This is a genomic window from Pseudomonas sp. TWR1-1-4 (genome assembly GCF_049897165.1).
GTDB classification, from domain to species: Bacteria; Pseudomonadota; Gammaproteobacteria; order Pseudomonadales; family Pseudomonadaceae; genus Aquipseudomonas; species Aquipseudomonas canadensis.
The window spans coordinates 509345-624687 of record NZ_JAFCVS010000001.1; the positions used below are offsets into that span (position 1 = coordinate 509345).

100 protein-coding genes (2 of these 100 running past the window's edge) are annotated in these 115343 nt (G+C 61.2%); 56 read left to right on the top strand and 44 right to left on the bottom strand.

Going from position 1 to position 115343, the window contains the following annotated elements:
• A protein-coding gene (locus tag ACP7C6_RS02420) for a hypothetical protein (RefSeq protein WP_426108214.1) crosses the window boundary here: on the top strand, positions 1–848 show its end. Its footprint begins 1183 nt before the window's first position; 848 of the gene's 2031 nt are visible here — the last part of the coding sequence; the start codon falls outside the window, past its left edge; the stop codon is at positions 846–848.
• Positions 849–979: 131 nt separating this feature from the next.
• Positions 980–1903, top strand: a complete 924-nt coding sequence (gene pbpG, locus ACP7C6_RS02425; RefSeq protein WP_028616939.1) for a D-alanyl-D-alanine endopeptidase — start codon at positions 980–982, stop codon at positions 1901–1903.
• A 36-nt stretch (positions 1904–1939) separates the two neighbouring features.
• On the opposite strand, the gene ACP7C6_RS02430 is transcribed toward pbpG, so the two are convergent.
• Positions 1940–2602 carry a C39 family peptidase gene (locus ACP7C6_RS02430; RefSeq protein WP_050587865.1) on the bottom strand — a complete coding sequence of 221 codons (663 nt, stop codon included), beginning with the start codon at positions 2600–2602 and terminating at the stop codon, positions 1940–1942.
• Between the two features lie 209 nt (positions 2603–2811).
• Between ACP7C6_RS02430 and ACP7C6_RS02435 the strand changes: the two genes are divergently transcribed.
• The gene (locus tag ACP7C6_RS02435; protein WP_016978011.1) at positions 2812–2973 is read left to right on the top strand and encodes a hypothetical protein; all 162 of its coding nucleotides are present in this window, start codon (positions 2812–2814) and stop codon (positions 2971–2973) included.
• On the opposite strand, the gene ACP7C6_RS02440 is transcribed toward ACP7C6_RS02435, so the two are convergent.
• Positions 2970–3380 carry a hypothetical protein gene (locus ACP7C6_RS02440; RefSeq protein ID WP_236321018.1) on the bottom strand — a complete coding sequence of 137 codons (411 nt, stop codon included), beginning with the start codon at positions 3378–3380 and terminating at the stop codon, positions 2970–2972. The genes ACP7C6_RS02435 and ACP7C6_RS02440 overlap by 4 nt on opposite strands.
• A 198-nt stretch (positions 3381–3578) precedes the next feature.
• Here ACP7C6_RS02440 and ACP7C6_RS02445 point away from each other — a divergent pair, with 198 nt between their 5' ends.
• The 3 genes from ACP7C6_RS02445 to ACP7C6_RS02455 are packed head-to-tail and all read left to right on the top strand — an operon-like array spanning position 3579 to position 9361.
• Positions 3579–6800, top strand: coding sequence for an efflux RND transporter permease subunit (locus tag ACP7C6_RS02445; protein ID WP_028616942.1), 3222 nt, complete (start codon positions 3579–3581; stop codon positions 6798–6800).
• Complete coding sequence (locus tag ACP7C6_RS02450) at positions 6790–7959, top strand: efflux RND transporter periplasmic adaptor subunit (RefSeq protein WP_028616943.1); 1170 nt, start codon at positions 6790–6792, stop codon at positions 7957–7959. Before ACP7C6_RS02445 ends, ACP7C6_RS02450 begins: the two co-directional genes overlap by 11 nt.
• Positions 7943–9361, top strand: coding sequence for an efflux transporter outer membrane subunit (locus ACP7C6_RS02455; RefSeq protein WP_028616944.1), 1419 nt, complete (start codon positions 7943–7945; stop codon positions 9359–9361). Before ACP7C6_RS02450 ends, ACP7C6_RS02455 begins: the two co-directional genes overlap by 17 nt.
• A gap of 34 nt (positions 9362–9395) precedes the next feature.
• Here the strand turns inward: ACP7C6_RS02455 and ACP7C6_RS02460 are convergent, their stop codons facing one another.
• Positions 9396–10664 carry a Zn-dependent hydrolase gene (locus ACP7C6_RS02460; protein WP_122683977.1) on the bottom strand — a complete coding sequence of 423 codons (1269 nt, stop codon included), beginning with the start codon at positions 10662–10664 and terminating at the stop codon, positions 9396–9398.
• Positions 10665–10843: 179 nt separating this feature from the next.
• The gene (locus ACP7C6_RS02465) at positions 10844–12331 is read right to left on the bottom strand and encodes an NCS1 family nucleobase:cation symporter-1 (RefSeq protein ID WP_068937227.1); all 1488 of its coding nucleotides are present in this window, start codon (positions 12329–12331) and stop codon (positions 10844–10846) included.
• A gap of 591 nt (positions 12332–12922) precedes the next feature.
• Between ACP7C6_RS02465 and hydA the strand changes: the two genes are divergently transcribed.
• The 3 genes from hydA (at position 12923) to preA (ending at position 17181) form a co-directional block, all read left to right on the top strand.
• Complete coding sequence (gene hydA, locus ACP7C6_RS02470; protein ID WP_028616947.1) at positions 12923–14362, top strand: dihydropyrimidinase; 1440 nt, start codon at positions 12923–12925, stop codon at positions 14360–14362.
• 177 nt (positions 14363–14539) lie between these two features.
• Positions 14540–15907 carry an NAD(P)-dependent oxidoreductase gene (locus ACP7C6_RS02475; RefSeq protein WP_028616948.1) on the top strand — a complete coding sequence of 456 codons (1368 nt, stop codon included), beginning with the start codon at positions 14540–14542 and terminating at the stop codon, positions 15905–15907.
• Positions 15907–17181: an NAD-dependent dihydropyrimidine dehydrogenase subunit PreA gene (gene preA, locus ACP7C6_RS02480; RefSeq protein WP_016978002.1), complete on the top strand. Its 1275-nt coding sequence runs from the start codon at positions 15907–15909 to the stop codon at positions 17179–17181. Before ACP7C6_RS02475 ends, preA begins: the two co-directional genes overlap by 1 nt.
• A 79-nt stretch (positions 17182–17260) precedes the next feature.
• Here the strand turns inward: preA and ACP7C6_RS02485 are convergent, their stop codons facing one another.
• Positions 17261–17881 carry a TetR/AcrR family transcriptional regulator gene (locus ACP7C6_RS02485; protein WP_028616949.1) on the bottom strand — a complete coding sequence of 207 codons (621 nt, stop codon included), beginning with the start codon at positions 17879–17881 and terminating at the stop codon, positions 17261–17263.
• Between the two features lie 143 nt (positions 17882–18024).
• Between ACP7C6_RS02485 and ACP7C6_RS02490 the strand changes: the two genes are divergently transcribed.
• The 10 genes from ACP7C6_RS02490 to ACP7C6_RS02535 all read left to right on the top strand — a co-directional run bounded on the left by ACP7C6_RS02490 (position 18025) and on the right by ACP7C6_RS02535 (position 26869).
• Positions 18025–18468: a GNAT family N-acetyltransferase gene (locus ACP7C6_RS02490; protein WP_068937225.1), complete on the top strand. Its 444-nt coding sequence runs from the start codon at positions 18025–18027 to the stop codon at positions 18466–18468.
• 18 nt (positions 18469–18486) lie between these two features.
• On the top strand, positions 18487–18852 hold the full coding sequence (gene copC, locus ACP7C6_RS02495) for a copper homeostasis periplasmic binding protein CopC (RefSeq protein WP_028616951.1): 366 nt from the start codon (positions 18487–18489) through the stop codon (positions 18850–18852).
• A 3-nt stretch (positions 18853–18855) separates the two neighbouring features.
• On the top strand, positions 18856–19713 hold the full coding sequence (gene copD / locus ACP7C6_RS02500) for a copper homeostasis membrane protein CopD (protein ID WP_028616952.1): 858 nt from the start codon (positions 18856–18858) through the stop codon (positions 19711–19713).
• 245 nt (positions 19714–19958) lie between these two features.
• Positions 19959–21221 carry an OprD family porin gene (locus tag ACP7C6_RS02505; protein WP_028616953.1) on the top strand — a complete coding sequence of 421 codons (1263 nt, stop codon included), beginning with the start codon at positions 19959–19961 and terminating at the stop codon, positions 21219–21221.
• Between the two features lie 197 nt (positions 21222–21418).
• Positions 21419–22243 (top strand): NAD-dependent epimerase/dehydratase family protein, encoded by an 825-nt coding sequence (locus ACP7C6_RS02510; RefSeq protein WP_028616954.1) that lies wholly within the window; start codon positions 21419–21421, stop codon positions 22241–22243.
• A gap of 2 nt (positions 22244–22245) precedes the next feature.
• Entirely contained in the window at positions 22246–23121 is an 876-nt protein-coding gene (locus ACP7C6_RS02515; protein ID WP_305381698.1) for an SMP-30/gluconolactonase/LRE family protein, read from the top strand.
• A gap of 51 nt (positions 23122–23172) precedes the next feature.
• On the top strand, positions 23173–24135 hold the full coding sequence (locus ACP7C6_RS02520) for a TRAP transporter substrate-binding protein (RefSeq protein ID WP_028616956.1): 963 nt from the start codon (positions 23173–23175) through the stop codon (positions 24133–24135).
• Positions 24136–24199: 64 nt separating this feature from the next.
• The gene (locus tag ACP7C6_RS02525; RefSeq protein WP_028616957.1) at positions 24200–24727 is read left to right on the top strand and encodes a TRAP transporter small permease; all 528 of its coding nucleotides are present in this window, start codon (positions 24200–24202) and stop codon (positions 24725–24727) included.
• Position 24728: 1 nt separating this feature from the next.
• Positions 24729–26009 carry a TRAP transporter large permease gene (locus ACP7C6_RS02530; RefSeq protein WP_028616958.1) on the top strand — a complete coding sequence of 427 codons (1281 nt, stop codon included), beginning with the start codon at positions 24729–24731 and terminating at the stop codon, positions 26007–26009.
• A complete protein-coding gene (locus tag ACP7C6_RS02535) occupies positions 26009–26869 on the top strand; it encodes an aldose 1-epimerase (protein WP_426108215.1) in 861 nt (286 codons plus the stop codon). Before ACP7C6_RS02530 ends, ACP7C6_RS02535 begins: the two co-directional genes overlap by 1 nt.
• A 91-nt stretch (positions 26870–26960) precedes the next feature.
• On the opposite strand, the gene ACP7C6_RS02540 is transcribed toward ACP7C6_RS02535, so the two are convergent.
• From ACP7C6_RS02540 to pedF, 10 genes are all read right to left on the bottom strand, one after another.
• Positions 26961–28106, bottom strand: coding sequence for an HlyD family secretion protein (locus tag ACP7C6_RS02540; protein ID WP_028616960.1), 1146 nt, complete (start codon positions 28104–28106; stop codon positions 26961–26963).
• The gene (locus ACP7C6_RS02545) at positions 28103–29749 is read right to left on the bottom strand and encodes an MFS transporter (RefSeq protein ID WP_028616961.1); all 1647 of its coding nucleotides are present in this window, start codon (positions 29747–29749) and stop codon (positions 28103–28105) included. The genes ACP7C6_RS02540 and ACP7C6_RS02545 overlap by 4 nt, the downstream gene beginning before the upstream one ends.
• 878 nt (positions 29750–30627) lie before the next feature.
• Complete coding sequence (locus ACP7C6_RS02550) at positions 30628–32091, bottom strand: DASS family sodium-coupled anion symporter (RefSeq protein WP_028616962.1); 1464 nt, start codon at positions 32089–32091, stop codon at positions 30628–30630.
• A gap of 65 nt (positions 32092–32156) precedes the next feature.
• Positions 32157–33527 carry an ATP-binding response regulator gene (locus ACP7C6_RS02555; protein ID WP_028616963.1) on the bottom strand — a complete coding sequence of 457 codons (1371 nt, stop codon included), beginning with the start codon at positions 33525–33527 and terminating at the stop codon, positions 32157–32159.
• A complete protein-coding gene (gene ercA, locus ACP7C6_RS02560; protein ID WP_122683992.1) occupies positions 33511–34674 on the bottom strand; it encodes an alcohol dehydrogenase-like regulatory protein ErcA in 1164 nt (387 codons plus the stop codon). The genes ACP7C6_RS02555 and ercA overlap by 17 nt, the downstream gene beginning before the upstream one ends.
• Positions 34675–34778: 104 nt before the next feature.
• On the bottom strand, positions 34779–34850 hold the full coding sequence (gene pqqA, locus ACP7C6_RS02565; protein ID WP_010209364.1) for a pyrroloquinoline quinone precursor peptide PqqA: 72 nt from the start codon (positions 34848–34850) through the stop codon (positions 34779–34781).
• A 234-nt stretch (positions 34851–35084) separates the two neighbouring features.
• On the bottom strand, positions 35085–36605 hold the full coding sequence (exaC, locus tag ACP7C6_RS02570; RefSeq protein ID WP_028616965.1) for an acetaldehyde dehydrogenase ExaC: 1521 nt from the start codon (positions 36603–36605) through the stop codon (positions 35085–35087).
• Between the two features lie 14 nt (positions 36606–36619).
• On the bottom strand, positions 36620–37558 hold the full coding sequence (locus tag ACP7C6_RS02575) for a quinoprotein relay system zinc metallohydrolase 1 (protein ID WP_426108216.1): 939 nt from the start codon (positions 37556–37558) through the stop codon (positions 36620–36622).
• Positions 37555–38298: a quinoprotein dehydrogenase-associated SoxYZ-like carrier gene (locus ACP7C6_RS02580; protein WP_426108217.1), complete on the bottom strand. Its 744-nt coding sequence runs from the start codon at positions 38296–38298 to the stop codon at positions 37555–37557. Before ACP7C6_RS02580 ends, ACP7C6_RS02575 begins: the two co-directional genes overlap by 4 nt.
• 3 nt (positions 38299–38301) lie before the next feature.
• Complete coding sequence (gene pedF / locus ACP7C6_RS02585) at positions 38302–38763, bottom strand: cytochrome c-550 PedF (protein WP_028616968.1); 462 nt, start codon at positions 38761–38763, stop codon at positions 38302–38304.
• 254 nt (positions 38764–39017) lie between these two features.
• Between pedF and exaA the strand changes: the two genes are divergently transcribed.
• Complete coding sequence (gene exaA, locus ACP7C6_RS02590; RefSeq protein WP_073860018.1) at positions 39018–40916, top strand: quinoprotein ethanol dehydrogenase; 1899 nt, start codon at positions 39018–39020, stop codon at positions 40914–40916.
• Positions 40917–41014: 98 nt separating this feature from the next.
• Positions 41015–41662 carry a pentapeptide repeat-containing protein gene (locus tag ACP7C6_RS02595; protein ID WP_426108218.1) on the top strand — a complete coding sequence of 216 codons (648 nt, stop codon included), beginning with the start codon at positions 41015–41017 and terminating at the stop codon, positions 41660–41662.
• 82 nt (positions 41663–41744) lie between these two features.
• On the opposite strand, the gene ACP7C6_RS02600 is transcribed toward ACP7C6_RS02595, so the two are convergent.
• Positions 41745–42371, bottom strand: a complete 627-nt coding sequence (locus ACP7C6_RS02600; protein ID WP_028616971.1) for a response regulator — start codon at positions 42369–42371, stop codon at positions 41745–41747.
• A 153-nt stretch (positions 42372–42524) separates the two neighbouring features.
• Between ACP7C6_RS02600 and ACP7C6_RS02605 the strand changes: the two genes are divergently transcribed.
• Together ACP7C6_RS02605 and ACP7C6_RS02610 are read left to right on the top strand one after the other, a co-directional pair.
• Positions 42525–43064: a PQQ-dependent catabolism-associated CXXCW motif protein gene (locus tag ACP7C6_RS02605; protein ID WP_236318189.1), complete on the top strand. Its 540-nt coding sequence runs from the start codon at positions 42525–42527 to the stop codon at positions 43062–43064.
• 27 nt (positions 43065–43091) lie between these two features.
• Entirely contained in the window at positions 43092–43757 is a 666-nt protein-coding gene (locus ACP7C6_RS02610) for a response regulator transcription factor (protein ID WP_028616973.1), read from the top strand.
• Positions 43758–43849: 92 nt separating this feature from the next.
• On the opposite strand, the gene ACP7C6_RS02615 is transcribed toward ACP7C6_RS02610, so the two are convergent.
• From ACP7C6_RS02615 to ACP7C6_RS02635, 5 genes are all read right to left on the bottom strand, one after another.
• Positions 43850–45802 (bottom strand): PAS domain-containing hybrid sensor histidine kinase/response regulator, encoded by a 1953-nt coding sequence (locus ACP7C6_RS02615; RefSeq protein ID WP_068937215.1) that lies wholly within the window; start codon positions 45800–45802, stop codon positions 43850–43852.
• Positions 45744–46889, bottom strand: a complete 1146-nt coding sequence (gene nosP, locus ACP7C6_RS02620; RefSeq protein ID WP_236318187.1) for a nitric oxide-sensing protein NosP — start codon at positions 46887–46889, stop codon at positions 45744–45746. Before nosP ends, ACP7C6_RS02615 begins: the two co-directional genes overlap by 59 nt.
• 198 nt (positions 46890–47087) lie before the next feature.
• Positions 47088–47900 (bottom strand): sulfite exporter TauE/SafE family protein, encoded by an 813-nt coding sequence (locus tag ACP7C6_RS02625; RefSeq protein WP_122684008.1) that lies wholly within the window; start codon positions 47898–47900, stop codon positions 47088–47090.
• Positions 47901–49145 (bottom strand): NAD(P)/FAD-dependent oxidoreductase, encoded by a 1245-nt coding sequence (locus ACP7C6_RS02630; protein WP_311893040.1) that lies wholly within the window; start codon positions 49143–49145, stop codon positions 47901–47903. It abuts the gene before it with no gap.
• Between the two features lie 50 nt (positions 49146–49195).
• The gene (locus ACP7C6_RS02635; protein WP_005789341.1) at positions 49196–49531 is read right to left on the bottom strand and encodes an ArsR/SmtB family transcription factor; all 336 of its coding nucleotides are present in this window, start codon (positions 49529–49531) and stop codon (positions 49196–49198) included.
• Between the two features lie 94 nt (positions 49532–49625).
• On the opposite strand from ACP7C6_RS02635, the gene ACP7C6_RS02640 reads away from it, so the two are divergent.
• On the top strand, positions 49626–50489 hold the full coding sequence (locus tag ACP7C6_RS02640) for an MBL fold metallo-hydrolase (RefSeq protein ID WP_068937211.1): 864 nt from the start codon (positions 49626–49628) through the stop codon (positions 50487–50489).
• Here the strand turns inward: ACP7C6_RS02640 and bkdR are convergent.
• Entirely contained in the window at positions 50486–50971 is a 486-nt protein-coding gene (gene bkdR / locus ACP7C6_RS02645; RefSeq protein WP_010209335.1) for a Bkd operon transcriptional regulator BkdR, read from the bottom strand. The genes ACP7C6_RS02640 and bkdR overlap by 4 nt on opposite strands.
• Before the next feature lie 195 nt (positions 50972–51166).
• Between bkdR and ACP7C6_RS02650 the strand changes: the two genes are divergently transcribed.
• The 5 genes from ACP7C6_RS02650 to ACP7C6_RS02670 all read left to right on the top strand — a co-directional run bounded on the left by ACP7C6_RS02650 (position 51167) and on the right by ACP7C6_RS02670 (position 57273).
• Complete coding sequence (locus ACP7C6_RS02650; RefSeq protein ID WP_028616979.1) at positions 51167–52402, top strand: 3-methyl-2-oxobutanoate dehydrogenase (2-methylpropanoyl-transferring) subunit alpha; 1236 nt, start codon at positions 51167–51169, stop codon at positions 52400–52402.
• 1 nt (position 52403) lies between these two features.
• A complete protein-coding gene (locus ACP7C6_RS02655) occupies positions 52404–53462 on the top strand; it encodes an alpha-ketoacid dehydrogenase subunit beta (protein ID WP_016978112.1) in 1059 nt (352 codons plus the stop codon).
• A complete protein-coding gene (locus tag ACP7C6_RS02660) occupies positions 53463–54722 on the top strand; it encodes a dihydrolipoamide acetyltransferase family protein (RefSeq protein ID WP_068937210.1) in 1260 nt (419 codons plus the stop codon).
• A gap of 3 nt (positions 54723–54725) precedes the next feature.
• Positions 54726–56105, top strand: coding sequence for a dihydrolipoyl dehydrogenase (lpdA, locus tag ACP7C6_RS02665; protein WP_426108219.1), 1380 nt, complete (start codon positions 54726–54728; stop codon positions 56103–56105).
• A 148-nt stretch (positions 56106–56253) separates the two neighbouring features.
• On the top strand, positions 56254–57273 hold the full coding sequence (locus tag ACP7C6_RS02670; RefSeq protein WP_028616982.1) for a branched-chain amino acid aminotransferase: 1020 nt from the start codon (positions 56254–56256) through the stop codon (positions 57271–57273).
• A gap of 98 nt (positions 57274–57371) precedes the next feature.
• On the opposite strand, the gene ACP7C6_RS02675 is transcribed toward ACP7C6_RS02670, so the two are convergent.
• A complete protein-coding gene (locus ACP7C6_RS02675; RefSeq protein ID WP_426108220.1) occupies positions 57372–58268 on the bottom strand; it encodes a GNAT family acetyltransferase in 897 nt (298 codons plus the stop codon).
• A gap of 267 nt (positions 58269–58535) precedes the next feature.
• Here ACP7C6_RS02675 and ctlX point away from each other — a divergent pair, with 267 nt between their 5' ends.
• The 7 genes from ctlX (at position 58536) to ACP7C6_RS02710 (ending at position 64431) form a co-directional block, all read left to right on the top strand.
• Positions 58536–59462, top strand: a complete 927-nt coding sequence (gene ctlX / locus ACP7C6_RS02680; protein WP_426108221.1) for a citrulline utilization hydrolase CtlX — start codon at positions 58536–58538, stop codon at positions 59460–59462.
• Between the two features lie 16 nt (positions 59463–59478).
• Complete coding sequence (locus ACP7C6_RS02685; RefSeq protein WP_028616985.1) at positions 59479–60525, top strand: ornithine cyclodeaminase; 1047 nt, start codon at positions 59479–59481, stop codon at positions 60523–60525.
• 245 nt (positions 60526–60770) lie between these two features.
• Positions 60771–61550: an ABC transporter substrate-binding protein gene (locus tag ACP7C6_RS02690; protein ID WP_426108222.1), complete on the top strand. Its 780-nt coding sequence runs from the start codon at positions 60771–60773 to the stop codon at positions 61548–61550.
• Between the two features lie 132 nt (positions 61551–61682).
• Entirely contained in the window at positions 61683–62384 is a 702-nt protein-coding gene (locus ACP7C6_RS02695; protein ID WP_028616987.1) for an ABC transporter permease, read from the top strand.
• A complete protein-coding gene (locus ACP7C6_RS02700) occupies positions 62381–63094 on the top strand; it encodes an ABC transporter permease (protein WP_028616988.1) in 714 nt (237 codons plus the stop codon). Before ACP7C6_RS02695 ends, ACP7C6_RS02700 begins: the two co-directional genes overlap by 4 nt.
• A gap of 3 nt (positions 63095–63097) precedes the next feature.
• Entirely contained in the window at positions 63098–63928 is an 831-nt protein-coding gene (locus tag ACP7C6_RS02705) for an ABC transporter ATP-binding protein (RefSeq protein ID WP_028616989.1), read from the top strand.
• 5 nt (positions 63929–63933) lie between these two features.
• A complete protein-coding gene (locus tag ACP7C6_RS02710) occupies positions 63934–64431 on the top strand; it encodes an Lrp/AsnC family transcriptional regulator (RefSeq protein WP_016974875.1) in 498 nt (165 codons plus the stop codon).
• A 74-nt stretch (positions 64432–64505) separates the two neighbouring features.
• Here ACP7C6_RS02710 and ACP7C6_RS02715 read toward each other — a convergent pair whose 3' ends face one another.
• From ACP7C6_RS02715 to ACP7C6_RS02730, 4 genes are all read right to left on the bottom strand, one after another.
• Positions 64506–65360, bottom strand: coding sequence for a TIGR03915 family putative DNA repair protein (locus ACP7C6_RS02715; protein WP_426108223.1), 855 nt, complete (start codon positions 65358–65360; stop codon positions 64506–64508).
• Positions 65357–66577 (bottom strand): putative DNA modification/repair radical SAM protein, encoded by a 1221-nt coding sequence (locus tag ACP7C6_RS02720; protein WP_016974873.1) that lies wholly within the window; start codon positions 66575–66577, stop codon positions 65357–65359. The genes ACP7C6_RS02715 and ACP7C6_RS02720 overlap by 4 nt, the downstream gene beginning before the upstream one ends.
• Positions 66578–66643: 66 nt before the next feature.
• On the bottom strand, positions 66644–67981 hold the full coding sequence (locus ACP7C6_RS02725; RefSeq protein WP_028616991.1) for a lysine N(6)-hydroxylase/L-ornithine N(5)-oxygenase family protein: 1338 nt from the start codon (positions 67979–67981) through the stop codon (positions 66644–66646).
• A 119-nt stretch (positions 67982–68100) separates the two neighbouring features.
• On the bottom strand, positions 68101–68583 hold the full coding sequence (locus ACP7C6_RS02730) for a sigma-70 family RNA polymerase sigma factor (protein WP_028616992.1): 483 nt from the start codon (positions 68581–68583) through the stop codon (positions 68101–68103).
• A 255-nt stretch (positions 68584–68838) separates the two neighbouring features.
• Here ACP7C6_RS02730 and ACP7C6_RS02735 point away from each other — a divergent pair, with 255 nt between their 5' ends.
• The 14 genes from ACP7C6_RS02735 to ACP7C6_RS02800 all read left to right on the top strand — a co-directional run bounded on the left by ACP7C6_RS02735 (position 68839) and on the right by ACP7C6_RS02800 (position 84756).
• A complete protein-coding gene (locus tag ACP7C6_RS02735; protein ID WP_426108224.1) occupies positions 68839–70008 on the top strand; it encodes an efflux RND transporter periplasmic adaptor subunit in 1170 nt (389 codons plus the stop codon).
• A 1-nt stretch (position 70009) separates the two neighbouring features.
• Positions 70010–71980, top strand: a complete 1971-nt coding sequence (locus ACP7C6_RS02740) for a MacB family efflux pump subunit (protein ID WP_028616994.1) — start codon at positions 70010–70012, stop codon at positions 71978–71980.
• Positions 71973–73376: an efflux transporter outer membrane subunit gene (locus ACP7C6_RS02745; protein ID WP_068937201.1), complete on the top strand. Its 1404-nt coding sequence runs from the start codon at positions 71973–71975 to the stop codon at positions 73374–73376. The genes ACP7C6_RS02740 and ACP7C6_RS02745 overlap by 8 nt, the downstream gene beginning before the upstream one ends.
• 103 nt (positions 73377–73479) lie before the next feature.
• On the top strand, positions 73480–74223 hold the full coding sequence (locus tag ACP7C6_RS02750) for an alpha/beta fold hydrolase (RefSeq protein ID WP_426108225.1): 744 nt from the start codon (positions 73480–73482) through the stop codon (positions 74221–74223).
• Between the two features lie 107 nt (positions 74224–74330).
• Entirely contained in the window at positions 74331–75101 is a 771-nt protein-coding gene (locus ACP7C6_RS02755) for a FadR/GntR family transcriptional regulator (RefSeq protein ID WP_068937199.1), read from the top strand.
• A 224-nt stretch (positions 75102–75325) separates the two neighbouring features.
• Positions 75326–76528 carry an ABC transporter substrate-binding protein gene (locus ACP7C6_RS02760; protein ID WP_028616997.1) on the top strand — a complete coding sequence of 401 codons (1203 nt, stop codon included), beginning with the start codon at positions 75326–75328 and terminating at the stop codon, positions 76526–76528.
• Positions 76529–76585: 57 nt separating this feature from the next.
• Complete coding sequence (locus tag ACP7C6_RS02765) at positions 76586–77446, top strand: branched-chain amino acid ABC transporter permease (protein WP_426108226.1); 861 nt, start codon at positions 76586–76588, stop codon at positions 77444–77446.
• A 1-nt stretch (position 77447) separates the two neighbouring features.
• Positions 77448–78458 (top strand): branched-chain amino acid ABC transporter permease, encoded by a 1011-nt coding sequence (locus ACP7C6_RS02770; RefSeq protein ID WP_028616998.1) that lies wholly within the window; start codon positions 77448–77450, stop codon positions 78456–78458.
• Positions 78455–79204, top strand: a complete 750-nt coding sequence (locus tag ACP7C6_RS02775; protein ID WP_028616999.1) for an ABC transporter ATP-binding protein — start codon at positions 78455–78457, stop codon at positions 79202–79204. The genes ACP7C6_RS02770 and ACP7C6_RS02775 overlap by 4 nt, the downstream gene beginning before the upstream one ends.
• The gene (locus ACP7C6_RS02780) at positions 79204–79899 is read left to right on the top strand and encodes an ABC transporter ATP-binding protein (RefSeq protein ID WP_028617000.1); all 696 of its coding nucleotides are present in this window, start codon (positions 79204–79206) and stop codon (positions 79897–79899) included. Before ACP7C6_RS02775 ends, ACP7C6_RS02780 begins: the two co-directional genes overlap by 1 nt.
• A 13-nt stretch (positions 79900–79912) precedes the next feature.
• Positions 79913–81181, top strand: coding sequence for a Zn-dependent hydrolase (locus ACP7C6_RS02785; protein ID WP_028617001.1), 1269 nt, complete (start codon positions 79913–79915; stop codon positions 81179–81181).
• Positions 81178–82581: an amidase gene (locus tag ACP7C6_RS02790; RefSeq protein WP_068937198.1), complete on the top strand. Its 1404-nt coding sequence runs from the start codon at positions 81178–81180 to the stop codon at positions 82579–82581. The genes ACP7C6_RS02785 and ACP7C6_RS02790 overlap by 4 nt, the downstream gene beginning before the upstream one ends.
• 248 nt (positions 82582–82829) lie before the next feature.
• Entirely contained in the window at positions 82830–83693 is an 864-nt protein-coding gene (locus ACP7C6_RS02795) for a LysR family transcriptional regulator (protein WP_122684030.1), read from the top strand.
• 58 nt (positions 83694–83751) lie between these two features.
• A complete protein-coding gene (locus ACP7C6_RS02800) occupies positions 83752–84756 on the top strand; it encodes a LacI family DNA-binding transcriptional regulator (protein WP_028617004.1) in 1005 nt (334 codons plus the stop codon).
• Here ACP7C6_RS02800 and ACP7C6_RS02805 read toward each other — a convergent pair.
• The 6 genes from ACP7C6_RS02805 to ACP7C6_RS02830 all read right to left on the bottom strand — a co-directional run bounded on the left by ACP7C6_RS02805 (position 84753) and on the right by ACP7C6_RS02830 (position 91575).
• Positions 84753–85478 (bottom strand): SDR family oxidoreductase, encoded by a 726-nt coding sequence (locus tag ACP7C6_RS02805; RefSeq protein ID WP_122684032.1) that lies wholly within the window; start codon positions 85476–85478, stop codon positions 84753–84755. The two genes, ACP7C6_RS02800 and ACP7C6_RS02805, sit on opposite strands and share 4 nt — an antisense overlap.
• Complete coding sequence (locus ACP7C6_RS02810) at positions 85479–87011, bottom strand: FGGY-family carbohydrate kinase (protein ID WP_426108227.1); 1533 nt, start codon at positions 87009–87011, stop codon at positions 85479–85481.
• Between the two features lie 2 nt (positions 87012–87013).
• Positions 87014–88093 (bottom strand): alcohol dehydrogenase catalytic domain-containing protein, encoded by a 1080-nt coding sequence (locus tag ACP7C6_RS02815; RefSeq protein ID WP_068937194.1) that lies wholly within the window; start codon positions 88091–88093, stop codon positions 87014–87016.
• A 28-nt stretch (positions 88094–88121) separates the two neighbouring features.
• Positions 88122–89114 carry an ABC transporter permease gene (locus tag ACP7C6_RS02820; RefSeq protein ID WP_311893071.1) on the bottom strand — a complete coding sequence of 331 codons (993 nt, stop codon included), beginning with the start codon at positions 89112–89114 and terminating at the stop codon, positions 88122–88124.
• The gene (locus ACP7C6_RS02825; RefSeq protein ID WP_426108228.1) at positions 89080–90588 is read right to left on the bottom strand and encodes a sugar ABC transporter ATP-binding protein; all 1509 of its coding nucleotides are present in this window, start codon (positions 90586–90588) and stop codon (positions 89080–89082) included. The genes ACP7C6_RS02820 and ACP7C6_RS02825 overlap by 35 nt, the downstream gene beginning before the upstream one ends.
• A gap of 63 nt (positions 90589–90651) precedes the next feature.
• Complete coding sequence (locus tag ACP7C6_RS02830; protein ID WP_426108229.1) at positions 90652–91575, bottom strand: substrate-binding domain-containing protein; 924 nt, start codon at positions 91573–91575, stop codon at positions 90652–90654.
• Positions 91576–91871: 296 nt separating this feature from the next.
• On the opposite strand from ACP7C6_RS02830, the gene ACP7C6_RS02835 reads away from it, so the two are divergent.
• Both ACP7C6_RS02835 and ACP7C6_RS02840 read left to right on the top strand, forming a co-directional pair.
• Positions 91872–92549, top strand: coding sequence for a sterol desaturase family protein (locus tag ACP7C6_RS02835; RefSeq protein WP_028617011.1), 678 nt, complete (start codon positions 91872–91874; stop codon positions 92547–92549).
• Positions 92546–93646 (top strand): SMP-30/gluconolactonase/LRE family protein, encoded by a 1101-nt coding sequence (locus ACP7C6_RS02840; protein ID WP_068937192.1) that lies wholly within the window; start codon positions 92546–92548, stop codon positions 93644–93646. The genes ACP7C6_RS02835 and ACP7C6_RS02840 overlap by 4 nt, the downstream gene beginning before the upstream one ends.
• A 49-nt stretch (positions 93647–93695) precedes the next feature.
• Here ACP7C6_RS02840 and ACP7C6_RS02845 read toward each other — a convergent pair whose 3' ends face one another.
• The 4 genes from ACP7C6_RS02845 to ACP7C6_RS02860 form a co-directional block, all read right to left on the bottom strand.
• Positions 93696–95138, bottom strand: a complete 1443-nt coding sequence (locus ACP7C6_RS02845) for a PPC domain-containing protein (protein WP_308907725.1) — start codon at positions 95136–95138, stop codon at positions 93696–93698.
• Positions 95139–95239: 101 nt separating this feature from the next.
• Positions 95240–96301, bottom strand: coding sequence for a lipocalin-like domain-containing protein (locus tag ACP7C6_RS02850; RefSeq protein ID WP_426108230.1), 1062 nt, complete (start codon positions 96299–96301; stop codon positions 95240–95242).
• The gene (locus tag ACP7C6_RS02855) at positions 96291–98753 is read right to left on the bottom strand and encodes an ABC transporter permease (RefSeq protein WP_308907727.1); all 2463 of its coding nucleotides are present in this window, start codon (positions 98751–98753) and stop codon (positions 96291–96293) included. The genes ACP7C6_RS02850 and ACP7C6_RS02855 overlap by 11 nt, the downstream gene beginning before the upstream one ends.
• Position 98754: 1 nt before the next feature.
• Positions 98755–99423, bottom strand: a complete 669-nt coding sequence (locus tag ACP7C6_RS02860) for an ABC transporter ATP-binding protein (protein WP_028617016.1) — start codon at positions 99421–99423, stop codon at positions 98755–98757.
• 274 nt (positions 99424–99697) lie between these two features.
• On the opposite strand from ACP7C6_RS02860, the gene ACP7C6_RS02865 reads away from it, so the two are divergent.
• From ACP7C6_RS02865 to ACP7C6_RS02875, 3 genes are all read left to right on the top strand, one after another.
• Positions 99698–100372 (top strand): histidine phosphatase family protein, encoded by a 675-nt coding sequence (locus tag ACP7C6_RS02865; protein WP_028617017.1) that lies wholly within the window; start codon positions 99698–99700, stop codon positions 100370–100372.
• Positions 100373–100549: 177 nt separating this feature from the next.
• Positions 100550–102205, top strand: a complete 1656-nt coding sequence (arnT, locus tag ACP7C6_RS02870; RefSeq protein WP_426108231.1) for a lipid IV(A) 4-amino-4-deoxy-L-arabinosyltransferase — start codon at positions 100550–100552, stop codon at positions 102203–102205.
• On the top strand, positions 102205–103725 hold the full coding sequence (locus ACP7C6_RS02875) for an ArnT family glycosyltransferase (RefSeq protein ID WP_426108232.1): 1521 nt from the start codon (positions 102205–102207) through the stop codon (positions 103723–103725). The genes arnT and ACP7C6_RS02875 overlap by 1 nt, the downstream gene beginning before the upstream one ends.
• Positions 103726–103734: 9 nt before the next feature.
• Here the strand turns inward: ACP7C6_RS02875 and ACP7C6_RS02880 are convergent, their stop codons facing one another.
• From ACP7C6_RS02880 to ACP7C6_RS02905, 6 genes are all read right to left on the bottom strand, one after another.
• Entirely contained in the window at positions 103735–104448 is a 714-nt protein-coding gene (locus ACP7C6_RS02880; protein WP_426108233.1) for an AAA family ATPase, read from the bottom strand.
• Entirely contained in the window at positions 104448–105191 is a 744-nt protein-coding gene (locus ACP7C6_RS02885) for an ABC transporter permease (protein WP_426108234.1), read from the bottom strand. Before ACP7C6_RS02885 ends, ACP7C6_RS02880 begins: the two co-directional genes overlap by 1 nt.
• 8 nt (positions 105192–105199) lie before the next feature.
• Positions 105200–106393: a YcaO-like family protein gene (locus ACP7C6_RS02890; protein WP_426108235.1), complete on the bottom strand. Its 1194-nt coding sequence runs from the start codon at positions 106391–106393 to the stop codon at positions 105200–105202.
• Positions 106380–107186 (bottom strand): SagB/ThcOx family dehydrogenase, encoded by an 807-nt coding sequence (locus ACP7C6_RS02895; RefSeq protein ID WP_426108236.1) that lies wholly within the window; start codon positions 107184–107186, stop codon positions 106380–106382. Before ACP7C6_RS02895 ends, ACP7C6_RS02890 begins: the two co-directional genes overlap by 14 nt.
• Complete coding sequence (locus ACP7C6_RS02900; RefSeq protein WP_426108237.1) at positions 107183–108040, bottom strand: McbB family protein; 858 nt, start codon at positions 108038–108040, stop codon at positions 107183–107185. Before ACP7C6_RS02900 ends, ACP7C6_RS02895 begins: the two co-directional genes overlap by 4 nt.
• A 947-nt stretch (positions 108041–108987) precedes the next feature.
• Positions 108988–109917 carry an ATP-binding cassette domain-containing protein gene (locus ACP7C6_RS02905; RefSeq protein WP_426108238.1) on the bottom strand — a complete coding sequence of 310 codons (930 nt, stop codon included), beginning with the start codon at positions 109915–109917 and terminating at the stop codon, positions 108988–108990.
• Between the two features lie 557 nt (positions 109918–110474).
• Between ACP7C6_RS02905 and ACP7C6_RS02910 the strand changes: the two genes are divergently transcribed.
• The gene (locus ACP7C6_RS02910; RefSeq protein WP_028617021.1) at positions 110475–110783 is read left to right on the top strand and encodes a DUF6124 family protein; all 309 of its coding nucleotides are present in this window, start codon (positions 110475–110477) and stop codon (positions 110781–110783) included.
• 463 nt (positions 110784–111246) lie between these two features.
• On the opposite strand, the gene ACP7C6_RS02915 is transcribed toward ACP7C6_RS02910, so the two are convergent.
• Positions 111247–115343 carry the 3' portion of an amino acid adenylation domain-containing protein gene (locus ACP7C6_RS02915; protein ID WP_426108239.1) on the bottom strand. Its footprint extends 2113 nt past the window's final position, so 4097 of the gene's 6210 nt are visible here — the last part of the coding sequence; its start codon lies off the right edge, out of view; the stop codon is at positions 111247–111249.

A 115343-nucleotide genomic window follows, 5' to 3' on the forward strand; every position in this document is an offset into this window, starting at 1 on the left:
TTACCCTGCGAATCAAGGCTGGCGCCCCACTCGGCATTCAGGAAGCCCTTGCGTCCCAGAAACTGTTCTACGGAGCGGGTTTCATGATGCTGCCAATGCCCCTCACCTTCCATCCCTGGCAAGTCATTCTGCTTGTTTATGCCGCGGCGGCCGTCACAGCGCTTTCGGCATGGCGGCGACATAGCGACAAGCCGGTGTATGACTTGCTCTTCTGCACCTCGCTGATGGGACTTGGACTGTTCACCTACTACCAGGGGCGTTCACACATTTTCTGCCTGATGATGGTGCTATGGCCCGCACTGGTAACAGGTGCGGTGCTGACAGACTTGATCCTGCGATCAATCCGCAAACGCTCTACATCTGCCCTATCCAACGTGCTGGCTGTCCCGTTTCTTGTCTTCGTGAGCCTCGGCACGGTGACCCTGGCCTTTTCAAGTCGCAACCTTGTAACAACTGGCATCAACACGCTCTCCGACTTTCACACGCCCAGGGACTCTGTGGTAGCGAACGAACTGGCGTTTCTACGCGCAACCTACAAGGGGCGTAACTGCTTGATCCTGGCACAACGACAGGCTATCTATCATGCGCAACTGCAAACCTCCTCGCCTTTGCCTGGGCCCGGCATGATCGAAACCTTGCTGCAGAGCGACCTCGACGCGCTCATGGCTGGGGCACTCGCGACCCCTCTACCGTGCATTTACCTAGGCATAGGCCCCTCTTCGCAAACCCTAGCGAAGATCGATGACGCGGCGCTCATCTCGCACTATCCGGTCAATGCAAAAAATGACCTTGGAACGCTTCTGTTACTTGAGCCCCCCAAGGTGGGTTCAAAATCGGTACAACCCTAACCAATCATCGGCTTACGGCCTTTATTTAAAGGCCTCTATCGCTTTCTGATCCATACTCCTAAAATGTAACGGCATTTGTCATACAACCCGTTCCAGAACGGTATTTCCTTACTTTTAGCGAGTTCATCCGCGTGAAAATTCGTCTTTCTATTGTCAGCCTATTTTTTGCTTTCACAGGCACCTTCGCGCACGCCGCCGAAACCACCCAGGCCCCGCGTGATACGTCCAAGCTGCAAATCGCTTCTGGCAGCGCCATGTTGGTCGACCTGCAGACCAACAAGGTCATTTATTCCAGCAACCCGGACGTGGTGGTGCCCATCGCTTCGGTGAGCAAATTAATGACTGGCCTGATCGTGCTCGAAGCCAAGCAGAATATGGATGAGTACATCGATATCAACATCACCGACACGCCGGAAATGAAAGGCGTGTTCTCGCGCGTGAAGATCGGCAGCCAGATGCCGCGCAAGGAAATGCTGCTGATCGCTCTGATGTCCTCGGAAAACCGCGCCGCCGCGAGCCTGGCCCACCACTACCCGGGTGGCTATGCAGCCTTCATCGCCGCGATGAACGCCAAGGCCAAGGCGTTGGGCATGACCAGCACTCATTATGTAGAACCCACTGGCCTTTCGATCCACAACGTGTCCACTGCCCGCGACCTGAGCAAACTGCTGGCCGCCGCGCGTCACTACCCGCTGCTGAGCCAATTGAGCACCACCAAGGAAAAGACCGTGTCGTTCCGCAAGCCCAACTACACCCTGGGCTTCTCCAACACTGACCACCTGATCAACCGCGCCAATTGGGACATCAAGCTGACCAAGACCGGTTTCACCAACCAGGCCGGCCACTGCCTGGTGCTGGTGACCAGCATGGGCAACCGCCCGGTATCGTTGGTGATCCTGGATGCCTTCGGTAAATTCACCCACTTTGCCGATGCCAGCCGTATCCGCAATTGGGTCGAGACCGGCAAGAGCGGTTCGGTGCCGGATGTGGCGTTGCGCTACAAGGCCGACAAGAACCTGAAGAATCGTCCTAACGCTGCGGAAGCCCGTCGCTAAACGATATAAAAAACGGCGCTTCGATAGCGCCGTTTTTTATTTGCGTTCCGCCAACACCTTCAGTGCCTGCGCCGCCGCCCGCTCCTGCCCGGCCTGGGCCGTCGCATTCGCCGAGTCGCGCCAACGTTGTGCATCTACATTCGCCGGCAACTGGCTCGGGCGCTGAGTGAGGATTGCCCAACTGCCGGCGCTTTTCCATTTGGACTCAAAGTCGCTGAAGCTCATCAACAAACGTCGATCCATGCCAGAGCGCAACAACACCGTACTTTTCTGCTGATTGAACCCCACTACGACCACGTAGTGCGCGTCCGACCACAGCCCGCCACCGATCCGCGCCATCACTGGATAACCCGCTGCCACCTGTGCCAGCACCGCTGTCAGCTTGGCGTCCAGCGGGTACACCATCAGCCCGTACTCGCGCGCCAGCACCTGCATGTTGCGCTCAAGGTCCGCTTCGCCGCCCGGCAAATGCAGCGGTTTATCCAATAGCCCCGGTGTCATGACAATGCCTTGTTGCGACAGCATGCTGGCTAAAGACGTAGGACCGCCCTGATAAGCCTCGCTGCGAAAGGTCGGCACGCCATTGAGCTCGACGCGCTCCGGCAGGCCCGCCAGTCTCGACGGAGTGGAGGAACACGCCGCAAGGCCCAAGGCACACGCGAGGAACAAGGATGTTTTCAGGTTCGACCGTAACCGCAATTTTCTACTCTCTTGATCAACTGCCGGTAAGGGCCCTGATCATAGGACGCTCTGCCACGCGGGTATAGCCCGCAGGCTTAGTAAAGGACGCGGATAGAGCAAAGAAGTTGGACAGACACGACCATTGGTCAATAGCAGGCAACCGTCAGCTAGCTAGACTGTCCATTGAGAAGACTGTGTGTGCCCCCTGGGGGCGAAAGGAGGCCGGAATGAGCCTTGCAACAACGATTGTCCTGTTGATATGCGGTTGGCTGGCGGTAGCCGGCGCCATGTTGTGGGGGGTGTTGCGCATCACCCGTCGGCACCATCACCCCCACGTCAAACCCGCTGCACCCGCCAAACCCCATAAGGTCGCGGTACATCACGCCTAGCCAGGCATGCAATTGAAGTCCTGAGTCGCCGCGACCTCCTTGCCGTGACCATCCATCAAGGATGCGCGCACGGTGGTGCCCAAGCTCGACTCCACCAGGGTGTAGTGCTCACCCGCCTTGAAATCCTTGTATTCGACCCGACCCTGGCAGTCCTGCTGGTTGTCGTCGCCTGGCTCCTCCTCAAACAGCGTCACATCCAGGCGATGATCCCCCGGCGTCACCTCGAAGAAACGTCCGTCATCCACGCGCTTGCCGTCCACGCGTTCGGCCATCAGGTCGTTAGGGGCTTCTTCTTTCAAACCGATCCACGCTTCGCTCGGGTCGGCCTTGGGAATCGGGCCGGCGCACGCCGACAACAACAGCACAGCAGCGAGGGCCGGGATCAATAACAAGGGTTTGAGTGACATGGCAGGGCTCCAAAGAAGGACGATGTGTCCGATGGGTTACAAGCTTGGGGAGCCACCCTTTGTAGAACAAATGAATACAGATGAAACGATCTTCAGCCCCTTCCTAAATGTTCCTTCACCTGGCTGAAAGGTGCGTGTTAGGTGGGTCGGGCAAGACTGCCGGGGTTTGCAATCCTGCTCCCTCCGGAGGTTTCACGCATGCTCGGGCTGGTAAAGACCGCACTGCAAAAGCCGTACACGTTTATCGTGTTGGCCATATTCATCTGCATCATTGGGCCGATGGCGGCCCTGCGTACCCCCACTGACGTTTTTCCGGACATTGGCATTCCCGTGGTCGCCGTAGTCTGGCAGTACAACGGTCTGTCGCCGGACGCCATGGCTGGCCGGGTGATCTACACCTATGAACGCTCCCTGAGCACCACGGTTAACGACATCGAGCATATCGAGTCGCAATCCTTGCCCGGCATGGGCATTGTCAAAATTTTCTTCCAACCCGGCGTGGATATCCGCACCGCCAACGCCCAGGTGACGGCGGTATCACAAACCGTGCTCAAGCAGATGCCACCGGGCATCACGCCGCCGCTGATCCTCAACTACAGCGCCTCCACGGTGCCGATTTTGCAGATGGCGTTCTCCAGCCCCAGCCTCTCGGAAGCCAAGATCCGCGACCTGGTGCAGAACAACATTCGCCTGCCCCTGAGCGCCCTGCCCGGCCTGGCCATGCCCACACCGATGGGCGGCAAGCAACGCCAGATCACCCTGGACCTCGACCCGCAGGCGCTGGCCGCCAAAGGTTTATCGGCCCAAGACGTCGGCAATGCCTTGGCGCTGCAGAACCAGATCATCCCGGTGGGCACCGCCAAACTCGGCCCCAACGAATACACCATCTTGCTCAACAACAGCCCCAAAGCCATCGACGAGCTGAATGACCTGCCGATCAAAACGGTCGACGGAGCCTTGATCACCATCGGCCAGGTCGCCCACGTGCGTGACGGCTCGCCGCCGCAGACCAACATCGTGCGCGTCGACGGCCACCGCGCAGTCCTCATGCCAGCATTGAAAAACGGCAGCATCTCCACCCTGTCGATCATCGACGGCATCCGCCAGATGCTGCCGCGCATCAACGAAACCCTGCCGCCGTCGCTGAAGACCTCGCTGCTGGGGGATGCCTCGGTGTTCGTGAAACAGTCAGTGGGCAGCGTGGCCCAGGAAGGCATCATCGCCGCGCTGTTGACCAGTGCGATGATCCTGCTGTTCCTCGGCAGCTGGCGTTCCACGATCATTATTGCCGCCTCGATTCCCCTGGCCGTGCTGTCGGCCATCGCACTGCTGGCGGTCAGCGGGCAAACCCTCAACGTGATGACCCTCGGCGGGCTGGCGTTGGCGGTGGGGATCCTGGTGGACGACGCCACGGTGACCATCGAAAACATCAACTGGCACCTGGAACAAGGCAAGGCGGTGAAGACCGCGATTCTCGACGGCGCCGCACAGATCGTCGGCCCGGCGTTCGTCTCGCTGCTGTGTATTTGCATCGTTTTCGTGCCGATGTTCTTGCTGCAAGGCATCGCCGGTTATCTGTTCCGGCCGATGGCCCTGGCGGTGATCTTTGCCATGGCCAGTTCTTTCATTCTGTCGCGTACGCTGGTGCCGACGCTGGCAATGTTCCTGCTCAAGCCGCACGCCCCGGAGCAAGGTGCAGGGCACCATCCAGAAGATGAATTCATCAATCATCACGAGGGTGAGCAGCATCAGAAACAGCGCAATGCCGTGCTGCAATCGGTGCTGAATTTCCAACAGGGTTTCGAGCGGCATTTCTCGAACATCCGCGACACCTATCACGGCCTGCTGACCTTGGCCCTGGGCAATCGCAAGCGTTTTATCGTCGGTTTCCTGGCCTGTGTGCTGGCATCGTTCCTGCTGCTGCCAAGCCTTGGCCAGGACTTCTTCCCGGCCACCGACGCGGGCGCCTTGGCCCTGCACGTGCGCCTGCCACTGGGCACGCGCATCGAAGAAAGCGCTGCCGCCTTCGACCGTATCGAGGCGCGGATTCGTGAAGTGATTCCCGCCGAAGAACTCGACACCATCGTCGACAACATCGGCATCCCGCTCAGCGGCATCGACATGGCCTACAGCAGCAGCGGCACCATCGGCCCGCAGGACGGCGATATCCAGGTCACGCTGAAAAAAGACCACGCGCCCACCGCCGACTACGTAAAGAAATTGCGTGAAGCCCTGCCAGAAAGTTTCCCCGGCAGCCATTTCGCATTCCTGCCGGCAGACATCAGCAGCCAGATCCTCAACTTCGGCGCCCCGGCCCCTCTGGACGTGAAAATCTCCGGGCGCAGCGATGAAGAAAACCGCGCCTATGCGGTGGAACTGGAACGGCGCCTGCAACACGTACCGGGCATCGCCGACCTGCGCATCCAGCAGTCCACCGGCTACCCGTCCTTGCAGGTCAACGTCGACCGCCTGCGCGCCAATGGCCTGGGCATCACCGAGCGTGACGTGACCAACAGCATGGTCGCCTCCCTCGCCGGCAGCTCACAAGTGGCACCGACCTTCTGGCTCAACCCGGCCAACGGCGTGTCCTACTCCATCGTCGCCGCCACCCCGCAATACCGCCTCGACAGCCTGCCTTCGCTGGAAGCGCTGCCGGTGACCGGCGCCGACGGCCAGTCGCAGATCCTCGGCGGCGTGGCCACCATCTCCCGCGTGCAAAGCCCGGCGGTGGTGACCCACTACAACATCGAACCGACCCTGGACCTGTACGCCAACGTGCAAGGCCGCGATCTCGGCGGCGTGGCCCGTGATGTGCAGAAAGTGCTGGATGACACCGCCTCGATGCGCCCCAAAGGCGCAGTGATCAGCCTGCACGGACAGATCGATGCGCTGCATGAAGCCTTCAGCGGCTTGAGCCTTGGCCTGCTCGGTGCGGTAGTGCTGATCTACCTGCTGATCGTGGTCAATTTCCAGTCTTGGGTCGATCCGTTCGTGATCATCACCGCCTTGCCTGCGGCGCTGGCAGGGATCGTGTGGATGCTGTTCCTCAGCGGCACCTCGTTGTCGGTGCCCGCCTTGACCGGCGCGATCCTATGCATGGGCGTGGCCACGGCCAACTCGATCCTGGTGGTGAGCTTCTGCCGCGAACGCCTGGCCGAACATGGCGATGCGCTAAAGGCCGCGCTGGAAGCCGGCTACACGCGCTTCCGCCCGGTGTGCATGACCGCCCTGGCGATGATCATCGGCATGTTGCCCCTGGCGATTTCCGAGGAGCAGAACGCCCCCCTCGGCCGTGCGGTGATCGGTGGCTTGATCCTCGCCACCACCGCCACCCTGTTGTTTGTCCCCGTGGTCTTCAGCCTGGTCCACGGCCGTCACCCTACTCGCGCCACTGCTGGAGAAACGCCTCATGTCGTCTGATCACAAACCCTCGCGCAAGCGTCTGATGCTCATGGGTGTCGGCGGCCTGACCCTGGCCGCCCTGTTGGTCGCCAACGGCCTGCATGCCCGCACGCTGCACGAACAATCGGTCACCGCCTGGACCGAAACCGCCGCCATCCCGCAGGTGATGGTGTTCCAACCGCAGCAGAATGTCGCCGGCGATACCCTACGCTTGCCGGCGCACCTCGAAGCCTGGAGCAAGGCGCCGATTCACGCCCGCGTCAGCGGCTACCTCAAGGACTGGAAGGCCGACATCGGCACCCAGGTCAAAGCCGGGCAAATCCTCGCCGAGATCGACAGCCCTGACCTGGACCAGCAACTGGCGCAAACCCACGCCCGGCTGGTACAGGAACAGGCCAACGCACGCCTGGCCGAAACCACCGCCACCCGCTGGCAAAACCTGCTCGCCAGCCATTCGGTATCGCGCCAGGAGGCCGATGAAAAAACCTCCAATGCCGCCGCCGCAAAAGCCAACGCCGAAGCCGCCGCTGCCGACTATGCGCGGCTGTCCGCGCTGGAAAACTACAAGACAATCCGCGCGCCATTCGCGGGCACCATCACCGCGCGCAACACCGATATCGGCCAGTTGATCAAGGCCGACACCGACAGTGATCCGGAACTGTTCAACATCGCCGACACTCACCAACTGCGCCTGTATGTGCCTGTGCCGCAGAACTACGCGGCGGTCATCCACCCAGGCCTCGAAGCCGAACTGACCGTGCCCGAGCACCCCGGCGAACACTTCAAGGCGCACCTGATCGGTGATTCCACCGCCATCGACCGCCGTTCCGGCACCTTGCTCGCGCAGTTCGTGGCCGACAACCCCAACGGCGAATTGCTGCCCGGTGATTACGCCGAAGCCACCCTGCCGATACCGGCGGATACCCATGGCGTGAGCATCCCGGCCAGTGCATTGATCTTCCGTGCCCAAGGCACGCAAGTGGCGGTGTTGGATGCGCGCAATCATGTGCACCTGCAGGACATTCACATCGGCCTCGACCTGGGCGAACGCCTGGTCATCGACCAAGGCCTGAAACCCGCCGACCGTGTGGTCGACAACCCGCCGGACGCCCTGCGTGAAGGCGACCCGGTACAACTGGCCGATGCCGCGGGAGGTGCGCATGCGCCTAAGGCTTAAACCCCTCGCAGCGCTGATGCTGCTGGCGTTGCAGGGCTGCTCGATGGCGCCGACCTACAAGGTGCCGAGCGTTGATTTGCCGGCCGGCTACCGCGAACAGACCAGCGATGGCCCCTGGCACAGCGCGCAACCGTCCGATCAACTGGCCCCCGAATGGTGGACGCTCTACCACGATTCGCGCCTGAATGACCTGCAACAGCAACTGCTCAAGGCCAACCCGGATTTGACGGCGGCGCTGGCGCACTTCGACGCATCCCAGGCCTATGCCAGCCAATTGCATGCGGGGTTGTTCCCGCAGATCACCGCCAGTGCGCAGCCGTTGCGCCAGCGCCAATCGGACTCGCGGCCACTGCGGGGCGATACGCAGCCGTCGGTGTACAACAGCAATACGGCAGGGTTTTCACTGAGCTACGACCTGGACCTGTGGGGCAAAATCCGCAACCAGGTCGCGGCCGGCGATGCCCAAGCGCAGGCGTCCGGCGATGATTTGGCGGTGGCGCGCTTGAGCCTGCAACATCAGTTGGCGACGTTGTACGTGCAGCTCAACGGGTTGGATGCGCAGGCGCGGATTCTCAACCGTTCACTGGAGGATTTCGGCCAGGCGTTGCAGCTGACCCGTAGCCGGTATGAGGGGCAGATTGCTTCGGAGCTGGACCTCACGCGCGCGCAGAATCAACTGGCCGAGGCCAAGGCGCAATGGGATGAAGTACGCGGGCAGCGCAATCTGACCGAGCACGCCATAGGAGAGCTGGTGGGTGTGGCAGCCAGCGATTTTTCGTTACCGCCGGGCCCGCAATTGATCGCCTTGCCGGGGATACCCTCGCAATTGCCTAGCCACCTGCTGCAACGTCGTCCGGATATTGCAGCGGCCGAGCGACGAGTGTTTGCCGCCAACGCCAACATCGGCGTGGCCAAGGCGGCGTGGTATCCAGATTTCAGTTTGACGGGGTTGATTGGCGGGCAGACTCAGGGGGTCGGCAACCTGCTGTCCGCGGGCAATCGCTATTGGGCATTGGGGCCGTTGGTCAATTTGCCGATCTTCGATGGCGGTCGTCTAAGCGCCAACGAACGCCAGGCCAAGGCCGAGTTTGAAGAGGCGTCGGCGCAGTACCGCAGCCAGGTGCTGAAAGCCGTGCGCGAAGTCGAGGACAACCTGGCGCAACTGCGGGATCTGCAGCAGGAAGCACAGGATGAACAAGCGGCAGCGGATGCAGCGCAGCACACGCAAGCACTGGCGATGAACAGCTATCAGGCGGGGGCCGTGAGTTATCTGGATGTGGTGACGGCGCAGACGGCGGCGTTACAGGCGCAGCGGACATTGCAGGCGGTGCAGACGCGGCAGTTGCAGGCGAGTGTCGGGCTGGTGACTGCGCTGGGTGGCGGCTGGCGACCCTCTTCCTGACACTGTCCATTCTCCGTAGGAGGGCAGTGATGGCTTAGGCGGCGAGCTTGCCACAGGCGATTGCCGCCGACGCCGCGACCATTGCCCTGAGCAACACCGCACAGCCCGCCGCCAGATCATCCGGCGCGGCATTCTCGATTTCGTTATGGCTGATGCCACCTTCACAGGGCACAAAAATCATCCCCGCCGGCCCCAGCTCTGCGACAAAAATCGCGTCATGCCCTGCCCCGCTGACGATGTCCATGTTCGACAAACCCAGGCTATTTGCGGCATCGCGTACCGCATCCACACAGCCTTTGTCGAAGTACAACGGCGGGAAGTCAGCCGTGGGTTCCATTTCGAAACTCAGCCCATGTTTGGCGCAGGTGTCTTCAATGACCTGGCGCACTTGGGCAATCATCGAATCCAATCGCGCCGGTTCCAGGTGGCGGAAGTCCAGGGTCATGCGCACCTCACCCGGAATTACGTTGCGCGAGCCGGGATACGCCTGCAGGCAACCCACCGTGCCACACGCATGAGGCTGATGACCCAGCGCCGCCGCATTCACTGCCGCCACTACGGCCGCCGCGCCCACCAGGGCATCCTTGCGCAGGTGCATCGGCGTCGGCCCCGCATGAGCCTCAACGCCGCTCAGCTTCAGGTCGAACCACTTCTGCCCGAGGGCGCCAAGCACCACACCGATGGTTTTCTTCTCGTCCTCAAGAATCGGGCCTTGCTCGATGTGTGCTTCGAAATACGCACCCACCTTATGCCCACTGACCGGCCGCGAGCCCGCATAGCCAATCGCATTCAATGCATCGCCGACACTGACGCCGTCCACATCGACCTTGGCCAGTGTGTCCGCCAGGGTGAACTTCTCGGCGAACACGCCGGAGCCCATCATGCACGGCGGGAAGCGCGAGCCTTCCTCGTTGGTCCACACCACCACTTCCAGCGGCGCCTCGGTTTCCACCTTGAGGTCATTGAGCGTACGCAGCACTTCCACACCCGCCAGCACGCCAAAGCAACCGTCAAACTTGCCACCGGTGGGCTGGGTGTCGATGTGGCTGCCAGTCATCACCGGTGGCAGGTTCGGATCGCGCCCCGGACGACGGGCGAAAATGTTGCCGATGCCGTCGACGGTCACGGTGCAGCCGGCCTCTTCGCACCACTGCACGAACAGGTCGCGGGCCTTGCGGTCAAGGTCGGTAAGGGCCAGGCGACAGACGCCGCCCTTGGGGGTGGCGCCGAGCTTGGCCAGGTCCATCAGCGACTGCCACAGGCGGTCGCGGTTGATTTGCAGGACGTCGAGGGCAGCGTTCATGGGTGATCTCCTCAAGCTACATTTCTTATGGATTGACTCAATTCCATCAATGGAATGCGGTCATACATGTGGGAGCGGGCTTGCTCGCGAAGAGGCCGTGTCAGTCGCTGCAAATGTCGCCTGAAAGACCGCATTCGCGAGCAAGCCCGCTCCCACATGTGGTTTGCATTTCAAATTATCTACAGTGGTGTTTTCACCGCGACCGGGCTGGCCCCGCGTTTGGCATTCAGGCCGTAATACAGCAAGCCACCCAACGCCGAACCGGTAAACCAGCCATAGCTGTAGAACCAACTGAACGCATCGCTGCCCAGCGACAGCAAGGTCAGCACCACCGGCACGCCAAAGGCGATGAAGCCGCTCCAGTTCCACGCCGGGTAGATGTCGTCGCGGTATAGGCCGGCCAGATCAAGCTGCTGTTTGCGGGTGATGAAGTAGTCCACCACCATGATCCCGGCAATGGGCCCCAGCAGGCTTGAATAGCCCAGCAACCAGTTCGAATACACGGTTTCCAGGCTCACGTCGGACACGATCAGGCCGAGCTTTTTCAGCAGCTCATGGCCCATCAGCGCCAGCCCCACCAGGCCGGTCAGGATCACTGCCGTGGTGCGGTTGATCAGCTTGGGCGCGATGTTCTGGAAGTCATTGGTGGGCGACACAATGTTCGCCGCCGTGTTGGTAGACAAAGTCGCGACGATGATCAATGCCATCGCCACAGCCACCCACACCGGGCTCTGGATATGCCCGATCAGGGTCACCGGGTCGGACACGCTGACGCCCACCAGTTTCACCGAGGCGGCGGTCATGATCACGCCGAGGGCGGCGAACAGGAACATGGTCAGCGGCAGGCCGAAGATCTGCCCGAGGATCTGGTCCTTCTGGCTTTTGGCGTAGCGGCTGAAGTCCGGGATATTCAGCGATAGGGTGGCCCAGAAGCCCACCATCGCGGTGAGGCCGGCCATGAAGTAACCGGTGAGGCTCGCGCCCTCTGGGCGTTTCGGCGGGATCGCCATCAACTCACTGATCGACACATTGGGCATCGCCCACACCAGCAAGCCAATGCCCACCGCCACCAGCAACGGCGCCGACAAGGTTTCCAGGCGCTTGATCGATTCGGCACCGCGCAGCACCACCCACAAATTCAGGCACCAGAAAATCATGAAGCCGATCACTTCACCCGTGCCGCCAAGGGACTTCCAACCCTCGAAAATCGAGCCGAGGAACAGGTGGATCGCCAGCCCACCAAACATCGTCTGGATACCAAACCAGCCACAGGCCACCAGCGCGCGGATCAGGCACGGCACGTTGGAACCCAGGATGCCGAACGACGAGCGCAGCAGCACCGGAAACGGAATGCCGTACTTGGTGCCGGGGAAGGCGTTAAGCGTGAGCGGGATCAACACCACGATGTTTGCCAGCAGGATCGCCATCAGCGCCTCGCCTACCGATAAGCCGAAATACGCGGTGAGCACCCCGCCCAAGGTGTAGGTCGGCACGCAGATCGACATGCCGACCCACAGCGCGGTGATGTGCCACTTGTTCCAGGTGCGTTCGTGCACCTTGGTCGGTGCCATGTCGTGGTTGTAGCGCGGGCTGTCGAGGACGTCGGGGCCGGCGTCGAGTTCGTACAGGCCGTTGCGTTCAATGACTTGCGATCTGTTCTGTTGCATGGCCGCTCCACGGTTTTTTCGAATTATTTTTGCTCACCTGCACGGTGTGTGCCGGTGGCCGGAGTACCTCGTAAACAACATGACATCACGGGCCCGGCCAGCCGCCACTGCACTCAATAACCGTGCCGACAACCGATACCGCACCCACACCGCGTATATAACTGGCTGATGTTAATCAGCTTTCCGATTGAGCCTTCGGTACTTGCCGCGTTACTCAGGCTAGATAACGTGGAAGTTGCCCGAACGATCAGGACTCAATCTGGTGCAACACAATTATTTTTATTCACTGCCTTCGTCAAGAGGCATGTCTCAAGCGTCTGATTTGCAATAAGAAATGTTGATCAATTTAAGAACCTGTCAAGTGCGTCAAAATGGTGAGAGAGCGCTACATTTTGGTGATTTCAAATTTTTTGCCTTATTAATCAATGAATTAAACACGGTATAAGCTTATAAAAAATCTTCTTGCCCAATCGAAAAACTCGGGCTAGTTTCTATTCCTGTCACCGATGACAGGAATTAACCGACCATCGGTAAGCAGCATTACAACACTTAGAACTGGCACAAGCCGGTCAAGCCTGTGAGGAACTCGACATGTCGCTGTTGATCCGTGGCGCCACCGTTATTACCCATGATGAAAGTTACCGCGCCGACGTGTTATGCGCAGGCGGTCTAATTCGCGCCATTGGCACGAACCTGGATATTCCCGCCGGCACTGAGATACTCGATGGCAGCGGCCAATACTTGATGCCCGGCGGCATCGATCCCCATACCCATATGCAACTGCCCTTCATGGGCACCGTGGCCAGTGAAGACTTTTTCAGTGGCACGGCGGCAGGCCTGGCGGGCGGCACCACGTCGATCATCGACTTCGTAATTCCCAACCCACAGCAATCCTTGCTGGAAGCCTTCCACCAGTGGCGCGGCTGGGCGGAAAAATCCGCGTCCGACTATGGCTTCCATGTGGCGATCACTTGGTGGAGCGAGCAGGTGCGCGAGGAAATGGCCGAGCTGGTCAGCCACCACGGCATCAACAGCTTCAAGCATTTCATGGCCTACAAGAACGCGATCATGGCGGCGGACGACACCCTGGTCGCCAGCTTCGAGCGCTGCCTGGAACTGGGCGCAGTGCCCACGGTGCATGCCGAGAACGGCGAGTTGGTGTATCACCTGCAACGCAAGCTGATGGCCCAGGGCATCACCGGGCCGGAAGCGCACCCGCTGTCGCGTCCTTCGCAAGTCGAAGGCGAAGCCGCCAGCCGCGCCATCCGCATCGCCGAGACCATCGGCACGCCGCTTTACCTGGTGCATGTGTCCACCAAAGAAGCGCTGGACGAAATCACCTACGCCCGTGGCAAGGGCCAGCCAGTCTACGGCGAAGTCCTCGCCGGCCACCTGCTGCTGGACGACAGCGTCTACCAGCACCCCGACTGGCAAACCGCCGCCGGCTATGTAATGAGCCCGCCGTTCCGCCCGCGCGGGCATCAGGAGGCGCTGTGGCACGGCCTGCAATCCGGCAACCTGCACACCACCGCCACCGATCACTGCTGCTTCTGCGCCGAGCAAAAAGCCGCCGGCCGTGACGACTTCAGCAAGATCCCCAACGGCACCGCCGGTATCGAAGACCGCATGGCGCTGCTGTGGGACGAAGGCGTCAACACCGGGCGTCTGTCCATGCAGGAGTTCGTCGCACTGACTTCCACCAACACCGCGAAGATTTTCAACCTCTACCCGCGCAAAGGCGCGATTCGCGTGGGTGCGGATGCGGACTTGGTGCTGTGGGACCCAGAGGGCACGCGAACCATTTCCGCCAAGACCCACCATCAGCAAGTCGACTTCAACATCTTCGAAGGCAAGACCGTGCGCGGCGTGCCGAGCCACACCATCAGCCAGGGCAAGCTGGTCTGGGCCGATGGCGACCTGCGCGCCGAGCGCGGTGCCGGGCGGTATGTGGAGCGGCCGACGTATCCGCCGGTGTTCGAGCAGTTGAGCAAGCGGGCGGAGCGTTCCAGGCCCACTGCAGTGAAACGCTAAAAGCGGCCTTCGGCCTATCGCGGGCAAGTCGAATCGTCGCACCGCCGGCTCCCACATTTGAACGATGTGAACCCGATCCCATGTGGGAGCTGGCTTGCCTGCGATAAAGCCAGCAACGGCAACACAAAAACCAATGCCCATCAGAGGCAGCACCTCAATAACCGTGAGGCCACCACCGTGATCCAGACCCTGACCCACCTCCCCCATCCCGTTGAGGATGGCGCCACCCTCGCCAGCCACTTCACCGACCTGGCACCGCCCCTCAATGCGCGCCAGGCGCAACTGGAAGCGTCGCGCTGCTTGTATTGCTACGACGCACCGTGCGTGAACGCGTGCCCCAGCGAGATCGATATCCCCTCGTTTATCCGCAATATCCACACCGAAAACGTGCAAGGCGCGGCGCAGAAAATCCTCTCGGCCAATATCCTCGGCGGCAGTTGCGCGCGGGTCTGCCCCACGGAGATTTTGTGCCAGCAGGCCTGCGTGCGTAACAACGCCGAAGAGTGCGCACCGGTGCTGATCGGCCTGCTGCAACGTTATGCCGTCGACAATGCCCACTTCACCGAGCATCCCTTCCACCGCGCCGCGTCCACCGGCAAGCGCATCGCCGTGGTCGGTGCCGGCCCCGCTGGCCTGGCTTGCGCCCACCGCAGTGCGTTGCACGGTCATGACGTGGTGATTTTTGAAGCGCGGGAAAAAGCCGGCGGCCTGAATGAATACGGGATCGCCAAGTACAAGCTGGTGGATGACTTCGCACAAAAGGAGCTGGATTTCCTGCTGCAGATCGGTGGCATCGAGATTCGCCACGGCCAGCGCCTGGGTGACAACCTCACGCTCAGTGAACTGCACCAGCAATTCGACTCAGTGTTCCTCGGCCTCGGCTTGGCCGCCAGCAAACAACTCGGCCTGCCCCATGAAGACGCCCCCGGCCTGCTCGCCGCCACCGACTACATTCGCGAGCTGCGCCAGGCCGATGACCTGACCCAACTGCCCCTGGCCGACCGCTGCATCGTGCTCGGCGCCGGCAACACCGCCATCGACATGGCCGTGCAGATGGCCCGTCTCGGTGCGCGCGATGTGAACCTCGTCTACCGGCGTGGCTTGGCGGACATGGGCGCCACTCATCACGAACAGGACATCGCCAAGGCCAACCAGGTCCGCCTGCTGACCTGGGCCCAGCCGGAGGCCGTGCTGCTGGACGATCAGGGCCATGTGCGTGGCATGCGCTTCTTGCGCACACGCATGGAAAACGGCCGTTTGCACTCGACCGGCGAAACCTTCGAACTGGCGGCCGATGCGATCTTCAAGGCCATCGGCCAGGGCTTCGACAGCGAGGCACTGCATGATCCGCTGGCCCAGCAACTGCAGCGTGTCGGTGAACGGATCTTTGTCGATGAGCAGCTGCGCACCAGCATTCCCGGGGTGTACGCGGGCGGCGATTGCGTCAGCCTCGGCCAGGACCTCACCGTGCAAGCCGTGCAACACGGCAAGCTGGCCGCCGAGGCCATCCATGCCCAACTCATGCTGAATGTGGAGGCTGCGTAATGGCCGATCTCTCGATTGTATTTGCCGGTATCAAAGCCCCTAACCCGTTCTGGCTGGCCTCCGCGCCGCCTACCGACAAGGCCTACAACGTGGTGCGCGCCTTCGAAGCCGGTTGGGGCGGCGTGGTGTGGAAAACCCTGGGCGAAGATCCGGCGGCGGTCAACGTGTCGTCGCGTTACTCGGCGCATTACGGCGCCAACCGTGAAGTGCTGGGCATCAACAATATCGAGCTGATCACCGACCGCTCGCTGGAGATCAACCTGCGGGAAATCACCCAGGTGAAAAAGGATTGGCCCGACCGCGCGCTGATCGTGTCGCTGATGGTGCCGTGCGTCGAGGAATCCTGGAAAAACATCCTGCCGCTAGTGGAAGCCACGGGTTGCGACGGCATCGAACTGAACTTCGGTTGCCCCCACGGCATGCCGGAGCGCGGCATGGGCGCGGCGGTGGGCCAGGTGCCGGAATATGTGGAACAGGTGACGCGCTGGTGCAAGACGTATTGCTCGCTGCCGGTGATCGTCAAGCTCACGCCGAATATCACCGACATCCGCGTGGCGGCGCGGGCAGCGTATCGCGGCGGCGCGGATGCGGTGTCGCTGATCAACACCATCAACTCCATCACCAGCGTCGACCTGGAACGCATGGTCGCGCTGCCCGTCGTCGGCACGCAAAGCACCCACGGCGGTTATTGCGGCTCGGCGGTCAAGCCGATCGCGCTGAACATGGTCGCCGAAATCGCCCGCGACCCGCAGACCCAAGGCCTGCCGATCTGCGGCATTGGCGGCATCGGCAATTGGCGTGACGCGGCGGAGTTTGTCGCCCTGGGCTGCGGTGCGGTGCAGGTGTGCACGGCGGCGATGCTGCATGGGTTTCGGATTGTGGAGGAGATGAAGGACGGGCTGTCACGATGGATGGACAGTCAGGGATACAAAAGCCTGCAGGATTTTTCCGGGCGGGCGGTGGGAAATACGACGGATTGGAAGTACCTGGACATCAACTATCAGGTGATTGCGAAGATCGATCAGGAGGCGTGCATTGGCTGTGGGCGTTGCCATATTGCCTGTGAGGACACCTCGCACCAGGCCATCTCCAGTTTGAAACAGGCGGATGGCACACATAAATACGAGGTGATCGATGACGAGTGCGTGGGCTGCAACCTGTGCCAGATCACCTGCCCGGTGGCGGACTGTATCGAGATGGTGCCGATGGACACGGGCAAGCCATTTTTGAATTGGACGCAGGATCCGAGGAACCCATACAGGGAGGCTGTGTAACCCGAAATATTGTGGTGAGCGAGCTTGCCTCGCGCGGGGCAAGCCCGCTCACCACAAAAATGGGATCAGCTCACCGATATCAAGGCTCCAATCCAATCCCCCGCAAAATCACACCTGTCACCGTCTGTATCGCTCTCTCGAACTGCATATCCGACAACGGCTGGTGCTCATTCAAGATCTTCACCTGATGATCAAAGTCGGCATAGTGCTGGGTCGAGGCCCAGATCATGTATAGCAGGCTCGACGGCTCCACCGGCAGGATGCGTTTGTCTTCCACCCACTGGCGAATTTTCGCTTCCTTCATCTTGGCCCAGTCGTACAGGCTCTCATCCAGCGCCTCACCGAGCGTCGGCGCGCCGTGGATGATTTCATTGGCCCAGACTTTTGAACCATACGGCCGCGTGCGCGAGCGCTGCATCTTGGCGCGGATGTAGCTGCTGAGCACCACCCGTGGATCGTCGAAGGTCTCGAAACTCAGGGCATCCTGCTTCCATACTTCCAGCAGGTCGAACAGTACCGCGCTGTACAGCTCGCTCTTGGTGGTGAAGTAGTAATGCAGGTTGGAGCGCGGCAATTGCGCTTCTTCGGCGATATCCGCCATGGCGGTGCTGCCGTAGCCTTTTTCGGCGAAGATTTTCTCCGCCGCCAGCAGAATTTTCTCGACGTTGACCCGACGAATTCCGATCTTGTGATTGCCCATAAGGGCTCCCTGACAACAACTTGGCTTAAAGACTACCATCGGCTCTAGATCGCGGCGACAGGCCATAATGAAACTTCTGACGCGAACCTTTCCCCTGCAAATCGGATTGGTTAGGATCGCGGTCCCCATGAAGGATCATTGCAATGACTATTCGACCTCGCGTGGCCACCGACGACCCCATGCTGGGCGCACTCTGGGAGCGCTCGGTGCGGGCCACCCATGACTTCCTCCCCGAGGATGACATTCAACGTCTGCTACCCCTGGTGCGCGACACCTACCTGCCCATGCCCGCACTGGATGTGTGGGTGTATGAGGACCAGAACGGCATCGCCGGCTTCATCGGCACTGGCGGGCACAACGTGGAAATGCTGTTTATCGAGCCCGACCGCCGTGGCCAGGGCATCGGCCGCCAATTGCTGGACCACGCCCGCGCCCGTCACGACGCCCTCACGGTGGACGTGAACGAACAAAACCCTCAGGCCGTGGGTTTCTACCTGCATTATGGTTTTATCCAGGTCGCGCGCTCGCCGCTGGATGGCGAAGGCAAGCCCTTTCCCTTGCTGCACATGGCTCTACCGACTCCCTGACCTTGAAGGTATTGAACAATGTTGATCAAGAAAAGCCTCACCACCGTCGCCCTGCTCGCCTCCCTGCTGGGCGCCTCCGCTGCATTTGCCCACGCGCACCTCAAGAGCGCTGAACCGGCGGCCGACAGCAGCGTCAGCGCGCCTAAAGACCTGCGCCTGACCTTCAGCGAAGGCGTCGAGGCCACCTTCACCAAAGTGTCCCTGAGCAAGGACGGCACCGAAGTCGCCATCAAGGGCCTGGAAACACCGGACGCCGACAAAAAAATCCTGGTCGTCACTCCGGCCGCACCCTTGGCGGCCGGTCACTACAAAGTGGTGTGGAACGCGGTCTCGGTCGACACTCATAAGAGCAACGGTGAATACAGCTTCAAGGTCGGCCAATAACCCATGGCAACGCTGCTGGTGCTGTGCCGTTTCCTGCACTTCATCGTCGTGCTGCTGATGTTCGGGGCTTGTGCATTCAGGCCCTGGCTGCTCGGCGCTGAAGCGCAACCGGCGCTGGACCGGCAACTTGAGCGCATCACCCGCGGGCTGGCCTGGCTGGCATTATTCTCTGGCGTGGCCTGGCTGCTGTTGATTACCGCCAGCATGGCGGGCAGCTGGGACGCGGCGCTGCAACCGGCCACCGTGCAGTTGGTGCTGGGCAAGACCTTCTTTGGCCAGGTGTGGGTGTGGCACCTGTTGCTGAACCTGTTGCTGGTGATCGTGCTGGCCAAACCCTGGCGGATGCTGCGCCTGCCGGTCATTGCGCTGCTGCTGGCGACCTTGGCGCCAGTGGGCCATGGCGCCATGCTCGATGGGCTCAGCGGCCAGTTGCTGATCCTCAATCAGGTGGTGCACCTGGTGTGCGTCGGTGCATGGCTCGGCGGCTTGCTGTTGCTGGTGTTGATCCTCAGGCAATCGCCAACCCTGGTACTTGAGCCGATCCTGCGGCGGTTCAGCGGCGTGGGTTATGGGCTGGTCGCCGGGTTGCTGGTGACCGGCTTGATCAACGTGCGCGTACTGACCGGGCAATTCTGGCCCACGCCGTTGTTCAACGGGTTCGCGCTGATCCTGTTGATCAAAGTATTTCTGGTGCTGGGCATGCTGGCGTTGGCGCTGCTGAACCGGCTGCGTATCGAGCGCTGTGAACAACGCCTGGGCAGTTTGAACTCCAGTGTGATGCTGGAGTGGCTGCTGGGTGTTGCAGCGGTGGCCGCCGTCTCGCTGTTGGGTACCCTTCCGCCGATGGTCATGGCTGCCTGAATCCCGCGTTGCAACTCACTCAACTGTAGGAGCCCGGCTTGCCGGCGATGGGGGCCGCAAGCCTTGCACCAACACCGATACCGCCATCACCGACAAGCCGGGCTCCTGCGGGGTAGTGGCTAGCGCGCCAAGTCATCGTATAACCACAGCTTGACAGCCCTCGAAATTCTCGCAAATATTGCCCCTCCTGTTGTACGACAACGTATGACAAATAATAAAAACAACAATATAAAGGGAGCGTCACTGTGAGTTCACTCGCCCGCAATTCCTCGGTTCGCCTGAGTTTTATCAGTCTCGGCAGCCTCGTATTCACCCTGCCCCTCGTCGCCTCGGCCGAAGGCTTTGTCGACGATGCCAAGGCCACGCTTAATCTGCGCAACGCCTACTTCAACCGCAACTTCACCAACCCGACCAACCCCCAGGGCAAGGCCGAAGAGTGGACGCAGAACTTCATCCTTGATGCCAAGTCCGGCTTCACCCAAGGCACCGTGGGTTTCGGGATTGATGTCCTGGGCCTGTACTCGCAAAAACTCGACGGCGGCAAAGGCACGGGTGGCACGCAGTTATTGCCGATCCACGATGACGGGCGCCCCGCCGACAACTTCGGCCGCCTGGGCGTGGCCCTGAAAACCAAGCTGTCGAAGACTGAACTGAAGGTCGGTGAGTGGATGCCGGTGCTGCCGATCCTGCGCTCCGATGACGGCCGCTCGCTGCCGCAGACCTTCCGTGGTGGCCAGGTCACGTCCAATGAAATCGCCGGCCTGACGCTCTACGGCGGGCAGTTTCGCGGTAACAGCCCGCGCAATGACGCGAGCATGGAAGACCTGTTCATGAACGGCAAAGCCGCGTTCACCTCCGACCGCTTCAACTTCGGCGGCGGCGAATACAGCTTCAACGACAAACGCACCCAGGTGGGCGTGTGGTACGCCGAACTCACCGACATCTACCAGCAGCAGTATTTCAACCTGACCCACAGCCAACCCGTGGGCGACTGGACCCTGGGCGCCAACCTCGGGTTTTTCACCGGTAAGGAAGACGGCAGCGCCCTGGCTGGCGACCTCGACAACAAGACCGCCTTCGCTCTGCTCTCGGCCAAGTACAACGGCAACACCTTCTATGTGGGCCTGCAGAAACTCACGGGGGATAGCGTGTGGATGCGCGTCAACGGCACCAGTGGCGGCACCCTGGCCAACGACAGCTACAACGCCAGCTACGATAACGCCAAGGAAAAGTCCTGGCAGGTGCGTCATGATTTCAACTTCGTGGTGCTGGGCATTCCGGGGCTGACCATGATGAACCGCTATATCAGCGGCAGTAACGTGCACACCGGGGCCATCACCGATGGCAAGGAATGGGGGCGCGAGTCGGAACTGGCTTACACGGTGCAAAGCGGTGCGCTGAAGGACCTGAATGTGCGCTGGCGCAACTCGACCATGCGTCGGGATTTCAGCAATAACGAGTTTGATGAAAATCGGCTGTTTATCAGCTATCCGATTTCACTGTTGTAACCCGCCCAATGTAGGAGCTGGCTTGCCTGCGATGGCGGCGCATCAGCAATGTAGATGTCAACTGACCGTCCGCAATGCCAGGCAAGCCAGTTCCCACAATTGTATTTTGGCGTCAGCAAGAACGTTGACAACCTAGGGAATCCCTAACGATACTTCGGCATAGTCATACGACAACCTACAACAACAATGGAACCCTCATGACCACCACCACAACCACCCCCGTTCCATTCAATCGCCTGCTGCTCACCGGTGCCGCTGGCGGCCTGGGTAAAGTCTTGCGCGAGCGCCTGCGCCCTTACGCTCAGGTACTGCGCCTGTCGGATATCGCCAACATGGCTCCGGCTGCCGACGCGTGCGAAGAAGTGCAACCCTGCGACCTCGCCGACAAACAAGCCGTGCACCACTTGGTGGAAGGCGTTGACGCGATCCTGCACTTCGGCGGCGTATCGGTGGAACGCTCGTTCGAAGAAGTGCTCGGCGCGAACATCAGCGGCATTTTCCATATCTATGAAGCCGCGCGCCGCCACGGTGTGAAGCGCGTGATTTTCGCCAGCTCCAACCACGTGATCGGTTTCTACAAGCAAGGTGAAACACTCGACGCCCACTCCCCGCGCCGCCCGGACAGCTACTACGGCCTGTCCAAGTCCTACGGCGAAGACATGGCCAGTTTCTACTTCGATCGCTACGGCATCGAGACCGTCAGCATCCGTATCGGCTCGTCGTTCCCGGAACCACAGAACCGCCGCATGATGCACACCTGGTTGAGCTTCGACGACCTGACTCAATTGCTTGAGCGCGCGCTGTACACCCCCAACGTCGGGCACACGGTGGTCTACGGTATGTCGGACAACCTCGACACCTGGTGGGACAACCGCTACGCCGCCCACCTGGGCTTTGCCCCCAAAGACAGCTCCGAAGTGTTCCGCGCCCAGGTCGAAACCCAGCCACCGGTGGCCGCCGATGACCCGGCCAAGGTCTACCAGGGCGGTGCGTTCTGCGCGGCCGGTCCTTTCGGGGACTGACCATGAACGCTGAACTGATCGTCGATGCCCGCAATGCCGTAGGCGAATGCCCGGTGTGGGTGCCCGAGGAAAACGCCCTTTACTGGGTGGATATCCCCAAGGGCGGCCTGCAACGCTGGAGCGCCGCCTCTGGTCATGTTGCCGCCTGGACAGCCCCGCAGATGCTTGCCTGCATCGCCCGCAGCGAGGCGGGCAACTGGGTCGCTGGCATGGAAACCGGGTTCTTCCAGCTCACCCCGCACAACGACGGCAGCCTTGATACCACGCCTCTGGCGGCTGTAGAGCACCCACGCCAGGACATGCGCCTGAACGACGGCCGGTGTGATCGCCAGGGCCGTTTCTGGGCCGGCAGCATGGTGTTGAACATGGGTTTGAATGCGGCCGAGGGCACCCTCTATCGCTACGCAGCAGGTGCGGCGCCCCATGCGCAGTTGAACGGTTTCATCACGTTGAACGGACTGGCCTTCAGTCCTGACGGCCGCACGATGTACGCCTCGGACTCACACCCGCTGGTGCAGCAAATCTGGGCGTTCGACTACGACATCGACACCGGCACGCCGTCCAACCGCCGCGTGTTCGTGGACATGCACAAGCACCTCGGCCGCCCTGACGGCGCAGCTGTGGATGCCGATGGCTGCTACTGGATCTGCGCCAACGACGCCGGGCTGATCCACCGTTTTACCCCGGATGGTCGCCTCGATCGCTCCCTCACCGTACCGGTGAAAAAACCCACCATGTGCGCCTTTGGCGGCAGTCGCCTGGATACCCTGTTTGTCACCTCGATCCGCGATGACCAGAGCGAACAGTCACTGTCCGGCGGCGTGTTCGCCCTTAACCCCGGCGTAGTCGGATTGCCGGAGCCCACCTTCACCCTCTAGCTGCATCGCTGTGCCTTGAATACAACAATAACAAGACAGGAATGAACCCCCATGGACTTCAAACGCACCTTGCTCGCCGCTGCATTCTTCACCCTCAGCAGCGCCGCCCACGCGCTGGAAATCAAATTCGCCGATATCCATCCCGCCGGCTACCCCACCGTCGTTGCCGAAGAGAACATGGGCAAGGCCCTGACCAAGGAAAGCAATGGCGAACTGACCTTCAAGTATTTCCCGGGCGGTGTCCTCGGGTCCGAAAAAGAAGTGGTCGAACAGGCTCAGGTCGGCGCTATCCAGATGACGCGCGTCAGCCTCGGCATTGTCGGCCCGGTGGTGCCGGATGTGAACGTGTTCAACCTGCCGTTCGTGTTCCGCGACCAAGCGCACATGCGCAAGGTCATCGACGGCGAGATCGGCGACGAGATCCTCGCCAAAATCACCGATTCCGAATTCGGCCTGGTCGCCCTGGCCTGGATGGACGGCGGCACGCGCAACCTCTACACCAAGAAACCGGTGCGCAAGATCGAAGACCTCAAGGGCATGAAAATCCGCGTACAGGGCAACCCCTTGTTCATCGAAGCCTTCAATGAAATGGGGGCCAACGGCATCGCCATGGACACCGGCGAAATCTTCAGCGCCCTGCAGACCGGCGTAATCGACGGCGCGGAAAACAACCCGCCCACCCTGCTGGAGCACAACCATTTCCAGAACGCCAAGTATTACACCCTCACCGAGCACCTGATTTTGCCCGAGCCCATCGTGATGTCGAAAATCACCTGGAACAAGCTCACGCCCGCGCAACAGGACATGGTGAAAAAAGCCGCCAAGGCCGCCCAGGCTGACGAGCGCGTGTTGTGGGACGCCAAGTCCGCCAGCAGTGAGACCAAGCTCAAGGCCGCCGGTGTCGAGTTCATCACCGTCGACAAAAAACCCTTCTATGACGCCACCGCGCCGGTTCGCGCCAAGTACGGTGCGGCCTACGCCGACATCATCAAGCGTATCGACGCCGTTCAGTAACGCCCTCCTTCTCTAGCAAGGCCAGGCGCGGTCGGCATCGACGCGCCTGGTTACGGTGAACGCCATGAAGAATTTACTGCTGCGCATCAACGACCGCATCTACATGACCTGCATCTGGGTCGCCGGCCTCTCGGTATTGGGAGTCGCGCTGATCATCCCTTGGGGCATCTTCGCCCGCTACGTCCTCGGCACCGGCTCCAGTTGGCCGGAGCCCACCGCCATCCTGTTGATGCTGGTGTTCACCTTTATCGGCGCCGCCGCCAGTTACCGCGCCGGCGCGCATATGTCGGTGGCTATGGTCACTGACCGCCTGCCGCCCCGTCAGCGCCAGATCATCGGCGTCGTCTCGCAATTGCTGATGGGCACCATCTGCCTGTTCATGGCCATTTGGGGCACCAAACTGTGCCTGTCCACCTGGAACCAGTTCATGAGTGCCATCCCTACCCTGCGTGTGGGCATCACTTATATGCCGATCCCGATCGGCGGGCTGCTGACCCTGATCTTTGTCGTGGAAAAACTCTTGCTCGGTGACCAGAGCAACCGTCGGGTCGTGCGCTTCGACCTGGTTGAAGAAAGCGAAGGGGCCGCTTGATATGGACGCATTGATTCTGTTGGGCAGCTTTATCGCCTTGATCCTGATCGGCATGCCTGTGGCGTACGCCCTGGGGTTGTCGGCGCTGATCGGCGCGTGGTGGATCGACATCCCGTTCCAGGCCCTGATGATTCAGGTGGCCGGCGGGGTGAACAAGTTTTCGCTGATGGCGATTCCGTTCTTTGTGCTGGCCGGGGCGATCATGGCCGAGGGCGGCATGTCGCGGCGGTTGGTGGCATTTGCCGGCGTACTGGTGGGTTTTGTACGCGGCGGCCTGTCGTTGGTGAACATCATGGCCTCGACGTTTTTTGGCGCAATTTCCGGCTCGTCGGTGGCGGACACCGCCTCGGTCGGCTCGGTGCTCATCCCGGAAATGGAACGCCGTGGCTACCCACGTGAATTCGCCACGGCCGTGACCGTCAGCGGTTCGGTGCAGGCTCTTTTAACCCCGCCCAGCCATAACTCGGTGCTCTACTCCCTGGCGGCCGGCGGTACGGTGTCGATTGCCTCGTTGTTCATGGCCGGTGTGGTACCTGGCTTGCTGATGAGCGCGTGCCTGATGGTGCTGTGCCTGATCTTCGCGAAAAAGCGCAACTACCCCAAGGGTGAAGTCATTCCGCTCAAGCAGGCGCTGAAAATCTGCGCCGATGCGCTCTGGGGCCTGATGGCCATGGTGATCATCCTGGGCGGCATCCTCTCGGGGATTTTCACCGCCACCGAATCCGCCGCGATTGCGGTGCTGTGGGCGTTTTTCGTGACCATGTTCATCTACCGCGACTACAAATGGAGCGAGTTGCCCAAGCTGATGCACCGCACGGTGCGCACCATTTCCATCGTGATGATCCTGATCGCCTTCGCCGCCAGCTTCGGCTACATCATGACCCTGATGCAGATCCCGGCAAAAATCACCACGATGTTCCTGACCCTATCGGACAACCGCTACGTGATCCTGATGTGCATCAACGCCATGCTGCTGTTGCTCGGCACGGTGATGGACATGGCGCCGCTGATCTTGATCCTCACGCCGATCCTGCTGCCGGTGGTGCTGGGTATCGGCGTCGATCCGGTGCACTTCGGCATGATCATGCTGGTCAACCTCGGTATCGGCCTGATCACGCCGCCGGTGGGTGCGGTGCTGTTCGTCGGCGCGGCGGTGGGCAAGGTCAGCATCGAGAAAACCGTGAAGGCGCTGCTGCCGTTTTATGCCGTGCTGTTTCTGGTACTGATGGCCGTGACTTACATTCCTGCGCTGTCGTTGTGGCTGCCAAGCGTGGTGCTCTGATGCTGATTGAACTGCAAGACAACCTGACCCACCTTACCCTCGCGCCGGCCACGGGAGGCAGCATCGTCAACTGGACGGTGCTCGCCACCGGCCAGCCGCTTTTGCGGCACAGCGATGCGCACGCGATCAACACCGGGTTGCCAGGCAAACTGGGGTGCTATCCCTTGGCGCCCTGGTCCAACCGGATTGCCAAAGGGGGTTTCGACAACCCCGGCGGTTGGCTGGCGCTGGCGCCCAATAGCTTGACCGATCCACTGCCGATCCATGGCTCGGCCTGGCAACAGGCATGGCAGGTGATCAGCCAATCAGCGAATGAGGTGGTGTTGGAAGTGGTGTGCGACACGCCGTTCGCTTACCGCGCCGAGCAACGGTTTCGGTTAGAGGAGGGTGAACTGAGTATCAGGTTGCAGGTGACCCATCTGGCGGAAAAACCCGCCTGGCATGGGTTGGGATTGCATCCCTATCTGCCGCGCAGGCCGGGTACTCGGCTACAGGCCAAGGCATCGCAGGTGTGGATGAGTGACACATCGAAATTGCCCACGGGGCTGGCGCCCGTGCCGCCGGATTGGAACTTCCAGGTGTTGAAGCACTTGCCCGAGGGCCCGGTCGACAACGGTTTTTGCCACTGGGACGGCCATTGCCGGATCGAGCAACCAGAACTGGGCTACACCCTGGAATGCCAGGCCACGGGGAGTGATTACTTCCTGTTGTACTGCCCGCCGGGGCTGGGGTTCTTTTGCATCGAGCCGGTAAGTCATCCGGTGAATGCCCATCACCTGCCAGGGCGGCCTGGGCTGAAGCTGTTGGAGCAAGGCCAGTCAACTCACCTCACTTTCAACCTGGAATACCGCACCCTGTAGGAACCCGGCTTGGCGGCGATGGGGCCCTCAAAATCATCACCAGACTTTCGGACGCTATCGCCGGCAAGCCGGCTTCTACAGAGAGGGTGTGTCAGGGCGGGCTGTTTTTCAGGCGGCCGGCAGTGTCGATACTGACGACCACCGACAACCCCGGCCGCAACCGCTCGCTCTCGGCCTGGTCCGGGTCCACCATGATCCGCACCGGCACGCGCTGGGCGATCTTGACGAAGTTGCCGGTGGCATTGTCCGCCTGCAACAGGCTGAACTCCGAGCCCGTGGCCGGGGAAATATGCTGCACCGTGCCGCGGAATTTGCGGTGGTTCAGCGCATCCACCGTGAAAGTCACCGGCTGGCCGACCTGCACGTTATTCATCTGGGTTTCCTTCATGTTGGCGATCACCCACAACTGCGGCGGCACCAGCGCCATCAACTGTGCGCCGGAGTTGACGTAGGCCCCAAGCCGCACGCCGATCTGCCCCAACTGGCCGTCGCGGGGCGCGGTGATGCGGGTATTGGACAGGTCGATGCGCGCCAGCTCCACCGCCGCCTCGGCACTGGCCACGGCCGCTTCCAGGGAACCGCGGTTGACGATCACCGTCTGCAGGTCCTGCCGGGCGATTTCCAGGCTGGCCTGGGCTTGCGCCACAGCGGCGATGGTCTGCGCGTTAGCGGCGCGGGTTACGTCCAGCTCGCGCTTGGACACCGAGCCATCGCTGATCAGCTCTTCGTTGCGGCGCAAATCGGCGGTGCTCTTGCGCGCCTGCGCCTGGCTGTCCGCCAAGGCTGCCTGACGCAACTTGATGGTGGCTTCGGCGCTGTTGCGCTGTTGCACCACATTCGCCAACGACGCCTGCTGCACCGCCAACTGCGCCAGCGCCTGGTCCAGGCGCTGCTTGTAGATGCGGTCGTCGAGGCGCACCAGCAGGTCGCCGGCCTTCACGTGCTGGAAATCCTGCACCGGCACCTCGAACACATAGCCGCTGAGCTGCGGCCCGATGATCGTGACCTGTCCCCGCACCAGCGCGTTCTCGGTGGTTTCCACCGCACTGCTGAACGGCGGCAATTGCCAGGCGTACAGCACAATCAGCACGCCGACGATGGCGATTGCGGCAAAGCCCAGGGACGAGATGATCCGCACCCGTAACGGGCGCAGCTCGGTGGGCACCGCGCCGGGTGGGGTACTGCCCTCCGGGGTGGAGGCGATGGCAGTGGTCGTGGAGGTCGAAGGTTCGGTCATGAAGGTGCGCCGCTGGGTTGAACGGGAGTGGCTGCTGCTCGGGTGGTACTCATCAGCCACAGACTGCGGATAAAGATCCAGATCATGGTGAGTATCGCGATGATCGCGATCAACATGAAGACATCGTTGTAGGCCATCACGTTCGCCTCACGGGTCGCCGCCGTGGCCAGGCTGCGAATGCCCATCAGGTTGCGCAACTCGGGGTCAGCGACAATGCCGCCGTAGGCCGATCCGCCGCTCTGCACCCGCGCGGCCACACGCGGGTCGAGCAAGGTCAGGTGTTCGACGATCATGCTGGAGTGATACTTCTCGCGCACGATCTGGAACGTCCCCAGCAACGCCGCGCCAATCAGGCCGCCGAGGTTCTGGCAGATGCCGAACATCACCGAAAAACTCACCAGGTTGCGCGGGTTGGTCAGCACGTTCTTGGTGCCCAACACCATGGTCGGGCCGAGGAAGAACGTGCCGCCGAAGCCTAGCAGGAACTGGCTGATGTACAGGTTCTGTGGGCGGGTGAGATTACTGGAAAAACTGTCCATCACCGAGCCGGTAGCCATCAGCGCCAGGGAAATCACCAGCGGCATCAACAGGTGCGCCGGGTTGATGGTCAACGCACTGACCACCAGCCCGGCAATCGCCCCGGCGAGCATCACCACGTACAGGGTGTGCATCTGCTGGTAGCTCATGTTCAACATCTGCATGAACCCCACCGCGCCGGTGGACTGCTCGGACAGCACCATGCGAATCAGGATCACCGCCAGCGCCAGGCGAATCATCACGCCACTGCCCAGCCAGCGTGTCATCAGCATCGGGTTCGCACGGTTATGCTCGATGGCCAGGCCGGCCATGATCAGCACCAGGGAACAGGCCGAGGCAATGCCGATCCACGGGGCTTCCAGCCACCAGTCGATGCGGCCCAGGGACAACACCGCGCAAAGCAAGGCGACGCCGGTGGCGAGGATCGCGAAGGTGAGGAAGTCGAGCTTTTCAAAGGTCTTGAAGCGGTCGCCGGGCGGGAGTTTAAGTAGGAAGACGCAACCCAGGCAGATCAGCGCCATGCCCAGCTCGAACAGGTACAGGCCGCGCCATTCGGCGATTTGCAGCAGGTCTTCGGAGAACAGGCGTGCCAAGGGTAACGCGAGTTGCGCGGTGCCCAAGCCCAGCACCAGCGCCTTTAAGCGCCACTTGGCCGGGAACGCCTGGATCATGTAGTACAAGCCCAACGAACTCAGCGCCGCGCCGACCATCCCATGGGCTGCGCGCACGGCGATGGCCGAGTTGAGGTCGTTGACGAACAAGTGGCCGAAGGTGACCAGCGCGTACAGCACCAGGAACACTTCGGTGAAGGCGCGCAGGCCGAACTGTTGGCGGAACTTCACCAGCAGCAGGTTCATACAGACGTTGGTCATGACGTAGGCGGCGGGGAGCCAGGCCATTTCGGCGGTGGTCGCGCCTAGGGCGCCTTGCAGGTATTGCAGGTTGGCGATGACCAGCGCGTTACCCAAGCCCCCGGTGATTGCCACCAGCACGCCGACCAGCGCGAACAGCCAACGCTTGTGCGTGGGGTGCAGCGGGGTGGACGGTGAACCTGGGAGGCTTGGGCGCTCGTGGGGTTCCCAGGTGTGGGGGGTGTATTTGTTCATTCGGTGACCTAGATGGACCGACCCGGGGGAGTCGGTAAAGCTTACTCAGAGAGTAGTAAACCTGAGGGGAGTTCATCTTGTCATGTGGGGGAGTGGGTGGTGTGCATATCCGTTGCTGCGGTAACGGCCGCTTATGGTTCCGCTCTTACAGCGGGTCACTTTTGGAAGAGCGCCAAAAGTAACCAAAAACGCTTCGCCCCAACACTCGGCACCTCGCCTAGGCTCGGTGTGCCCGTAATCCGACAGTGATTTGGGGGGCCGCCGCCACGCGCCATCCATGGCGCGGGGCGGCTAAACCGGCATCCCTGCCGGTTTACCCCCCAAATCCCTGTCGAATTCCGGCCAGCGTGTTTGACGGGGCGCCTAAGATCAAGATCAAAAGCAAAAGCACAGCGGCCTGACAGCCGGCTTGAGTGGTGTGAAGCAAAGGCAAAGGCAGTCCACTGTAGGAGCTGGCTTGCCGGCGATGGTCGTTAACGATGACGTGGGGTGTCTGGATGAACGCGGCGTTCTCACGTTTTTCGCCGGCAAGCCGGCTCCTACAAGGGACCGCGTATCTACGATGCGAAGCGAGTCGCTCTTGATCTTGATTTTGATCTTAGGCGCCCCGTCAAACACGCTGGCCGAACGCAGGCTTGAATCCGTGGGTAACCCGGCAGGACGCCGGGTTAGCCGCGCTGGGCCAAGGATGGCCCATCGCGGCGGCCCACGGATTCAAGCCGGAGTGAGGGCACACCGAGCCTAAGCGAGGTGCCGAGTGTTGGGGCAAGAGCGCTTTGGTTACTTTCGCGCTTTTCGAAAGTGACCCGCTGTAAGAGCGGAACCCTAAGCAGCCGTTACCCAAATAACGGATATACACCCAACCCAACCCAACCCCATCAAACCCACCCCAGCCAACTCCAGTAAGTCACCGCAAACACCACCATCAACAAATAACCCACAAGCGTCACCAAAACCCCCACCTTGGCAAACTGCCGCGCCGTAAACGTCCCCGTCCCCAGACACACCATATTCTGCGGCGCATTGATCGGCAGAATAAACCCATAACTCATCACAAACCCCAACAGCATCGTCATCCCCAGCCGACTGAACTCCCCCGGCAACGTCTGCAATACCGCAATCAAAATCGGCAGCAGTGCCGAGGTCAACGCCGTGGCACTGGCAAACCCCAAATGAATCACGATCAAAAACGCCCCCAGAATCGCAAACACCCCCAGCGGCCCCACCTGATCCAACCCCGTGTGAGCCACCACCGCAGCCCCCAACCACTGCCCCGCCTGGGTGGTCAACAGCGCCGTCCCCAGGCTGATACCGACCCCGAACACAATCACCGTGCCCCACGGAATACGCGACTGCACATCCTTCCAGGTCATCACGCCGATACCCGGCAGCAACAGCAACACCAACCCCGCGTACGTGGTCGAGGTGGTATCAAAACTGTGCAAACGCCCTTCCGTGGCCCAGGCCAGCAGCAACATTACCGACACCGTCAACAGGCGCTTCTGCGGCCCGGTCATCGGCCCGATGTCCACCAGTGACTGCGCCACCGCTTCTTTGCCACCGGGAATGCTGTCGGTCTCCGGCGGCAGCAATTTGAGCACCAGGAACAGCAACACCGCCGACATGATCAACGCCCACGGCGCCCCCGCGATCAGCCAGTCGATCCACGACACGCGCTGGCCGAGCATCTTGTCCATGAAGCCGACGGTCAGCAGATTCTGCGCGGCGGCGGTCTGGATGCCGACGTTCCAGATGCTGGTGCCCTGGGCCACCACAATCATGATGCCGGCAGCGATGTTCGAGCGTTTGTCCACGCCGAACGCGGCGATCACGCCCATCATGATCGGCACCACGCAGGCACTGCGCGCGGTGGCGCTGGGCACCACCAGGCTGAGCAAAATAGTCACCGCAATCGCCCCGAGCAGGATGCGCCGGGTGCTGGTGCCGACGCGGCTCAAGGTGACCAGGGCGATGCGTCGGTCCAGGCCGGTGTGGGTCATGGCGGCGGCGATAAACAATGCGCCCGCCACCAGCGCCAGCGCCGGGTTGGAGAAGCCGGTCAGCGCCATACTGATGGCCGGGCTGGTGCCAATCAAATGAGTGGGGTCTTGCAGCGACGGCGCCGTGCCAAGCAAAAAGGCCATCAGCGACGTGATCATGATCGCGCTGGCTTCATAGGACACCGCTTCGGTAATCCATACCACCACGGCAAACGCGAGGATTGCCAGCATGCGGTGCCCGGCCACCGGCAAGTCGGCGGGCAGCGGCAACAGCAGCACCCCGGCCATCACCAGCACGGCGACCACCAGGCCCAGGGGTAATTTGTAGGATGCCGCGCTCATGGGGGTGCTCCAAGGCTCTAAATCAGGCCTTGAGCATGGGACAAAACCACCTGCGGCGTGTTGACCTAGGCCAATAACTGACTCAACACCGCCCGCAACTTGCCGGGTTTGACCGGTTTATTCAGCAACGGTGCTTCCAGGCGACGCAAAGCACGGCGGCATTGGTCTGTGCGATCGGCCGTGATAATGACCGCCGGGATGTTGCAGGCAAAGTGCTCGCGCAACTGCTTGACCACCGCACAACCCACCACCCCATGGTCCAGGTGGTAATCCGCCAAAATCAACTCCGGCGCCCTGCCCTGCAAGGCCAGCAACGCACCGGCCTGGTCGGTGGCGGTGACCACTTCACAGCCCCATTGCCCGAGCAGCGCACGCATGCTTTCGAGGATGCTCACCTCGTTGTCGATCACCAGCAAACGCCGCCCCGGCAGCGGGTTGCCGGTGGTCGGTTGCACCGGCAATTGGCTGATCGGCAACGGCATCTCATCACTCAACGGCACTTCGATGCTGAACATCGAGCCCCGCCCCGGCCAGGAACGCACGGCGATGGGATACCCGAGGATCTCGGCGATCCGCTCGACAATCGCCAACCCCAGCCCCACGCCCTTGCGGTCGGCAGCGCGGCCGACATCGAGCTGGTTGAATTCCAGGAAGATTGACTGCAACCGGTCCGCCGCAATCCCACGCCCGGTGTCCCACACTTCCAGGCGTAAACAATGGCCGCGCCTGCGGGCACCCAACAGGATGCAGCCTTCGTCGGTGTAGCGGCAGGCATTGCTGAGGAAATTGCGCAGGATCCGCGTCAGTAGCCGCAGGTCGGTGCTGATCGCATAACGCCCGGTGTGCACCCGCAGGTTCAGCCCCGCCGCCTGGGCCACTGATTGAAACTCCGAGACCAGCGGCGCGAACAGTTCGTCGAGCCGATACAGCGCCACGTCCGGCTTGACCGCCGCCTGGTCGAGCCGCGAGATATCCAGTAAATCGGTGAGCAAATCCTCGGCGCCTTCCAGCGCCTGGTGCGTACGTTCAACCAGCACCTGCTCGACGCTGGGCAACTGGCGCTCACGCAGGGTAGCGATCAACAGCCGCGCGGCATTCAGCGGTTGCAGCAGGTCATGGCTGGCGGCGGCCAGGTACTTGTCCTTGCTGCGATTGGCGGCCTGGGCGGCGTCGCGGGCGTCGCGCAGGTCCTGTTCGATTTGTTCGCGTTGGGCAATCTGTTGCTGCAGGTTGTGGTTGGCCTCCAGCAACTCGTCGGTGCGCGCAGCGACGCGTTGTTCCAGCTCATCGTTGAGACGGATATAGCGCTTGCGCTCGGCCTCCAACTCATCCAGCCGCGCGGTGAGTTCCGGGTAATGGCTCTTGCGCGCCGACTGGTCGCTCAGCCCCAACAGCCCCGCGAGCGCGCGCTGCTGGTCGTCAGAGAGCTTCGCCATAGACGACCTCTACATCACGCTGGCTCGACTCCCTCGGGTTAGTGAGGATGCACGGGTCGCCCATCGCATGCTGGGACAGGAACGGAATATCCGCCACGCGCACCCCATGCAGGCCAAGGGTTTCGTGGAAGCCAATGGCATGTTTCAGCGCGATCAGGTGCTCCACCAGCCGTCCGCAGATCTGCCGGTGATTTAGGCCGCGACAGTCGATGCCAAAGGTCTCGGCGATCACCTTGAAGCGCTCCGGTGCCGAGCTGTAGTTGAACGCCACCACATGTTCGACCAGCACCGCGTTGCACAGGCCGTGGGGCAGATCGAGAAAGCCGCCGAGGCTGTGAGACATGGCGTGCACCGCACCGAGAATCGCGTTGGAGAACGCCAGCCCGGCCTGCATGCTGCCGAGCATGATTTTCTCGCGCAGGGCAATGTCCGTAGGGTTGGCGATCATCTGCACCAGGTTGCCGTTGATCAGGCGCATCGCTTCCAGCGCATGGGGGTCGGTGAGCGGACCATGGCCGGTGGAGACGAACGCCTCGATGGCATGCACCAGCGCGTCGATGCCGGTGCAGGCGGACAGGAACGGGTCCATGCTGGCGGTGGTTTCCGGGTCGATCAACGACACATCCGGCACCACCGCCTTGCTGACGATGGAGAACTTCATGCGTTCCTGCTGGTTGGATATGATCACGAACTGCGAGACATCCGCCGAGGTGCCGGCGGTGGTGGGGATCAGGATCAGCGGCGGGCTGGGCACGCGAATGGTATCGACGCCCTCGAACTCAAGAATGCTGCGCCCGTGGGCCACCACGATGCCGATGGCCTTGCCACAGTCCATGGGGCTGCCGCCGCCGATGGCGACGATCACGTCGCAATGGTTTTCGCGGTACACCTCGGCGCCAGTCATGACTTCTTCGACGCGGGGGTTGGGTGAAACGGTGCTGTACAGGCAATAGTCGATGCCGATGGCTTGCAGGCTGGCCTCCACATCGGCCACCCAACCGGCGGCGATCACGCCAGGATCACTGACCACCAGCACTTTGCGCGCACCGAAGGTCTTGGCGTAGTTGCCGACGTTGTGCCGGCAGCCGGCACCAAAGATGATTTCAGGCGAGACGAATTTACGCAGCTGGCTCAGGGTCTGGCTCATTGGAAAGCCTGTTCTTATTATTTTGGAAGAATGCGCTCCACACTAACCGATCCGGCCGCGAATGCAATCAGACCAAAGAGGCATCCTTCCTGGCGCACCCGCGATCAGCGGCTAGCGAAGTACATGGTGACTTCGAAGCCAATACGCAGGTCGGTAAACGCAGGTTTGGTCCACATGGGGGCAGTCCTCTTGTTGTGCCGGAGGGTTCCGGTATAGGCATTAATGCATGTGAGGTTGAGAGGGCGAATACTACTTTCGAAGTAGCGAAGACACTGCATTAGTCGCGAATGTACAGAAGTCAAAATGTGGGAGCGGGCTTGCTCGCGAATGGGGTGTGTCAGCCACATATAGGTTGACTGATCCACCGCTTTCGCGAGCAAGCCCGCTCCCACAGTTTTGACCGCGTTGAATCAGAAGAAGCCCAGCGGATTGATGTCGTAGCTCACCAGCAGGTTCTTGGTCTGCTGGTAATGGTCGAGCATCATCTTGTGGTTTTCACGACCGACACCGGATTTTTTGTACCCACCAAACGCCGCATGCGCCGGGTACAGGTGATAACAGTTGGTCCATACGCGCCCGGCCTTGATCGCCCGGCCCATGCGGTACGCACGGTTGATGTCGCGAGTCCACAGGCCGGCGCCCAGGCCGAACTCGCTGTCATTGGCAATCGCCAAGGCTTCGGCTTCGTCCTTGAAGGTGGTCACGCCCACCACCGGCCCGAAGATTTCCTCCTGGAACACGCGCATCTTGTTGTGGCCCTTGAGCAGGGTCGGCTGGATGTAATAGCCGCTAGACAGGTCGCCCTCCAGACGCTCGGCCGCGCCACCGGCCAACAGCACTGCGCCCTCTTCCTGGGCGATCTTCAAGTAAGAGAGGATCTTGTCGAATTGCTGCTCGGACGCCTGGGCGCCGACCATGGTCTCGGTGTCGAGCGGGTTGCCGCGCTTGATCTTGACGATCTTTTTCATCACCTCGGCCATGAACGCATCGTAGATCGACTCCTGCACCAGCGCGCGTGATGGGCAGGTGCACACTTCGCCCTGGTTGAAGAACGCCAGTACCAGGCCTTCGGCGGCTTTTTCGATGAATTGCGGCTCGGCCTGCATGATGTCTTCAAAGAAGATATTCGGCGACTTGCCACCCAGCTCCACGGTGGACGGAATGATGTTCTCGGCGGCCGCGTGCATGATGTGCGCGCCCACCGGAGTGGAGCCGGTGAAGGCGATCTTGGCGATGCGCTTGCTGGTGGCCAGCGCCTCCCCGGCTTCGCGGCCAAAGCCTTGTACGATGTTGAGCACGCCAGGCGGCAGCAGGTCACCGATCAGCTCGGCGAACACCATGATCGACAACGGCGTCTGCTCGGCCGGTTTGAGCACGATGCAATTACCGGCAGCCAACGCAGGCGCAAGTTTCCAGGCCGCCATCAGCAGCGGGAAGTTCCACGGGATGATCTGCCCGACCACGCCCAAGGGCTCATGGAAGTGATAGGCCGCGGTGTGCTCGTTGATCTCGGCGGCACCGCCCTCCTGGGCCCGGATGCACCCGGCGAAGTAGCGGAAGTGGTCAGCGGCCAGAGGCACGTCGGCGTTGAGGGTTTCGCGCACCGCCTTGCCGTTGTCCCAGGTTTCGGCCACCGCCAGCACTTCGAGGTGTTGCTCGATGCGGTCAGCGATTTTCAGCAACACCAGAGCGCGATCCTGAGCCGAGGTCTTGCCCCAGGCATCGGCGGCGGCATGGGCGGCATCGAGGGCCTTGTCGATATCGGCGGCGCTGGAACGCGGGAATTCGGCAATCACTTCGCCAGTTACCGGCGAAGTATTGGTGAAGTACTCACCCTTGATCGGCGCGACAAACTCACCGCCGATGTAATTGCCGTAGCGCGGCTTGAAGCTGACGATGGCGCCGGGGGTGCCAGGTTGGGCGTAGATCATGGTGAGGCCTCTGCTTATTGTTGGGTGTTGATGGGCTGCATCTGGGTGCGTTCGTAGTGGGGGTACAGGTGGGTCACGCTGCGGATCAGCTCATAGCGACTGAGGCTGATCGCGGCGAATCGCTCCGGGATCGGGCTACGGAGCAGCTCAGGCATGTCACTGCCCTGGGCCGCACCGTCGCGTAGCAACTGGTCGAGCCAAGTGAGGTAGTCGTGCATCTGCTCGAAGGGTTTGGCGTCGGTCGCGATGGGGCCGTGGCCAGGTACGACCAGCGTCCAGGGCAAACCTTGCAGGGTGGCGATATCCGCCAGCCAGATCAGCAGCCCCGGTGAATGAGGCGTGGTGAGCGCACGTTGGTAGAACACCAGGTCACCGGCAAACAGCACGCCGGTCTTCTGGTCGAAGATCGCCAGGTCGGCACCGGTATGGCCGCGCAGCTGCAGCAGTTGCAGGTCGTGGCTGCCGAAGCTTTTCACGCCGGGTTGCAGGGTCTGGTTGGGCATTACCACTTCGGTGCCGCGCATCCAATCACCGACCATGCGATAAAGGTTCTCGGCCATGCTGTCGCCCTGCTCATGCAATAGCTCGGTGGTGCCAGCCAGGGCGCCGATTGGCACGTCCTTGAAGGCTTGGTTGCCCAGGGCGTGGTCGGGGTGATGGTGAGTCAGCAGCACCTGGATCACCGGTTTGTCGGTGATACCGGCGATGGCCTGGCGCAGGGCTTCGCCGTAGCGTTTGGACGGCCCGGTGTCGATCACTACGACGCCAGGTTCAGTGACGATGAAGCCAACGTTGACAATGTTGCCACCGTTGTCCTTGGCAAAGTTGTCGGTGCTGCCTTCCAGCACCCAGGTGTTATCGGCAATCAAACGCGGCTTGAGGCCGTAGTCCAGCTCGGCCAGCACCGGCAGGCTGAGCATGAGCAGCCACAGCAGAATCCAGCGCTGGGTCATGGGATGGCCGCCTCGAACTGGCTGCCGCTGGTGTCGCGCAGGGTCAGGCGTGTGGGCCCGGCGCCTTCGACGTCGAAGGCCAGGTTGGGGTTTTCACTGACCGCAGGGAACAGCTCCAGCCGCGCCAACAGCTGGTTATTCACACCGTGCAGTTCGGCCTGGTTGATGAAGAACTCGGGAATGCCGCTGACCATGCCGTTATCCATCGGATGCGCGACTTGCAGCTTCAGGCGGCTGAACGCGGCACGCGGGTAACGCCCGCCGAGCACTTCGCCAAGGTGGTCTTCCCAACCGGGCTGGGTGCGCACCACGCTGGGCGCCGTGCAACCACCGCCGGCGGCATCGATCAGGGTCGAGCCGACATGCCAAAGGCCATCCTTGGTCAATACCGCCGCGCGCAAGGGCGTGGCCTGTTCGATGCGAATCCGGATCGACAGCCACGGCAGCACGCGCTCCACCGGCTGGAAGTCGACGATCTGCGGCAACGGATTCAACTCGGCCCAGGCGAGGATTTTCACCACCTCCCCCTCGAACGCACGGGCGTCGATTTCCAACGGCACCTGGCGTGCATCCTCAGCGAACGGTGGCGCCAAGAGTTTCACCCGCTCGTCGAACACAAACGGCGCGTTGTCGAGAAAACGCTGGTGATAGTAGGCCCACATCACCGAGGGCACCGGGTCGACAGGCGCGCCCCAGGCCAGCATTGGCAAACAGAATACCCACCACCCGCGCAGGCGCATGGCTTACTCCTCGACGTGCACGCTGTCGAGGTAGGTACGCACCGCCCACAGGGCTTCCTGGCTCAAATAATCCGCCATTTTCGGCATGTATACCCGGCCATCGCGCACCGCGCCATGGCGCACACGCTCCACGAACCACTCATCCCCGGCGTCACCGGCATCGAGCATGCGCAGGTCGGGGGCGATGCCACCGGACTTGGCTTCCAGGCCATGGCACGCCGCGCAGTTCTGGTTGTACGCCGAGGCCCCCACTTCGACGGCCTTGTCGTGTTCGGCAGTGGTGCGATACGGGTTGGTGGCGGCCCAGCCATCGGCGTCCAACGGCACACCGGCCTCCTTGATCGGGGTAAGGCCTTTGGTTTCCACGGCGGTGGGCGTCACGTTGCCGTGCGCCCAAACTGAACCGGCACTGAGCGCGCCGGCAATCAGGCAGGCGGTGATCAAGGCGTTGCGTTTTGTTGTCATTGTTTTTTCCCTCAGGATTGCACGCAAAACCTCTTCGCAGAGGCTATGGCAACCATCTTAGGAAGCCCCCGCCGGCGCCCGTATGCTGCTTTGGTGGGCGGGCTCTCATCCGTTGGTAGCAGGCCTTGTGGGGCACTGCTAAATCAGAGGCGGTTCGGGAAATTGTCCCGGCAACACCGGGACTTTTTCCGTATTCGTCAACGCAGCCAGGCAGCAACCTGTGCAGGCCAAAACCTCCACTGGGAACTGCAACCATGACAATAAGATCGCTACCCGCCCGCTCACCTATAAGCCTTGCCGTGCAAGCCTTTGTGCTGGTGGGCAGCCTGTCCCTCAGTGCTGCGAGCTTTGCAGCCGCCGAACCTGCCGTCGCCAAGCAAACCCGTAATGTCACCTGGGAAGACATCGCCAACGATCACCTGACCACCAAGGACGTGCTGCAATACGGCATGGGCACCAATGCCCAACGCTGGAGCCCCCTGGCGCAGGTCAACGACAAGAACGTGTTCAAGCTCACGCCGGCCTGGTCCTACTCGTTCGGCGACGAGAAGCAGCGCGGTCAGGAATCCCAGGCCATCGTCAGTGACGGCGTGGTTTACGTCACCGGCTCCTATTCCCGCGTGTTCGCCCTCGATGCGAAGACCGGCAAACGCCTGTGGACCTACAACCATCGCCTGCCCGACAACATTCGCCCGTGCTGCGACGTGGTCAACCGCGGCGCCGCGATCTTCGGCGACAAGATCTACTTTGGCACCCTGGACGCGCGCCTGATCGCCCTCGACAAGAACACCGGCAAAGTGGTGTGGAACAAAAAATTCGGTGATCACGCCGCCGGCTACACCATGACCGGCGCCCCGGTGCTGATCAAAGACAAGGTCAGTGGCAAGGTGCTGCTGATCCACGGTAGCTCCGGCGATGAATTCGGCGTGGTCGGCCAGCTGTATGCGCGCGACCCCGACACCGGTGAAGAAGTCTGGATGCGTCCGTTCGTGGAAGGCCACATGGGCCGCTTGAACGGCAAGGACAGCACCCCGACCGGCGACGTGAAGGCGCCGTCGTGGCCGGATGACCCGACCACCGAAACCGGCAAGGTCGAGGCCTGGAGCCACGGCGGTGGCGCCCCTTGGCAGAGCGCGAGCTTCGATGCCGAGACCAACACCATCATCGTCGGTGCCGGCAACCCCGGCCCGTGGAACACCTGGGCGCGCACCTCCAAGGACGGCAACCCCCACGACTTCGACAGCCTCTACACCTCGGGCCAGGTCGGCGTCGACCCAAGCACCGGCGAAGTAAAGTGGTTCTACCAGCACACGCCGAACGATGCCTGGGACTTCTCCGGTAACAACGAACTGGTGCTGTTCGACTACAAGGACAAGGACGGCAAAGTGGTCAAGGCCACCGGCCATGCCGACCGTAACGGCTTCTTCTATGTGGTGGACCGCAACAACGGCAAGCTGCAGAACGCCTTCCCGTTCGTCGACAACATCACCTGGGCCAGCCACATCGACCTGAAGACCGGCCGCCCCGTGGAAAACGAAGGCCAGCGTCCGGCCAAGCCGTTACCGGGTGAAACCAAGGGCAAGCCGGTGGAAGTCTCGCCGCCGTTCCTGGGTGGCAAGAACTGGAACCCCATGGCCTACAGCCAGGACACCGGCCTGTTCTATATCCCTGGCAACCAGTGGAAAGAGGAATACTGGACCGAAGAGGTCAACTACAAGAAGGGCTCGGCGTACCTGGGCATGGGTTTCCGCATCAAGCGCATGTATGACGACCACGTCGGCACCTTGCGGGCGATGAACCCGACCACCGGCAAGGTGGTGTGGGAGCACAAGGAACACCTGCCCTTGTGGGCCGGCGTGCTGGCGACCAAGGGCAACCTGGTGTTCACCGGCACCGGCGATGGTTTCTTCAAGGCCTTCGATGCGAAAACCGGCAAGGAGCTGTGGAAGTTCCAGACCGGCAGCGGCATCGTCTCGCCGCCGATCACTTGGGAACAGGATGGCGAGCAGTACATCGGCGTCACCGTCGGCTACGGCGGTGCGGTGCCGCTGTGGGGCGGCGACATGGCCGAGCTGACCAAGCCGGTGGCACAGGGTGGGTCGTTCTGGGTGTTCAAGATTCCGAGTTGGGATCAGAAAACCGCTCAGAAATAACCCCCACTGAGTATGCCGGGGTCACCCTTTGTGGTGAGCGGGCTTGCCCCGCTCACCACAACAAGCCCGCTCACCACAGGATCCCCAGAGGTCTCGCGATGAAATATCTGCCCTTATTAGTCCTGCTATCCCTCCCCCTGGCCCACGCCGATGACGGCGACGACGCCCCCCTGGTCATCAACGGCTGTACCATTGCCGAGCACAGCCAATGCCCCGGCGCCAACCTCAAGGGCGCCAACCTGCGCAACCAGAACCTGAGCGGCATGAACCTGGCCGGTGCCGATCTGCGCGATGCCGACTTGCGCCACGCCAACCTTGACCTGGCCAACCTGGAAAAGGCCCAGCTGCAAGGCGCCAACCTGACCCGCGCCAGCCTGCAACAAGCCAACCTGCGCCTGGCCGACTTTACCGGCGCCACGCTGATGGCCGTGCAAGGCTGGGGGATGTTTGCCCAGGGCGCGCAATTTGAAAACGCCAACCTGAGCGCCGCCTACCTGCAGTTTGCACGGCTGTCGGGGGCAAAAATGCACAAGGCCAACCTGCGTGCGGCCGACCTGGAAATGACTTGGCTGAGCAAGGCTGACCTGCAAGGCGCAGACCTCAGCGACGCCAACCTGCAAGAAGCCAAGTTTGGTGAAAGCAACCTGGAAAAAGCCACCCTCAGCGGCAGCCGCCAGCATTATGCGAACTTTCAGGACGCGAATATGGAAGGCTGCAAGGACTGCCCCACCACTTGGGACCGCTAGACATACCTCAGGCTTGCCGGCATTTACATCGCCATTGAGGACGCCATCGCCGGCAAGCCGGCTCCTACAGTGAAGATTCGCGTTAACCCGCCACCCGCACCACGCCCATGTCGATGCCCAGGTGCACCAGTTCGGCATGGGAACTCACCTGCAACTTGCTTTTGAGCAAGGTCAGGTGGTTGGACACGGTCTTGCTGCTGATACTCAGCTGGGCCGCAATCGAACGAGCTGGGGTGCCCTTGGCGAGCATCAGGAAAATCTCCAACTCGCGTTGGGTCATGCTTTGGAGGCGGCGATCGGTGGGGTGGTACGCCAGCTGGGTGGCCAGGTCCTGTTCGATATAGGTGTGGCCGTCAAGGATGCGCTCAACCGCTTCAAGCATCACCGCAGGCGAAGCGCGCTTGGTGAGATATCCCGAAGCCCCCGCGTCCAAAGCCTGGCGCACCAGGGGCAGCTCGGCATGCTGGCTGAAAAACAGCACGCGCAATTGCGGCAGGCGCTGACGCAGGCGCCGGGTGGTTTCCAGGCCACTGATACCTGGCAGACCAAAGCCGATGATCACCAGGTTAGGCACCGCCTCATGCACCCGCGCCAGGGCCTCTTCGCCACTGGCCGCTTCACGCACCTCCATACCCGTCAGGCCGCTGCGCAACAGGCCGGCATAGCCCAGGCGGACCACGGCGTGATCGTCGACCAACAGGATGTTCATAGCGCCTCCAATGGCAGTGCGTGCTGTGCATGCTAGAACCCAATGGCCTGCGCCGACCTACTACTTTGGTACTGGTTTTCCTGTCTATCGTCGCATTCCCAAGGCAGCGGGACTCGCGTGTAATGGGCGCATAACGATAAGGATTGACCCGCCATGCTGCCCGTTCGACTGCCCCTTGCGGCACTGTTGTGCCTGTCCATCAGCCACGTACAGGCCGACACCCCATTGTTTTCCGCCGAAGGCTACCGCACCAGCCTGTACCGAAGCCCTACGCCCGATGATCTGCCCGGCGCAACCATCGTCGACACCCCAGCCCTGCAAACCCTGCTCAACCAGACGCCCGCACCGGTACTCATCGATGTGTACCGCCGCCAATGGCTGCAAGGCCGCTTCATCGAAGACCAGCCCCACGCCAACCTGCCCGGCAGCCACTGGCTGGCCAATACCGGCGACGGCGACCTCACGCCGGAATGGCAGGGCTACTTCGTGCGGCATCTGTACAAGTTCACCGACGGCCAGCTGGCACGCCCGCTGGTGTTCTACTGCCGATCCGATTGCTGGCTGAGTTGGAACGCGGTAAAACGAGCCGCCAGCCTGGGCTATACCTCTGTGTATTGGTATCGCGATGGCTTGGACGCATGGGAAGCGGCAAAACTGCCAGTGATGGCTGCGACACCCGAACCCTTTGAATAAAAAACCACAACAAGAAGGTGAACGGCCATGTACAAAATTCTGATTGCCGACGATCACCCGCTGTTTCGCGAGGCGATTCATAACGTCATCAGCGACGGTTTCCCTGGCAGCGACGTGATGGAAACCGCCGACCTGGACAGCGCCCTCGCCCTGACCCAGGAACACGACGACCTTGACCTGATCCTGCTGGACTTGAACATGCCCGGCATGCACGGCCTCAACGGGTTGATCAACCTGCGCAACGAGTCACCGACCATCCCGGTGGTGATCGTCTCGGCCGAGCAGGACAAGCAAATCGTGCTGCAAGCCATCACCTACGGCGCCGTGGGTTTCATTACCAAGTCGTCACCGCGCCTGCAAATGACCGAGGCAATCCAGCAGATTCTCAACGGCAACGTGTACTTGCCGCCCGACATCATCCGCACCCAGAAAAACACCGGGCAACGGCGCATGCACGACAGCCCGGGGTTTGCCCCGGAGCTGCTGCAGGCCCTCACGCGCAAACAGTTGCTGGTGCTGGAACGCATGACCAAAGGCGAGTCGAACAAGCAGATCGCCTATACCCTGGAGATTGCCGAGACCACGGTGAAGGCCCATGTTTCGGCAATTTTGCGCAAGTTGAATGTGCATAATCGGGTACAGGCGATCTTGAGCGCGGGAGATATCGACTTCGGTTCGTACCTGCGCCGCTGACTTTATTGCCCCGTGTAGGAGCCGGCTTGCCGGCGATGAGGCCTTTAAGCCTGGCATCGCCTTCGAGGACGCCATCGCCGGCAAACCGGCTCCTACAGTTGGGCGTGTTGGCCGAGCAAATGGCTCATCGCGGTTTTCAACTTCATCGGCCTTACCGGCTTATGCATCAACGTATGCCCCAGCTCGCGGATCTGCAGCTTCAACTCGTTGCTGTAGTTGGCCGTGATCATCAACGCCGGCACCGCACGGCCTCGTCGAGCGTTGATCCGCGCCACTGCGTCCACGCCGTTCTGGTCGTCGTCGAGGTGATAATCGGCAATCAACAGGTCTGCCTCTGCATGGTAGTTGTCCACCTGCCGGGCCAGGTCCTGTTCCGACAGCGCGGTGATCACCCGGCAACCCCAGCCTTCGAGCAAGGTGCGCATGCCGGCGCAGATCGCCGCGTCGTTATCCAGCACCCACACCCGCGCGCCTTGCAGGCGTTCGAGCATCGGCTCGCTCATGCACGGGGCCGGCAATGACTTGGGTGCAGTGGCGCTCAACGGCACCTCGACCGAAAACATCGAGCCCTTGCCTGGCCAGGATTTGACGCTGATACGGTGGCCGAGGATGCCGGCGATCTTTTCCACGATGGCCAGGCCCAGGCCCAACCCGCGATCCTGGTCAGGGCGCTGCACATCGCCGCGCTTGAACTCCTGGAAAATTTCCTCCAGTCGGTCTTCGGTAATGCCCATGCCGCTGTCCCACACCTGGATCAACAGGCGCTGATGCTGGCGCCTGCACCCCAACACCACGCGACCGTTATAGGTGTAGCGAAGGGCATTGCTCAGCAGATTGCGCAGGATCCGCGCCAGCAACTGGATATCGCTGCGCACCAGCGCCGAACACCCGACAAAGTGCAGTTCGAGCCCTTCGGCACGGGCCAGTTCGGTGTACTCGGCAGCCAGGTTTTCCAGCAGTTCACTCAGGGCAAACGGCGCGATATCCGCCTTGATCACCCCAGCATCCAGCTTGGAAATATCGACCAACGTACCCAGCAGGTTTTCCACGTCTTCCAGAGAGTTGCTCACATTGCGCACCAGGGTTTCGCTGGGGCGCTCCAGCAAGGCACTGGTGAACAACCGCGCCGCGTTCAGTGGTTGCAGCAGGTCATGGCTGACGGCGGCAAGGAATTTGGTCTTGGACAGGTTGGCCTGCTCGGCCTCCAGCTTGGCTTCGCGCAGCCTTGTTTCCATGCGGCGGCGTTCGTCGATTTCCTTCAATAACTGGTCATTGAGCGAGGTGAGTTCCGACGTGCGCTGCGCCACGCGCTGCTCCAGGTGCTGATAGGCCTGGTGCAAGGCCTCGGCGGTGCGGCGGCGTTCGGTGATGTCGCGGATCAACACGAAGATCCCCACCACCTCGCCACTGGCCAACAGGTTCGGCACATAGGAGCGCAGCATGTAGCGCTCCTGGTTGTTGATGTTGGTTTCGGCAAATTCGAAGGTCACGCTCTCCCCCGCCAACGCGCGGGCGACGTAGGCGTCCAGGCGCTGGCAATGTTGCTCACTGTGCACTTCGCGCAGGCTCTGGCCGAGCATCATGCCGCGCGGCCAGCAGTACCATTCCTCATAGACTTTATTGGTGAATTCGTAGACCAGATCAGCATTCAAGTAGCCGATCAGCGCCGGCACGTTGTCGGTGATCAGGCGGATCCAGCGTTCGCTTTCCTGGGCCTTCTGCGCGGCGGCCTGCTCGCCGCGCAGGGTTTCGGCGCGTAGCCGGGCATTGATCAGCAGGTGGTTGCTGGCCTTGAGTTCGGCCATTGCCTGGTTCAGCGCGTCGGTGCGCTCGCGCACTTGCTCGGCCAGCACCACCGAATGCTGGAAGGTGGTGTAGGGGTTGTTGCCCTGGGTCATGCCGGACTCGATGCGCTCGATCAGCGCCGCGTTGATCCGCGCCAGCTTGTGGTTGTCCTGTTGCAGCCGGGCCAGTTGAGCGGAAAGGTCAGCGCCGGCCTCGGGCAATGGCGACCCCGGTGAAGGTCTGGTTGATGTGCATGCCATTGAACTGTTCTCCGTAGGTGTTGAAGCCCATCACCCGCTGGTCGCGCAAATACCGGCCGATCTGTTCCAGGTTGCCGGTGTCTTCCAGTTCCAGGCGGCGCAGGAAGCAATCGCAGCCGATGGTCAGCAACAGGTCGCCAAGGCGCGCTTGCAGGCCGTCGAACAGGGTTTCCAGATTGGGCAGGATCGGGCCAGGCTTCATGACGGTGAGCACGATGCCGTTTTCCACCGCGCAGTAGAAACTCAGGCTGAGGTCGGCGTGTACTTGCTGGATCGAGCGCACGTAGTACTGATCGTGAATGCGCACCGCCAGCGGGTGGGCGGCGAAGACGCGATGGTCGAGGTCGGCCACTGCCACGCCGATATGCCGTGCGTACTCTTCGGCAGCGGGCTCGGCGTTGAGTTCGAAGACGCGGCGTGACGGGCTGTCGGCGCCGGTGACCACCAGCTTTTCCGTGCGCGGCAGGATGTGGTGCGTGGTGAACACCTCGAAATCCAACCAGGTATTGACCAGCACCACCACCGCCGCGCCACTGTGGAATACACCGTTGAAATACACGTGGGTGTGGGTGAGGAAGTTGTCGTCACCGGCCGAGCCGCCGAAGTGCGGGATATCCCCGAGGGCCGCACTGAGCGCGGCCAATACCATTTCTTCGCGGCTGGACAGGCCGTCAAGCAAGGTCAGGGCAAACGTGTTGCCCTTGATCGGCGCCAGGGTATTGCTACGGCAACCGCCCACCAGTCGCTCGACCATGTCCTGGGCGTTGATCAGGTTGAAATGCTCCACCTGGTCGATGAGTTCGGTGGCGATGGAAAAGTGCGCGTGGTTGAAGCCGACTGCCGTGATGCAGTTGCGACCGTAGCCTTGGGGGGTGATCTCACCGGCGCTGGTGCAGCCGACCACTCGCACATTGCCGAAGCACTGTTGCAAGGCCTGGCCCAGGACCTGTAGATCGTAGGACGCCGAGCAGAAAAACAGCACGAAACCCAGGTACGGATGCAGCAGTTGCCGCGCCAGTTCCTCGGCGGCCTGCCCGGCATCCGTGGCCTGGGACATGGCGCTGACTACGCCTTCACTGTTGTGCATCGTTGACTCCCCCTCTGAAGCATCAGTGTACGAAGGGCCTGGGAATGGACCTATGCTACTTGGGTACTGGGTGGGGGATTCAATGGGATGAATTGCCACTGCCTCTGCAGGGGCCGGCTTGCGCCAATCCGGCACCTGCAAAGTGAGGGGGACCAGGTGAGGACTGCCGGCAAATTCGATTTAGTCCAGGTCCGGCACTTAGGACGTAAGACCGGCCTTGACCAACATGCCAACGGCCACCAGTACACACAGGCTGGCAAACCCCATCTGCAAGGTGCGCGCAGGAATCACCGAACACAGGCGTCGACCGGCCAGCATGCCGACGATGCTCGCACCGATAAACACCCAGCCCACCGATTCGATGCGTACACCGGCATGGAACGCGCCGGCCACACCGACCAAGGAGAGCAGGCTGATCACCATCAAGGAGGTGGCGACGATGCCGCGCATCTGCACATCGGTGAGTTGCTTGAACGCCGGCACGATCAGGAAGCCACCGCCCACACCGAGCAGGCCGGATACCGCACCGGTCACCGCGCCGAGGGCGGCCAGGGTCGCGCTGCATTTGGCGGTCCAGGCGAAGCGCCCGGTCTGCTGATCGAGCATGCAGTTCTTCTGACCCCAGGACGCCGTGCCATGGCCACTCGGCCCGTCCTCACGTTTTTCACGCTGCAACATGCGCCAGGCCACCAACACCATCAAGCCACTGAACAGCCCCATCAGCAACGCTTCCGGCAGTTGATGGGCGAGAAACACACCCACCGGCGAGAACAACGCACCGAGCAAGGCGATCAACAACGCAGCGCGGTAACGCACCAGGCCATGCCGCAAACCATCGACCGCTCCCACCGCCGCCGCCGCACCAACCGCAAGCAACGACACCGGCGCGGCCTGGGTCATGCTCAAGCCCAAACCAAGCACCAGCGCCGGCACCCCAAGGATGCCGCCGCCCGCGCCGGTCAGGCCCATGACCAGGCCCATCAATAACCCCAACACACTCGCCAGCAGCATTCAGTCCACCTTGCTCAGTCGGGTCAGCCACTCGCGGCCCTTGAGCATGCCATTCCAGTAGAACCACGGCAGCAAGGTGGCCTTGAGGAACCACATCGAACGCCGCGCCTGGGTCGGGTCCAGGGGAAAGGTCGGCAGCAGCTTGCCGCCGTAGCCGAACTCTGCCAACACCACCTTGCCCTTCTCCACCGTCAATGGGCAGGAACCATAGCCATCGTATTTGAGCGGCAGCGGCGCCTGTTTGCGCAGGGCCAGCAGGTTTTCGGCGACCACCACGATCTGCTTGCGCACCGCCGCCGCGGTCTTGGCGTTGGTGGTGCCGCACACGTCACCCAGGCCGAAGATGTGTGGATAACGCAGGTGTTGCAGGCTCTGCGGGTTCACCTCGCACCAGCCGGCGGCGTCGGACAGCGGGCTTTGGCAGATGAAGTCCGGAGAAACCTGCGGTGGGACCACGTGCAGCAGGTCGAAGGATTTTTCTTCAACGCGGGCATTGCCTTCGGCGTCCTTCACTTCGAACCAGGCCTTACGCGCTGGGCCGTCGACTTTCACCAGGTTGGCGTTGAACGCAAGGCGGGCGTTGTACTTCTCCACGTATGTCATCAACGGCGGCACGAAGGTCGCCACGCCGAACAGCGCGGCACCGGCCAGGTTGAATTCGACGTCGATGTTTTTCAGTACGCCCTGTCTGAGCCAGTGATCGCAGGACAAATACATGGCCTTTTGCGGCGCGCCTGCGCATTTGATCGGCATGGCTGGCTGGGTGAAGATCGCCTTGCCGCCCTTGAGTTGCTGCACCAGTTGCCAGGTGTAAGCGGCGTGCTGGTAGCTGTAGTTGGACGTGACGCCATGCTTGCCGAGGGTGTCTTGCAGGCCTTCGATCTTCTCCCAGGCCAGGCGCAGGCCGGGGCAGACGATCAGGTTTTGCCAGCTGACACGCTGGCCGCTGTCGAGGATCAGGGTCTGCTCGTCGGGCAGTACTTCGGTGACGGCGGCTTGCACCCAGGTAACGCCGTTGGGCAATACATCAGCCAGCGGGCGGCGGGTCTTTTTCAGGTCATAGGCGCCGCCACCCACCAGGGTCCAGGCGGGCTGGTAGCAATGCTGGTCGCTCGGTTCGATCAGGATGATATTCAGGTGCGGGTCGCGCTTGAGCAGGCTGGCCAGCAGGCCAATGCCCGCCGAGCCGCCGCCGATGACTACGATGTCGCCACTGATGGTTGGGCCCCAGTGTTGGTCGGTCATGGTCTATCGCCTTTGTCATACATGCACACAAGGGTCGCTGCCGGATGGCGTCACGCCCAGCTTTTTATGACCGCGCCGCAGTACAAGCCGGACAGGGTCTTCATTACTTGAATCACTTCGTGGCTGGCCAACCCGTAGAAGATGTATTTACCTTCCCGACGGGTGGCGACCAACCCTTCGTCACGCAGGATGCCCAACTGTTGAGACAGCGTGGGCTGGCGCACGCCGGTCAGGGCTTCCAGTTCGCCGACATTGCGCTCGCCCTGGGTCAACTGGCACAGGATCAACAAACGATCCTCATTGGCCAGTGCCTTGAGCAAGGAGCAGGCCTTGGACGCCGATGCGCGCAACTGGGCGACTTCGCCCTCACTCAGAGTAGATTCCATTTGCCTCGGGTCCTTTTTGTCACTTAAGCTCAAAACATTATGTGAAAACGTAAACTGATTGTAACTACTTTTTTCTTCATCCGGGACAACCGCCATGCCAGCGCTGATCCAAGCCTTTCTGGACGAGGCATCGTCGACCTACACCTACGTGGTATATGAAACCGATGGCGGCCCCTGTGCCATCGTCGATTCGGTGCTCAACTACGACCCGGCCTCGGGGCGCACCGACACCGCCCAGGCCGACAAGGTCATCCGCTTTGTGCGCGAGCATGGGCTGCAGGTGCAATGGCTGCTGGAAACCCACGCCCACGCTGATCACTTGTCTGCCGCGCCATACCTGCGCCGCACGCTGGGTGGCAAGATCGCCATCGGGCAGTCGATCAGCAAAGTGCAGGGCGTGTTCAAGAACCTGTTCAACCTGGAGCCGGAATTTCGCGTGGATGGCTCGCAGTTCGATCACCTGTTTGCGCCGGATGAGGTGTTTCACATCGGCACGATCAAGGCCCAGGCCCTGCATGTGCCAGGGCATACCCCGGCGGACATGGCCTATCTGATCGACGACCGACTGATCCTGGTGGGTGACACGCTGTTCATGCCGGATGTCGGCACGGCGCGCTGTGATTTCCCTGGCGGCGATGCGCGGCAGTTGTATGCGTCGATGCGCAAGTTGCTGGGCTTTCCCCTGGAAACCGAGTTGTACGTCTGCCACGACTACCCGCCTGAAGGCCGTGAGGCAAAGTGCCGGACCACGGTAGCCGAGCAGCGTGCGGGGAATATCCATGTGCATGATGGCGTGGATGAAGCCACGTTTGTCGAGATGCGCACCACGCGCGACGCAGGGCTGGGGATGCCGACGCTGTTGCTGCCGGCGATCCAGGTGAATGTGCGGGCGGGGAATATGCCGCCGGCGGAGGACAATGGTGTGGTGTACCTGAAGATTCCGGTCAACCACCTCTAACCCAGGTTGATGCCGTTGGCCGGTAGCGGCAATGCGGTTTTGTAGCGCACCTGTTTCAGGGCGAAGCTGGAGCGGATGTTGGCGACGCCCGGCACCTTGGTCAAAAAGTCCATCATGAAACGCTCCAGCGACTGGATTGTCGGCACCAGCACCCGGATCAGATAGTCCGGGTCACCGGCCATCAGGTAACACTCCATCACTTCTGGCCGATCCGAGATCGCGCCTTCGAACTGCTGCAACGCCAACTCATTCTGCTTTTCCAGGCTGACGTGGATGAACACATTGACGTGCAGCCCCAATAGATCGGCGTCGAGCAGCGTGACTTGGTCACGGATCAAGCCCAGCTCTTCCATCGCCTTCACCCGGTTGAAACACGGCGTGGGCGACAGGTTCACCGAGCGGGCCAGGTCGGCGTTGGTGATGCGGGCGTTCTCCTGCAGGGCGTTGAGAATCCCAATATCGGTACGGTCCAGTTTGCGCATGAGACAAAATCACCTGTTTATTATGTTTATGCAGTTTTTTTATCCGCAAATGATCCCGAGCGCAATGAAACACAGATAAATATTCTTCTACGCCCCGCCTATGATTGTTGTAGGACAAGATTTCTCCTATCCGGAGACTGACTGTCAGCTAGCGCGCCCACTACAAGAAATTCACAAGATAGAGCGTAGAAAGCCATGACCCAGCAGTATGAACCACTGCGCCTGCACGTCCCTGAACCCTCGGGACGCCCAGGCTGCAAGACCGACTTCACGTACCTGCGCCTGACCGACGCCGGTCTAGTGCGCAAACCCGCCATCGACGTAGAACCCGCCGACACCGCCGACTTGGCCAAGGGCTTGATCCGCGTGCTCGACGACCAGGGCCAGGCCTTGGGGCCATGGGCCGAAGGTGTTCCCGTCGAGATCATGCGCCGCGGCATGCGCGCCATGCTCAAGACGCGGATCTTCGACAACCGCATGGTGGTCGCCCAACGTCAGAAAAAAATGTCGTTCTACATGCAGAGCCTCGGCGAAGAAGCTATCGGCAGTGCCCAGGCCCTGGCCTTGAACATCGACGACATGTGCTTCCCCACCTACCGCCAGCAAAGCATCCTGATGGCCCGCGAAGTGCCACTGGTGGACCTGATCTGCCAACTGCTGTCCAACGAGCGCGACCCGCTCAAGGGCCGTCAGTTGCCGATCATGTATTCAGTGAAAGACGCTGGCTTCTTCACGATTTCCGGCAACCTCGCCACCCAGTTCGTACAAGGCGTGGGCTGGGGCATGGCCTCGGCGATCAAGGGCGACACCAAAATCGCTTCCGCCTGGATCGGCGACGGTGCCACCGCCGAATCGGACTTCCACACCGCCCTCACCTTCGCCCACGTGTACCGTGCGCCGGTGATCCTTAACGTGGTCAACAACCAGTGGGCCATCTCCACCTTCCAGGCCATCGCCGGCGGCGAAGCCACCACCTTTGCCGGACGCGGCGTGGGTTGTGGCATCGCCTCCCTGCGTGTGGACGGCAACGACTTCATCGCGGTGTACGCTGCTTCCGCCTGGGCTGCCGAGCGTGCGCGCCGCAACCTTGGTCCTACGCTGATCGAGTGGGTCACGTATCGAGCCGGCCCGCACTCCACTTCTGATGATCCGTCGAAATATCGCCCAGCCGACGACTGGAGCCACTTCCCCCTGGGCGACCCGATTGCCCGCCTCAAGCAGCACCTGATCAAGATTGGCCAGTGGTCCGAAGAGGAACACGCGGCGGTCAGTGCAGAACTTGAAGCCGAAGTGGTCAAGGCACAGAAAGAAGCCGAACAGTACGGCACCCTCGCCGGCGGCCAGATTCCAAGCGCCGCGACCATGTTCGAAGACGTCTACAAAGAGATGCCGGAGCATTTGAAGCGCCAGCGTCAAGAGTTGGGGATCTGACATGAACGATCACAACAACAGTATTGAAGTGGAAACCGCCATGACCACCACCACCATGACCATGATCCAGGCCCTGCGCTCGGCCATGGATGTGATGCTCGAACGAGACGACAACGTGGTGGTGTTTGGCCAGGACGTCGGTTATTTCGGCGGCGTGTTCCGCTGCACCGAAGGGTTGCAGACCAAATACGGCAGCTCGCGGGTATTTGATGCACCGATCTCCGAGAGCGGCATTATCGGCGTGGCCGTGGGCATGGGCGCCTATGGCCTGCGCCCGGTGGCCGAGATCCAGTTCGCCGACTACGTCTACCCCGCCACCGACCAGATCATCTCCGAAGCGGCGCGCCTGCGTTATCGCTCGGCCGGCCAGTTCACCGCGCCACTGACCATGCGCATGCCGTGCGGCGGTGGCATCTACGGCGGCCAGACCCACAGCCAGAGTATCGAAGCGGTGTTCACCCAGGTTTGCGGGTTGCGCACGGTGATGCCGTCGAACCCCTATGACGCCAAGGGCCTGCTGATCGCCTCCATCGAGAACGATGACCCGGTGATTTTCCTTGAGCCAAAACGCCTGTACAACGGCCCATTCGATGGCCATCACGACCGCCCGGTAACCCCGTGGTCGAAACACCCGCAAGCCCAGGTGCCGGACGGTTACTACACCGTGCCGCTGGACGTGGCCGCCATCGTGCGTCCGGGCTCGGCCGTTACCGTGCTGACCTATGGCACCACCGTGTATGTGTCGCAAGTTGCCGCCGAAGAAACCGGCATCGACGCCGAGGTCATCGACCTGCGCAGCCTGTGGCCGCTGGACCTGGAAACCATCGTCAAATCCGTGAAGAAGACCGGCCGTTGCGTAGTGGTGCATGAAGCCACCCGCACCTGCGGCTTTGGTGCCGAGTTGGTGTCACTGGTGCAAGAACACTGCTTCCACCACCTGGAAGCGCCGATCGAACGCGTCACCGGTTGGGACACCCCCTACCCGCACGCGCAAGAGTGGGCGTATTTCCCAGGGCCGTCCCGAGTGGGCGCGGCGTTGAAACGGGTCATGGAGGTCTGAATGGGCACGCACGTTATCAAGATGCCGGACATTGGCGAAGGCATCGCGGAAGTTGAACTGTCGGTGTGGCATGTAAAGGTCGGTGACATGGTCGTGGAAGACCAGGTGCTGGCGGATGTAATGACCGACAAGGCGATGGTGGACATTCCCTCGCCCGTGCACGGCAAGGTGATTTCCCTCGGCGGCGAGCCGGGTGAAGTCATGGCCGTGGGCAGTATTCTGATCAGTATCGAAGTGGAAGGTGCGGGCAATGCCAAGGAAGCACCCGCCGTGAAGGAGACGCCTAAGGCCGCGCCGGTGGCTGAAGCCAAGCCTGCGCCGGTAGTGGTTGAAAGCAAACCTGCACCGGTAGTTGCGGCCCAAGCGCCTGTGGCACGTGAAGCTGACGAACGCCCATTGGCGTCCCCTGCTGTGCGCAAGCATGCGCTGGATGCAGGTATCCAACTGCGCCTGGTCCAGGGCACTGGCCCGGCAGGCCGGATCCTGCACGAAGACCTCGACGCCTACCTCCAACAAGGTACGGCGAAGGCATCAACGGCTGCCAACCCTTACGCCGAACGCCACACCGAAGAGCAGATCCCGGTGATCGGCATGCGCCGCAAGATCGCCCAGCGCATGCAGGACGCCACCCGTCGTGCCGCGCATTTCAGCTATGTGGAAGAGATCGACGTCACCGCCCTCGACGAGTTGCGCGTGCACCTCAACGAGAAGCACGGTGCCACACGCGGCAAGCTGACCCTGCTGCCATTCATCGTGCGCGCCATGGTGGTGGCACTGCGTGACTTCCCGCAGATCAACGCGCGTTACGACGACGAGGCCCAGGTCATCACCCGCCTCGGCGCCGTGCACGTGGGCGTCGCCACCCAGAGCGATGTTGGCTTGATGGTGCCGGTGGTGCGTCACGCCGAAGCCCGCAGCCTGTGGGGCAATGCCGAAGAAATCGCACGTTTGGCCACGGCTGCGCGCAATGGCAAGGCCAGCCGTGACGAGCTGTCGGGCTCGACTATCACCCTGACCAGCCTGGGAGCCTTGGGCGGCATCGTCAGCACACCGGTGCTGAACCTGCCGGAAGTGGCGATTGTTGGCGTCAACCGCATCGTGGAACGGCCGATGGTGATCAAGGGCCAGATCGTGGTGCGCAAGATGATGAACCTCTCCAGTTCCTTCGATCACCGCGTGGTCGATGGCATGGACGCGGCGCAATTCATCCAGGCCATTCGCGGCCTGCTCGAACAACCCGCCAGCCTGTTCCTGGAGTAAGGCATGACGCAGACATTGAGTACCACGCTGCTGATCATCGGCGGCGGCCCTGGCGGTTATGTGGCAGCGATCCGTGCCGGGCAACTGGGCATTCCGACCATCCTGGTGGAAGGCCAGGCGCTGGGCGGCACGTGCCTGAATATCGGCTGCATCCCATCCAAGGCCTTGATCCACGTGGCCGAGCAGTTCCAGCAAACCATCCACCACAGCCAGGGTTCGCAATTGGGCATCGAAGTGGATGTGCCGACCCTGGACATCCGCAAAAGCGTGGAATGGAAAGACGGCATTGTTGACCGCCTGACCACCGGCGTCGCCGCCTTGCTGAAGAAACACAAAGTGCAAGTGATCCACGGCTGGGCCAAGGTGGTGGACGGCAAGACCGTCGACGTCGGCGACCAGCGCATCCATTGCGAACACTTGCTGCTGGCCACCGGCTCGAAAAGCGTCAACCTGCCGATGCTGCCGATTGGCGGGCCGATCATTTCGTCCACCGAAGCCCTTGCGCCGAAAAGCGTGCCCAAGCGCCTGATCGTGGTCGGTGGCGGTTACATCGGCCTGGAACTGGGCATCGCTTACCGCAAGCTCGGCGCCGACGTGAGTGTGGTCGAAGCACAGGATCGCATCCTGCCGGCCTATGACGCTGAGCTAACGCAGCCGGTGAACGAATCCCTCAAGCAACTGGGCGTGAAGCTGTACCTCAAGCACAGCGTCACGGGTTTTGCCGATGGCAGCCTGCAAGTACGCGACCCGAATGGCGACACCCTGTCGCTGGCAACCGATCAGGTGCTGGTTGCCGTTGGTCGCAAACCCAACACCCAGGGTTGGAACCTTGAGGGGCTGAACCTGGAGATGAACGGCGCGGCGATCAAGATCGACAGCCGCTGCCAGACCAGCATGCGCAACGTGTATGCCATCGGCGACCTGAGCGGCGAGCCGATGCTCGCGCACCGAGCGATGGCCCAGGGTGAAATGGTCGCCGAACTGATCAGTGGTCAATCCCGCGAATTCAACCCGGCCGCGATCCCGGCGGTGTGCTTTACCGACCCGGAACTGGTGGTGGTCGGCAAGACCCCCGATGAAGCCAAGGCCGCTGGCCTGGAGTGCATCGTGTCGAGCTTCCCGTTCGCGGCCAATGGCCGGGCGATGACCCTGGAGTCCAAAACCGGCTTCGTGCGGGTAGTGGCGCGGCGTGACAACCACCTGATCGTCGGCTGGCAGGCCGTGGGGGTTGGTGTCTCGGAACTGTCCACCGCCTTTGGCCTGAGCCTGGAGATGGGTTCGCGCCTGGAAGACGTGGCCGGCACCATCCACGCCCATCCGACGCTCGGTGAAGCCGTGCAGGAGGCCGCGTTAAGGGCCCTGGGCCACGCGTTGCACCTGTAAACACAACCCCGGTAGGAGCCGGCTTGCCGGCGATGGCGTTTTCAAGGTCACCCTCGCCGGCAAGCCGGCTCCTACAAACCCGCCGCAGAATGAAGTATTGTTGCGCCCATCCAGAAAAAAACCGACTTGACCAACGATAGAGGGTGTCATGGGTAACGAAAGCATCAATTGGGACAAGCTGGGTTTTGACTACATCAAGACCGACAAGCGGTTTCTCCAGGTTTGGAAAAACGGCGAATGGCAAGAAGGCACCCTGACCGACGACAACGTGCTGCACATCAGCGAGGGCTCCACCGCCCTGCACTACGGCCAGCAATGCTTTGAAGGCCTCAAGGCCTATCGCTGCAAGGACGGTTCGATCAACCTGTTCCGCCCGGACCAGAACGCCGCCCGCATGCAACGCAGCTGCGCCCGTCTGCTGATGCCGCATGTGCCGACCGACGTGTTCATCGATGCCTGCAAACAAGTGGTCAAGGCCAACGAGCACTTCATCCCGCCGTACGGCAGCGGCGGCGCGCTGTACCTGCGCCCGTTCGTGATCGGCACCGGTGACAACATCGGCGTACGTACCGCGCCGGAGTTCATCTTCTCCGTGTTCTGCATCCCGGTCGGCGCCTACTTCAAAGGCGGCCTGGTGCCGCACAACTTCCAGATTTCCACCTTCGACCGCGCCGCGCCACAAGGCACCGGTGCCGCCAAGGTCGGTGGCAACTACGCCGCCAGCCTGATGCCAGGTTCCGAAGCAAAGAAATCCGGTTTTGCCGATGCGATCTACCTGGACCCGATGACCCATTCGAAAATCGAAGAAGTCGGCTCGGCCAACTTCTTCGGGATCACCCACGACAACCAGTTCATTACGCCGAAGTCGCCTTCGGTGCTGCCAGGCATCACCCGCCTGTCGCTGATCGAACTGGCCAAGACCCGCCTGGGCCTGGACGTGATCGAGGGCGAAGTGTTCATCGACAAGCTGGACCAGTTCAAGGAAGCCGGCGCCTGCGGTACGGCTGCGGTGATCTCGCCAATCGGCGGCATCCAGTACAACGGCAAGTTGCACGTGTTCCACAGCGAGACCGAAGTCGGCCCGATCACCCAGAAGCTCTACAAAGAGCTGACCGGTGTGCAGACCGGTGACGTTGAAGCGCCGGAAGGCTGGATCGTCAAGGTCTAACCCATAAACCCTGTAGGAGCCGGCTTGCCGGCGATGGCTGCCTTGAATGCTGCGATCAATTCAAGGGCCTCATCGCCGGCAAGCCGGCTCCTACAGGTTTACGCGCCGCTCTTGGGGATGTTTTCGGCAATCTTCTTGCCCATGCTGATCCTCGGCTCCACCCCATACCCCAACGCCTCGTAGAACCCCACCACCGCTTCATTCCCGCCGTTGATCTGCAGGTTGATCTTCATGCAGCCCAGTGCCGTCAATGCCTGTTCCGCATACCGCACCAGCGACGACCCCAAGCCATGCCGCCGATAGTCGGCGTGCACCGCCACCGAATACAGCCAGCCGCGATGTCCGTCATAGCCGGCCAGAATCGTCCCGATCACGGTTTTTTTGTCCATCGCGACGAAAAACAGCCCGTCGTTGACCGCCAACTTTTTATCAATCGCCAGCGTCGGCAGGTTATGCGCCGTGTCATAGCCAAATGCTTCCTGCCATAACGCTACCACCTGCGCCCGGTGCGGGCGGTCGCGGTACGGCCCGATAGGGTGGCGGGACAGCAGCGCTTTTTCCATCACCAGCGTACGCTCGTTGCCGTGGTAGACGTCGCGCACAGTATGGAACCCCAGCTTGGCGTAGAACGGCTCGGCCGTCAGCGAAGACGGCACGCTCAGCACCGTCACTCCGGCTTCGCGGGCGCGTAGCTCAATCTCGATCATCAACAGCCGACCAATGCCCTGCCCTTGCAGCGACGGGTTGACGAACACCGAGCGCACCACATTGCCGTCGAGGGCCGCAGTGGCGACGATTACCCGTTCCTGAACCGCCACCAGCACCACGCGACGCTTGAGCAGTTCCAGCACCGCCTCCGGCGTGAAGTTAGCGGCAACCCGCGCGATCACATCCGCCGGATAGTCCCGCGCATTGCTGCTGTGCAGGGCCGCCAGAATGACTTGGCTGATCCCCTCGGCATCGGCGGTTTGGGCCGTACGAACAGCGGTAGACATGCATTCTCCTTCCTGGCTCGGGTTTCACGAACGCCCTCATACTAATGTAGGAGCTGGCTTGCCAGCGATAGCGGTCTGTCAGACCCAGCGCTATCGCCGGCAAGCCGGCTCCTACAGATTGATCGCATTCCAACCCCTACAGCCGATTCGGCTGTGCCATTACCCTTTTCAGCTTTCCCGGCTGAGCCGCCCTCAGGTTTCAGCCGGGATTCATCCCGCACAAGCCACACAATATTCCCACAGCTCACCCCATGGACCCGTGCACCCATGCAAACCACCAATACTGTCTTGATGATTCGCCCGGCGCGCTATGCCTTCAACCCGGACACCGCGATCAACAACCGCTTCCAACGCCGCCCCCTCGACCCGCTCAGTGCACAGCAGAAAGCGCTGGAAGAATTCGACGGCTATGTCGATACCCTGCGCCAGCACGGCGTGGAAGTACTGGTGGTGCAGGACACCCCGGCACCTCACACTCCCGACTCGATCTTCCCCAACAACTGGTGGAGCAGCCACGCCGACGGCAGCCTGGTGCTGTACCCGATGGAAGGCCAGAACCGACGACTGGAACGCAACAAAGGCGTGCTGCAAGTGTTGGAACAACGATTTACGGTCAAGGACACCATCGACCTCAGCCACCTGGAACAGCAGAACATCTTCCTCGAAGGCACCGGCAGCATGGTGCTCGACCGCCAGCACCGCATCAGCTACGCCTGCCACTCCGGGCGCACCCACCACGACGCGCTACGCCAGTTCGCCGAACGCCTCGACTACCAGCTCTGCGTATTTCACGCCGTCGACCGCCATCACGCGCCGATCTACCACAGCAACGTGATGATGAGCGTCGGCCGCGACCTCTCGGTGGTGTGCCTGCAAGCCCTGCCCGACGCCAGCGAACGCCAGGCCCTGGAACGCTCACTGCGCGACACCGGCAAAGACATCCTCGCCCTCGACTTCGACCAATTGGAAGCCTTCGCCGGCAACATGCTCGAAGTACATGACCGCGACGGCCAGCCGCTGCTGGTGATGTCGGCCAGCGCCTGGGGCGCCCTGCAACCCGCCCAGCGCCAGCACGTGGAGCGCCATACGCGCCCGGTGGTGGTGAACATCGACAACATCGAACGCATCGGCGGCGGCAGTGCCCGCTGCATGCTGGCGGAAGTGCACCTGCCCGCCCGCGCCACCGTCCAATAACTCAAGGAGTCTTGCCATGACCCGCTATATCGACGTCAACGATCTCTGCTACCTGGTCTCGCAAAAAGGCCTGCAAACCTGCATCACCGAGATGGCCGAGTACATCCGTGCCGACTACCTGCGCTGGCAGGATTTCGAAAAATGCGCGCGCCTGGCCAACCACTCGCCGGACGGCGTGATCGAGCTGATGCCAGTCTCTGACGCGTCGTTGTACGCGTTCAAATACGTCAACGGCCACCCGAAAAACACCCTGGCCGGCATGCTCACCGTAATGGCCTTCGGCGCCTTGGGGGATGTAGACACTGGCCTGCCCGTGCTGCTGGCGGAAATGACCCTGACCACCGCAATTCGCACTGCTGCCACCTCGGCGCTGGTCGCCCGCTACCTGGCCCGCGACAACAGCCGTAGCATGGCGCTGATCGGCAACGGCTCCCAGAGCGAATTCCAGGCCCTGGCCTTCCACGCCATGCTCGGCATCAATGAGATCCGCCTGTTCGATATCGACGCCAAAGCCACCGCCAAGCTGGCGGCCAACCTCAAGGCGTTCCCGGCGATCAAGGTGATCCTGGCCGCCAGCGTCGCCGAGGCGGTCAAAGGCGCCGACATCGTCACCACCGTCACGGCCGACAAGGCCTACGCCACCATCCTGACGGACGAGATGATCGAGCCCGGCATGCACCTCAACGCCGTCGGCGGCGACTGCCCCGGCAAGACTGAACTGGACCGACGTATCGTCGAGCGCGCCCGAGTGATCGTCGAGTACGAACCGCAAAGCCGTATCGAAGGCGAAATCCAGCACATGCCGGAAGATTCGCCGGTCACCGAACTGTGGCAAGTGATCAACGGCCAGCAGCCCGGCCGCGAAAATGCGCGCCAGGTCACTCTGTTCGATTCGGTAGGTTTTGCCATTGAAGACTATTCGGCCCTGCGCTATGTGCTGGACGTGGCCAAGGCACTGGATGTAGGCAGCGACCTGGAGCTGGTGCCGGACCTGGCCGACCCGAAAGACCTGTTCGCACGCCTGGCCCAACAACCACGCGTACAGCAGAAAAAGCGCGCCTGAAAACGCTCTGGCCTGCCGCTTTGCGTCGAGGGCGGGCCAGATTCACCTTGGTTAAAAGCCGATTCAGCGGGTGCCTCAGCCGATTCCGCTGCATTGCACGTTTTAACAGCGTAATTCGCGCTTTGTGGGAGGGGTAAACGACACAAAAAACGCACCACCATGAAGCATTCTCTCCCTCCAACAAAAACTATTTGTTTCAATTTAAAGACTGCCCTGACATCAATTACAAAATATAGGGACTCCACATGACTCCACTGCGATCACTCTTCGCCGCGTTGCTGTTGCCACTCTGCGCCACCGCCGCCCACGCCCAGGACTGGAAAGAAATCCGCTTCGGCGTATTCCCCGAGTACCCCCCCTTCGAATCCGTCGCCGCCGACGGCAGCCTGCAAGGCTTCGATATTGAGTTGGGCAACGCGATCTGTGCCAAGCTGGAAGTGAAATGCACCTGGGTGCACAACGAATTCGACGGCATGATCCCGGCCCTGCGCGCACGCAAGTTCGATGCGATCATGTCCTCCATGGCCGTGACCCCGGCCCGCGAAAAGATCATCGACTTCAGTGACCGCCTGTTCCTCAGCCCGACCTCCGTGATCACGTGCAAGAGCGCCGACTTCGGCGACACGCCGGAATCTCTGAAGGGCAAGCAAGTCGGCGTGCTGCAAGGCTCGCTGCAAGAGGCGTATGCGCGTGCGCACCTGGCCAAGCTCGGCGCGCAGATCAAGGCGTATCAGTCCCAAGACCAGAACTACGCCGACCTGCAGAACGGCCGACTCGACGCGACCCTGACCGACAAGCTCGAAGCCCAGCTCAACTTCCTGTCCAAGCCCGAAGGCGCCGACTTCAAGACCGGCCCGGCCTTCAAGGACCCGACACTGCCGCTGGATATTGCCATGGGGCTGCGCAAGAACGATCAGGAGCTGCGTGCGTTGATCAACAAGGGCATCGCCGCCGTCCAGGCCGATGGCACCTACGCACAGATCCAGAAGAAGTACTTCGGCGACCAGGACATCTACAACGAGTGATGCCAACGGCTGATCCCTGTAGGAGCCGGCTTGCCGGCGATGGCGGCCTGAAGCATTGCGCTGAACCCAAGGGCCTCATCGCCGGCAAGCCGGCTCCAACAAGGTTGTCTGCGCCCTTAAGAGACTCTCCCCATGAACGAATTCCTCAACCTGCACGGCTACGGCCCGATGCTGGCCCAAGGCGCCTGGATGACCCTCAAACTGTCATTCCTTGCCTTGGCCCTCAGCCTTGCCCTGGGCCTGATTGCCGCCGGCGCCAAGCTTTCCAGCGCCAAATGGCTGCGCGTGCCGGCCACGCTCTACACCACCTTGATTCGCAGCGTGCCGGACCTGGTGCTGATCCTGCTGATCTTCTACAGCCTGCAACTGTGGCTCAACGACCTGAGCGAAGTGTTCGGCTGGGATTACTTTGAAATCGACCCGTTTACCGCGGGCGTCGTCACCCTGGGTTTTATCTACGGCGCGTATTTCACCGAGAACTTCCGGGGCGCGATCCTCAGCGTGCCAGTCGGCCAGTTGGAAGCCGCGACCGCCTACGGCCTGAGCCGCTGGCAGCGCTTTCACCTGGTGCTGTTCCCGCAACTGATGCGCTTTGCCCTGCCGGGCCTGGGCAATAACTGGCTGGTGCTGCTCAAGTCCACAGCGCTGGTGTCGATCATCGGCCTGTCGGACCTGGTCAAGGCCGCACAGAACGCCGGCAAGACGACCAACGAGCCACTGTATTTCCTGATCCTCGCGGGCCTGGTGTACCTGGTGATCACCACCCTCTCCAACCGCATCTTCAAGCGCCTCGAACGGCGCTACAACCTCGGAATCAAGGGGATGGCGCGATGATCGAACTGTTCCAGCAATATGGCCTGGCCTATCTGTTCAGCGATGGCACAGGATTGTCCGGCGTAGCGATGACGTTGTGGTTGTTCATCATCTCTGTCGTGTTCGGTTTTTTCCTATCGATACCGTTGGCACTCGCGCGGGTTTCCGAGCACGTCTGGCTGCGCTGGCCGGTGGAGGTCTACACCTACCTGTTTCGCGGCACGCCGTTATATATCCAGTTGCTGATTTGCTACACCGGGCTGTACAGCCTGGAAGTGGTGCAGGACAACGCCCTGCTCAACCAGTTTTTCCGCAACGCGCTGAACTGCACGCTGCTGGCCTTTGTGCTCAACACCTGCGCCTACACCGTGGAAATCTTCGCCGGAGCGATCCGCAATATTCCCCATGGTGAAATCGAAGCGGCCCGCGCGTATGGCCTGCACGGCTGGCGTCTCAACCTGTTCGTGGTGGTGCCCGCCGCACTGCGCCGCGCATTGCCGGCCTACAGCAACGAAATGATCCTGATGCTGCACGCCACCTCCCTGGCGTTTACCGCCACCGTGGCTGACATCCTCAAGGTGGCCCGCGACGCCAATGCCGAAACGTTCCTGACGTTCCAGGCATTCGGCATCGCTGCCCTGCTCTACATGCTGCTGTCCTTTGCACTGGTGGGCCTGTTCCGACTGGCCGAACGTCGCTGGATGCGTTTTCTTGTTCCTACCCGAGGCTAACCCATGAATCAGTCCGCGCAGGCCCTGGCCGCTTATCCCGTTGATGAACCCGTTGTCAAACCCGCCACCGCCGCCATCAAGCTGCAAGTCGAAGGCATCCACAAACGCTACGGCGAACATGAAGTGCTCAAGGGTGTTTCCCTGAATGCGCGCCATGGCGACGTGATCAGCCTGATCGGCGCCAGCGGGTCCGGCAAAAGCACAATGCTGCGCTGCATCAATTTCCTCGAACAGCCGGACGCCGGGGTGATCACCCTGGACGGCATCAGCATCGAAATGCGCCAGGGCCGCGCCGGCACCCGTGCGCCGCATCAAGATCAGTTGCAGAACCTGCGCACGCGCCTGGCCATGGTGTTCCAGCACTTCAACCTGTGGAGCCACATGACCGTGCTGGAAAACATCACCATGGCCCCGCGCCGGGTGTTGGGCGTCAGCGCCGCCGAGGCGGAAAAACGCGCACGGATGTATTTGGACAAGGTCGGCCTGCCGGGCCGCGTGGCGGATCAATACCCGGCGTTCCTCTCCGGCGGCCAACAACAGCGCGTGGCGATTGCACGGGCGTTGGCGATGGAGCCGGAGATCATCCTGTTCGATGAACCGACTTCCGCGCTGGACCCCGAACTTGTAGGAGAAGTCCTCAAAGTCATACAGACGTTGGCCGAGGAAGGTCGTACCATGCTGATGGTCACCCACGAAATGGGCTTTGCCCGCCAGGTGTCCAGCCAAGTGCTGTTCTTGCACCAGGGCCGGGTCGAGGAACACGGCGACGCCAGGATCCTCGACCACCCCAACAGCGAACGCTTGCAGCAATTTCTTTCCAACCGTTTGAAGTGAAACCCATGGATACCAAGGCCAACGGACCCCATTCCTCCCCCGCGCTGGACCGCATCGATGAAGCCATCATCGAAGTCCTACGCCACCAGGGGCGTATCACCTACGAAAAGCTCTCGTCGCTGGTGCACCTCACGCCCAGGCCCTGCCTGGAACGGGTGCGCAAGCTGGAGCGGCGCGGCGTGATCCGTGGGTATGGGGCGATCATTGATGTGCAGATGGTGTCGCCAGGGTTGTCGTTGCTGGTGCTGGTGGCCTTGTCGAACCAGAGCGGGCGCTCGGCGCAGAAGGCTTTCGAAGCCTGTGTGAAGGCTTGCCCGCAGGTGTTCGAATGCCAGTTGATCAGCGGCCCGTTTGACTACAGCCTGCGCATGCGCTGCCGGGACATGGAGCATTACCGGGTGCTGACCGAGACCTGGTTGAACAATGACGAGTTGCACATTGATAAATTGGTGGCGCATCCGGAGTTGGCGGTGGTCAAGAACACCGCCACCGAACTGGCCTGAACACACCTCTCCATCTAATGACTGTCTTGCTCGCGAAGAATCCAAGAACACCGCGTTAATCCAGAATGAACGCGTTATCGTTGGCGATCTTCGCGAGCAAGCTCGCTCCTACAGATTTTCTTGCCAGGCTTGACCCCAATCATCTTCGCCTGCCCATCCTTCTGCTTCCCCGTCCGCGCCTCACTGATCAACCCCGGTATCAACTTGCCCTCCGGCAGGTTCTTCCAGAACCGGCTGGGTAAGTGCCCTTCCATCACCTTGGGGTTCAACCGCGCCGGATTGAAGATGTGGCTGTAGTAGGTCAGCCACATCGCACTGTGGGGGTCCTCGACATTCTGCGCCAATTGCCGCCAGGCCTCGGGACACTCGCGCTGATGGATCAACTGCTCACCGTCGTAATACACCCCGTCCAACGGCGTGGCGATCATCCAGCGATGCCGCCCCATGCGCCCGATGAAATGCTGGCTGGCCGATTTCAGGATGTCGTGGGCAGGCTCATGCCAGGCTACGTACTCGGGCAATTGCGGCCCGGCCTCGGCGGGTAACGCGATAAACCGCACAAACGCATGCAGGTGGTGCGCCTCACGACTGACCTGCTTGATCCGCCGCTGCAACTCACTGCCCAGCTTGTCCCCCGCCAGCATGGCGGTACGGTCGCCGTGGCTGACCCGCCACAACACTTCGTACAGCAGGCTCCAGCGCTGGTCGCCGTGGTAACAGGCGGCCGACTCCAACAGTTCCAGCAGGGCCTTGGGCACCCGCGTCTGGAAAGGCCCAGGCGCTTCGGGAATCGACTGGTCGGTGGCAAACAGGTCGGCCACCTCCGCCTCGCCCCAGCTTACCTGGCTGGGGTCGACCTGATGGCTGAGCAACCAGCGCGCCTGGTCGCGCCAGGTGCTGAACAGGTTGTCGCATTCCAGGCTGATCATCCCCACAACCCCATCTGCTGCGGTTGCGGGCGGTCGCGCAATTGTTCGCGCAGCAGCACGCTGGTGCTGTCGGCCTGTTGCGGGTGGTAGTCACTGGTGATGAAAAACGGCTTGGCCTTGGCCAGTACGCAGCGCATGCGCGCCAGGTCTTCGAAGCGGATCTTGCGTTCACGGCGCAGGTCCACCAGGCGCTGGGTGGTGCGCAGGCCGATGCCTGGGATACGCGCGATCAAGGTCGGCTCGGCGCGGTTCAGGTCCAGGGGGAACACCTCACGGTTTTCCAGGGCCCAGGCCAACTTGGGGTCGATATCCAGCGCCAGGTGGCCGGGACCTTTGAACAGTTCATTGGCGTTGAACCCATAGCTGCGCAGCAGGAAATCGGCCTGGTACAAGCGATGCTCACGCATTAACGGAGGCGCGGCCAGGGGCACGCTTTTCGGGCTGTTGGGGATGGGGCTGAACGCCGAGTAATACACGCGGCGCAGCTTGAAGTTGCCGTACAACGCCTCGGCACCGTGGAGGATGGTGCTGTCATCGGTGTCATCCGCGCCGACGATCAGTTGCGTGCTCTGCCCGGCCGGAGCAAAACGCGGCGCGCGCGGCTCGTTGCGGACCGTCTGCTCGCCGGTGTAGATGGTCTGCATGGCCTGCTTGATCGACACGATCTTTTTTTCCGGCGCCAGGGTCTGCAGGCTGGCCTCGGTCGGCAATTCGATGTTCACGCTCAGGCGATCGGCATACTTTCCGGCTTCGGCGATCAGCGCCGGGTCGGCATCGGGAATGGTCTTGAGGTGGATATAGCCGCGAAAGTCATGCTCTTCGCGCAGCAATTTGGCGACCCGCACCAACTGCTCCATGGTGTAGTCGGACGAACGGATGATGCCGGAACTGAGAAACAGCCCGCTGACGCAATTGCGTCGGTAGAAATCCAGGGTCAGGGTGACCACCTCCTCCGGGCTGAAACGCGCGCGGGGCACGTCGCTGGAGCGGCGGTTGACGCAGTACTGGCAGTCGTAAAGACAGAAGTTGGTGAGCAACACCTTGAGCAGCGACACACATCGCCCGTCCGGCGTATAACTGTGGCAGATGCCCATGCCATCGGTAGACCCCAGCCCCGCCTTGCCTTCGGAGCTGCGCTTGGGTGCGCCACTGCTGGCGCAGGACGCATCGTACTTGGCGGCGTCGGCGAGAATGCTGAGTTTTTCGATCAACTGCATGGAGGGCTACCGATACTGGTTTTTTGTACAGTATCAGCCAGCCCTCCAGGTCACAAGTGCAGCCTGTCAGCTCGCGGTGGCGAGCAACAGGTCCTGCACCGAACGCCCTTTGCCGCGCCCACGGTCCAGCGCATACAACGACGCCGCAATCTCATCCGCGCGAATCGGCAGCACCGACAGCAAGGTATCGCTCAAGCCGTGGCTGGCCTGGCTGAACCCTTGGATGTAGATACCGGCGTTGCAACGCTCGTCAGTGACGATGCGGTAGTCGCGCGCCACGTCGAAGTCGCCCAGGTAGGCTTCCAGCGGCGCCAGCAGCGCGCGGTGTGTCTGGCGCTCGTAGCCAGTGGCCAGGATCACCGCGTCGTAATGGTTGACGCTGGTGTCGCCGTTGGCGTTGTTGCGCAGCACCAATTCAATGCCCAGCGGGCCTGGGGTGGCCTTCTCGACCACGGTCATGGTGCGGAACGCCTGGCGGGCGATGCCGGAGACTTTCTGGCGGTAGAAGATGCCGTAGATACGCTCGATCAGGTCCAGGTCCACCACCGAATAGTTGGTGTTCTGGTACTCGGCGACCAAACGCTCACGCTCGGCGCCCTCTTGCTGGAACACCAGGTCGGTGAAGGCCGGCGAGAACACTTCGTTGACGAACGGGCTGTCATCCGCCGGCTTGAGCGCCGAACCACGCAGAATCATGTCGACCTGCACCGACGGGAAGCTGTCGTTCAGGTCGATGAAGGCTTCCGCCGCGCTCTGGCCACCGCCGATGATGGCGATGCGCATGGCCTTGCCCTCGACACACGGCTGGCTGGCCATGCGCTCCAGGTACTGGGAATGATGGAACACCCGGCTGTCACCCTTGAGCGCCTTGAACGCTTCAGGAATGCGCGGCGTGCCGCCGGCGCTGACCACCACCGAACGGGTGGTGCGCACATGTTGCTCACCGAGCGCATCGCGGGAAATCACGCGCAGCGCTTCAACCTGCTGCTGGTGCAGGATCGGCTCGATGGCCAGCACTTCCTCGCCATAGCGCGCCTGGGCCTGGAACTGCCCGGCGACCCAGCGCAGGTAGTCGTTGTACTCCATGCGGCACGGGTAGAAGGTGCCCAGGTTGATGAAGTCGACCAGACGATCGTGGGCTTTCAGGTAGTTGACGAAGGAATACGGGCTGGTGGGGTTGCGCAGGGTCACCAGGTCCTTGAGGAATGAAATCTGCAGCTCGCTCTGGGTCACCAGGGTATTGCCGTGCCAGCGGTAGTCGGCCTGTTTGTCGAGAAACAGCACGTCCAGTTTGCCCTGGGCCTTTTCGCGCTCCTGCAGGGCGATGGCCAGCGCCAGGTTCGAAGGGCCGAAACCGATACCGATCAGGTCGTGAACCGCGGGCGAAGCAATTGCCTGTGTCATTCCAGTGTCCTCTGGATAAGCCCCTTGGCGGTGGGGCGGGAATACCTTCAAGACCTGAACAACAGGTCGTGTGTTGATAGGAAACGAGGACAGTGAAATAAAATTTAACTGATCATTGATCAGTGCGCTTCCCACTCGCGCATCCGCACCCGGCAGTGCTTCATGGCGTTGACGATGTGTTTCTCCACCAAGGCGCGAGAAATGCACAGGCGTTCGGCGATTTGCAGGTGGGTCAGGCCTTCGAGCTTGCGCAGCAGGAAGCTGTCGCGACAGGCCTGTGGCAGCTCGGCCAGGGCGCGTTCGAGCAGTTCCAGGCGTTGGCCGTGGTCGTGGTTAGTGTGCGGCGAGCTGCTGGCGAAGCGTTCTTCGGCATCCAGCACATCCAGGGGTTCGACCTGGCGCAAGGCATTGCGCCGATGGCCGTCGATCACCAGGTTGAGCGCCGTGCGGTACAAAAAGGCACGGGGTTGTTCGATGGGCGTGTCGCTGGAACGCTCCAGCACCCGGACATAAGCGTCATGCACCACATCCTCGGCCACCTGACGGTTGCCCAGCTTGGCGTTGAGGAAACACACCAGCTCGCGATAGTAGTTTTCCAACATGACTCCCGACCGCCGGGTGGCGGCATTAGGTCCTTGGGTGCAAATAAAGACAGCATTCAGGTGATGGCAGTTTGAGTGCGTGCAATTTATAGTAATTCTCATCTACTTTTAAAGCAGACTTGCATCAACGGACGATTTTTTTCTTCAAGGGAGCTGTAACTGCTTATGTAACCGCCTAAATCCCCGCGCAATTCTCTCGTTTACTTGTCAGCTCCCCGCAACTGCGGTCCGAACTTTCCTGGCTGGAACCAAAGCATGAAACGCCCTCGACCTGCCCGACGCGCCTTGCTTGTTATCGCGTGCCTGATCCCCATTTTCGCCATCGCGGCCTGGCAAGTGCTGCCGCCGGGGCGTGACACCCTCACCACCGTCACCGTCACCCGCGGCAGTATCGAAAACAGCGTGACCGCCCTCGGCACCCTGCAGCCGCGCCGTTATGTGGACGTGGGGGCCCAGGCCTCCGGACAGATCCGCAAGATCCACGTCGAGGCAGGCGACCAGGTCCAGGAAGGCCAGTTACTGGTGGAGATCGACCCCTCCACGCAAAAAGCCAAGCTGGACGCCAGCCGCTACGCCATCGAAAACCTCAAGGCCCAGTTGCAGGAACAAAAGGCCCAGCACGAACTGGCACGCCAGAAGTACCAGCGCCAGCAACGCCTGGCCGCCGGCAACGCCACCCGTGAAGAAGACGTGCAAACCGCCAAGGCAGAACTGAGCGCCACCCAGGCGCGGGTCGACATGTTCCAGGCGCAGATCCAGCAAGCCCAGGCCAGCTTGCGCAGTGACGAAGCTGAATTGGGCTACACGCGCATCTACGCGCCCATGACCGGCACCGTGGTCGCGGTGGACGCGCGGGTCGGCCAGACCCTAAACGCCCAGCAGCAGACGCCGCTGATCCTGCGCATCGCCAAATTGTCACCGATGACCGTGTGGGCTGAGGTCTCGGAAGCCGATATCGGCCACGTCAAGCCGGGCATGACCGCGTATTTCACCACGTTGAGCGGCGGCAACCGGCGCTGGACCAGCACCGTGCGGCAGATCCTGCCGATTCCGCCCAAGCCATTGAATGAAACCCAAGGCAGCGGCAGCCCCAACAGCACCAGCAAAAGCGGCAGCGGCCGCGTGGTGCTGTACACCGTGCTGCTGGACGTGGACAACAGCGACAACGCGTTGATGGCCGAAATGACCACTCAGGTATTTTTCGTCGCCAGCCAGGTCAGGGACGCCCTCACCGCGCCGGTCGCCGCGTTATCGGGCACGGCGAACCCCAACGAGCAGATCGCCCAGGTCGTGGGCAAGAATGGTCGAATCGAGCAGCGCCAGGTGCAGGTAGGCATCAGCGACCGCCTGCGCGTCCAGGTGCTCGACGGTTTGAGCGAAGGCGATCACCTGCTGATCGGCCCGGCCGACGGCAACGGGGGTTGAGTTGACCACGCCCCTGATCGAACTCAAGAACATCCGCAAGTCCTACGGCGGCGGCGACAGCCCGCAGGTCGACGTGTTGCGCGGCATCGACCTGTCGATCCATGCCGGGGAATTTGTCGCCATCGTCGGTGCCTCGGGCTCCGGCAAGTCCACGTTGATGAATATCCTTGGCTGTCTCGACCGTCCAAGCACAGGCGACTACCTGTTCGCCGGGGAAAACGTCGCCCATCTGGACAGCGACGAACTCGCCTGGCTGCGCCGCGAAGCCTTTGGCTTCGTGTTCCAGGGCTACCACCTGATCCCGTCGGGCTCGGCCCAGGAAAACGTCGAGATGCCGGCGATCTACGCCGGTATCAGCGCCGCCGAACGCCATGCCCGCGCCAACGCCCTGCTCACGCGGTTGGGCCTGGCCGAGCGCACCGGCAATCGTCCGCACCAGCTTTCCGGCGGCCAGCAACAGCGGGTGTCCATTGCCCGTGCGTTGATGAACGGTGGGCATATCATCCTCGCTGACGAACCCACTGGCGCCCTCGACAGCCACAGTGGCGCCGAGGTCATGACCCTGCTCGATGAGCTTGCCAGCCAGGGCCACGTGGTGATCCTGATCACCCACGACCGCGAAGTGGCGGCGCGGGCCAATCGCATCATCGAGATTCGCGATGGCTTGATCATCAGCGACTCGGCCGACGGCAGCGACGTTGCGCCAGTATTAGCGAACGGCGCCTTGCAAGCCGTGGACCTGCGCCAACGCCTGGCCGACGGTGCCGAACACAATGGCGCGTGGAAAGCCGAGCTGGTGGACGCGGTGCAAGCCGCCTGGCGGGTGATGTGGATCAATCGCTTCCGCACCGCGCTGACCCTGTTGGGGATCATCATCGGCGTGGCGTCGGTGGTGGTGATGCTGGCCGTGGGGGAAGGCAGCAAGCGGCAAGTCATGGCGCAGATGGGCGCATTCGGCTCCAACATCATCTACCTCAGCGGCACGTCGCCCAACCCGCGTACACCGCTGGGCATCGTCACCCTCAATGACGTCCACGCGCTGGCGGCCCTGCCCCAGGTGAAACACATCATGCCGGTCAACGGCAGCGAAGTCGGGGTGCGTTACGGCAACGTGGACTACATGGCCTACGTGGGCGGCAATGACACCAACTTCCCGGAGATTTTCAACTGGCCGGTGGTCGAGGGCAGTTACTTCACGGCCGCCGACGAGCGTGCCGCCGCCACCGTGGCGGTGATCGGTCATCGCGTGCGCGAGAAGCTGTTCAAGGGCGAGGTCAACCCACTCGGCCAGTACATCCTGATTGAAAACGTGCCGTTCCAGGTGATCGGAGTGCTGGCGGAAAAAGGCGCCGCCTCCGGCAACAAGGACAGTGACGACCGTGTCGCCATCCCTTACACCGCCGCCAGTGTGCGCCTGTTTGGCAGCTACAACCCTGAGTATGTGGTGATCGCGGCGGCGGATGCGCGCAAGGTCCACGAAGCCGAAGTGGCCATCGACCAGTTGATGAAAAAGCTGCACAACGGCAAGCGTGACTATGAGCTGACCAACAACGCAGCGATGATCCAGGCCGAGGCCCGTACGCAGAACACGCTGTCATTGATGCTCGGTTCCATTGCGGCGATATCTTTGCTGGTGGGCGGGATCGGCGTGATGAATATCATGCTGATGACCGTACGCGAGCGCACCCGTGAAATCGGTATCCGCATGGCCACCGGCGCACGCCAACGCGACATCCTGCGCCAGTTCCTCACCGAGGCGGTGATGCTCTCGGTGGTCGGCGGCTTGTGCGGCATCGCCCTGGCGTTGTTGGTTGGCGGCGTGTTGGTGCTGGCCAAGGTGGCGGTGCAGTTCTCCCTTTTGGCGGTGTTTGGCGCCTTTGGTTGCGCACTCGTCACCGGTGTCGTATTCGGCTTCATGCCGGCCCGTAAAGCTGCCCGGCTCGATCCGGTTAAGGCGTTGACCAGTGAATAAACAGTCCTTTTACCTTCCTGCCTTGTGCGTGTTACTCAGCGCCTGCACCGGCAACCCGCCCGCGCTCGACAGCGGGATTGCAGCGCCTGCCGCCTGGCAATTTGCCGAACGCGACGCCGCCCAGGTCACCAACCAGCAATGGTGGACGCAGTTCGGTAGCCCACAACTGAACCGGCTGGTCGAACAGGCCCGGCGAGACAGTTTCGACGTGGCCGCCGCCACCGCGCGCGTGCGCCAGGCCCAAGCCAGCGCAGTGATCGCCGGTGCGCCGCTGTTGCCGGAAGTGAAGCTCAACCTCACCACCAGCCGCCAGAAGTTGTTACGTGGCCCGGGTGGACCGGACCTTGACGCTTCGCAAAGCGATGACGCCGTCGACAACTTTGGCGCCAACCTCACCGCCAGCTACGAAGTGGACTTCTGGGGTGGCCGCGCCGCCGCCCGCGACAGCGCCCTGCATACCCTGCGCGCCAGCGAGTTTGACCAGGCCACCGTAGAGCTGACCTTGCTCAGCAGCGTGGCCGACCGCTACGCACAAACCCTGGCCGCGCAGCAGCGCCAGCAGATTGCAGAACTGAACCTGGCCAATGCGCGCAGCGTGCTCGACCTGGTGCAGACCCGCTATGACGCCGGCTCCGCCACCGCCCTGGAACTGGCCCAGCAAAAAAGCCTGGTGGCCAGCCAGCAACGTCAATTGCCGCTGATTCAGCAACTGACCGAAGAGTCGCGGATCACGCTGGCCGCCCTTCTCGGCCAACCCGTCCAAGCCCTGGACCTTGGCAGCGAACCGTTTCAAGCCTTGACCTGGCCTGCCATCGGCGCCGGCATGCCCAGTCAATTGCTCAGCCGCCGTCCCGATATCGCCAAGGCCGAGGCGCAATTGGCGGCAGCACAGGCCGACGTCACCGTGGCCCGCGCGGCCATGCTGCCCGCCATCACCCTCGGCGCGACCCTGGGCTCCGACGCCTACAAGGCCGTGGATATCCTGCGCAGCCCCTACTACACGCTGACCGCTGGGCTGGTGGCGCCGATCTTCAACAACGGTCGTTTAAGTGCTGAACGCGACAAGGCCCGCGCGCGCCAGGATGAACTGCTGCAAACCTATCGCGGTGCGATCATCAACGGCTTTGCCGACGTGGAAAAATCCCTCAGCAGCATCACCCGTCTCGACCAGCAGCGCGAATGGCAAAGCGAAGAACTGCAACAGGCCCAGACCGCCTTCCAGATCGCTGAAAGCCGCTACCAGGCAGGCGCCGAAGACCTGCTCACGGTACTGGAAACCCAGCGCACGCTGTACGCGGCCCAGGACCAGAACGTGCAACTGCGACTGTCGCGCCTGCAGGCCAGTATCGCGTTGTACAAAGCCCTGGGCGGCGGCTGGCAGACGCAGATCCGATAAACAAAACTCCGCTTTCGCACACCAACTGTCTTCTCGCCCTACATTCTTGAGCAAAGGTCCTTGGTAAAAACACCGAACTCACACGGTTGCCCAGGACCTCTTGATGACTGTCGCAAAATACCTGACATGCGCCTGTCTCTGGGTGACTGCAAGCGCTGCCCAAGAACTGATTCCTCCCACCGCCATTGACTGGTTGCTGGATTGCCCCCTGCGCACCGCTGAACGCCTGGACCCCGAAGTGCTGCAACGCACTCAATGCGGCGTCGTGAGCGTGCCGCGCAATTACGCTGCGCCCCGGCAAGGCAACCTGCGCCTCCACCTGACCCGCGTCGGCGCCCGAGACCCGCTGAATCGCGAAGGCGTGGTGTTTGTCCTGGCCAGCGATGCGCCCCAAAGGAACCAGGGCGGCACGTTTGTCATTCACCTGACCAGCCTCTGGGGCTCTTACTCCAACCCAGCGTATCGCACACTGGTCAACCGCTACGACGTCATCGAACTCAGCCCCCGCGACCTCGGCAACGACAATGGAGTCGAACAAGCCGCCCGAGACCTGGAGTTTGTCCGCACTCAACTGGGCGACGCCCAACTGCTCTACCTGGGCAATGCCGATGCGGCCCGCCTGGGCAACCGTTACGCGGCCCTGTTTCCCGAACGGGTGGCGCGCATGGTACTGGTCAATGCAAAGCAACCCGAATCGGCGACACCCAAGGTCGAACAACTGCGCCTGAAAGAAACAGCCCAACAGGACGCCAGCAGCTGCATCAACCGCTGGATGGGCGACTTTCTGGTGTTCGGCAAGCAACCACCGTCGTCCACGCGCTGCCTCGATTCAGGCAACGGGGAGTAACCATCCGATTGCGACCTGTTGCCATCGAAAACGACACCCGCCGTTGACGCTGCATCCCGATCGTTATTAAGTGCTATTAATCCGCATTAATACGATAAATCGAACCTATGCTAAGCCGCCCGCTACGACGCAAACGCCAGAAGCTGTCCGATGTGATTGTCGAGTCGGTCAAGCGCTCCATCGTCACCGACGCCTTGAAGCCCGGCGACCGCCTGCCCACCGAACGCGAACTGATGGAAAGCTTCCAGTGCTCCAAAGGTTCGGCCCGCGAAGCGCTCAAGGCACTGGAAGTGGAAGGCCTGGTGAGCACCCGCACCGGGCCCAGCGGCGGCGCCTACCTGAACCAGGCCGGCACCGAACCGGCCAGCCGCGCGTTGCGCAACTACCTGCACTTCCAGCACCTGGACGGCGAACAGGTGTACCAACTGCGCAAAGTCATCGAAGTAGAACTGGCGGTGTCGGTGCTCGGGCGCTTGAGCGAGGACGACTACCAGGCCCTGCAAGACAATGTGGATTTTTGCAGCGCCCCCGAAGACAGCGAGGCCGGCCAGCGTGAACAGCGCCTGGCGGAACTGGAGTTCCATAACCTGCTGGCCAAGGCCTGCCCCAACCCGTTGCTGAGTTTCATGGCGCAGTTCCTAAACGATCTGCTGCGCGACCTGGTGGTGCTGAAAAAAGCCTACAAGCCCAAGCGCAAGCAGTTCGACGCCGCCAACCTGGACTATCACAAGCAGTTACTGATCGCCTTTCGTGCCGGGGATGAAAGCGCGGTGCGCAGCTTGATGCATGAACACATGTGCGATGCCGAACACCACATGACCGCCCTTGAAGGCCAGGTCAGCCCGCATTTTCTACTGGAGTTCGATCACCACCACTGACACACCACGGTACCTACTGTGGCCCCCCAATCAATGTAGGAGCTGGCTTGCCAGCGATGGCATCGACTCAGTTCAACTGACCCACCGAGTTGCCTGCATCGCCGGCAAGCCGGCTCCTACAGAGACAGTGTTTGCCCCATCCAATAACAGGCCTGTCCACAGGCCCTTGCTCCACCGTATCGCCATTGCCACTCCTGCCAATAACTAAATCAGGGAGTCACCCCATGCAGCGTCGTACGTTGTTGAAAGCCAGTCTTACCGCAGCCGCCGCCCTCAGCCTCCCGCTGAGCATTCGGTCTGCATTCGCCGCCGAGCCCTTTACCTTTTACGGCCTCAAGTCCATGTCTGGCGCCTTTGCCAGCTATGGCAAGTTTGCCGACATGGGTTCGCGCCTGGCGGTGGAACAACACCCCGAGCTGCTCGGCCGCCCGCTGAACTACAAGGTGATCGACACCGAAGGCAACGCCGGCAAGGCCGTGCGCAAGGTGCAGGAAGCCATCCAGCAGGACGGCGCGCGGTTCTTCCAGGGCTGCACCCTGTCGTCGTCGGCACTGGCCGTGGCGAAGGAGGTGGACAAGGTCGGCGGTGTGTTCATGACCCCGGTGGGCGCCGATGAAGTCACCGGCAAGGACTGCAACAAGGCAACCTTCCGCTGGTCGGTGCCCACCTACGGCGCGATCCGTGAAACCATGGTGCCGCTGATCAAGCTGCTGCCGGACGCCAAGCGTTGGTACACCATCACCCCGCAATACGTGTTCGGCGAAGCGCTGCTCGAAGGCGCGAAGAATGTGCTCAAGGAAAACGGCCTGGAACACATCGGCAACAGCTACCACTCGTTGCAGGAACAGGAATTTTCCGGCTACCTGACCAACGCCATCGCCGCCAAGCCCGATGTGCTGGTGCTGCTCAACTTCGGCAGCCAGTCGTCCAACACCCTGCGCCAGGCGGTGAACTTCGGTATCAAGGAGCGCATGAAGGTGTTGCTGGTATGGTCCGCCGGCCTCGACCAGTTCCAGGAACTGGGCAGTGATGTGCTGGAAGGCGTGTACCTCGGCGCGCAGTACTGGCACCAGGTCGACACCCCGCTCAACCGTGAACTGGTCAAGCTCACCCAAGCCAAATACGGCATCAACCCTACCTACCCGCTGGCCGCCGATTACATCAGCACCAAGGTCATGCTCGAAGCCATCATTTCTACCGGCAGTTTCGACGGACCGACCGTAGCCAAGGCCCTGCAGGGCCTGAGCTACGAAGGGCCCACCGGCAAGGAATCGATCCGCGCCGGCGACCACCAGGTGATCAAGGATTACTACCTGCTGATCGGCAAGGCCACCGCCGACATGGCCGACAAGGATGACTTGGCCAAGGTACTCAGCGCCGGTCAGTCGTTCCCGCCCGTGGACGCCACAGGCTGCACGCTCGGCTGATCCCCTGAATTTGGTAGCGCAGGGCCGTGCAAGCGGCCTCCTGCAGAGGGTTCCTGCATGCTTAATCTTTATCTGTTCCAGATCCTCAACGGCCTTGGGCTGGGGATGATCTACTTCCTGATCGCGGTCGGGCTGACGATCATTTTCGGCCTGCTCAACTTCGTCAACTTCGCCCACGGCGCGTTCTTCCTGCTGGGTGCCTATATCTGCTACACCGCTGTGAGCCTCATTGGCAACTTCTGGCTGGCGTTGCTGATTGCGCCGCTGGTGGTGGCCGCGCTGGCCTGGGCCATCGAGCGGTTGTTGATCCAACGCATCTATCACTTGCCGCACATGTTCCAGATCCTGGTGACCCTGGGTATCGCGCTGATCATCCAGGAAGCCAGCGTGATGATCTGGGGCCCGGTGGGCAAAAGCGTCGCCGTGCCGGAACTGCTGCGCGGCGTGCTGGTGGTGGGTGACTTCGTCTACCCCTACTACCGCCTGTTTCTCATCGTGTTTTCCGGGCTCGTCGGCCTGGGCCTGTGGCTGCTGCTGGAACGCACGCGCTTCGGCGCCCTGGTGCGGGCCGGCAGTGAAAGCACCGAGACCGTGTCGCTGCTGGGCACCAACATCTTCCGGCTGTTCTCCATGACCTTCGCCCTCGGCGTAGCCCTGGCCGGCGTCGCGGGCGTGCTGTTCGCCCCGTTGCGCGGCGCCCAACCCTTTGTCGGCCCGGAGATTCTCGGCGTGGCCTTCGTGGTGGTGGTGATCGGCGGCATGGGCTCGTTCAGCGGTGCGCTGGTCGGCGGTTTGCTGGTGGGCGTGGTGCAAAGCCTGATGACCACACTCTGGCCCCAGGGTGCGAGCCTGATGATCTACGGCGCCATGGCCGTGGTGATTCTGGTCCGTCCCTACGGCCTGTTCGGGAGAGCCTGACATGAGCGAGAAAAACCCCCTGCCGTTTGCCAAGACGCAATCGCGCGCGATGTTGCTGTGGGTGTTGGCGGTGCTGATCGGCCTACCGTTGATATTGCCCTCGGCGACCCTGGCCACCGAGATCCTGATCTTTGCGATGGCGGCCTTGGCCTGCAACCTGCTGCTGGGCTACACCGGCCTGCTCTCCTTCGGCCAAGGCATCTTCTTCGGGGCCGGCGCGTATTGCGCGGCGTTGCTGATGATCCACCTGCAACTGGGCCTGTTCACGGCGTTGCTCGGCGCCGCCGTGGCCGGTGGTTTCCTGGCGTTGCTGGTGGGCGCCCTGGCGATCCGTCGCACCGGCATCTACTTCGTGATGCTGACCCTGGCGTTCAGCCAGATGGCCTACTTTGTCGCCTACACCCTCAGCGACTGGACCGGTGGCGACAACGGCCTGCTCAGCGTGCCGCGCCCGGAGATCCGCGTGGGTGAAACGGTGCTGCTGTCACTGGCCGACGCCCGCGCCTTCTACGGCTTTGTCGCAGTGCTGTTCCTGCTGATCTTCATCGGCGCACGCCGGGTGATTGCGTCACCGTTCGGCAGCACCTTGATGGCGATCCGCGAAAACGAAACCCGTGCCTCTGCCATCGGCTACGACACACGCCACTTCAAGATCCTGGTGTTTGTGCTGTCCGGCGCGGTCACCGGAATTGCCGGCGCGCTGTACGCGATGCTGCTGCACTTTGTGCCGCTGTCGAATATCGACCTGGCGATGTCCGAGAACATCCTGATCATGACCATCGTTGGCGGCACCGGCTCGTTGTTCGGCTCATTGCTTGGTGCCGGTTCCATCGTGCTGCTCGGAGATTTCCTCTCCGACCTGTGGCCGCGCTGGCTGATGCTGCTGGGGGTGATCCTGATCCTGGTGGTGATCTTCATGCGCGGCGGTTTGTGGGGCGGCCTCGCGTCGCTGTTCGAAAAGGTACGCGGCCATCGCAAAACGGCCGTTGTCGCCAAGGAGGAAGGGCTATGAGCATCCTTTTGGAAACCAGAGACCTGGAACTGGCCTACGGCGCGTTCCATGCGGTGAACGGCGTGAACCTCAAGGTCGAGGCGGGCACTATCCATACCATCATCGGCCCCAACGGCGCGGGCAAGACCAGCCTGTTCCACTGCCTCACCGGCGAACGCCAGGCCACCGCCGGGGCGATCCACTTCGACGGCAAGAACCTGATGCGCAAGCCTGCCCACGGCCGCGTCGGCCTGGGTATGGCGCGCTCGTTCCAGCTCACCAGCCTGTTCCAGAACCTCAGCGTGCGCGAAAACCTGCGCCTCGCCGCCCAAGGCCGCGACGGTGCACGCGCACTGAATTTCTGGCGCCGCGTCGACAGCAAGCGCGAACACCTGGAGATGGCCGACCAGGTGCTGGAGCGCCTGCAACTCACGGCCCGCGCCGGCACCCTGGCCGGTGAGTTGTCACACGGCCAGCAGCGGGTGCTGGAGGTGGGCATGTCGATCTGCTCCAAACCGAAACTGTTGATGCTGGATGAGCCCACCTCGGGCATGGGCATCGATGACATCCCGATCATGACGCAGTTGATCAGCGACCTCGGCCGCGACCACACGGTGCTGCTGATCGAACACAACATGAGCATCGTCATGTCCATCAGCCAACGCATCACGGTGATGAGCCACGGGCAGATCCTGGTCGAAGGCACACCGGAATTCGTGCGCGCCGATGAGCGTGTGCGCACTGCATACCTTGGGGAGGCTGCCTGATGCTGATCGTTGAGAACATCCATTCCTACTACGACAAGAGCCACGTGCTGGAAGGCGTGTCGCTGACCGTCAACCCTGGCGAACTGGTGACGTTGCTGGGGCGTAATGGCGCCGGCAAGACCACCACCCTGCGCAGCATTCTCGGCATCATCTGCCCGCGCCAGGGCCAGATCCACTTCAACGGCCAGGCACTGGTGGGCCAGAAGATCTTCGAAATTGCCCGCCAGGGTTTGGCGCTGGTGCCGGAGAACCGTGGGATCTTCCGCCTGCTCACGGTCGAGGAAAACCTGCGCATCGCCGCACGCAAGACCAGCCGCTGGCAGCTCGAAGACGTGTACGCCATGTTCCCGCGCCTCAAGGAGCGGCGCAAAAACGCTGGCCACGCGTTGTCCGGCGGCGAGCAACAAATGCTCGCCATCGCCCGTGCCCTGCTCAACGATCCCAAGCTGCTGATCCTCGATGAACCCACCGAAGGCCTGGCCCCGGTCATCGTCGACGAGCTGGTGAAGATCCTGCGCAAGGTCAAGGACGACGGCCTGCCGGTGCTGCTGGTGGAACAAAACCTGATGGTTTGCGACAAGCTCGCCGACCGCCATTACGTGCTTGAACAGGGCCGCGTGGTCTACGAGGGCAGCGCCGAAGCCTTCCGCGCCGACCCGACCATCAAAAACCGTTATTTGGCCCTGAGTGCCTGACCGGAGACTACTGATGAATAGTTTTGCGCAACCGCTCAAGAGCAACGCCCCGCTGATCAACCGCGACCGCTTGTGGCAATCGCTGATGGACCTGGCCCAGCTCGGCGCCACCGTCAAAGGTGGCGTGTGCCGCTTGGCGCTGACCGACCTGGATCGCCAGGCCCGTGACCTGTTTGTACAATGGTGCGAGGCCGCGGGGTGCAGCGTCAGTGTCGACGCTATCGGCAATATCTTTGCGCGCCGTGCCGGGCGCAATCCGGCCCTGCCCCCGGTGATGACCGGCAGCCATATCGACACCCAACCCACCGGCGGCAAGTTCGACGGGTGCTACGGGGTAATGGCGGGACTGGAAGTCATCCGCACCCTGAATGATTTGAAGATTGAAACCGAAGCGCCGATCGAAGTGGTGGTGTGGACCAACGAAGAAGGCTCGCGTTTTCCGCCGTGCATGATGGGTTCCGGGGTGTTTGCCGGTAAGTTCGATTTGCAGGACACCCTCGACAAGCTCGATGACCAGGGCCTGTCAGTCGGCGCCGAATTGCAGCGCATCGGATACGCCGGCTCCCGCGCCGTGCTCGGCCACCCGGTCGGTGCCTACTTCGAAGCGCATATCGAACAAGGCCCGGTACTGGAAGACCAGGCCACTACCATTGGCGTGGTCATGGGTTGCCTGGGCCAGAAATGGTTCGACCTGACCTTCACCGGCGTCGAAGCCCACGCCGGCCCGACGCCGATGCACCTGCGCAAGGACGCCCTGGTCGGCGCCGCCGAGGTGGTCAGCGCGGTCAACCGCATCGCCCATCAGCAGCAACCCCACGCCTGCGGTACGGTCGGTTGCCTGAGCCTGCATCCCGGCTCGCGCAACGTGATTCCCGGCCAGGTGCACATGACCCTCGACCTGCGTCATCTGCACGCAGACAAGCTGCAAGCCATGGTTGATGAAGTGCGCAGCGTGATCGAAGCCGCCGCCGCGAGACACGGGTTGGCATATGAACTGACCCCAACCGCCGACTTCCCACCGCTGGACTTCGCCCCGGCCTGCGTCAATGCCGTACGTGAAGGCGCCGAGGCCTTGGGCTTGAGCCATATGGACATCGTCAGCGGTGCAGGCCACGACGCGATTTTTGTCGCCGAACTGGGTCCGGCCGGGATGATCTTTGTACCGTGCGAAGGCGGCATCAGCCATAACGAAATCGAAAACGCCGCGCCGGACGACCTGGCGGCGGGCTGCGCGGTGTTGTTGCGCGCCATGGTCAACGCAGCGCAGGGGGACGTGGCATGAGCGAGATCGGCCAACTGACGGCGGTGCAACTGCTGCAGCATTTTCGCGACAAGACCTTGTCGCCGGTGGAAGTGACCGAGGACGCCTTGCTGCGGATCGAACGCTTCAATCCGGTGGTGAATGCCTACTGCCACGTGGACCCGGAAGGCGCGCTGAATGCGGCGCGCGCCTCGGAACAACGCTGGCTGAACGGCCAACCCTGCGGTCCGTTGGACGGCGTGCCGTCTTCGATCAAGGACCTGACGCTGACAATCGGCATGCCCACCCGCAAGGGCTCGCGCACCTCGTCCGCCGACGGGCCGTGGGAGGTGGACGCGCCCTTCCCGGCCTTTATGCGCAAGGCCGGCGCGGTGCTGCTGGGCAAAACCACCACCCCTGAATTCGGCTGGAAAGGCGTCACCGACAATCCGCTGTACGGCATCACCCGCAACCCGTGGGACACCCGCACCACGGCGGGCGGTTCGTCCGGCGGCGCGGGCGCGGCGGCGGCGTTGAACCTGGGGGTGCTGCACCAAGGCAGCGATGCGGGCGGTTCGATTCGGATTCCCTGTGCATTTACCGGCACTTTCGGGATCAAGCCGACCTTCGGTTATGTGCCGCAGTGGCCGGCCAGCTCCATGACAATCCTCTCGCACCTGGGGCCGATGACCCGCACGGTGGAAGACAGCGTATTGATGCTGCAGACCATCGCGCAACCGGATGCTCGGGACGGGTTGATCGGTGCGCCGAGGACCACACCGTGGTTGTCGGGCGCAGCGGATTTGAAAGGGCTGCGCGTGGCCTACAGTCCGAACTTCGGTTACGTGGAGGTCGACCCGCAAGTGGCCAAGGTGGTCGCGGAGGCGGTGCGAGGCCTGGAACAACTGGGCGCCCATGTCGAGCAGATCGACCCCGGCTTCAGTGACCCGCTGGAAGTCTTCAGCACCTTGTGGGCAGCCGGCGCTGCACGCCTGACCGGGCCCATGAGCGAGTCACAAAAACAACTGCTGGACCCCGGCCTGCTGCGCATCGCCCAGCGCGGCGAGCGTTTGAGCCTGGACGACTTCAGCGCGGCCCTTGAAGCACGCGCAGCCCTGGTGGCACGCATGGCGGCGTTCCATGAGCATTACGATGTGCTGGTATCGCCGATGATGCCGATCACCGCGTTCGATGCCGGGCATGACGTGCCACCGGGTTCGGGTTTGCAGGAATGGACACAGTGGACACCGTTCACCTACCCCTTCAACCTGACGCAGCAACCGGCAGCCTCGGTGCCGTGTGGGTTGGCAGCGAACGGCTTGCCGGTGGGCTTGCATGTAGTAGGCGCACGTTTTGCCGACGAGCAGGTGTTGCGGGTGTGCCACGCCTACGCGAAGGCCTTCCCGAGCAAGCACCTCCAAGCCCCACAAACCCCAACCTGAAATGCACTCCCTGTAGGAGCCGGCTTGTCGGCGATGGCGCCGTGTCAGACACCTCACCCGTCACCGACACACCCCAATCGCCGGCAAGCCGGCGCCTACAAGACCGCATATCCAGGATGCGAAGCGAGTCGCTCTTGATCTTGATCTCAGGCGCCCCGTCAAACACGCTGGCCGAACGCAGGCAAGCCAGCTCCCACAGTTTCAACCACATTCCATTACACTGTCCCCCATTCATCCCCGGGGGCTTCATGGACATCGAACTGGCACGCACCTTCCTCGAAATCACCCGCTGCGGCAGCCTGGCCGCAGCAGCCGAGAAACTGCACGTCACCCAGACCGCCATCACCGCACGGGTCAAAAGCCTGGAAAGCCAGCTAGGTAGCACACTGTTCGTGCGCAACCGCGCCGGCGCCCGGCTGACCGCCGACGGCGAGGCCTTCGTGGTGTACGCCAACCAGTTGCTGCAAACCTGGGAAGCGGCAAAACGCGACCTGCCGCTGCCCGATGGCTATCGCAACGTGCTGCATATCGGCGGCGAAGTCAGCCTGTGCAATCCATTGATGCTCGGCTGGGCCCAGGCGTTACGCCAACACATCCCCGGCCATGCCCTGCGCACCGAAATCCGCGAAGGCGAATACCTGTTGCGCCAACTGGAACTGGGCGTACTCGACGCTGCATTGGTGTTCCAGCCGCAATACTGGCCAGGCTTGCAGGTGGAACAGGTGCTGGAGGAAAAACTGATCCTGGTGCAGTTGGTGAGCAACCCGGCGCCCTACGTGTATATCGATTGGGGGCCCGGGTTTCGTCAACAACACGACGCCGCGCTGCCCGACAAGGCCCGTGCCGCATTGAGTTTCAACCTGGGCCCGCTGGCATTGCAGTACATCCTTGAGAATGGCGGCGCCGGTTATTTCCGCACGCGCGTGGTGCAGAGTTACCTGGACAGCGGCGTAATGCAGCGTGTGCCCAAGGCGCCGGAATTCAGCTTCCCGACGTACCTGGTGTATTCACGGGCGCGAGATTCGGCAGTGTTGCAACAGGCACTGGGGTTGCTGCGTGAGGTGGTCAAGGCCGAAAGCGACTGGTCGCAGCGTTGGGACCCATTGATTTGAAGCAACAATCTCCACCGCGCATGCTAGCCTGCGGGTGTTTCCTTTTGCAGCCTGACCGATGAACAAGAAGAAGTCCGTCACTATCAGCGACATCGCCAAACGGGTTGGCATGACCACCATCACGGTGTCTCGCGCTCTGAGCAAACCCGACCTGGTCAAACCGGCCACCCTGGCGCGCATCCTCGAAGTGGCGCGGGAGATGGACTACGTGCCCAACGCCTTCGCACGCGGGCTCAAGCGCAGTGAGAGCCTGATCATCGGCGTGATCACCGCCTCCGTGGACAACCCGTTCTACAGCGAAATGATCAAGGCGATTTCCCGCGAGGCCAAACAGCACGGCTACACCATCATGCTGGTGGACACCGATGAGCTGGAAGAGCTGGAAAGCAAGGCCGTGGACACCCTGTTGGGCTACCGCGTGGCGGGGATCATTCTGTCGCCGGTCTCGGATGAACCGAGCTACCAGCCCGATTACCTCGAACGCCTGGGCAACGGCAAAACCCCAGTGGTGCTGCTCGATCGCACAATCCACGACAGCCCGTTCAGCCGCGTGGTGCTCGACAACTACCACAGCGGCATCCAGGCCGCGCACTACCTGCTGCGCCAGACGCCCGACCTCAAGCGCCTGCTGGTGCTGACCGGCCCCGAGCACTCACGCATCACCGTCGAACGCCTCAAGGGCCTGCGCGAAGTGCTGGCCGAGCACCCGCAGGTGCAGGTCGAAGTACAGGCCGGCGACTACACGCTGATGCCGTCCTACCTGCACACCCTCGACTACCTGGCCGAACACTCGGCGCCGGACGCGATCATGGGCTTCAACCAGTTGATCACCCTCGGCGCCTTGCGCGCACTGCGCATGCACAACATCGCCCATGACAGCCTGACCATCTGCGGCATCGACCGCCTGCCCTTCGCCGATATCTTCGGCGTGCCCATCGCCTGCGTGGCTCACGATGCGTCTTTGGCCGGCAGCAGTGCGGTGCGCCTGTTGCTCGATCGCCTGGAAGACCCGTTCAAGCCGCGGGACAAGGTGGTGATCGCCGGTCAGTTGGAAAACGGCTAGCGGCTGGTGTAGCCACCGTCGATGGGCAGGCTCACGCCGCTGATCATGCTGGCGGCGCTGCTCAACAGGAACAGCACCGGCAACGCCACCTCGACGGTTTCAGCAAAACGCCCCAATGGAATGGCCGCCAGCACCGGGTCGCGCTTGGCCGGCTCGGACCAGGCCATGGCCGCCATCGGCGTGAGCGTGACGGTGGGGTTGACGCTGTTGACGCGAATGCCAAAGCGGCCCCACTCGGCGCATTGCACACGGGTGATCGCATCCAGCGCGGCCTTGGAGGCGCAGTAGCCGAGGTGATCGTCCAGGGCCACCAGCGAGGCCTGGCTGGAGACGTTGACGATGCTGCCGGCGATGTGTGCTTCGATCATTTTGGCCGCCACGCGGCTGGCGACCTGGGCGGCGGCGCGGGCGTTGACTTGCATCACCTGGTCGAACGCGTCGGCGCTGATGGCGGCGGCGGGCTCCAGCCGCGAGATGCCGGCGCAGTTGACCAGGCCGTGCAGCGGTGGCAGGTCGTGCAGGGCGTTATCGAGGGCGGCGCTGTCGGCGATGTCCAGGCACAAGGTGTGGCAACCGAGTTCGGCCAAGGCTTGGGCGTCGCGGCCGAGGGCAAAGACATCGGCGCCGCTGGCGATCAGTTGCAAGGCGATTTCGCGCCCAATGCCGCTGCTGGCGCCGGTGACGAGGATGCGCTGGTGGGTGAAGTCGAAGGCTGCGTTCATTCAGTTCTCCTGCAGGCTGTGCATGATCGGTTTCAGGGCCGGATACAGCTTCAGGTACTCGCCGAACGCACGGTCGTACGCCTCGACATTTTCCGCCTTGGGCTCAGCCCGCAACTCCAGTTGTACCCAGCCCTTGTCCATCTCCCCATCGCTCACCAACCCCACCGTGTGTGCCGCCAGCAACGCCGCGCCCAACGCGGCCTCAACCTCCTGCACGATGGTGTACACCGGATACCGCGTAACGTCCGCGATGATCTGCATCCACAGGTCCGAATGGCTCGCCCCGCCCACCACGATCAAGCGCGGGTCCAGGGAATGCGCGCCGCGTGTGCCCGCTTCGATGTTGTGTCGCAGGGCAAAACTCACGCCCTCCAGCACCGCGCGATACAGGTGAATACGGCTGTGGTAGAGGTTCAAGCCGACAAAACTGCCACTGGCGCGGTCATCCCACACCGGGCTGCGTTCACCCATCAGGTACGGCAGGAACAACAGGCCTTCGCTGCCGGCCGGGATGTTCATCGCGCGCTGTTCCAGCAGCACCAGGCTGTCCTGGCCGGTGGCCTTGGCTTGTTGCTCTTCGGCCTGGCAGAACTGCTCGCGAAACCAGCTGACCGAGGCACCGGCGGTGATTGCTCCGCCAAAGATGTACAGGTCGCGGTGGCCGTTGTAGACGTGGGGCATGCTCACCAAGCCATGGTGTGCATCCACTTGTTGGTTGAGGTAACCCCAGCACATGCTGGTGCCGATCATTGCCACGTGATTGCCCGGCTGCGTCACCCCTGCGGCCAGCGTTGCCATGGCCGCATCGACGCCACCGGCCAGAACCGGTGTGCCCGCCTGCAGGCCCAGACGCGCCGCCCAACCCTCCAGCAACCCACCGACGACTTCCCCGGAATACACCAGGCGCTCCGGCATCATCGCCTGCGGTATGCCCAGTGCATCAAGCATTTCGGCGGACCAGCCGCGCACCTTCACGTCGTAGACGCCACCGATATTGCCGGCACTGCTATGGTCCACCGCCAACTCGCCGGTGAGGCACCAGTTGATGTAGCTGTTGGGCGGCAGCAGGTAGCGAGTCTTGGCCCACACCTCGGGCTGGTGCTGCTTGAGCCAGAGCATCTTGGTGAAGCCGTAGTAGCTGTCCACCGAGTTGCCGGTGATCGCGAACAGACGCTCCAGGTCCACCTGCTCGCGCACCCAGGCCACCTGCTCGCCAGCACGGCGGTCCATCCAGATCAGGCACGGGTGCAGCGGCGTGATTTGCGCATCCACCGCAATCCCCGAGCCGCCGTACAGGCTGCTGATACACAACGCCTTGACCTGCTGCGCCGCCACGCCGGCCTTGGCCATGCACTGCGCAACGCAAGCCTCGACGGCGTCCAGCCAGACCTGCGGCCATTGCTCGGCCCAGCGCACTTTCGGGGTATCCACGCGATACCCCTGGCTATGCTGGGCGATGATCGTACCTTGACCGTCCACCAGCAGCGCCTTGGTGCTCTGGGTTCCTATATCGACACCCATCACGTAGTTCATTTTCAGGCCACCGGCTTCAACAGCACCTTGATCGACTTGGTCGAGTTGGCCAACGCGAAGGCTTCGGCAAAGTCGTCCAGCGGGAAGTCATGGGTCACGATGCCCTTGGAGGTGACCAGGCCACGCTCGAACAGGTCGATGGCGATCGGGTAGCAATACGGCCCGAGATGAGCGCCGCGTACGTCCAACTCCTTGCGGTCACCGATGATCGACCAGTCGACGCTGGTCTCGGCGCCAAACACGCTGAACTCGACAAAACGCCCGAGCTTGCGGATCAAATCCAGGCCCTGGGTCACGCCGGCTGGCACGCCGGTGGTTTCGATGTAGACGTCGCAGCCGTAGTTGTCGGTCAGGCCGTTGATGATTTCACGGGCGTTGTCGCGCGACGGGTTGATCACCACATCGGCGCCGAATTTTTTCGCCAGTTCCAGGCGCTCGTCGACCATGTCGATCACCACCAGTTTCTTCGGGGTTTTCAACGCAGCGACCTGGACCATGCACAACCCGAGGGTGCCGGCACCGGCGATCACCACCACGTCGTCGAGCTGGACATCGCCACGGTTGACGGTATGGATCGAACAGGCCATCGGTTCCACCAGCGCCGAGTCTTCCAGCGACACCGATTCAGGGATCTTGTGCACGATGGCGGTCTTGGGAATGCGCATATACTGGGCCATGCCGCCTTCGGCCACTTCGCGCTGGAAGCCGAAGATGTTGTGCACTTCGCACATCCAGTACTTGCCCGACTTGCAGAAACGGCACTTGCCGCACGGCACGATCTGCTCGGCGATCACCTTGTCGCCCACCGCGACGTCGAAGTGCTCTTCGGCGCCCTCGCCCACTTCCACCACATAGCCAAAAAATTCGTGCCCCGGTACGACCGGCGCCTTCACCCACGGGTTGTCGCCGCCCCAGAACATCGCTGCGCCCGAGTGGCACTTGCAGTCACTGGCGCAGATGCCACAGGCAGCGATACGGATCACCAGTTCATTGGCGCGTGCCTGGGGTTTGCCGATGCGTTCCAGGCGGTAGTCTTTGGGGCCGTGGCAGACGACGGCTTGCATTTCGGTGTGCTTGTCCATGGTGTCGGGTCCTGTGCTTGTGAGAAGTTTATTTGTGGCGCTGACGGCTGATAAAAATCGCCAGCAAAATGATTGCGCCCTTGATCACGCTCTGGACGTAGGGCGACACGCCCAGCATGTTCAGGCCGTTGTTCAACACGCCGAGCAACATGGCGCCGAGTAAGGTGCCGACGATCACCCCGCGCCCGCCGGCAATCGAGGCACCGCCGAGTACCACGGCGGCAATCGCGTCCAGTTCGAACGACACGCCGGCGTTCGGCTGGCCGCTCATCAGGCGCGAGGTCAATACCAGCCCGGCAATCGCCGCCGTAAGGCCGCTGATGCCGTACACCAGCAACTTGAAACGCGCCGCACGCACGCCGGACAACCGCACCGCTTCTTCATTGCCGCCGATGGCGTAGATGTAGCGGCCGATGCGCGTGTGTTGCAGCAGCACGTAGGCCGCCAGGTAGGTGAGCAGCATGATCAGGATCGGCACCTGGATACCGAACAGGCTTTCACGGCCGAAAAACGCAAACCAATCCGGCAACCCGGAAATCGGGTAGCCATCGGTGTACATCAGGCCCAGGCCACGGGCGATGCCCATGGTCGCCAGGGTCACGATGATCGGCGGCATGTGCAGGTAGGCCACGAACAAGCCGTTGCCGATGCCAAAGGCCACGCCGATCAACAGGCCCGCGCCAATCGCCAGGCCGGGCGGCAGGCCCGCGACCATCAACCCGGCGGTGAGCGTGCCGGACAAGGCCATCACCGGCCCTACCGACAGATCGATGCCGCCGGTGAGGATCACGCAGGTCATGCCCACCGCGATGATCGCGTTGATCGACACCTGGCGGGCGATGTTCGACAGGTTGCTGGCAGTGAGGAAGGTGTCGCTGGCGAGGATCATCACCAGGGTCACCACCACCAGCCCGACGAAGGGATAAAATGCCGGCGAGCGCACCAGCCGCGCCAGGTTCAGCCGCAACCGGCTGCTGTCGCCGGTACTAATGGACGTATTCACTTGAGCCCCCTGTTGCATGGCGCATGACCTCTTGAGGATTGACGGCAGATGCTTCGAGTACCTTGACGATGGCGCCCTTGTGGAACACGGCGACGCGGTCGCACATGCCGATGACTTCCGGCAATTCGGAGGAAATCATGATGATTGCGTAGCCTTGTTCGGTGAGGCTGCGCATCAGCGCGTAGATCTGCGCCTTGGCCCCCACGTCGATGCCACGGGTGGGTTCGTCGAACACCAGCACGTCGCAGTGATGGTTGATCCAACGGGCGATCACCACCTTTTGCTGGTTGCCGCCGCTGAGGTTGAACACCCGGCTTTCACTGCTGGGGGCCTTGATCGACAGTTGCTTCATCAGGCCTTCGACGCTGGCGCATTCGCGGTTCTTGTCGATCAGGCCCGAGGCGTTCTGGTATTTGGGCAGGTTGTTCAACGAGATGTTTTCGCGAATGCTGAAGTCGGTGATCAGCCCTTCGCTCTTGCGGCTTTCCGGCAGCAGGCCGATGCCGTGGGCCAGGGCCTGGGCCGGGTCGTCGAGGGTGATTTTCTCGCCGCGCAGCCATACGTCTTTGCTCACCGACGCCAGCGCCCCCATCATGCCCAGGGCCAGTTCGGTACGACCGGAACCGACCAGGCCGGCAAAGCCGAGGATCTCGCCCTTGTGCAGCTGGAAGCTGTTGTGCGGGCCGTTGCGCACCAGTTGGATGTCCTTGACCTCCAGCAACAGCGGGCCACGCTCGGTGTTCGGTTTGGGTGGAAAACTGCATTCCAGGCGGCGCCCGACCATCATCTCGACCAGCCGGTCGATATCACTGTCAGCCACATCGGTAACGCCCACATTGCCGCCGTCGCGCAACACGCTGATGCGGTCGCACACCTGGAAAATCTCCTCCAGGTGATGGGAGATGAAAATCACCGCCACGCCCTGGCGCTTGAGTTCGCGCATGATGTCGAACAGCAGCTCAGCCTCGCTCGGTGTCAGCGTGGCAGTCGGTTCATCCAACACCAGCAGGCGCGCATCCAGGGCCAGGGCCTTGGCGATTTCGACAAACTGCTGCTCGGCCACGCTCAGGTGCTTGACCGCACATTGCAGGTCGATGGTAACGCCCAGGCGCTTGAACAAGGCCTCGCTGGCCTCGACCATTTCGCGCTTGCGCAACAGGCCGAAACGGTTACTCAGCTCATGGCCGAGGAAGATGTTTTCCACGGCAGTGAGGTAGGGAATCAGGCTGAACTCCTGGAACACGATGCCGATGCCGGCGGCGATTGCATCGCGATAGGTCGCGAACTGCTGCGCCTGGCCATCGATCAGGATCTGGCCTTCGTCTTGATGCTCGACGCCGCCGAGGATCTTCATCAGCGTCGATTTGCCCGCACCATTTTCGCCGAGCAAGGCATGAATCTCACCGCGCTCGACTTGCAGGTTGATGGACTTGAGGGCCTGTACACCCGGGTACCGCTTACAGATGTTTTCCAACTTCAGAAGACTGCTCATACCGCCGACCTCGTATTCAGAAGGATGACCTGGGCCCCACGGTAGGCGTGGGGCCTGGGCGATTTACCAGCTGAAATCCTTGGCCTTGGCCTGGTCGATCAGGGTGATGTCCACCGGGATGGTGGCCGGCACCTGCGAGCCCCACTTCTTGGCCAGGGCAATGCCCAGCGCCAGGCGGATCTGGTCGCGCGGATACTGCGCTGAGGTGGCGATGAACTTGCTACCGGGCTTCTGGATCGCCTTGATCGCTTCCGGCGCGCCGTCGACGCTGACCAGCTTCACGTCCAACCCGCTGGCTTCGATGGCCGAGAGCGCGCCGAGGGAGCCGTTGTCATTCACACTGAAAATGCCCTTGAGGGCGGGCTGGGCCTGCAGCATGTTTTCGGTGACGGTCAGCGCCTGGTCACGCTCCTGCTTGCCGTTCTGGATGCTGACGATCTTGATATCGGGGTGCTTGGCCACGGCCTCTTTGCAACCGCGCACACGCTCCAGGATCGGCACCACGGCGATACCGTCGAGGATCGCGATATTGCCTTTGTCGCCGATGCTCTTGGCCAGGTATTCACAGGCCTGGAAGCCAGCGTCAAAGTTCTTCGAGCCGACGAAGGAATCCAGCGGGCCGTCGGCCTGGGCGTCTACCGCGACGACCACGACACCGGCGGCGTGGGCAGACTTGACCGCCGATTGCACGCCGACCGAGTCCGTGGGGTTGATCAGCAGGATGTCGATGCCTTTTTGCAGCATGTCTTCGACGTCACTGACCTGCTTGGACACGTCGTGACGAGCGTCGGTGATGATCAGTTTCGCGCCGATGGTCGCCCCGGCTTCTTCCAGGGCGTTTTTCATGGTGACGAAATAGGGATTGTTGATTTCCTGGAAGGACGCGCCGATGCGGATCGGCTTGGCAGTGTCGGCGAATGCTGGGGAGACAGTGCCGAGGGTGATGCCTACAGCCAATAAACACAGGGTTTTCGGGAGCATTTTCATGGCGTGATTCTCTGTTTTGTTTTTATTGTTAGAGCAAATGTTATCGTTAACATTTTGCGAGAAACTAGCAAGGAAACAGGGGGTGTGCAAGCCCCCACTGGTCGCCTCGGCTGACACGGTCCTTGTAGGAGCCGGCTTGCTGGCGATGGCATCCACTCGCCGTACCTGACACACCGAGGTGTCAGCATCGCCGGCAAGCCGGCTCCTACCGTCGGTCTGTGTGCAGCGCAAAACTCGCACATTCCCCACCACCAACTAAGCTCAGACTCCAACAAAAAAACACCGAGCAACCCGCCATGGACCACCCCACCGAGACCTTTCGCGCCCGTTACCGCGCCACTGTCGCGCCCCACTACAACCCTTGGCTGCACGCCAGTTTCGTGTTCGGCTACGGCATCGTGTGCATCGCCCTGGCCTGGTCATCCACGCATCAGATCAGCGCTGTGCAATGGCTGACCGTGCCGCTGACCCTGGTGTTCTTCAACCTCTGCATCTACCTCGTGCACCGTCACCTTGGCCACCACAAGCACGCCTTGGCCCGGCTGTTCTACGCACGCCACACCGGCGATCATCACAGTTTCTTCACCCCCGGCCACATGACCTACGACAGCCCCCGCGACTGGCGCGTCATCCTGTTCCCGGCCTGGCTGATCGTGCTGCACAGCCTGGCAATCACTCTGCCTGCCTGGTGGTTGCTCAAACAATTGAGCCCCAATGTCGCCGGCCTGTTCGCGGGGTGCATGATCCTCGGGTATTTACTTTACGAAGTGTTTCACGCCTGCGAGCACCTGCCCGCCAGCCACCCAGTGGCGCGCTTGCCGTGGATCCGCCAGATGCACCATCTGCACGCCCTGCATCACCGCCGTGAACTGATGCAGGGTCGCAACTTCAACATCGTCCTTCCCCTGATGGATTACCTGTTCGGCACCCTGCATTGGGAACCGAGCATCAACGACAACCAGGCATCGTCATGAGTACCCGTCCCAAAAAACTACGTCATCTGCTGTTTCTACTGCTTCTGGCGGTGGTCGCCTTTCTGCTGTTGATGCCGACCAAAGTGCAACCCGTAAACTGGACGCCACCCACGGCGCCGTCGATGAAGAGCGGCCTTTACACCGAGAACCAGCGCCTCAAGGGCGTGCAGAAAATCGGCGCCCAGGACATCGCCGGGCCCGAGGCCTTGCTGCTGGACGCCCAGGGCTTTTTGATCAGCGGCTTGCATGACGGGCGCATCATCCGCACCTCGCCCGACAGCCGCAGCCTGGAAGTATTGGCCAATACCGGCGGAAGGCCCCTGGGCCTGGCGCTGCACCCGGATGGGCGCCTGATCATTGCCGACGGGATCAAGGGCTTGCTCGCCCTGGATGCAAAACACCAACTCACTACGTTGAGCACCAGTGCCAACGGCCTGCCCTTCGGTTTCACCGATGACGTCACCGTGGACGCGAGCGGGCGTTATGCCTACTTCAGCGATGCGTCGAGTCGCTGGGGCTACGGGCAGGACGGCGAAGCGGTGATCGAACATGGCGGCGACGGTCGGCTGCTGCGCTATGACTTCAGCAACGGCAGCACCGACGTGCTACTGGACCAACTGCAATTTGCCAACGGCGTGGCCTTGGGGCCGGATGAAAACTTCGTGCTGGTGAATGAAACCGGCGCCTACCGTATCAGCCGTTACTGGCTCAAGGGCGAGCGCGCCGGCACCCATGACCTGTTTATCGACAACCTGCCCGGCCTGCCGGACAACCTTAGCTTCAACGGCCAGGACCGTTTCTGGGTAGCGCTGTATTCGCCACGCAATCCGTTGCTTGACAGCTTTGCCGGCTACCCATTGCTGCGCAAGGTGATGGTACGGGCGCTGATGGTGGTGCCCAAGCCTATCGAACGCAAAGCCTTCGTGCTGGGCTTGGATCCCGAAGGTAAGGTCATCGCCAACCTGCAGGACGGCAGCCCGGGGAACTACTCGCCGATCACCACCGCACGGGAATATGGAAACTGGTTGTACCTGGGCTCGTTGAAAGGCACGAGCATGGCGCGGCTACCGCTGGACCTGGCATTGGCGGGCGAATAAAAAAAGGGGCAGCCTCGTCAGGCTGCCCCTTCTCACTCACACCGTTGAATCAGTGAACGATGTTCTGGGTGCAGATGTGCCCGAAGGTCACGTAAGGCACGTTCTCGCCACCCACGCCCACGCCAGGGAACTCGTCCAGCTCGATACGCCAGCCGCCGAAGTTGAAAGTGGTGTCCCAGGTGTAGGTGACGCCCGTGCTGCTGTCTGGATACTGCACACGGTTATCGCCGAAGCAGTCGCCGATACCGGAACTGGCCTGGGATGTGCCCGCACTGTTGGTGGTGGCCTTGAAGTCGGTCCAGTGGAACTCGGCACCGTCAAAGCGTTTGTCGATACGCAGAACCGGCGTAACGCCCAGCAGCGGTGCGCCCGTGGAGTCGGACCAATTGGTGGTCCAGTTCACCGTACGTCCCGCCTGGGTCGCCATCCAGAAAATCGACGCCGGTACACGCACGATATTGTCACCCTTCACATCAGACGTGTTCAGGCGCGGCGTAGAGCCCAGGCTCAACTGGTATTGTTTGGTCGAATCCTGAACCACGGCCGGATTGGCCCGCACACGCACCTTCACCGTGGTGCCCGGCGTGACACTCGGGTAGGTCGAGGTCGAGCCGGCAGGGATGGTGACCCAATTGACGCCGTCAAAACGATCGAAAATCCATTGGTTGCGGCTGCCGTTCGCGTCACCGGCCAGGTACATGCTCACGCTTTGGCCACGCACCGCCTTGAAGTCGAAGTAATCGACATCGTTGGCGTTGTCGAGGTTGCCGGTCACCTTGTTCATCGAGTCCGGCAGCACAAAGGCGGTTTGCGGCGTGTCATTGGGTTCATAGGCATCGACGTTGGTATCCACCGCCACGCCAAAGCTGAATTGCGAGCTGCTGGCGACCTTGGCGACCATGTACCAGTAGTAATCACCGGCCGGCAGCACGCCGTTGAGGTACTCGTCGGCATTGCCTGCGGCATCCGAGGAACCTACCACGCTCAGGTTGCCCTGGCCGTCGTCCTGGAACAGGGTCAGCGACATGTCGGTGCCCGCGCTCTGGTTGACCAGTTGCACCTGGACCCTCGCGTTTTCTGGCAGGTTGAAGTGATAAGCGAACTCTTCACCTTGAGCCACACCCGTGATGGTGTAGAGCGTGTTGATATCCAGGGTGGGGAACAGCGGGACGAAGGCCGCAACGGCAGCGCTCTTCAACTCGGCCTGGCCGGGCTTTTTCAACTCACCGACCACGGTGTTGAAAGGCGCGGATTTGACGGACTGCGTGACAGCCTTGGACTGACCGGTCTTGGCTGCCTTCAGCTTTTGCTTGAGGCTGGCCGGGACCTTCGCCGCGTCCAGCTTGCCGCCGGATTTCAGGGCTTTGTCCACGGCCTGCCTGACCACTTCGACATTGAGTTTCTGAGGGTATTGCTCGGCCAGGGCAAAGGCCGAAACGAAGCAGGAGGCCGCCATGGCCGCGCCCAGCATAAAGGCTTTTTTAGATTTCATTTTTTATCCATCCATAGTTAAAAACTGAAGGTCAGGTGACATCCGGTCACCTGGGATGGAATCTAGCCGCATACTGTATGCATGTCCAGTATTTTTATTTGCTAATACCCCGTCATTTCCAAATAGCCCACCCCACCGTCAAACCGTACCGGCCCTTCCCAGTACGGAATGCTCAGGTTCATCCAGGCGTTCGGGTTGACGGCTTGGGTGATGATATCCAACTGTTTGCCAGGGATTTTCAGCGACCAGCGCGTGGGAATCTTGCGCCCATCAATCGTGGTGGTTTCCAACGGTGTCAGTTGGATATCTGCGTTGTGCAGCGTTTGCGTCTGGCCTTGCGCGTCGATCCAGGTGCCCGTGAGATACCCAGCGCCGTCGGCTTGCCGTACCCGAAACAACATCAACTGCTCGCCCCGGTCCAGGTGCAGGGAAAACCAGTCCCAGCCGGTCTGGCCGGCGCTCAGCGGTTGGCTGCTCCACTCGCGGTCGAGCCAGGCCGGGCCGGTGACTTTATAGACCTCGCCATCGATAGTGACGCTACCACTGGCACTGAAAAACGGCTGGCTGTAGTAGTACGACGCTTGGCCCTGGTCGGACTTGCGGCTGTAGCCGTTGTCGCCCTGCAACACCAGTGAGCGACTGGACGTCAGGTGCAGGTCATAGGCGAATTGCGCACCACTGGCCTTGAGTTGCATGTCGGCCAAGCTGCTCGCGGCGCCGGGACGGGTGACAAAGTTCCAATCGTCGATCCAGGCGTTGAACGGCTGCGCCTGGGCCCCGGCCTGGCCCACGCCGCCGCGCGCAAAGCGTTCGGCGGCATAGTGGTGAGTGGCGGACGTCACGGCGGCGTGGCCAAGCCAGATTGTCGAATCACGCCAGCTCGCCTCGGTCGGCCCGGCCTTGCGCGCATTGCGGAACAACGTCCACTGCACGCCGAAGACATTGCCCTGCGCGTCCTTGAGGTTGGCGGTGACGTACCACCACTCGATACGAAAGCCCTGATGGGGGCCATGGTCCTCAGGAAAACTGAACACTTTGCCGGGCACCACTTGGGCAAAGTCCGCCGCGTCACTGCCCAGGCCGGCGAAGCTTTCCTGCGGCTCAGGGACTTTGTCACAAGCGACCAGTAAGCAGCACATCCACAACAGGCACTTAATCTTCATTGGCAAACGTCCTCAACAGATCCGCCGGACGGCTGCGATACAACTGCCACAACGGCCATGCCGAGGCCAGCAACGTCGCAACCATCGCCAACCCGAGCAATTGCGCGAGTTGCCACGGGAACACCTGCAACGGCAGGCGCCAACCGAAAGCCTGCACATTGATCACCGCGTCCAGGCACCAAGCCAACAGCAAGCCGAGCGGCAAGGCCAGGACCAGGGTAAGCACCGCCAACAGCCAGGTCTGGCCGAGATTGAGCAGCATCAATTGCCGGCGCGTGACGCCCAATGCCCACAGTGGTGCGAGCTGGCCCAGGCGACTCTGGCTCTGGGTCAACAGGCTGATGAACAGCGCCACGCCGGCCACGCCCAGCGTCAGGCTGTTCAGGGCAGCAGTGGCGGCGAAGGTACGTTCGAACACCTGGCTCGACCAGCCCTTGAGTTGCTGTTGATCGACGATACGGCTGTCGTCCAGGGCAAAGGCGCGCTGCACCTCACGGGTCAGCAACGCCACATCCGAAGGTGACACACGCAGGTTGAAACGCGCCGGAGACAGCGTCGGCCAATGGGTCAGCAGGTGCTTGGAATTGACCAACACATGGCCTTTGGGGTTGCCGTAATCGGCGTAGATCCCCACTATCTTTGGCGTCCAGGTGCCTTGAGGCGTGGGGATACTCAGGGTATCGCCCAACTTCACCGCCAGCCTGCGCGCCAGTTGCTCGCTGAGCATCAACGTGTCGCCTTGCTGCAGTTGATCCCACGGCTCGCTCGACGCCTCCAACAGCGGCCAATGCTGGCGATAAGTGGGGTCGTCGACCACGCCAAACACATCCGCCGGCCAGCCCTGCAACTGCACCGCAACCTGCCAGGTGGGCAGCACCGTCTGCACCAGCGGTTGTTGCGCCAACCAACGGCTCAGTTGCTGCGCCTGGGCCGGGTTTTGTGGGTTGAGGTACAACTCGGCGGTGAGACGCTGCTCCAACCAATTGTTGAAGGTATGACGAAACCCCGAGGTCATGGAGCCCGCCCCGATATTCGCGGCCAAGGCCAACAGCAGCGCCATCAGGGCCAGGCTCAACGCCGGCAATTGCTGACGGCAATCAGCGAGAAACCACTGGCCCAGCACCGAGCGGCTGCGTCCCAGAACAGCCTTGAGCAGGCCATTGAGCACCACCGGCAACCCCAGGGCCGCGCCGAGCAGCAACGCAGCCATCAGCACGAAGCCGGCAGCCAGGCTGTGACCGAACCACAGCGCCAGCACAGCGATTACCAACGCGGTACTGGCCACCCACCCTTGACGCCGCAACCAACGCCCATGGGCCTCATGCCAGGCCTGGGCATTGGCCAGCGCCAACAAGGGCAAGCGCGCCGCCCGCCACAGGCTGCTGGCACCGGCCAGCAACGCGCCGAGCAAACTCAAGCCCAACCCCGCGCCCCACCACCAAGGGCTCAGGCTCAATTGACCCGGCACCTCGGCACCATATAAACCACGCAGGCTGGCAGCGACATCGGGCAGCAACAGACTCGCCAGCAGGTAGCCGCTGGCCACGCCCAACACGCCCCCCAGCAACGAAAGCACGCCGAGTTCGACGCCCAGGCTGATAATCAACAGACGCACACTGACGCCGCAGGCGCGCAAGGTGCGCAACAGCCCGCGCCGTTGCTCCAGGGCAAGACCAATGGCGGCGTGCACGATAAACAACCCGACCACAAAGGACAGAAAGCCCAATGCATCGAGGTTCAGGTGAAAGCTTTCGGTAAGACGCGCAAGGTTATTGTCCTCGCCCTGCTTGAGTTGCAGCCCGGCGGGCGGCGTGGGCTGGCCAGCGGCGAAAGCCTTGTCCACTAACAGCCGCGACAGGCGATCAGGCATCTCCAGCACAGGCTGGGCAAAGCCGATATCGGTGAGCAACAATCCGGGGGCCATATCGGCCTGGGCTTGCAGCGGCGGCAGGGCGTGTCCGTTCAGGGTGATGGGCTGTTGACCTGCATGCAGCCCCAAGTCCTGCAAGGTCTGCGGCGCAATCCAGGTACGCCCCGGCGGATCGAAAAACGCCAGCATCTGCGCCTGGCTCATGCGCTGCCCCGCCACTGCGCCACTGCCCGGCAACGACAACGGGTCGATGCCCATCAATTGCAGGCGCACATGCTCCAGCCCCTTGAGTTGCACCCGCCCTTGAACCACCGGCGACACCGGCCATCCCGCGCGCCGCAACTGTGCAAATACGTCCTGTGGGAAGCTGGCGCCGTCCGGCGTGCCAAGACTGGCCTGGGGCTCGCCGCCGATCAAATGACTGGCGCGGGCATAGCTGTCCCGCGCCTGGCTGTTGAGGGCCTGCACGCCGATCAGCAACGCGGTGGCCAGCCACAAACCGGTGAGCACGCTGAAAAACTGCACGGGATGGCGCCGCCAATGGCTGAGCAGCGCACGCAAGGTCCAATAAAAAACCGCCATTTCAAACAGCGCTCGCCGGCACGACACGACCACGCTGCAGTACCACCTGCCGGTCCAGGCATGCGGCGATACGCGGGCTATGGGTGACCATCAACAAGCTGGTGGGGCTGTCACGCAGCAAGTCCAGCAGCAGTTGCAACACCTCGTCGCTGGTCGCTTCGTCCAGGTTGCCGGTGGGTTCGTCGGCCAATAGCAGGCCCGGCCGTGACGCCAATGCGCGCCCCACCGCGACCCGTTGCTGCTGGCCGCCGGAAAGCTGTTCCGGATAACGCTTGAGCAGATCGCCCAGGCCCAGACGCTCCACCAACTGTGCCTGCCAGTGCGGGTCAAACCGTCCTGCCAACCGCGCCTGGAACGCAAGGTTGTCCTCGACCCGCAGGCTGCTGATCAGGTTGAACTGCTGGAACACCAGCCCGATCTCCGTGCGCCGCCAGTGGGCCAGCTGCGCTTCGCTGAGTTGATCGAGACGCCGCTCGCCGACCTGGATGCTGCCCCCCTCCACCCGATCCAACCCGGCCACCAGGTGCAGCAAGGTGCTCTTGCCACTGCCCGACTCACCCATCAACGCCAGGCTGCTGCGCTCGGCCAGGTGCAGATCCACACCGGCCAACACCGCCAACGGTCCCTGGGGGGTGGCATAGCTTTTGAACACACCTTGCACCTGCAGCATGACGACACTCGTTTGAGGGGGGGCAATCGAGAATAACGGCTGCCGATCCCGGTCATGCAAATTTTTCACATCGATTTCACCGACTGCCCACCCACCCCTCTTTAAATTACCGGCCAAGCGTCACTTGTTGGCAACTTGTTAGTTGTCAAGCTTCACAACTTTTTACATGCAAAATGTTCAGCGAAAAGACAGCCGCCGTGTGACAGCCTCTTGTTCCATTACCGGCATTCGCCCACACGTTGCGCCTAATTAATAGAACATTGCCAACACTACCATGGTGAATAAAGTGGTTGACCTTACCCTGACCAAACCGCGCTCGCGATGGGCCTTTATCAGGCGCCTGCGACGGCTGTGGCTGGGCTTGTTCGTGGTGGGTTTGCTGCTTGCCGCCAGCCTGCTTTGGCACGCATCGCCAAAGGACCTCGGTATTGGCAATCGCCTGTTGACCTCCCACGTGCTGCCCCTCTGGCGTGACGGCGACCTGATCGTGCTGGTGCGTCATGAAGAGCGTTGCGACCGCTCGACCAACCCTTGCCTGGGCCCCGTGGAAGGCCTCACGATTCATGGCAGCCAACAGGCCGAAGAGCTCGGAAACGCCTTTAAATCATTGGGCATGGGCACAAGCGACGTACTTGCCAGCCCCACGATTCGCACTGCGCAGACCCTGCGTTTCATGTTCGGCAAAAACGAGTTGACCTCCGGCCAGCAGGCCGTCTGCGGCACGGCCATGGGCGAAGAATTGCTCAGTCATAAGGCCCCTGGACGCAACCTGGTGTTCGTCACCCACAGTGGCTGCATCGCCGACTTCGAAAAAGCCCAGGGTTTCCCCCATGCTGCGTTCCCCGAATACGGCAGCGCGTTGTTTGTGCAGACATTACCCAACGGTAAGTTGAAGATCCTGGGCATCGTCAATGGCCCGGACTGGCCCGCCGCATTGAAACAACTCTAGAAATATTCCTGTCCGTTTGTTCAGCAAAAAGACAGCCCTGTTCTGGCATGTTTAGTTGCGCCCTTTAACTAAGGACGTCATGAATATTTTCCGTCATTCAGTGAACATTGTGATTTGCTCTTCTATTACTTCATTACTTGAAATCCCCACAACTAAACGTCAGGGAGCGACGTTTGCATGACTCATTTAAAACCCCTGCCAATCTTATTACTGGCCTTTGTCGCGTTTTACCTGTTGCCCCTGGGCCTGCACGGCTTATGGATCCCGGACGAAACCCGCTACGCCCAGATCAGCCAGGAAATGCTCCAGAGCGGCAACTGGGTAGCGCCGCATTTCATGGGCATCCGCTATTTCGAAAAACCCGCTGGCGGCTATTGGTTGATCGCCTTGGGCCAGGCGGTGTTCGGTCAGAACCTGTTCGGTGTGCGCATCGCCTCGGCCCTTACTTCCGGCTTGAGCGTGCTGCTGGCCTACTTGATCGCCCGCCGCCTGTGGAATGACCCGCGCAAAAGCTTCGTCTGCGCCCTGCTCTACCTGAGCTTCGGTCTGGTGGCCGGTCAAGCGGGCTATTCCAACCTGGATCCGCAATTCACCCTGTGGGTCAACCTGAGCCTGGTAGCCCTGTGGTTTGCCCTCGACAGCCACACAGTGCGCGGTCGTCTGTGGGCCTGGGCCGTCGTGGGCCTGGCCTGCGCCCTGGGTTTCCTGACCAAGGGGTTCCTGGCCTTGGTTCTGCCGGTGTTGATCGCCGTGCCTTACATGCTCTGGCAACGCCGCCTGGGCGAACTGCTGCGCTATGGCCCGCTGGCCATGCTGGTGTGTTTGCTGGTGTGCCTGCCTTGGGCGTTGGCGATCCATCTGCAAGAACCGGACTTCTGGCGGTTCTTTTTCTGGAATGAACACATCCGCCGCTTCAGCGCCGACAACGCACAGCACGTGCGGCCGTGGTGGTTCTTCCTGCCGATCATCGCGGTGGCTTGCCTGCCCTGGGCTGGGCTGCTGCCGAACACCCTGCGCAAGACCTGGCAGGAAAAGCGCCAGCCGGCGATCGCTTTCCTGGCCCTGTGGCTGTTGTTGCCGCTGGGTTTCTTCAGCCTGAGCAACGGCAAGCTGCCGACCTACATCATGCCGTGCCTGCTGCCCCTGGCCTTGTTGATGGGGCATACGCTGGTCGGCCTGATCAACCAGCATAAAGCCCGCACGATCTGCCTCAATGGCCTGCTCAACTTCGTGATCGGCATGGCGGCCATGATCGTGCTGATCTACCTGCAAATCGCTCGACCGCTGTACAGCAACAGCCATGCGGAAATGTTCAGCCTGTCCCTGGCGTTTATCGTGTTGCTGGGGTGGATCCTCACCAACCTGCTACAAGCCTTCCGCCCGCTGACGCTGTGGGCGATGCCGGCCCTGGGCATCGGCTTGCTGGTGATCCTGCTGCCGGCAAGCATGCCGGAGTGGATCGCGGACAACGAAATGCCCGACCAGTTTGTGCTCGAACACTTGGAAGAACTGCAACAGACCCAAGCCCTGCTGAGCAATGAACTGGGGAATGCCAGTGCCTTGGCCTGGCGCCTGAAACGCCCGGAAGTCGCGTTGTATGACACCGAGGGCGAGCTGCGTTACGGCTTGCAGTACGCAGGGTCAGTGCAGCGCAAAGTGGGGTTGGACGACGTGCAGACCTGGCTCAAGGAAAAGCGCCAACAGGGCTCGGTCGGCGTGCTTCTGCGCGTCAACAGCACCAGTGAAATGCGCGAAGCCGGGCAACTGCCACCGGGTGGCAAACGCTACTACAAAGGCTCCCTCGAACTGATCATCTACCCGCAATCGCCTTGATGTCAGCTTTCTGGAAGACCGAACGCGGCGCCCTGCTGCTGTTGCTGGGCGTCACCGCCCTGCTTCTGCTGGCCGGTTTGGGCGCGCGCGACCTGTGGGGCCCGGAGACCCGATGGGCGAACATCGCCTTGCAGATGCTGCAGAGCGGTGACTATTTCGATCCCTACCTCAAGGGCGCGCCCTATTACGACAAACCCCTGCCCTCCTACTGGCTGATCACTGCCAGTGCCCACTTGCTGGGTGGCCTCGGTCCCTGGTCACTGCGCTTGCCGTCCGTGATCGGCGCCTGGCTGAGCGTGTGGCTGGTCTACCTGATCGGCGAACAGCTACTACGCAAGGGCACCGGGCTGATTGCCGGCTGGATGCTCGCCACCACCTTCTACTTCCTGTTCTGGGCGCGCGTGGCCACGGCGGACGTGCTGACGGTGTGTGGCGTGCTGGCGGCGGTCTGGTGGTACTGGCGCGGGCCGGAGGACACGCGGCTCGGTCGCTATACCGTGTTCTTCCTGCTGCTGGCCGTGACATCGCTGTTCAAAGGGCTGATCGGTTTTGTGCTGCCCGGCCTGGTGCTGCTACCGCACCTGCTGGCTGAACATCGCTACAAGCGCCACCTCAACCTGCGCCTGGTGTGTGCCTTGCTGATCGCTGCAGCGGTGTATGCCGTGCCCTTCGTGCTGTCCCATGTCTACGGCGCGCCCACCTATCGCGAAAGCGGCCTGGCGCTAGTGTTTCGCGAAAACGTGGTGCGGTTCTTCGATCCTTTCGACCACATGGGCCCGATCTACACCTACCTGATCTACCTGCCCGCCTACACCCTGCCCTGGGTGCCCTGCTGGCTGCTCGGTTTGTGGTTGGCGCTGCGGCACTGGCGCCAGACCCCGCCTAATGTGCGCTGGCTGGTGTGGGGCCTCGGTCTGTTGTTCGTGTTCTTTACCGCCAGCGGCAGCCGCCGCAGCTACTACGTACTGCCACTGGTGCCCTTCGCCCAATTGCTCGGCGCCTGGTGGGTCAGCGAACGCCTGCTGGCCAGGCCTGACAGCACACCGCGTTGGTTCAAAGGGTTCGCCATTGCCGCCACGCTGATGCTGTTGATACTCGGCGTGGTCTACCCCTGGAGCAACGGCAATGGCGGCGTGACGCGCTTTGCCGAGGACGTGCGAACCGAAGCGACGCAAAGCGCGCCGTGGGAGCAATGGCAACTCGTGCTGGTGGAAGCGGACAACAAAGTGCCGATGTACCTGCAAAACGGCGGCAAGCCGTTCTACTACGTGGCCGAGACCCAGGACTTCCCGCGCCAGGGCGATAGCGCGGCATTCCTGGTCTGGCTGGAAAAAACCAGCGGCAAGGCCTTCAATCCGCAACGCACGATCATTGTCGCGCAATACTCCAAGGACGATCCCGCGCCACTGGCTTATCTGGGTAAGGATCATCGGGTGATTGGCACCCAGCCGGATAATGGCGAGCGGCTTTTCCACAGGCGGGAGGATGGGAGCGTGGCGTTCATTCCCCTGCCTAAATAGAAGATGGTCTTATCCTTTTGGCAAACTGGCGGCGTGGATGAATGCCTCATCCAGGCTTTGCGCGTCGTAGGCGTCCATGAAGCCTTGGGCACCAGTGAAACGGTTGAATCGCCTTTGACTCAGCATGTAAAAGTCATCGCAATGGGCGACGATTTCATCGACGTTGTGCGATGAAACCAACACCGCGACCCCCTCTGCCGCTGCCCCCTCCAAACAACGCCAGATGTGATAACGAAACTCGGGATCCACACCCGCCGTGGGTTCATCCAGTATCACTAGGTCAGCGTTGGCGCAGAGCAGGGACAACGTAAAAAACCAACGCTTTTCCCCATAACTGCAGAGTGCGGATTTTTTGTTCCAGATCTCGCAGTAACGCTCTGCGATTCCGGGGCTCCACTTTTCGATCTTATCGAGAGCATGTTGTTGGGTGACCTTGGTGTCGGAGCAAAACAACATGGCCATTTTGAAGATGTCGAACATGCGAAATACAGGCGGCGTGCTGATGATCTGCGACAGGTACAGCAGCTTGGAGAAAGAGCTGTTCACCTCACCGCCCTCTATTTTCTTAAGGCCGCACAGCACATCAAAAAAAGTGGTCTTGCCGGAGCCGTTTGGGCCGAGAAGGCCTGATATGGAACCGGCAGCGACTGTCAGAGAAGCTTTATGAAATACGATATGAGTTCCATATCTGACATCAAGAGAATCTACGAAAAGCCTTGCCATCAATAACGACTCCAAATAGGATTAATCAATAAAAAACGACACATCACTAAGAACGAAAATAGAAGTGAAACAACAACAAACAAGAAAACCAAACCACACTCCACCACGCCGCCCAACATAATCCTGTTCGCCCACCACATCGGGTTAAAAAAACTGACCACAGCTAATGTGGGACTGGCTGAACTACTACTGACGATCCCAAGAGCCAACATCGTAAGGGACAAAATAGAAAATAGAGTACTTGCATTTTGAAAGCCTAGCGGGATCAGCGTCAGCAACAACGCAGGTATAGAGAAAACAAGAAAACAAACATAAAACCGCCCTACAATTACGAGATACTCCGCAATATCAAGCCCTCCTGTAAAAACGCGGGTGAGCATATAGAATACGGAGCAATACAATATTGAAACGGCTGAGTATGCAGAAAACTGTCCAACCAAGAATACAACCTTAGTACGATCCGTATAAACAAAAGACCGCAGGAAACCACTTTCCCTCCGGCCGACTATGTAAAATGCCAGCCCAAACAGCGCCACATTTGAGGACACAAATGCGTAAAACCATGAAGTGCTCGAAAGATAATCCACTGCTCCACCGCTCAGAGGGGCGCGCGCGTATGTAATCAAATAATAGGTAACCACTGGTGACACTACTGTCCAAAACAACGCAACAGGCTCTCTGATTTGTTCCTTTATGAATAACACCGCTAGCAAGGCCGGCCTTGACACATAATAAAAATCCATCATTCACCTCACGGAAATGGGACCATAACGCCTAGCCGAGCGCTAAGCACCGACAATTCAAAATCTTTGGAATACTTATTTATCAAGTTAAAATGCTTAGAGTTATTCATATGAAGAAACAGGTCAGGAGAAACAAACTTCACAAAGACTCCTGCCACCCCATCAACCTCTTCAAACTTTGAGTAAAAATAACCAGAAATATCTAACTTTTTCAGCGCCAACAAAAACCCAGGCAATGTAAAATCCTGTAGAGAACTTACCCCTCCACACTCCCGCACATTGACAATGTCTTGATAGGTCTCATAAGTATTGCAACTTAAAAAATAACGTATATATGAGTCCTCAAGCTTCTCCTCATCAGAGTCGGTTGCCTTGAACAAATTCATGAAGCGAAATGTCTGCCACAGTTCAAGCAGAGATTTTTCCAAAGCAATAGTCGTATTCGAAGAATAGGCCATACCAGCGCAATAATTCACATGACGATCAACTTTTCTCTGCCCATAAACAACCAACACGCAACACCCTGGAAACCTCGCATCAGATATATCTAAAAACGTCACACCCCCCGACATAGACAGAGCATCGTATAAATGCTTCACTTCCCGACTCACCAATAACTCCCTCACTTGTTTAGCAGGGATCCGCGAACGACACGTCTTCGTTAACCAGAATCTGATAAGAAATTGGCGCTCAAGGTATTCTTTTATCGCCCCTAGAAAGGCTATATCTGGGCACCAGTGGAAACTGCACCCACAGGTGTCCCGCAAAGGGTAGAGCCAGCCATCATCACCGACGCTATGGGACGAGAGCGAAATACAGGCAGTTGGAATAAAACACGCAGAGAAATCAGAGGCCCTTAGTACTTGACTTAAAGCGAACCGGTGCTCACCAACCTCTGCAAGGGAGGTCTTCTTATTCGCAGTCTGAGTAAATGCTTCCGCAAAACCAAGAGCTTCACTTTCTGATAAATATTTACTAAGACAACCACATTCTTTTGCCACAACTTCCCTGTAAAAATGACGGCGTTCGAAATACTCACCTGTAGCAGTTTTTATCGAATTCGAACCTCCCCCGACACCAGATCCATTAACTGAGAGGAAATCCGATATTTCTACCGAGCTTGGCAGGCCGAGGACGCCCGCAGGCTGAAAGAGGATTATTCCGGGTAAATCCGGATTATGCATACCATTAATAAGCTTCATGCTGCTTACCTATAAAATGAACGCACATTGGTAAAAACAGAGCGGGGTTAATTCCCAAAACCTTACACAGCATCAAGTCCGTATAAGCAGACCATAGCCGACATGACAGACCCAGCGACTTGGCTTGCAGCTCGACAAGCATGTAAATTGAACCAATCTCCATGAGGGCCATTCGATACGCACGATATCGATATTTGAAGAGATTTTTAGGCAAATAGACTGCGTAGACTATTGCCAAGCTGGGCGATCCAATTTTATTAGAAGAGAACAGCAGTGCCGCTTTCAGCTCCTCCACCTCAACTTGAATCTGCATCACCTCAAATTTTCGGGATTTTGGAAGCAAATGGAGTACTTTCCCTGGACAGGGCCAATTAGGATTATCATCAATCATCGAACAAAGAAAAACTTCAACCGGGTACAGTGCACCACCACTCGGATATCCTCTTTTGTAGGAGTCCAAATTCCTTGATAGTAATGGGCATATCAATTTTTCTACGTCTGAAAACTCTAATAAGAGAGGTGAGAAATACTCACATGACTCATTCCTGTACAATGTTTTTTCTCTGTCCTTCTGGGATATATTTATCTCCAGCGTCAGATCCATATCGGGATAAAGGGCCAATTCATTCCCAGTCAGTTGCTCAAGGTTTTTCTCATTCAATCGATGGAGAATTGTGCGGCCTTTAGTAGCCCCATGAAATGTAAAATTACCTTTATTATGAAACTCAAGCACCTCATCGTAAACTGATGACTCTACAAACCTAAGATAGTAATCATGCGGAATATTTTTCATTCACCCGCCCTCAAACAATCACACATATACCAGTGCGAATTAGACTCTTCTGAAACTCGACCGTCCATAAGTTGAAGATATGAGCTATGCAAAATATCATCCTGATATTTATGCATATCAATATGCTCCGTGAAAATCTTTACCTTTTTAATAACTGCACCAATAACGATCATTTCCTCATACAGACTGAGCACCTTAGCTGGCACACCTATATGTTTACTTTTACAAAACGCCAAAATACTGGCCCAATTATTCTTTGCAGTCTTAACCGACTGATTGTGAATAAGCCTGTCGACGCTACAAAAATGGCACGGATTACCTATTTCTGCGATATAAGGCTGACCGATGCAAAAAACACTGCCCATTTGCCAACAGACGCTAATGGCACTTTTAGGGGATGCACGTGCGAGAGCAAAATACAGTTTTTTAACATGTTCATAATCATATGCGTAGCACAGCAGCACGATGAAGCATCTAAAATTCCGCACTAACTCAACCAATTCACTTGAAAACGACTTAAACTCTAAATAATTAAAAACCTCACTCCTGAATAGATTTTCAACATCAACCCGACCTGCCCAATCATGAACAACTATCGTTTTCTCAAAATATATATCTTCAGCAGATTTTAGGGGAATCACTCTTTCCAGGAATGCGAAAGCATCACTTTGATTCAATCCATTTTCTGCTAACACCTCATCCACCTCAGCCTTCGTCATCAACTTCGATAGTTTTAGTTCCCGAAGAGCTTTTAACAACGACTGAGAATGAATCTTCGAAATTCCGAGTTCGGAAATTAGAAGACTCTCCGTTTCAAAATTTAAAATTTCATAATTGGGTATGATTATATTCATCGCACGATCTCCTGTAGAGGTTTTCTGGAAACCCAGAAAACCTCATTAGGTGAGTGAATAGTGAATTTACTCAACCGCCGATGGAGGCTCCATTATCGAGTTATGACAGCCCCCGCTTCCCCCATTACACCCGCCGCCCCCACCACATCCTCCGCTACCACCGCACCCACCTTGACTCCCTGACGCTCCGGCATTACCTGCGTATGGGTTGAATCCCTCCTCACTTTCGAAACTAAAAACGAACTCTCCAAACTCTTCGTTATTCATCTCAAATCTCCAGTTTCGGGCATGTATGGACTTTAGGTTGCTCACCATCGAGCAACGAAACCAAATCTAGTTGGACGGGAGAATATCGCAACAAAAATAAAAGTTTTACGTAGGAAATATAACTACTATCTTTCGGACATTTCACTCACAAACTTAGGCAAATCAACAATTGCCTAGAAGACCAGAAACACCGCCAACCCCGCATCAAAAAATCAATCCATGTAAATTTAATAAGTTAGGAACTATCGAACCTTTAAAAAAAACCAATGCGAATGCAGGCATTTTTTGCAAAACAAAACTTATTCCTACAGACTCGCAGAGAAAATCCGACAAGTGGCACTGCTTAGTGCTGAGGATGTGCGAACAGAGGAGGCCAAACGCGCATTGTGCAGTATCAACTGTGGTCGTGCCTTGGGGTGTGTGGGCAACGACCACCGGATAATCACTACCCAGCCGGATAATGGCGAACGGTGGTCTCACAAGCGTGGGGATGAAAGCGTGGCGTTTGTACCAGAGCGTCGATAGACAGAGATTTCACTTCTTCAACAGGTCGATCTTCTCCCGTGCCCCCTCATCAATTAGCCCGCGAAGCCTTTCAAACAAGGTGGGTCAGGCATGTCGAGATCCTCGAGAGGCGACGTGGCGGGTCAGTGTGATGGAGGTGCGCCCACGCCTGCAAATCAGCTCTGCGGATTGATCCCACTCTTGCGCGGCACATCGGCCTCGTCACTGCCCGCTCGCAAACCTGCCACCTGCTCCTGCACCGCCTGCGCCTCCGCCCGATTGCGGATAAACCCAGCACGGGTAAACCGCTCCAGGAACGGCACCGGCAGGGTTTTGTCCGGTATCACTGCCGGCTGCTCGGCCACATCACCGAACAGGGTATACGCGGCACTTGGCAAGTGCCGGGTGTTGAGGTCGCTGGTCAGCCGTCCTTCCTGCAACACAATCGCGCGGTTGGTGACCCGTTGCAGGTCGGACAGGCGCTGGGAAATGTAGAGGATCGCCACGCCCCGTGTGCGCTGGCTATCGATCAGGCCAAGCAGGCTTTCGGCGTCGGCTTCCGACAGGGCGGCGGTGGGTTCGTCGAGGATCAGGAATCGGGGTTTCTGGGCAAAGGCGCGGGCCAGCACCAGCAGTTGGCGGTCCGCCTGGCCGAGGCGTTCGACCGGGTGTTGCAGCGGCAGGTCCAGGCCCAGCCCGGCGGCGATGGCTTCGGCACGTTGCAGCAGGTTTTTGCGGTTGAGCAAGAAGTCGGCATCGGGTTGGCCCAGTTCATCGAGCAGCAGGTTCTCCGCCACACTCAGGCCGGGGGCGATCCCATCGTCGGGGCGTTGGTGCACCGCCACGATGCCGACCCGGCGCGCCGACAACGGTGAGGTGAAACGTTGGCGCTGGCCATCGACCCACAGCTCACCGGCGTCCGGCGCCAGGGTGCCGCTGAGGATCTTTACCAGGGTCGATTTTCCCGCCCCCGTGGCGCCGAGCAACGCCACGCCTTCGCCCGGATAAATATCCAGGCTGACCTGATCCAGCGCCCGTTGGGCACCAAAGGTTTTGCACAGGCCAAGCAGGCGAATCAGGAACTCGGGGGCAACGGGGTTGCTCATGGCTCATCTCTAAGGCGGAACGGTGACTCATTACAACGCTCTGCGGCGCTGATTTATTCCGAACAACAATGAGTTATGTCCCGAATTAAATGCATTACCTCATGAACAATCCAATAGCTGAATCGCATAGCCAAAATCTTTTGAGTTATAAGGCACTTGTCAGCAGTTTGATGAATGCTTTCAGCAGGGCAACCATCAATCCCACACGGGCCGCGGTAGAGTAGTGAGGGGTAGGACTGGTGGCATTTGGTCATGGTTTGTAAAGGGCCAGCAAGGCGTGTCGCTTTTAATTGCAGGACGTTTCCTAGACAATCCTCGCCGCCTTGTGCCTGCTGGGGTCGGTGGCTAGTCTTCGCTCCGTCACTGAACTTCAGTGATCGGGTTTAGCAGCCTGACTTCAATGGGCACACGGTTCACATCTGCGTTTATGGTGGCTGTGCGCGGGGCACCTTCGGGTGCGCTGGTTTTCCTATTGACCGGTCTGCTAACCCGCGTACAGCTGCCACCCGCGTTTAGCAGCGTCGGCGGTAGCTCCTTTACTCAATAGGAGTTGCACCATGAACAAAGCCCTACCCGACCCGCCCTGTGACCCCGCCAAAGACCGCGCCGCCTTCAACCGCGCCATTGACCATTACCTGCCTTCACAGGGTTTCCACGCCATCAACGAAGACCTCAGCTTCGAAGACGCCCTGCTCTACACCGCCAGTTTGCTCGACAGCGCTTCAGCGACTGCATTGGATTGCGGCGCGCTGCTGCCCAGCCCCGAGCGGGCCAAGATCCTGGCGGTGTGGCATTTACTCGAAATTGCCAAGACGACGGTGGATCGCTCCATCGCATGCTTGAAACCGTCGCCTACCCCTGCCTGAACGCGATCAAAAAATGTAGGAGCTGGCTTGCCGGCGATGGTCTTCAACGATGACGCGGGGAACCAGACAGAACGCGGCGTTCTCACGTTTTTCGCCGGCAAGCCGGCTCCTACAGAAAACGAAAAGCGTATCTACGATGCGAAGCGAGTCGCTCTTGATCTTGATTTTGATCTTAGGCGCCCCGTCAAACACGCTGGCCGAACGCAGGCTTGAATCCGTGGGTAACCCGGCAGGACGCCGGGTTAGCCGCGCTGGGCCAAGGATGGCCCATCGCGGCGGCCCACGGATTCAAGCCGGAGTGAGGGCACACCGAGCCTAAGCGAGGTGCCGAGTGTTGGGGCAAGAGCGTTTTGCTTACTTTTGCGCTCTATCAAAAGTGAGCCGCCGTAAGGGCGGAACCCATACCCGCCGTTACCGCAGCAATGGATATGTACACCACCAAACCAGCTCCCACAAAAACACATCAGATCCTGCGCCGCCGGTTGAGCTGGGGAATGGCCGCCTGAGGAACCTCCACCCGCTCCACCTGCGTCGCCGTCTGCTCCGCCAATTGCGCCAACGTCGGATGACTGAACAACGTCCGCGCATCCACCTCCAACCCCGCCTTGCGCATCCGCGCCACGAGATTCACCGCCAACAACGAATGCCCCCCCAACTCAAAGAAATGGTCATGCCGCCCCACCCGCGCAAGCTTCAACACCTCAGCCCAAATCCCAGCCATCAGCATCTCCACTTCCCCCACCGGCGCTTCATAAGCCCGACTCACCACCGACTCCAACCCCGGTTCCGGCAACGCCTTACGGTCAAGTTTTCCCGCAGGATTGAGCGGCAATTCATCCAACTGCACAAACGCCGCCGGCACCATGTACTCCGGCAACTGCTCCAGCACATGCGCGCGCAGGGCTTCCAGGCTCGGTGCCTCCCCACGCACAGAGAAATAGGCGACTAATCGCTCATCCCGAATCAACACCGCCACTTCCCGCAACGCCGGATGCGCCATCAACCTTGATTCAATTTCCCCCAACTCCAAGCGCACGCCGCGCAGTTTGACCTGGAAGTCATTACGCCCAAGGAACTCAAGGTTGCCGTCCGGCAGGTAACGCACCAGGTCGCCAGTCCGGTACAGCCGGTCGCCGTCAACAAACGGGCTGTCGATAAACCGTTCGGCGGTCATCTGCTCCAGCCCCAGGTAACCACGGGCCACGCCGACCCCGCCGATATGCAATTGGCCACTGACCCCCAGGGGCGTCGGCCTGTCATGTTCGTCCAGCACATACAGACGCGTGTTGTTGATCGCCCGGCCAATCGGCAGTTGCAGCGCAGGCACCGGCGCGTCGGGCTCCAGGGTCCAGGCGCTGCTGTCTACCGTGGCCTCGGTAGGTCCGTAGACGTTATGCAGGCGCACCTTGGGCAAGCGCGCCTGCACGCCACGGGCCAGGGCTTCGGTGAGTTCGCCGCCGCCACACAGCACGTCAGTAAGGCTGGTGCACAGGGCCGACTCTTCCAGTTCAAGAAACTGCTGGAGCATGGCCGGCACGAACTTGATCACGCTGATCTGCTGCTCGCGAATCACCTGCGCCAGGTACGCAGGCTCACGGTGACCATCAGGCCGGGCGAGCACCAACCGCATGCCGTTGGTGAGCGGCCAGAACAGCTCCCACACTGAGCCGTCGAAGCTGAAGGGCGCCCGTTGCAACAGGGCGCCGCCCTCGGCGTTGGGGCACAACTGCGAGCCCCAGTGCATCAGGTTACCGAGGCCCCGGTGCTCGATCATCACGCCTTTGGGCGTGCCGGTGGAGCCCGAGGTGTACATCACGTAGGCCAGGTTGGCGACGCTCAAGCCCGGCACCAACGGATTGTCGATGGGTGCCTGGCTCCAGGCGCAGTGGTCGAAGTCGATCACCGGGATCGACACATCACCCGGCAAGTCGCGGGTTGCCGCGTGCACAAGCAGTGCAACCGGTTGGCTGTCGTGGAGCATGTAGGCCAGGCGCTCGCGCGGGTAGCCAGGGTCCAGCGGCACATAGGCGCCGCCGGCCTTTAGGATCGCCAGCAAACCCACCACCAGATCCAGCCCGCGCTCGACGCACAGCGCCACGCGGGAATCCGGCTGCACCCCGCGTTCGCGCAGGTGGAAGGCCAGTTGATTGGCGCGTTCGTTAAGCTCGCGGTAGGTCAGTTGCCGCTCGCCGGCCTGCACCGCCACGGCGTGGGGAATATGCCGCGCGTGGGCTTCGAACAGCGCCTGCACGGTGAGGGTTTCGGGGTATGCGGTTTCAGTGGCGTTGAAGTCCACCAGCAAGGTGTTCAACTCGCGGGCGGGCAGAACCTGAATTTCACACAGTGGCGTTTGCGGTGCCTGCTCCAGCGTGTCCGCCAGGTTGACCAGCACGGTTTCGAGGTAATCCAACAAGCGCTCGGCGCCGACCTGGCGCGGGGCCTTGGCCTTGATCCGAAAGCCGCTGGCGATGTCGTCCACGGTCAGCATCAGCGGGTAACTGAGGATGTCTTCACTGCTGAGCAAGGCGATGCCCGGCACCAGGATCAGGTCACGATCGGCGTCGGTGTGGCGGTAGTTGAGCAGGCTGTTGAAGAGTGGCGATGCACTGCTGCAACGCTGGGCCAACGCCAGCGATGCCTGTTCATGGGCGAGCAAGGCGCTGAGCCGAGCGTGGGTATCGATCAGCGCATTGGCGACGTTTTTCCCGGCCAGGCGCACTCGCAGCGGCAAGGTGTTGATGAACATGCCCAGGGCCCGATCAGCGCCCTCGCCCGCCTGCAAACGGCCGAGCAAAACCGTGCCGAACACCACGTCATCGCGGCCCGCTACGCGGCTGAGCACCTGGGCCCAGGCCAGATGGAACAGGCTGGCCGCGCTCACGCCCAACCCGCGCGCCTGGGCACGCAGGCGCTGATTGAGCCGGTCGCTCAGTGCGCGTTCGGCTTCACCGGTGTGCGCCCGATCCGCCTGGCGTTCCTGAAGCCCGAAGGCCAGCGTCGGCTCGTCGATATCACCCAGTTGCTCGCGAAAGAACGCCTCATGCCCTGCCTGACGTGCCGGCGAACGGGCTTGCGTCACCACATTGCGATATGGCACCGGCACCGGCAGTTGTGCCTGCTGGCCGAGTAAATGGGCACGGAGTTCCTGCATCAGGATCGTGGTGGACGTAGCATCGTTGACCAAGTGATGGAAGCGCAGACGAGCGATCCAGCGTTGGTGCTGCGGTTCTTCGGCATAGTCCAGGGCCATGAGTGGCGCCTGGCGCAAATCCAGCGGTAAATAGTCCTCGCGCAACGGTTCAACACGTAACAGCGCCTCGCGCCACACCACTTGCATCGGCTGCTCCAGGGCATCCCATACCAGGCTGGTGCGCAGGATATCGTGGCGATTGATCACCTGTTGCAGGGCCTGGGCAAACGCGTCCAACTGCTCACGCCGGGCAAAACTGAACAACGCTTGTTGCTGGTACGGATCACGCTCGTCGGTGATGTGGTGGTAGAGCAAGCCCTCCTGCAGCGGCGCCAGCGGGTAGACGTCCTGCACGTTGGCCGCGCCGCCGGGAATGCTCGCGACAATGCGCGCCAGGCTCGCCGGATCCAGTTCGGCCAGGTGAGGTTCGTCCACCTCGCCGTATTCACTGGCCGCCGCCAAGGCTGCCAGGGTCGGCTGGCCGAACAGCACCTGCACATCGGCACGCAGCCCGACCTGGCGCATGCGCTGCACCAATTGCACGGCCAGCAACGAATGCCCGCCGAGTTCGAAAAAGTGGTCGTGGCGCCCGATCTGCTGCACGTGCAACAGCTCGGCCCAGAGTTGCGCCAACAGGGATTCCACCCCGGCGTGCGGGGCTTCATACACGCGCGTGACAAAGGCATCCTGGGTCGGCGCCGGCAACGCCTTGCGGTCGAGTTTGCCGTTGGCGGTCAGGGGCAGCGCGTCCAGTTGCGTGTAGGCGGCGGGCAGCATGTAATCGGGCAGCGAGGCCTGCAGGTGGGTGCGCAGGGCTTCGATCTGCACCGCTTCGCGGGGGACGAACCAGGCGAGCAATTGCCCATCGCGTGACTGCACCACCGCCTCCTGCACGTGCGGATGAGTGGCCAGGGCGGATTCGATTTCGCCCAGTTCGATGCGCATGCCACGGATTTTCACTTGGTCGTCGTTGCGCCCCAGGTATTCAAGGTTACCCTCCGGCAGCCAGCGCGCGAGATCGCCGGTGCGGTACATGCGGCCTTCGATAAACGGGTCGTCGAGGAAGCGTTCGGCATTGAGCTCGGGGCGGTTGAGGTAGCCCCGTGCGACACCTTTGCCGCCGACGTACAGCTCCCCCGGTACACCGATGGGCACCGGGCGTTGCTGTTCATCCAGCAAATACACTGTCGCATTGGCGATGGGCGCGCCGATGTGCAGCGGCTGGCCCACTTCCATGGGACCGGAGGTGGCGACCACCGTGGCTTCGGTGGGGCCGTAGTTGTTGATCACCGCAAAGGACTGCGCCTGGGTAAAAGACCGCAATCGGTCGCCGCCGATCAGCAGGGTGCGCAGGGTCGGATGTTGCAGGC

Excerpts from the sequence above, each read along its gene's own strand:
- ACP7C6_RS02435 (WP_016978011.1), top strand. The coding sequence starts at position 2,812 with ATGAGCCTTGCAACAACGATTGTCCTGTTGATATGCGGTTGGCTGGCG.
- ACP7C6_RS02440 (WP_236321018.1), bottom strand. The coding sequence starts at position 3,380 with ATGTCACTCAAACCCTTGTTATTGATCCCGGCCCTCGCTGCTGTGCTG.
- ACP7C6_RS02445 (WP_028616942.1), top strand. The coding sequence starts at position 3,579 with ATGCTCGGGCTGGTAAAGACCGCACTGCAAAAGCCGTACACGTTTATC.
- ACP7C6_RS02450 (WP_028616943.1), top strand. The coding sequence starts at position 6,790 with ATGTCGTCTGATCACAAACCCTCGCGCAAGCGTCTGATGCTCATGGGT.
- ACP7C6_RS02455 (WP_028616944.1), top strand. The coding sequence starts at position 7,943 with ATGCGCCTAAGGCTTAAACCCCTCGCAGCGCTGATGCTGCTGGCGTTG.
- ACP7C6_RS02460 (WP_122683977.1), bottom strand. The coding sequence starts at position 10,664 with ATGAACGCTGCCCTCGACGTCCTGCAAATCAACCGCGACCGCCTGTGG.
- ACP7C6_RS02465 (WP_068937227.1), bottom strand. The coding sequence starts at position 12,331 with ATGCAACAGAACAGATCGCAAGTCATTGAACGCAACGGCCTGTACGAA.
- hydA (WP_028616947.1), top strand. The coding sequence starts at position 12,923 with ATGTCGCTGTTGATCCGTGGCGCCACCGTTATTACCCATGATGAAAGT.
- preA (WP_016978002.1), top strand. The coding sequence starts at position 15,907 with ATGGCCGATCTCTCGATTGTATTTGCCGGTATCAAAGCCCCTAACCCG.
- ACP7C6_RS02485 (WP_028616949.1), bottom strand. The coding sequence starts at position 17,881 with ATGGGCAATCACAAGATCGGAATTCGTCGGGTCAACGTCGAGAAAATT.
- ACP7C6_RS02490 (WP_068937225.1), top strand. The coding sequence starts at position 18,025 with ATGACTATTCGACCTCGCGTGGCCACCGACGACCCCATGCTGGGCGCA.
- copC (WP_028616951.1), top strand. The coding sequence starts at position 18,487 with ATGTTGATCAAGAAAAGCCTCACCACCGTCGCCCTGCTCGCCTCCCTG.
- copD (WP_028616952.1), top strand. The coding sequence starts at position 18,856 with ATGGCAACGCTGCTGGTGCTGTGCCGTTTCCTGCACTTCATCGTCGTG.
- ACP7C6_RS02510 (WP_028616954.1), top strand. The coding sequence starts at position 21,419 with ATGACCACCACCACAACCACCCCCGTTCCATTCAATCGCCTGCTGCTC.
- ACP7C6_RS02515 (WP_305381698.1), top strand. The coding sequence starts at position 22,246 with ATGAACGCTGAACTGATCGTCGATGCCCGCAATGCCGTAGGCGAATGC.
- ACP7C6_RS02520 (WP_028616956.1), top strand. The coding sequence starts at position 23,173 with ATGGACTTCAAACGCACCTTGCTCGCCGCTGCATTCTTCACCCTCAGC.
- ACP7C6_RS02525 (WP_028616957.1), top strand. The coding sequence starts at position 24,200 with ATGAAGAATTTACTGCTGCGCATCAACGACCGCATCTACATGACCTGC.
- ACP7C6_RS02530 (WP_028616958.1), top strand. The coding sequence starts at position 24,729 with ATGGACGCATTGATTCTGTTGGGCAGCTTTATCGCCTTGATCCTGATC.
- ACP7C6_RS02535 (WP_426108215.1), top strand. The coding sequence starts at position 26,009 with ATGCTGATTGAACTGCAAGACAACCTGACCCACCTTACCCTCGCGCCG.
- ACP7C6_RS02540 (WP_028616960.1), bottom strand. The coding sequence starts at position 28,106 with ATGACCGAACCTTCGACCTCCACGACCACTGCCATCGCCTCCACCCCG.
- ACP7C6_RS02545 (WP_028616961.1), bottom strand. The coding sequence starts at position 29,749 with ATGAACAAATACACCCCCCACACCTGGGAACCCCACGAGCGCCCAAGC.
- ACP7C6_RS02550 (WP_028616962.1), bottom strand. The coding sequence starts at position 32,091 with ATGAGCGCGGCATCCTACAAATTACCCCTGGGCCTGGTGGTCGCCGTG.
- ACP7C6_RS02555 (WP_028616963.1), bottom strand. The coding sequence starts at position 33,527 with ATGGCGAAGCTCTCTGACGACCAGCAGCGCGCGCTCGCGGGGCTGTTG.
- ercA (WP_122683992.1), bottom strand. The coding sequence starts at position 34,674 with ATGAGCCAGACCCTGAGCCAGCTGCGTAAATTCGTCTCGCCTGAAATC.
- exaC (WP_028616965.1), bottom strand. The coding sequence starts at position 36,605 with ATGATCTACGCCCAACCTGGCACCCCCGGCGCCATCGTCAGCTTCAAG.
- ACP7C6_RS02575 (WP_426108216.1), bottom strand. The coding sequence starts at position 37,558 with ATGACCCAGCGCTGGATTCTGCTGTGGCTGCTCATGCTCAGCCTGCCG.
- ACP7C6_RS02580 (WP_426108217.1), bottom strand. The coding sequence starts at position 38,298 with ATGCGCCTGCGCGGGTGGTGGGTATTCTGTTTGCCAATGCTGGCCTGG.
- pedF (WP_028616968.1), bottom strand. The coding sequence starts at position 38,763 with ATGACAACAAAACGCAACGCCTTGATCACCGCCTGCCTGATTGCCGGC.
- exaA (WP_073860018.1), top strand. The coding sequence starts at position 39,018 with ATGACAATAAGATCGCTACCCGCCCGCTCACCTATAAGCCTTGCCGTG.
- ACP7C6_RS02595 (WP_426108218.1), top strand. The coding sequence starts at position 41,015 with ATGAAATATCTGCCCTTATTAGTCCTGCTATCCCTCCCCCTGGCCCAC.
- ACP7C6_RS02600 (WP_028616971.1), bottom strand. The coding sequence starts at position 42,371 with ATGAACATCCTGTTGGTCGACGATCACGCCGTGGTCCGCCTGGGCTAT.
- ACP7C6_RS02605 (WP_236318189.1), top strand. The coding sequence starts at position 42,525 with ATGCTGCCCGTTCGACTGCCCCTTGCGGCACTGTTGTGCCTGTCCATC.
- ACP7C6_RS02610 (WP_028616973.1), top strand. The coding sequence starts at position 43,092 with ATGTACAAAATTCTGATTGCCGACGATCACCCGCTGTTTCGCGAGGCG.
- ACP7C6_RS02615 (WP_068937215.1), bottom strand. The coding sequence starts at position 45,802 with ATGGCATGCACATCAACCAGACCTTCACCGGGGTCGCCATTGCCCGAG.
- nosP (WP_236318187.1), bottom strand. The coding sequence starts at position 46,889 with ATGCACAACAGTGAAGGCGTAGTCAGCGCCATGTCCCAGGCCACGGAT.
- ACP7C6_RS02625 (WP_122684008.1), bottom strand. The coding sequence starts at position 47,900 with ATGCTGCTGGCGAGTGTGTTGGGGTTATTGATGGGCCTGGTCATGGGC.
- ACP7C6_RS02630 (WP_311893040.1), bottom strand. The coding sequence starts at position 49,145 with ATGACCGACCAACACTGGGGCCCAACCATCAGTGGCGACATCGTAGTC.
- ACP7C6_RS02635 (WP_005789341.1), bottom strand. The coding sequence starts at position 49,531 with ATGGAATCTACTCTGAGTGAGGGCGAAGTCGCCCAGTTGCGCGCATCG.
- ACP7C6_RS02640 (WP_068937211.1), top strand. The coding sequence starts at position 49,626 with ATGCCAGCGCTGATCCAAGCCTTTCTGGACGAGGCATCGTCGACCTAC.
- bkdR (WP_010209335.1), bottom strand. The coding sequence starts at position 50,971 with ATGCGCAAACTGGACCGTACCGATATTGGGATTCTCAACGCCCTGCAG.
- ACP7C6_RS02650 (WP_028616979.1), top strand. The coding sequence starts at position 51,167 with ATGACCCAGCAGTATGAACCACTGCGCCTGCACGTCCCTGAACCCTCG.
- ACP7C6_RS02655 (WP_016978112.1), top strand. The coding sequence starts at position 52,404 with ATGAACGATCACAACAACAGTATTGAAGTGGAAACCGCCATGACCACC.
- ACP7C6_RS02660 (WP_068937210.1), top strand. The coding sequence starts at position 53,463 with ATGGGCACGCACGTTATCAAGATGCCGGACATTGGCGAAGGCATCGCG.
- lpdA (WP_426108219.1), top strand. The coding sequence starts at position 54,726 with ATGACGCAGACATTGAGTACCACGCTGCTGATCATCGGCGGCGGCCCT.
- ACP7C6_RS02670 (WP_028616982.1), top strand. The coding sequence starts at position 56,254 with ATGGGTAACGAAAGCATCAATTGGGACAAGCTGGGTTTTGACTACATC.
- ACP7C6_RS02675 (WP_426108220.1), bottom strand. The coding sequence starts at position 58,268 with ATGTCTACCGCTGTTCGTACGGCCCAAACCGCCGATGCCGAGGGGATC.
- ctlX (WP_426108221.1), top strand. The coding sequence starts at position 58,536 with ATGCAAACCACCAATACTGTCTTGATGATTCGCCCGGCGCGCTATGCC.
- ACP7C6_RS02685 (WP_028616985.1), top strand. The coding sequence starts at position 59,479 with ATGACCCGCTATATCGACGTCAACGATCTCTGCTACCTGGTCTCGCAA.
- ACP7C6_RS02690 (WP_426108222.1), top strand. The coding sequence starts at position 60,771 with ATGACTCCACTGCGATCACTCTTCGCCGCGTTGCTGTTGCCACTCTGC.
- ACP7C6_RS02695 (WP_028616987.1), top strand. The coding sequence starts at position 61,683 with ATGAACGAATTCCTCAACCTGCACGGCTACGGCCCGATGCTGGCCCAA.
- ACP7C6_RS02700 (WP_028616988.1), top strand. The coding sequence starts at position 62,381 with ATGATCGAACTGTTCCAGCAATATGGCCTGGCCTATCTGTTCAGCGAT.
- ACP7C6_RS02705 (WP_028616989.1), top strand. The coding sequence starts at position 63,098 with ATGAATCAGTCCGCGCAGGCCCTGGCCGCTTATCCCGTTGATGAACCC.
- ACP7C6_RS02710 (WP_016974875.1), top strand. The coding sequence starts at position 63,934 with ATGGATACCAAGGCCAACGGACCCCATTCCTCCCCCGCGCTGGACCGC.
- ACP7C6_RS02715 (WP_426108223.1), bottom strand. The coding sequence starts at position 65,360 with ATGATCAGCCTGGAATGCGACAACCTGTTCAGCACCTGGCGCGACCAG.
- ACP7C6_RS02720 (WP_016974873.1), bottom strand. The coding sequence starts at position 66,577 with ATGCAGTTGATCGAAAAACTCAGCATTCTCGCCGACGCCGCCAAGTAC.
- ACP7C6_RS02725 (WP_028616991.1), bottom strand. The coding sequence starts at position 67,981 with ATGACACAGGCAATTGCTTCGCCCGCGGTTCACGACCTGATCGGTATC.
- ACP7C6_RS02730 (WP_028616992.1), bottom strand. The coding sequence starts at position 68,583 with ATGTTGGAAAACTACTATCGCGAGCTGGTGTGTTTCCTCAACGCCAAG.
- ACP7C6_RS02735 (WP_426108224.1), top strand. The coding sequence starts at position 68,839 with ATGAAACGCCCTCGACCTGCCCGACGCGCCTTGCTTGTTATCGCGTGC.
- ACP7C6_RS02750 (WP_426108225.1), top strand. The coding sequence starts at position 73,480 with ATGACTGTCGCAAAATACCTGACATGCGCCTGTCTCTGGGTGACTGCA.
- ACP7C6_RS02755 (WP_068937199.1), top strand. The coding sequence starts at position 74,331 with ATGCTAAGCCGCCCGCTACGACGCAAACGCCAGAAGCTGTCCGATGTG.
- ACP7C6_RS02760 (WP_028616997.1), top strand. The coding sequence starts at position 75,326 with ATGCAGCGTCGTACGTTGTTGAAAGCCAGTCTTACCGCAGCCGCCGCC.
- ACP7C6_RS02765 (WP_426108226.1), top strand. The coding sequence starts at position 76,586 with ATGCTTAATCTTTATCTGTTCCAGATCCTCAACGGCCTTGGGCTGGGG.
- ACP7C6_RS02770 (WP_028616998.1), top strand. The coding sequence starts at position 77,448 with ATGAGCGAGAAAAACCCCCTGCCGTTTGCCAAGACGCAATCGCGCGCG.
- ACP7C6_RS02775 (WP_028616999.1), top strand. The coding sequence starts at position 78,455 with ATGAGCATCCTTTTGGAAACCAGAGACCTGGAACTGGCCTACGGCGCG.
- ACP7C6_RS02780 (WP_028617000.1), top strand. The coding sequence starts at position 79,204 with ATGCTGATCGTTGAGAACATCCATTCCTACTACGACAAGAGCCACGTG.
- ACP7C6_RS02785 (WP_028617001.1), top strand. The coding sequence starts at position 79,913 with ATGAATAGTTTTGCGCAACCGCTCAAGAGCAACGCCCCGCTGATCAAC.
- ACP7C6_RS02790 (WP_068937198.1), top strand. The coding sequence starts at position 81,178 with ATGAGCGAGATCGGCCAACTGACGGCGGTGCAACTGCTGCAGCATTTT.
- ACP7C6_RS02795 (WP_122684030.1), top strand. The coding sequence starts at position 82,830 with ATGGACATCGAACTGGCACGCACCTTCCTCGAAATCACCCGCTGCGGC.
- ACP7C6_RS02800 (WP_028617004.1), top strand. The coding sequence starts at position 83,752 with ATGAACAAGAAGAAGTCCGTCACTATCAGCGACATCGCCAAACGGGTT.
- ACP7C6_RS02805 (WP_122684032.1), bottom strand. The coding sequence starts at position 85,478 with ATGAACGCAGCCTTCGACTTCACCCACCAGCGCATCCTCGTCACCGGC.
- ACP7C6_RS02810 (WP_426108227.1), bottom strand. The coding sequence starts at position 87,011 with ATGAACTACGTGATGGGTGTCGATATAGGAACCCAGAGCACCAAGGCG.
- ACP7C6_RS02815 (WP_068937194.1), bottom strand. The coding sequence starts at position 88,093 with ATGGACAAGCACACCGAAATGCAAGCCGTCGTCTGCCACGGCCCCAAA.
- ACP7C6_RS02820 (WP_311893071.1), bottom strand. The coding sequence starts at position 89,114 with ATGCAACAGGGGGCTCAAGTGAATACGTCCATTAGTACCGGCGACAGC.
- ACP7C6_RS02825 (WP_426108228.1), bottom strand. The coding sequence starts at position 90,588 with ATGAGCAGTCTTCTGAAGTTGGAAAACATCTGTAAGCGGTACCCGGGT.
- ACP7C6_RS02830 (WP_426108229.1), bottom strand. The coding sequence starts at position 91,575 with ATGAAAATGCTCCCGAAAACCCTGTGTTTATTGGCTGTAGGCATCACC.
- ACP7C6_RS02835 (WP_028617011.1), top strand. The coding sequence starts at position 91,872 with ATGGACCACCCCACCGAGACCTTTCGCGCCCGTTACCGCGCCACTGTC.
- ACP7C6_RS02840 (WP_068937192.1), top strand. The coding sequence starts at position 92,546 with ATGAGTACCCGTCCCAAAAAACTACGTCATCTGCTGTTTCTACTGCTT.
- ACP7C6_RS02845 (WP_308907725.1), bottom strand. The coding sequence starts at position 95,138 with ATGAAATCTAAAAAAGCCTTTATGCTGGGCGCGGCCATGGCGGCCTCC.
- ACP7C6_RS02850 (WP_426108230.1), bottom strand. The coding sequence starts at position 96,301 with ATGAAGATTAAGTGCCTGTTGTGGATGTGCTGCTTACTGGTCGCTTGT.
- ACP7C6_RS02855 (WP_308907727.1), bottom strand. The coding sequence starts at position 98,753 with ATGGCGGTTTTTTATTGGACCTTGCGTGCGCTGCTCAGCCATTGGCGG.
- ACP7C6_RS02860 (WP_028617016.1), bottom strand. The coding sequence starts at position 99,423 with ATGCTGCAGGTGCAAGGTGTGTTCAAAAGCTATGCCACCCCCCAGGGA.
- ACP7C6_RS02865 (WP_028617017.1), top strand. The coding sequence starts at position 99,698 with ATGGTGAATAAAGTGGTTGACCTTACCCTGACCAAACCGCGCTCGCGA.
- arnT (WP_426108231.1), top strand. The coding sequence starts at position 100,550 with ATGACTCATTTAAAACCCCTGCCAATCTTATTACTGGCCTTTGTCGCG.
- ACP7C6_RS02875 (WP_426108232.1), top strand. The coding sequence starts at position 102,205 with ATGTCAGCTTTCTGGAAGACCGAACGCGGCGCCCTGCTGCTGTTGCTG.
- ACP7C6_RS02880 (WP_426108233.1), bottom strand. The coding sequence starts at position 104,448 with ATGGCAAGGCTTTTCGTAGATTCTCTTGATGTCAGATATGGAACTCAT.
- ACP7C6_RS02885 (WP_426108234.1), bottom strand. The coding sequence starts at position 105,191 with ATGGATTTTTATTATGTGTCAAGGCCGGCCTTGCTAGCGGTGTTATTC.
- ACP7C6_RS02890 (WP_426108235.1), bottom strand. The coding sequence starts at position 106,393 with ATGAAGCTTATTAATGGTATGCATAATCCGGATTTACCCGGAATAATC.
- ACP7C6_RS02895 (WP_426108236.1), bottom strand. The coding sequence starts at position 107,186 with ATGAAAAATATTCCGCATGATTACTATCTTAGGTTTGTAGAGTCATCA.
- ACP7C6_RS02900 (WP_426108237.1), bottom strand. The coding sequence starts at position 108,040 with ATGAATATAATCATACCCAATTATGAAATTTTAAATTTTGAAACGGAG.
- ACP7C6_RS02905 (WP_426108238.1), bottom strand. The coding sequence starts at position 109,917 with ATGAGCAACCCCGTTGCCCCCGAGTTCCTGATTCGCCTGCTTGGCCTG.
- ACP7C6_RS02910 (WP_028617021.1), top strand. The coding sequence starts at position 110,475 with ATGAACAAAGCCCTACCCGACCCGCCCTGTGACCCCGCCAAAGACCGC.